This is a genomic window from Rhizobium sp. GW821-FHT14E12 (assembly GCF_058803745.1).
The window spans coordinates 89237-200101 of sequence record NZ_JBXAPH010000001.1; the positions used below are offsets into that span (position 1 = coordinate 89237).

A 110865-nucleotide genomic window follows, 5' to 3' on the forward strand; every position below is an offset into this window, starting at 1 on the left:
CGCCCTAGGGGAGTCGAACCCCTCTTTACAGAATGAAAATCTGTCGTCCTAACCGATAGACGAAGGGCGCGTGCTGTGGCGCCCTTATAGTCAGCACCTTTTGATCCCGCAAGCGGAAAATCGAGAAAAATCCACGACTAGAGGCAGATTTTTCGATGCGATTGTGGAAAAGTTTGAGGCAGTTCCGTTTGGTACGCCCTAGGGGAGTCGAACCCCTCTTTACAGAATGAGAATCTGTTGTCCTAACCGATAGACGAAGGGCGCATGATGCGCTCGCTCGCATATAGGAATAGCGCAAAGCCGCCGCAAGCGGAACAAGCATTCTTGTAATGAGAGAGAGAGACAACAGTGGCACGCCCTAGGGGAGTCGAACCCCTCTTTACAGAATGAAAATCTGTCGTCCTAACCGATAGACGAAGGGCGCGTGCTGTTGTGTGGCGCGCTTATAGCGGGGTGATTTCATTCCCGCAAGCGCCTATTTCGCTTTTTCTTCGAAAAAATGACAGGTGCATGAAGCTACAGCGAAATTTGAATAAGCCTGCCTTAACAGGACGTTGTGAAGATCTGCGGAGAGGAACGGCTCAAAGCCCCGATGCGCCCTGTGTTGGCGTGATCAGCGACTTGGCGCCCGGGCCTTGGCCCTTCGACGCGGCGATATGCGCCAGCATCAGCGCTTCCTTGCTGTCGATCGTGTGGGCAGAAGAGCCGGGGGCGGGCATGATTTTTGATGGCGTGGCATCCGCTGTCGGCTTCATCGGGCTCGTCGATGGGGGAGCGGCGTTGCGGATGACGGGCGGGGGAAGCACGGACTCGGAGGTCCGGCCTACCGGCATGCCACCATCGTTCTGCGGCGGTGCCATGGTCTGTGCGGCACCCGGCGGCAAGGTGTAGACGCTGCGCATGAACGGCGTAATTCCCTGCTGCCCACCGTCCGGCTGTGTCTTGGCGAGCGTTCCGTCCGGATTGACGGCGATCGGGGCAGGTGCCGCATAGATGCTGCTTCTGCTGGCGTTCACCGCCGTCGGCTGTGTTACCAGCCCGGCGATGCCGGCTGGTGTGTCGGTGGCGGGAGCCGGCGGGTAGCCGGATTGATTGTTCGCCTGTTCGGTGACGATCTGCCGCCGTACGTCATGCACGCTGCGAACCAGCGGATCACGATAGGCGGCATCGCCTTTCAGTCGCTTCGCCTCGGCGCTGCTGTTGAGAGAATCGGCAAGTTGCTCTGCGGCGCTTGGTGGTGGCGCGGTCTCCGCCGCCAGCTTTGGCTTGTCGGCTGTCGTCGCGCAGCCGGAGAGCATCAGAAACGAGAGGGCAATTGCAATAGCGCTTGCGCGCGTCTCATTGCCGGATAGAATCTGCCGATCGCACAAAGGACGTTCCCCGCTTTAAAGAGTGTGCACCGGAACGGCCTCTTGCGAGGGACGATGATGTCGCGCGACACTGACTGGGAACGATGGGACCCCGCGAAATCCGATGCATGATGCTTCGAGTCGTCCAAGCATGCAGGAGAGCGGGTATGGCCGGCAAGCGCGAAACCGATGGCTCCGCGCGTGCCGTAAGCCTCGCGAAAGCTTGCTTTTACCAGGCGCCTGTATTTTGCATCGAAGCCCAGGGTTCAGCGGGCGCAAGGTTGGCGCCCTTCTGGAGAATCTCGATGGAAATGCCGTCCGGCGAGCGCACGAAGGCCATGTGACCGTCGCGGGGCGGCCGGTTGATCGTGATGCCGTTGTCCTGGAGCTTCTGACAGGTCGCGTAGATGTCGTCGACCTCATAGGCGAGGTGACCGAAGTTGCGTCCTCCGGTATACTCCTCCGGATCCCAGTTGTAGGTCAGCTCGAGGCTGGGCGCGCCGCTGTTGCGTGATGATTCGGCATCGTCGCTGGCGGCGAGGAAAACGAGCGTGAATCGGCCTTTCTCGTTTTCATAGCGGCGGGTTTCGGTGAGGCCGAATAGAGTGCTATAAAAATGCAGTGACGCCTCGAGGTCCGTCACGCGGACCATGGTGTGGAGATAACGCATTCTATTTCCTCTCTAATGTTGTGCTGGACCGATCATGAAACGGGACACCAGCTTCGGGCAAGACTTTGGCTTGATAATCAAGAGTGGGAATAAACAAAACTAGGACTTGCGCATTTCCGTTACCAAGATGTTAAACTTGATTTCAAGGAATCAGTTAACCGTAACAGTGTGACGCGTAATCGAGGGCTGGCCAGGATGAGCGACAGAATTTCATCGAAGGGAATAGCCGACTTCGGAGAGTTATCGGGCGAAGCCGTCGATCTTATCGAGATCTCCGGCGTCGTAAAATGGTTTGATGTCGCCAAGGGTTTCGGCTTCATCGTTCCGGATAACGGCATGCAGGACGTTTTGTTGCATGTGACGTGTCTGCGTCGCGACGGTTATCAGACAATTCTTGAGGGAACGCGCATCGTCGCGCTGATCCAGCGCCGCGAGCGTGGCTATCAGGCCTTCAAGATTCTCTCCATGGACCAGTCGACCGCCGTGCACCCGTCGCAGATGCCGCCGGTACGCACGCATGTCCAGGTGACCGCGACAAGCGGCCTTGAGCGCGCTCTGGTCAAGTGGTTCAACCGCACCAAGGGCTTTGGCTTCCTGACGCGCGGTGAGGGTACCGAGGATATCTTCGTGCATATGGAAACGCTGCGCCGTTTCGGTCTGGCCGAGCTGCGGCCGGGGCAGGTGGTTCTCGTTCGCTTCGGACCGGGCGAAAAGGGCCTCATGGCGGCGGAAATCCATCCGGATGCGCCGAGCCCGGCAACGCGGCCGCATTGAGATGACCGCAAGACCGTCTTTTACTGTTTTGAAAAGCGCCGCTTTGGCGCTTTTTCTTGTTTGCTGTGCCGGCCCAACGAGCTTTGCCGCGCAGACTGCGATCGAGCAAACGGTCAAGTTTGCGTCAGAACCCTTGTCGATCAAGACTGCGAAGGGTGAGACGCACAAGTTCACCGTGGAATTGGCGCTGACCGAACCGCAGCTGGAATTCGGGCTGATGTATCGCGACGCGATGCCGGCCGATCACGGCATGCTGTTCGATTTCGGCACATCGCGGCCGGTGATGATGTGGATGAAAAACACCAAGCTGTCGCTGGATATGCTCTTCCTGGACAGGAATGGCGTCATCACCCATATCCAGGAAAATGCCGTGCCCTATTCGGAAGCGATCATCAGTTCTGGCGGTCCGGTGGATTACGTCATCGAATTGAACAGTGGCATTGTGAAGAAACTCGGCCTCGCCGTCGGCGACAAGGTAACGAGCGGCACCCTTTCCGCCAAGCACGGCAAATAGATCTTTCCCCGGGGATCATCGGTTCGACACGATTTTAGCTGTTGCAGCATGAAGGCGAACCGTGTATCTCCCCACTCGTTCTGCCAAGCAGAGCGACGCGATCTTTTGAAGATTGCGGAAGGGTACGGAGTGTAGCGCAGTCTGGTAGCGCATCTGGTTTGGGACCAGAGGGTCGGGAGTTCGAATCTCTCCACTCCGACCATCGTTTAGCCCTGAAAACGCTGAAGAAGCTGATTTTCATGGGGTTTCGGCCAACTTTCTGTTACAAAACGTGTAACAAAATGGAAGTTGGGAATGCCTTCAAAGACTAAATACCTGCTTAACCGCGATGGCCGTTATTTCGCTCGGCTCGTAATCCCGAAAGACCTTCGGCCCTTCCTCGAAAACAAAAATGAGCTTCGCTCGCCCCTTGGCGCGGATTTGCGGGTCGCAAAAGCGCGCTTGCATACCGCTGTCGCCGAACTTCAAGCGAAGATCGCAGTCGCCGAACGCAAGGCGCAGGTATCAAAGGGCGAAGCCATCACGCCGGGCCGCTACCCGCTGCCTGTCGATCAAATCGCGCTTCGAAACTACAATGAGCGGATCGCCTTCGATACAGAGCTTCGGAACATGGATAATCGCCATGCGACGGGTCTCCTGGACGATAGGCTTGTCGAGCTGCTACGGGCTGGGATCGCCGGTAGTCTCGATGACGACACCCTTGAGACGCTAGTAGGAAACCTTGTCGAGCGTTTTCGCCGACTCGGAAACACGACGGTCATCAAGGGCACAGCCGAATGGCGAACCTTGGCCCGCGCTATGTGCGTTTCGGAATTAGAAGTGCTGGCACGGGTAGCAGAGCGCGACGAAGGCGATTTCACCGGCAAGCCTGAAAACCCGATGCTTGCCGCTGCCGTCGAGCAGGACGAAATTGCCGAAGATGTATCGGCTTCCGAATTTAACAATCTCACCTTTGAAATGGTCATTCAGGAGAAGGAACGCCTGACTGGCATAGGCTTGGGTGGCAACAAGAAGTCAACCGCAACCTTGGAAAAGTATCGCCAGACGGTCTATGATTTTGAGCATCATCGCCGCAGTAAGCGTATTGCTACCGTCACGCTCGAAGAGGGTGAGACATGGCGCAATGCTATGCTTGAAGCCGGGAAGCTCTCAAGAAAGACGATCCGTGACAAGCTCGCTGCTATCAGGGCAATCCTGACATGGGGGCAGGAACAATGCCGGGGAAAGTTGTTCCCGGCTATCCCCAAAGGAACGCCCTTCGATTATCTCGAATTGCCCGTGCCCGAAGTGAAAGACAGCGCTGACCGCACCTATACTCTTGAGCAGGCTAAGAAGGTTCTCGAGACGGCGCGGGCCGAAACATCGCGCCCAAACTTCCGTTGGATACCTTGGCTTCTGGCTCATAGCGGAATGCGTGTCGGCGAAGCGTTGCAGCTAGAGAAAGCTGACGTGTTCGAACTCCAAGGGAATTGGTTCGTTCACATACGTGTCGGCGGTGATCGCACGACAAAGACCCGTAAAGCGCGAAAGGTGCCGGTTCATCAAGCATTGATCGCCGAAGGCTTCATCGAATTCGTCAAAGCGCGTCCGGCTGGCAAGCTGTTTCCTGGCGCCTTTCAAGATCAACGTATTCGCGAGTGGCTCAAGGAAGGTCCTCTGAAGGATTATGCAGACACCCCACCGCCTAACCACGGTTTCCGACACCTATTTGAGGATGCACTTTTCGGGGACGTAAACCACAAGGCAGCGCTTTATATCGTAGGCCGCTCTTCTGGTTCGTCGGCAGACGACTATGGCGGAAGCGATTTGAAACTATTGGAACTTGCCGTGCAGATGAAAAAGGTGAGAAGTATAATTTAGCATATGCGCTGTTCGGAGACGCTAGGGCAAGATGACGGAGCCTCACTATCGAGATTTTCTCTACGCTGGCGAGACTGACGTTCACTTGGCATATTATTCAGCTATCGGTCGAGTTTGCGCCAAATGGTCGAATGTCGAATTTCAAGTCGATGTTTGTTGCCAGTCGCTTTACGATGTGCTCGGAGGAAATCAGCTTTCCGACAAGCCGCCTACCTCGTTCGAGCAACGTATGGAGTTTTGGAAGAAGTGCTTTAAGAAGTTAGACGTCTTGTCAGAATACAAGGAATTGGCTCTCAAACTTGCGTCGGATCTGAAGAGCGCTGGAAAAGATCGAAACGCTTTGGTTCATACCCATTGGGGAAGTTTGTTAGGTCAAAATCCTAGTAAGTCCGCGTCTGGAAACTCTGTCATGATCAATGGGGGAGGGTATTTCATGCGGGGGAATAGTATAGAATTTAAAAGAATTGTTGATTTTACAGATCATATAGATCGCCTGAATACGCGAATGCTTCAGTTTACCATCGCTCTAGCTCAGATAAGAAATGCGCAAATAGCGGCTGGAGCGTGATTTTTATCCTATTTAAGGAATTAAATCCTATTTAAGGATTCACAAATATTCCTTAATGTGCCAGAATCCACCTCAAGTTAATTGAGGACGGAATGCATGAGTTTTGCCGGCATTGTTTCGAATGCGATGAAGGCTATTGGTCTTCCGGTAGAACAGAAGGCATATTCCCTCAATAGCCCCGACTTCCGCGACCTAATTGGCTTCCGCCCTACTTACTCAGGCATCAAAATCAGTGAGCAGTCGGCGCTTTATGTCCCCGCTGTTCTTCAGGCTGTTCGTCTGATCTCTGAAACCATTGGTTCTCTTCCTTGCAAAATCTATCGGGAGACCGCGGGCGGCAAGGAAGCGGCCAAGGATCATTCCGCTTATCGTATTGTCCATAAGCGGGCGAATGAATGGACTGGCGCGGGCGATCTTCGCACGCGCCTGACTGCCGACGCCCTCATGCACGGCAACGGCTACGCACAGGTGGTTCGCTTCGAAGACGGACGCCCGTTTGAGCTTCACCGGTTGAAGCCGGGCAAGGTGGCGATTCTTGAGCATTCATTGACCGGTGCTCCCGTCTATCGCGTCTCGGAGGCTTCCGGCACCCGCGATTATCCTCACACCGAAATTCTACATGTCCCTTCCTTCCTCGCAACGTCGCTGATCTCGTTCGGCAAGGAAGGTATCGGCCTTGCCGCGATCCTTGAGCGCCATGGTGCGCAGTTCTTCGGTTCCGGCGCTCGCCCGACCGGCATCATTTCCAACGACAAGCCGCAGGGCGGCGAAGCGGGTGCGCAGGCAGTCGGCAATATCCGCAAATCCTTCCGCGAATGGCAGAAGGGCACCTCCGGCGATCCGCTCATTCTTGATGCCAGTTGGAAGTATGACCAGCCCGCAATGACCTCGACCGATGCGCAGTTCCTTGAGCATCGTCTTGAGCAGGTTCGTGAAATCGCCCGCATTTTCGGCGTGCCCCCGACCATGCTTTTCGAGCTTACGCGTGGAACTTGGTCGAATACGGAGCAGATGGGCGCGCAGTTCCTTCAGCTTTGCCTTCGCCCGTGGCTGGACCGCTGGACCGACGCCATGACGACCGTGCTTCTCAGTGAGGACGAACAAGACACCCATTATTTTGAATTTGTGACCGACGACCTCATGCGCGCCGATGCGGCTAGCCGCACCGCGAATATGACCGCGCTCGTAACGAACCGCATCATGACCCCAAACGAAGTCAGGGCGATCCTCAATCTTCAGCCGCTTCCGGGCGGCGACGAACTCACCAATCCGCACACGACGAGCAACGCCGCACCTGTCCAAACGTTGGACACGGCCCCGGCGAAGGAACCCGCATGATCCAGCACACCGCCTTCTTCGGCGACGGCGAGAAGCTGTTCGCCTTCCCGACACGCGAACTTATCGAAGAATTAGAGCGCAAGACCGGCCACGGCGTCGGCGCGCTGTTCCGGCGCTTCCGCACGTCAGACTATGCCTTTTCTGAAGTCCTTCAGGTGCTTCGCCTCGGCCTTATCGGCGGTGGCACCCTGCCGCGTGAAGCGGACCAGCTTGTAGCTCTTTACGGCATCGGGCGTCCGCTAGCAGAAGTTTTCGCCGTCGCCGATGGCGTTATCACGGCACTGTTCTTCGGTAATGAGGAAGAAGCCCAGGACCAAATTCGACAAGCCGCAGCGACCGGCGATCTCGCTGCTTCCATTCGTGCTGCTTATCAGGACGTGGCCGAATGACGGAACGCCTTGAAATCAAGGCCGCGCTCACGGTTGACGATGCTGGCGCCATTACCGGTATCGCGTGGCCGTTCGGCTCCCCGGATCGCGTCGGCGACGTGATCGAAAAGGGCGCATTCGCCTCGCCGGAAGTCCTCCCAATGCTCTTCGCCCACGATCAGGCGCAGGTAATTGGCGTTTGGAACGAAATCAGCGAGACGCCGGACGGCCTGACCATCAAGGGCCGCTTGCTCGTGGACGATGTTGAACGTGCCCGCGAAGTCCGCGCCATGATCCGTAACAAGGCCGTGTCTGGCCTGTCCATCGGCTTCCGCACGAAGTCCGCAAAGCCCCGCCAACGTGGGCGCACGATTACGGCCCTCGACCTTCACGAAATCTCTGTTGTCGCCGTTCCCAGCCATCCCGGCGCGCAAATCACGTCAGTAAAGGCCGCAGATGGCACGGCAGAATACAAGGATACGAATTTGGAAAACGAAGAACTCGAAATGAAGAGCGATCCGGTGGTTTCGCCGGAAGAACTTGCTGAAATCAAGGCTCTCCGCAGCGATGTGGACAAGCTGAAGGCAAAGCTCAGCCGCCCGACCGCCGCGAACAACAATGTGCCGACCGCCGTGAACGACAACGGCATCGAGCGTAAGGCGTTTGCTGACTATCTCCGCAGTGGCGAAATCGACCGCAAGGCCCTGACGGTCGCCAACGATGCCCCTAGCTACGTCCTCGCTCCGCAGGAAACCAGTAACGAATTCGTCCGCAACCTTGTCGAATTCTCACCCGTTCGCGGCATCGCGGATGTTCGCTCGACCGGCTCGCATACCATCATCCTGCCGAAGCGTCTCACCGTCACTAACGCCAAGTGGAAGGGCGAGGCTGTGGTATCCGAAGCATCGGAACCGACGTTCGATCAGATGGAATTTTCCGTCAAGGAAATGACCACGCACATCGATGTCGGCAACTGGCTCATTGAAGACGCCACCCACGACATTATCTCGGAAATCCGCCTCGCGCTGGCAGAAGACTTCGGCGCGAAGGAAGGTCTCGCCTTCGTAAATGGCAGCGCCGCAGTGGAGCCGAAGGGCTTTATGACTGAAGCCAGCATCGCCAACAGCCTGAACGGGCATGCGACGAATCTTTCCGCCGACGCCCTTATCACGCTCATGTATTCGCTTCCGGGCGTTTACCGGAACCGTGGAACGTGGGCCATGAACGGCACCACGCTCGCCGCAGTCCGCAAGCTAAAGGATGGCAACGGCAACTATCTGTGGCAGCCGTCCTATCAGGCAGGTCAGCCCGAAACGATTCTTGGCCGTCCGGTTATTGAACTTCTCGACATGCCGGATATCGCGGCGAATGCCTTCCCGATCATCTTCGGCGACTTCAAGGCTGGTTATCGCATCTATGACCGTATCGAGCTTGCGGTGCGTGAGAACCCTTATCTGCTCGCAACCGAAGGCATGGTTCGCATCCATGCTCGTCGCCGTGTCGGTGCTGGCGTCGTTCGCGCCGATGTCTTCCGCAAGCTGAAGATGGCGACGGCCTAATCCATGAACATTCAGCGGCCCGCATACGAACAGGTGACGATTGCGCATGGTGGCAACACCGTGACGCTTCGCCCATCCTTGCGGGCCGCCGCTACCCTTGAGGCTCGTTTCGGCTTCCCGGCACTGTTCAAGGCGCTGGACGACCTCAACATGACTATCATTTGCGAAATCATCCTGACGGCCTCGTCCCCCGTTAAGGATGCAGCGGCTTTCCTGCTCGGCATACCGGGAAAGCCGCTTTTCCCTTTCTTCATGGCCGTGCGCGAGCCAATTGGCGACCTCTTATCCATGCTCATGCCCACACCTGACCCGCAGGCGAAGCCTTCAATCAGTAGCGGCAAGCCCTTGCCTTGGGCTGAAGCTTACGCACGCCTGTATGACAGCGCGACCGGATGGCTCGGCTGGACGCCCGATGTAGCGTGGAACGCCACGCCTACCGAAATCACCCGCGCCATGTCTGCACACTTTGACCGGCTTATTACGACCGGCATTCTTGTGCGCGATAAAGAAAAGTCGGCGAAGGCACCCAATCCCGAACAGGCAGCGCAGAATGAAGCCGCTGGCCTCGACCCCGAATTTGACCGCGCCGGGCTTCGCGCCCTCAAGGCCAAGATTGCAGGTGGCGCATGAGCTTGCCACCTCGCATCTGCTCTTGTGGTCGCGTCGTGCCGCATGGCGCCCTTTGTGAATGCCAGCGCAAGGCAAAGCAGGAGCGCAATGCCCGTCACGATGCACGTCGTCCTTCAGCCCGTGAGCGCGGCTATAACCATGAATGGCGCAAGGCCCGCCTTGAATACCTTGCCGCTCACCCGCATTGCCGGGAGTGCAGTAGCCACGGCATTACACGCCTTGCTTCCGTCGTGGATCACATCGTCCCGCACCGTGGCGACAAGAACCTGTTCTGGCACCGCGCCAACTGGCAGCCCCTTTGCACACCTTGCCACAGCTCTATCAAGCAACGGCAGGAGCGAGGCCAATGAACTACCTAGAAATCGTGTGGGGCGAAGTTCCCACGGGTGCGACCGGGCTGCCTCATCGGTGTGTCTCTGAACCTAAAGATGTGATCCCTATTCGTCTGGCAAACTTTGTAGTCGCCTTCACCAGATATGAAGCTGACGAGCTTACTGGCATTCATGCAAACCGGGCAGATGAAATGTGTCGGCTGTCCATTAGCCATGTCATTTTTGAGCTTGAAAACGATATCCATCTCAGGGGTTTGGAAAAGCTCGTATCTAGACTTCTCTCTTTCAAACTCGTCCTGCCGCAGCAGTTCACCGCTCAGAGTCTTGAGAGCTTGACTAAGCTGAACGTTCGTTATGTTCGCCACTGTCAGTTGAGTAGAAAGCTCGTTCAGGAGTTTGGAAGCTTCGGTCTGGTCCGGCGCTTTGCCACCCTCGAAAAGCCCCTTGATAGCTCCAATGGTAGATGCTGCCTTACCGGTAAGCCCTACAGCGCTCGAGGCAAGCCCAAGCGCTTCGTTGATAATCGTAAGGTCCATTCTGCCCTCCACACGTATGTGCCCGAGTCGGAACGCTACCTGTCGGGAGGCACGGCGCGCAAGGGCAACACCGGGGCAGTCCGCAACTTTGCCTCTTTCGAGGGAACCGGCGCGGGGAGCGCCGCACAAGCGATGCCGAATATAACTTTTTCAGGAAATCAGAATGTCAGCGGTTAGTCTTGATCTCGCCAAGGCTCATATGAAGGTGGATGGAACCGCCGAAGATGAGCTTATTTCCCTCTATATTGACGCCGCAGAGACGTGGTGCGGAAATTACATCGGTAAACCTATCGCCGACCTCGACCCCGTTCCGGCAGATGTGAAACGGGCGATTTTGTGCCTCGTTTCTTTCTATTTTGAGGTGCGAAACCTCGCGACTTTCGGCCTATCCATGCAGCTTGCACCGCATGGCGTGACCTCGATCCTCGATAGCTACCGCGAAAAGTGGTTCACCGATGGCGAGTAAGGACGGCCTTGACGACCTCATGAAGGCGTTCGACCGGGCGAAGAAGGCCCCACGTCAGCAGATCACGAAGGCGCTTTTGGCTTCGGCGAACGAACTTGCCGACGCTCAACGGCACCTTGCACCGAAAGACACCCACGCGCTTGCGAACAGCATCGCTGTGACCGACCCCGGCCACTCAACGCCTGCATATTCGCAGCCGGGCGGTTCTCGCATTGCCGGAGAGACGGAAGTGATCGTGACCGCTGGCAACAGTGACGTGCGTTACGCGCACCTTGTCGAATACGGCACGTCCGACACCGAAGCACAGCCGTTTTTCTGGCCCGCCCTTCGCCTTCTCCGCAAGCGCCTTCAGCAGCGTATCGACCGGGCCGGAAAAAAGGCCGTGCGAGACGCATGGGATGGAAAGAATGATTGAACCTATTTTGAGCCTTCAGACCGCAATTCGTGCCGCGCTCGTGGACGCGCCGGGCGTGGTCGTGCTTGTCCCGGCTGACCATATCCGTTCCGGTGCGACCCGGCCCGACAAGACGCCGTGCATCATCATGAGCGACGGCAACACCACCTTGCATGGACACGACTACAGCAGCCAGCGCACGGCATGGGTCTATCTCGACCTTCATATCTGGACGCTGGACGCTGGACAGGACGCGGCAAAGGAAATCGCCGGGGCTATCACGACGGCACTCGACAAGCCCCTTAATTTTGAGGGGTGTTATTGCGACCATTTCCGCATCACGACTTCCCGGTTCCCGCGTGATCCCGACCCGGCATATGGGCACGGTGTCCTGTCCGTCGAAGCGCTCATTCGGTGGATTGTCTAATGCTGAACATTGGAAAGCTTGATCGCCGTATCACCATTGAGCGCCAAACGGAAACGGTGAAGCCGTCCGGTAGCGTCGTGAAGGCGTGGACGCCCGTCGCGACCGTATGGGCGGAAGTCCTTCAGCAGTCGGCGAGCGAATTCTTCACCGGCTACGGCGAGGCAGAGACTGGCACCGTGATTTTTCGTGTCCGTTATCGGCCAGGCATCACGACCGCCGACCGCGTGAGCTATGACGGCACAGCCTACGGTATCGAGGAAATCAAGGAAATCGGCAGGCGGGACGCGCTGGAACTTCGCGGCGTGACGACACAATGACAACACTTGCAATTTCAACCCGTCCATATCATCTTAGTTGTAGTGCGCCGGTGGCGAAATTGGTAGACGCGCGCTCTTGCCTAAGCATCCGCTTGGGGTGTTTAGGAAGGGCGTGGGGAAACCCTTGCGGGTTCGAGTCCCGCGCGGCGCACCACTTTTGGTCTGCGCCATGACGCGCGGTGTTAAGCCCTCCTTTATCATTCCCGCGACTTCTCCGGTAACATCTGTTCCGAAAACTTCTTCTTATTTGTCGAAGGAGGCGAAAGCGGAATGGCGACGTGTTGCTCCCATCCTTATTGCCGACCGGAAGGTGCTAACCGAAGCCGACCTCGCGGCGCTGGAAAATTACGTGATCGCCGTCGCCACCATGCGACAGGCCCACCAAGAGCTTCAAGCAACCGGCCTGCTTGTTGACGGAAAGCGCAACCCGATCAGCACCATTCTGTTGCAAGCACAACAGCAGCAACTTCGCGCCGCTGGCGAGCTTGGCCTTACGCCTGCCGCTCGGTCCCGTGCGTCCATGATGGACGTCGCTGATGATAACGACGACAACCCCATGATAATCGGAAGGAGCCGCGCCCATGCCTAAGGGCGCGTTCCCACACTGGATTTATGACGGGAGCGCTATCGCCGACCCGTTCGGCTATGGACAGGAAGCCGTTGACTTCATCCGGGCGCTGAAGCACCCGGCCAGTATCGCAGCGAAGGGCCGTTTCCAGCTTTACGACTTTCAGGAACGCATGACGCGCCGGATTTACGGCCCGCGCAACGCTGATGGAAGCCGTATCGTCCGCACGGTCTTCCTTATGCTGCCCCGTGGCAACCGCAAGACCAGCATCGCGGCAGCGTGGGCACTTCTTCACACCATTGGCCCGGAAGCTCGCCCGGCTGGACAGGCAATCTTTGCCGCCTCTGATCGCGAACAGGCAGGCATTGGCTTCAAGGAAGCGGCAAACATCGTGCGCGAAGATCGCCGTATCGTGGCCGCAACCCGCATTTATGACGCCCACAACTCGGCGAAAAAGATCATGTGCCGCCCGAACAAGGCGGAATTGCTTGCCGTTTCGAGCGACGGCGCGGCCCAGCACGGCAAGACGCCCAGCTTTGTGCTTGTCGATGAAATCCACGCATGGAAGGGCCGTGATCTTTGGGAGGCCCTTAAGTCCGGCATGGCGAAGGTTCCCGACACCCTCATGATTATCGCCACGACGGCAGGCCGTGGACAGGAAAACATCGGCTTCGAGATTTACGACTACGCCCGGAAGGTCGCGACCGGCGAGATTGACGACCCGTCCTTCCTACCAATCATCTTCGAAGCCGAACCCGGCGATGACTGGCGTGACGAAGACGTGTGGCACAAGGTCAACCCCGGCCTTGCGCACGGCTTTCCCGATCTCGGCGGGTTGCGCACGATGGCACGCGAGGCTGAACACCGGCCCGCCGAACGATTTGCATTCCAGCAGTTCCACTTGAATATGTGGCAGGCCGCTTCCCGTGACCCGTTATTCGACATGGCCGTTTATGACTCCGGGAGTGATCCGAATTTCGACCTCGCCGAACTTGAGGCCCTACCTTGCTGGCTCGGTGTCGACTTGTCCCGCTCCGGTGACTTGACCGCCCTTGTCGCCGCGTTCCGTTATGAAGATGGCCGGATTTCGCTCCACCCGTGGTTCTATCTGCCGTCCGAAGGTTTGGACGACAAGGCCAAGGTAGAACAGGTTCCTTATCCCCGGTGGCGCGACGATGACCTGTTGAACGTCATTGACGGCCCAGTAATCGAACCTGACATTATCGCCGATAAGATTGTTGATATTTGCGGCACCTATGACGTGTGCGAAGTCATTTTTGACCCGTCACTTGCCGGGCCGCTTATGGCGAAGCTCATGGATCACGGCATCAACGTGCTTCAGCTTCCGCAGACGGCGAAGCACATGCACGGCCCGATTTGTGACCTTGAGCGCGTGGTGAACGGTCGTCGCATCCGGCACGGGGCGCACCCGATCTTGAGGAACCATTTCGAATCCGTCGTGGTGAAGCGTGCGACCAGTGCCAGCGAATTGACGACGATGCACAAGGGCACTCGCCACAGTAACCATATCGACGGCGCTATCGCATCGGCGCTGGCCGTCTTCCGGGCCGCTGCGAATGATAACCAGCGCTCGATTTTCGATCGTGATCCCGATGAGTTTGACCAGCTTCGTGACGACGAAGCCGCATAGGAGTTTCCAGAATGTCCGATGAGCAGCGCCTTCTTGTGTCTTTCGAGGCCCGCCTAACGAAGTATGAGCGCGACCTTGAACGCGCCAAGGGCAAGAGCCGCACCAATTTTAAGGCCATCCAGAAGGAGGCCGAAAGCGCCGGTTCCGGTATCGAGAAGGCGATGTCCAGTGCACTCGGCACGCTCGGTAGCTTCGGTAAAGGCTTGATCGGCGGTGCCGTGGGCGCCCTTGCCGTGGGCGGCATTGACCAGATTCTTAGCCGTGTCCGCGAACTTGCCAAGGGTGTCGCCGAAATCGGCGATCAAGCTAAGATGACCGGCTTGAAGGTGAAGGACTTTCAAGAACTCGCCTACGTCGCCGAACAGAACCGCATTCCGGTTGACGCACTTGCCGACGGCATGAAGGAACTGTCCCTTCGCGCCGATGAGTGGATCAAGACCGGACAGGGCAGTGGTGCGGAGTCATTCCAGCGCCTCGGATATTCGGCTGAAGAGCTTGCGAAGAGGCTTGAGGATCCAAAGGAACTCTTGCTCGATATCATAGACCGCATGCAGGAACTCGACCAAGCAGCCCGTATCCGCGTCTTTGATGAACTCTTCGGTGGGCAGGGTGGCGAAAAATTCGTCCAGCTCATTGAGCGTGGAGCCGATGGCATCCGCAAGACCATCAAGGAGGCGAACGACCTCGGCATCATCATGTCGGACCAGCTTATCCAGCGCGCCGACGAATTTAATCAGAAGTGGGATGCCATCGGCAGGACGATCAGCACGAACGTCAAGCAGGCCGTCCTTGGTCTTGCCTTCGCCGCAGATAGCTTCTTAGACGGCTTCAACAAGCTCGAAGAGCAGGCAACGGGTAACGTTCAGAAGGCCCTTATCGCCAAGTATAAGGAGCTGGATACCGCGAAGAAGCAGCTTGCTGACCTCATGCGGGAACAGGCATCAAACCCGGACGATCCTTTCGCCGCGCAGAACATCGAAAGGCAGCAGGGGCTTATTGCCGACCTGACGAAGGAGGCTATGAACCTTCGTGACATTTTGGACCGCCGCAGCGGCTACAGTGACAATTTCGTCTACAAGACCGGCGAAGATGCGAAGGGTGCAACCCCGCTTGTGAGCGCCTTGAATGCAGCGCTGGCGAATACCAGCGCGAGCACCCGGAACGCCGTCAATGCCCTGACCAGCTACACCGATGCGATTCGCATGCTGAAGGGTGAAGTGCCGGAACTGGCGAAGGCCCTTGCCGACATGGATGCAAAGGCCAAGATTGAGGCCATCTATCAGAAGGCCATTTCGATGTCGTCCGGCCAACGCGACATCTATATGGCGAACGAGATGCGCGGCAAGGCGCTGTCTGCCTTGAACCTCAAGAGCGCTACCGATGATCCCGAGAGCTACCTTTCCGCTATTCTGACGAAGGACAAGGGCGCAGGCAGCATCACCGGCATGCAGTCTGCATTCCAGCAAAAGCTTGCGAAGATGATTGCCAGTATGCCCGATAACCTGAAGGGCACCGTCAGCATCTATTCCGGCTTTCGCGATATACCGACTCAAGAAAGGCTTTGGCGGGAGGCCTTGCAGAAGTATGGTTCGCCAGAACTGGCACGCAAGAAGGTCGCGCCGCCCGGCAAATCACAGCACAATTTCGGCAATGCCGCCGATCTTACCTACGCCAACAATCACGCCCGGCAATGGGTTCTCGCCAATGCCGGTAGCTTTGGCCTTTCTTTCCCTGTTGCAGGGGAGAACTGGCATATCGAGGACACCGATGCGCGGAACAAGCAAACCGCCGCAGAAATCGAAAAGCTCACCCAGGCGGCGCAAAGGCAGTCTGAAGCCTATGGGCGTATCACCGGCAGCGCCCGTGAATACGTCAATGAGCAGAAGACCGAACAGCAGACCATCGGCATGACAGCCGAAAAGGCGAAGGCGCTCCGGTTCGAACAGGAAATGCTTGCACAGGTGCAGCGTAGCGGTATCCCGCTCACGGCGCAAAATAGGCAGGAAATCGCCCAGCTCGCGCACGGGATGGCCTTCGCTTCCGCATCGCTCGAACAGTATCAGCAGAGGCAGCAGCAGGCACAAGAGACGGCGCGCTTCTTCGGTGAAACCATGGTCGATAGCCTGTCCGGCCTCATCACCGGCACGACGACGCTTCAGCAGACCATGCAGAACCTCTTGCAAACGCTTATCAAGGTTGTGCTTCAGGCCGCGCTCATGGGCGAAGGACCGCTCGCCGGCCTGTTCGGCACCAAGACAACGAATTCTAATGCCGGCGTTGGTTTCGGTGGCATTCTCGGCGGATTGTTCGGCAAGATGCTTGGTTTCGCTGAAGGTGGTCATGTTCATGGCCCCGGCACGGGGACCAGCGACAGCATTCCGGCCCGCCTGTCCAATGGTGAGTTTGTTGTGAACGCGAAGGCAACGAAACAGAACCGCGCTGTTCTTGAAGCGATCAACAGCGGCAAGGTGGCAGCATTCGCGACGGGCGGCTACGTTGGTGACGCCCCGGCGCTTCGCAAGCCCGACCTTATGGCCGCGAATAGTAATGGCGCGCCTGTTCAGCAGATCAGTGTTTCGTCTACCATCACGGTCAACGGTAGTGCGGGGACGCCTTCGCAGAATGACGATTTGGCGCGCAAGATGGCGAAGGAATATGAGGTGTCAGCCCGCAGCATCGTTGCGGACGAAATTCGTCGCCAGACAAAAGCAGGAAATTATCTGAACCAGAGGGCGCGCTAATCATCCGCCTCTCATAGGCTCGGTATGGCGAAAATTTCAGGGATTCACTTGAGGAATAATTTCCTATATGTTGCGAGCAATGAATTTTTTGGCAAACTGACGCGCTCGCTCGCAGATTTCGCTATAATACGATAATGGCCCCGGCAGTGTGCTTTTCTGCCGAGGCCAAGAGAATACTGCCGCTTCAAGACAGTGATTTGGTTATAGGATATAATTCCTATTTTGTCAACCCCTTGAGGCGGCACCCTTCGCGGAGTGTCGTTAGCTCCCCGAAGGTCATACTGGCCTTGGATATGTGGGCGACACCGGGAACATGACCGGCGCTATCAGTCAGCCAGAGACGAACGGAAGATCACGCTGCCCCGCTCCCCGATGGAGAACATCGGACGCTTCAGCGAGGTTATCGCCGCACCGGGAAACCGCGTGGAATGGATGCAATAAAAGATGGACGCAATGTGAAACGCTGACAGGATCAGCAACCACAACGTCCGGTCACGTGTCGATTGAAGGAAAGTCGAACGTGGCGCTTACCGCTTTGCCCGCAAGGGCAGGATATCGGAGTGCTGCTAGGCAAATGGAAGCCGCCTAGTTGGTCTAACGGACCAGAACTCTTCACCACCTGTTTGACGCAGAAAATCCCCCTCGACTTGAACCACCTCGCCGACCTCGTGTCGGCTTTTATAGGTGGTTCAAGTCGAGGGGGAATAAGTCCTATTCCCGCAGGTCATTGTGATGTGATGACGCGATTAGGAAGATGCTGAAGGTCAGCCGGGAGCGTAAGCGACCGGGCAAGCGAAGCGCGCGGAGCCGCAAAGCGGCGAGTGTCTAATTCCGTGCTTCCGGTTTTTCGTATCATCTTCGACATGCCTCTCATGTCTCGTCAGAGGCTTTTTCTTTTTTCACACGCTCAAGCTCACGCTCTACCGCTTCCCGAATGAACTTCGGGCGGCGGTGCTTGCCGACCAATGCGTCTATTTGTTTCAGCGTTTCTTCCGGGAGCCGGATGGTCGCAATTTTCATGTTCAGGGGAGGTCTACCCATACCGTGCTCCATGTTCGTGATCGGGCCTTGGATCACATAGCATCTATCGCTGAAAATAAACACCAGCGTTTATTGACGGAATAAACACCAGCGTTTAATGAACCGTTACCGATTTGACGGAGATGGAAGAATGACAGATGCACAAGTTTACATCGCAACAGACAGCTACGACAGCGCGGTTGACCGCTTGGAAGACATCACCCGAACCTTCGATCCGGCAGCACCCGACATGCTTCGCACCCGCATTGTAGAAGTTCTCGGCGAACTCGGCGTGTGGCCCATGATGACCTTTGCCGGCAGCGATGACCCGTATGCGGCGCATGAGGGAAGCGGAAGCCGAGCTTCAGGCAATGTGCGCCTGAGTTTGACCGTATATTTTTGAGGTGCAAGAAGCGCGCTGCGTTACCCGGCGCGCTTCTTGCTTAAAGCTTCTGTCACTGGCACAATCGGGCGTAGGCAGGAGAAAAGAACAATGCAATTCAACTATCGCGCCACGGCGCGCTTCATGCTTCGACCGCTCGTCCGACTAGCATGGACAACCACACAGCAGAAATGGACTACCTCATTCGTGCTCGCCGGTATGGCGCTGGCGACCGTAGTCATGCCTGGGCTCGGCATCGCCGTGTTCGGAACGGCCTTCGCAGGGTGGTGGCTCGCGGTCTTCCTGATGACTATCTTCTTCGGTCTAGTCGGCAACCGCGTCGGCGTGGGCCGTGAGAAGGCGACATTGATGCGCCAGACACAGACCGAACCACGGCAGGATTAAAACTACTATGGCAGCGATGGTTGCACTCATGATGACCGGGTTCGTCGTTGTTGGCGTCTACAAACTCTTCACGCAGCACGATTTTAGGAAAAGCCTGTTTGGTGAATTTCTTGAAGCGCCGCTAGCGACCATATTTATCTTCGCCCTTTGTGGATGCATGTTGCTTTTCTTTTGGGGTGTATTCATCCCGCCGCTGGGAGCCGTCAGGGTTCCGATCATGGGCAAGCGCTATGAGCTGTGGGCTGTGGCGGGCATAGCTTCGCTTATAGGCTTCGCTATCATGATGTTCTTCAATTGGCTTAGGTCGTCCGGCCGGTAATGATAGGGTCGGCAATCGCGGCAACCCTTTTCGTTCAAGGAAAAACCATGTCGAATACATATGACGGCCTCACGCCGAACGAGGCCGATGATCTCATGATCGGCCTCGTTGGAACCATCGTTTGTGAGGAACTCGCTGCGGCGCGGACAATGACACCTGAAGAGTGGGACGACCGCGACATTTTCCAATGGTCGCATAGCATTGCCAGCGCGATCTATTACGCCTTTGAGAACCGCCGTCGAGGTGCGGCATAATGCGAAAACCCGGACGAGCTGGTCAGTGACCGTCCGGGTTAATATCGTAAGCTAAGCGGTAAACGTTGCTAGGGGAGTTCGCGCTTCCCTAGCAGCACTCCGGTAATCTACTGCGCCCGGTCGAATGTTTCAAGACGAAGCCATCATCATCGAGTCGCGTGCAGCAAAGGGAAGGCCAGTAATGAACACAGACACTACGTCTTCAGGAGAGGCGGCTAACGCATGTGCCAATTCACGCAGCGAGATGTGGTTCCACACCTTTGCGTGCGTCAGCTTAAGCGCTGTCGTATAAATTCGATCGGTGTCCGCACCGCCATCCGTGCGGACGCTGCTCAGAAAATCATTCAGCGCGTCTAGAAGCTCTGCTCGGCGACTGACCTGAACAAGTTCCTCATCAAGACGACGCCATTCTGATGGGCGCATGGCGAGAAGGTCCATATCATTCATCCTTAGACAACATGCTCTTGGCAGTGCGAGTTATCTCTGAGAACTCGTTACTGGTGCTTTTGCTTGTTGAACTCGTGGCCTTTTTCGATGCTAATTTCCAGCATCGCGGTGTCCACCGCAGGGTGATACTTTCCGGCAAAATGTTCAAGCGCAACCTTAAAGGCTTCGACGAACAGGCCGTAGTCAAAGTTCATTTTTTTGGCGATTTGAATCGGCCAATCATAGTGCGTCTTGCTATATGGCTCGTTCCCGGTCTCCGTAAGGCGAACTGCAGGAATTTCGTAGTATGAAATTCCCCCGCGTCCCTTAAGACTACTCCCGGTTATCTCCCATTGATCATTTATTACTCTCATGTTTTCCTCCTGATCTTTTCAAGCGCCGTCTATATTGATAATTGATCCGTGAAGAACAGTGCGGTGGTTAAACTATCAGGCTTTTCTCTACTCGCATACCGCGTAATATCTCTCGTGCGTTCAGCGAATCATAGGAAATGTCATGGCGTTCAATGAAAACGGGCAAGCGGGGGCCATTGCAGCGGAGTGGGGTGTTGACGTCGAGTTGTTAGAGAGCAGTGAATGGGAGCTTGAGACAATCGACGGCAATGATGGTGAGGTTTACGGCTACCTTGTCCGCTTCGGTGATCAGACTGAACCGGAAGTCTTGGCAGAGTTAGGGCTTAGCCCCGGTGAATTCACGCGCCAGCTTAGCATCAATGCCTTTGATGAGCCTGACCCGGAGCCGGACGATTTTGAGCTTCGAGAACCTCCGCAGCAACACATAAACAGCAAACGCTCTTACTATATTGGCGAGCAACGTTTCACGCCGTCTCAGTTCAAAAGGCTGTCCGCTGCGCGGAAAGTTGAAGCGATGACGCAGTGGTTTCTGTCGCGGTATGAAGACCCTAGCCATAACACTTCATACAATACGCGGGAGGGCGGTTTTCTTTGGAACCACGGCGGACCGTATGATGCAGACGACGAGATTCAAAGCGAATTTCAGGATCTCGCTTCTTTCGAAGATATTCAGGACGCGGTGGATGAGGTGCAGAGTGACGGCATCTACGAGTGGGCGCCCATCGAAAGCGACTATGGTTATGATGATCATGATCGTGATTCCGCCGATCAAGAAGGTCAGGACGACGACGGCATCCATTCCATCGAGGAACCCTTACCGGATATTTCGGACTTCGCTCACGAGGAAGAGGAGGAGGACAACAATCAACTTGGAGTGGGCGAGGACTACACTAAAACCGTCATTCGGCGTGTCGATAATCCGCCACTTGGGGAAGTTTATCTAACGGATTCAGACGGAAATATCCTCACGGATTCGACTGGTAATCTTCTCACGGTGAATGTGCCAGGAGGGCCGGCGACCGCCTCAACAGATTTTACGTTTGCGGAGGGGGTGCTGGTTCCGTCCGCAAATCAGGTCGCCGCGCCCGGAAATTTTCAAAAGGAGTTGCTATCTCGATTAGAAAGCCTTGAGGCAGCGCTACAGACGTATCAGGAAAACCTCCCGCCGCGTAGTCATAATCATCCGCCGGAACTGGTCGAACCCGATCCCATTACGCCCTCGGAAGTGCGGATTGTTGTCGAGGTTGCCATTGAAATGCGGGCAGAGGCTCAGCAAGCCCAACCGGACCCGATAAAGCTAGAAGCACAAGCATCTACACTTCGCAGAGTCGCAAGTTCGATTCTTGCATGGTTGGCTAGGAAGGCTGATCTCGCGGTCGATACCGCGATCAAGTCGGGCGTGCCGATGATAATGGGTGCTGCGTGTGTGGTCACTGCGCTTGCAGCTGTTGCGGAAAAAGCATCGGCATGGGCGCACTTTCTTTCGATGCTCCACTGACCCCACCTAAAAAGACCTTGCGTCCAGAGTTGGTCATCGCTTACATGGGATCTGCAAAGTGACAGAATTTGGGTCGTTACAGTGTTACAAAGAGTGGAAATTATCATTGAAAATCAATGGCATTTACGATTTCGAATCTCTCCACTCCGACCATTTTAAATCCCCTAGAAGTATCGATGGATTGAGATGAGGCTGCGCCGCCTTTTTGCTTGATAACAAAGGGATTCGCGGCTAAGCAGAATCCCATATGCGCTCTGCCCGAAAAGGCCGGGCGAAGACAAGAGAAGCAAGAAAGCGGGCTGTCCCGCTTATTCGGAGGCGCTGCAGCGATGCCTGCCAAGATTTACCGTCCCGCAAAGACCGCCATGCAGTCCGGCAAGGCCAAGACCCACCTCTGGGTTCTGGAATTCGACCAGGAAACCCCGCGCAAAATCGATCCGATCATGGGCTACACCTCCTCGGCCGACACGCGCCAGCAGCTCAAGCTGACCTTCGACACGCAGGAGCAGGCCGAAGCCTATGCCCAGCGCGAGGGCATCGAATACCGCGTCATCGCTCCCAAGGATGCCAACCGCCAGGTGGTCTCCTACACCGATAACTTCCGCTTCAGCCGCATCCAGCCCTGGACTCACTGAGCCGGGTGTTGATTGCAACGCCGCCCATTGAGTTTGGCGGCAGTTTCAGGCATGTAGTGCCCGCCGCGACCAGCTCGCGGCGCCTTGGCTTAAAGGCCCCTTAGCTCAGCTGGATAGAGCACCTGCCTTCTAAGCAGGTGGTCGCAGGTTCGAATCCTGCAGGGGTCGCCAAGCTTTTCTTTGTCCAACCCTCACGACATATAGGCAACACGCCTTAGCGCGTCGCCGACAACCAGCCGCCGCTATCGGCCGGCCTGGTCGCATTGACCGCCATCTCGATAAGATCGTATCCGGACATCGCCCCGATCATTTTGATGATGATGATTGCCGCGCCCAGAAGCGCGAGTGTCATGACTATCCTGTCGCTCTTCTTCACGCCCCGTTCCCCAACGCCTCGTGAAAACTGCGTCTTGCGCAGCCGGCGATAGTATATCGCGTTTGGGGCGGTGCGCCATATGCCTTTTCAGGCGGCCAGCCTACCGCCGGAGGCGGTCGCTGTAGCGCCAGCTGCTGCGATCGTAAAACTGAGGCTTGTCTCGAGCGGATGAGAGGTCTTGGCTAGTGAGCAATATCAAGCAGCGTTCAGATCCGCAATCTCGCCGTGCCGGGCAAGCAGGCGAGGGGCGGTCATGTCGCCGGTCTCTTCGTCGACCATGACGGAATAGGCTGCGACGCCGATGAAGCGGGCGGACATGGAAGAGGCGATCTTCTCTGCGCCGGCGGCGCTCGATGCCTGTCGCATTTCGCCTGGAACCAGGTTTCCACGGTTCTTCTTGTAGGGAAGGATAATAAATTTTTCGCCGGATGCCATTGTGCTTCGCCCTTGTTTGTTCGCAAAATGTTCTTGTTTGTTCCTGATGTCAAGATGGTTAATGGTGGCAACGGCCCGATAATCCGAATGAAATAAAAAACCCGCCGGCTGCGTCACAGCCGACGGGTTTCGTTTGTCCGGTAATCGCTGGATCAGTGCAGGATCTGGCTCAGGAACAGCTTGGTGCGCTCGTGCTGTGGATTGTCGAAGAACTCCTTCGGCGAGTTCTGTTCGACGATCTGGCCCTGGTCCATGAAGATCACGCGGTTGGCGACCTGGCGGGCGAAGCCCATTTCGTGGGTGACGCAGAGCATGGTCATGCCTTCTTCGGCGAGACCCACCATGGTGTCGAGCACTTCCTTGATCATTTCCGGGTCGAGTGCCGAGGTCGGCTCATCGAACAGCATGATCTTCGGGTTCATGCACAGCGAGCGGGCAATCGCCACGCGCTGCTGCTGACCGCCGGAAAGCTGGCCCGGATATTTCTTCGCCTGTTCCGGGATCTTGACGCGCGTGAGAAAGTGCATGGCGATTTCTTCCGCCTGCTTCTTCGGCATCTTGCGCACCCAGATCGGCGCCAGCGTGCAGTTTTCCAGGATCGTCAGATGCGGGAAGAGGTTGAAGTGCTGGAACACCATGCCGACTTCGCGGCGCACTTCGTCGATCTTCTTCAGGTCATTGGTGAGCTCGGTACCATCGACGAAGATATTGCCCTTCTGGTGTTCTTCCAGCCGGTTGATGCAGCGGATCATCGTCGATTTGCCGGAACCCGACGGGCCGGCGATGACGATGCGCTCGCCGCGCATGACCTTGAGGTTGATGTCGCGCAATACGTGGAAATCACCGTACCACTTGTTCATGTTGATCATTTCAACCGCGACTTCCGTATCGGAAATGGTCAGTTTTTTCGGTTGGGCATCAGCCATATTATTTTCCCTCAGTTTTTATCGTTTGTGGCCAGTGTCGAGATGGCGTTCCATGAAACCTGAATAACGCGACATGGCGAAGCAGAAAAGCCAGAATACGAAGCCGGCAAAAATGAGACCGGTGACCGGTGTCACCGGACTTGCCCAATTCGGATCGGAGAAATTCTGGCGGACGATGCCGAGCAGATCGAACATGTTGATGATCGAGATCAGCGAGGTGTCCTTGAACATGCCGATGAAGGTGTTGACGATGCCGGGGATGACCAGCTTGATCGCCTGCGGCAGAACGATCAGCCGCATTTTCTGCCAATAGCCGAGGCCGAGCGAATCGGCTCCTTCGAACTGGCCCTTCGGAACCGCCTGCAAGCCGCCGCGGATGACTTCAGCCATATAGGCCGAGGTGAAGATCGAGACACCGATCACGGCGCGCAGTAGCTTGTCGATCGTCCAGCCCTGCGGCAGGAAGAGCGGCAGCATGACGCTGGCCATAAACAGCACCGTGATCAGCGGAATGCCACGAATGACCTCGATGAAGAGCACGCATAGCATGCGGATCACAGGCATTTGCGAGCGTCGTCCGAGCGCGAGTACGATGCCGAACGGAACTGATACTGCGATCGCGACGAAGGAGACTATCAGCGTCACCATCAGGCCACCCCATCTCTGGGTTTCCACGATATCGAGGCCGAACCCGCCGTAAAGCAGGAAGAACGACAGGATCGGGAGCACGATGAACGCCAGGAGGACATTCAGCCCTTTTCTCGGAACCGACGGTATCAGCAATGGCGCGATAGTCAGAACGGCAAGAATGATGACGAGTATTGGCCGCCAGCGTTCCTCGGGCGGATAGAGACCGAACAGGAAGACGTTGATTTTCGCACCAACGAAAGCCCAGCATGCGCCGCTCCAGCCGTCCGGCTGAGTGCCGCCCTGTACCGTCGTTGCGCAGAAAGTGCGATCGGCGCCGGTCCAGGCCGCCTGGATGAATAGCCAGTTGACGATATGCGGAATGGCCCATGCGAGAAAGGCGATGGCGAGGACGGTCAACACCATGTCCTTCGGCGTCGCCAGCAGGTTCTTTTTGATCCAGTGCCCAACACCCTTCTCGTTGGCCGGAGCCTGCTGCGGCGGAAGAAGGGTTTTGCTCACAAAACTATGGTTCGTATTGGACATATTATCTCTCCACCAGAGCCATCTTGGCGTTGAACCAGTTCATGAACAGCGAGGTGACGATGCTCAATGTGAGGTAGACGATCATCCAGATGATGACGACCTCGATGGCGCGGCCGGACTGATTGAGAATGACGCCGCCGACGGCAACGAGATCGGCATAGCCGATGGCGATCGCGAGCGACGAGTTTTTCGTCAGGTTCAGATATTGGCTGGTCAGTGGCGGAATGATGATGCGAAGCGCCTGCGGAATGACGATAAGCCGGGTGATGGCGGAAGAACGCAGACCGAGTGCGCCGGCTGCTTCCGATTGTCCCTTTGCTACGCCGAGTATGCCGCCACGCACGATTTCAGCGATGAAGGAGGCGGTATAGAAGGAAAGCGCAAGGAACAGGGAAATGAATTCCGGTCCGACGACGAAGCCGCCCGTCAGATTGAACTTTCCAGCAACGGGGTAGTCGAAAGAGAGCGGTCTGCCGGAGACGAGGAAGGTCAGAAGTGGCAAGCCGACGATGAGGGCGATCGACACCCAGATGGTGTGGAACTGCTGGCCGGTGGCTGCCTGGCGTCTGTGTGCCCAGCGTGCCAGGAAGAAGACGGCAACGATGGCGATGACGATGGCCGCGCCGACAGCCCACATCCCAGCGCCGAAGATCGGGCTCGGAAAAGCGAGGCCACGATTGCTGAGGTAGCTGGAGAACGGCAGGTGCAGGGCGTCGCGTGCCTGCGGCAACAATACCAGAACGCCACTATACCAGAAGAAGATGACCAGCAGCGGTGGGATGTTGCGGAAAAGCTCGACATAGGCCTGGCAAAGCTTGGCAATCAACCAGTTCTTCGAAAGACGCCCGATGCCGATGAGGAAGCCGATGATCGTCGCGGCGATGATGCCGCATATCGAAATGACGATCGTATTGAGCAGGCCGACAATCAGCGCTTGGGTATTGGTGGAATCGCTCGAAAAGGGAAGCAGCGCTTGCCCGAGATTGAAGCCGGCGCGCCCCGTGAGGAAGCTGAAGCCGAAAGACTGGTTCGATGCACGCAGATTGTCGATGATGTTTTGGACGATGAACCAGGCCGCCGCCACCAGAATGATAACAGTAAGGACCTGATAGAACAGGCCGCGGACCTTGGGATTATATATCGCCGATGCGAAAGAGCGTTCGCCCTCGGGCGAATTCGTTGTGATTGCCATGCGGAGCTTTTCCCCGGTGTGCCCGTTCGGGCTTGTTATATTAGATGAGGAAGGCGGCTCCCGCCTTCCTCGAATAATCAGGTCACTGGCTTAGCGAACCGGCGGTGCGTACTGGATGCCGCCCTTGTTCCAGAGCGCGTTCAGGCCGCGGGCGATCTTCAGTGGGCTGCCTGCACCGATGTTGCGGTCGAAGACTTCACCGTAGTTGCCGACGCCCTTGATGACGTTGTAGGCCCAGTCGTTGGTCAGGCCCATATCCGTGCCGAGGGTCGAGCCCTGTTCTGCACCGAGGAAGCGCTTGATGTCCGGGTTCGCCGAGCTCTTCATCTCATCGACGTTCTTCTGCGTGATGCCGAATTCTTCGGCGTTGATCAGAGCATAGGCGGTCCAGCTGACGATATCGAACCACTGGTCGTCACCCTGGCGTACGGCCGGGCCAAGCGGCTCCTTGGAGATGATCTCAGGCAGAACGACGTTGTCGTCAGGGTTCTTCAACGTCAGGCGCAACGAATAGAGGCCGGACTGGTCGGTGGTGTAGACGTCGCAACGACCGGAGTCATAGGCAGCGTTGACTTCTTCGAGCTTGTCGAAGACCACCGGATTGTACTGGAGGTTATTGGACTTGAAGTAGTCGGCGAGGTTGAGTTCCGTCGTGGTTCCCGACTGCACGCAGACGGCGGCGCCGGAGAGTTCCAGAGCCGACTTCACGTTCAGTTCCTTGCGGACCATGAAGCCCTGGCCGTCATAATAGGTGACCGGGCGGAAGTTGAGGCCGAGCGCCGTATCACGGTTGAGGGTCCAGGTCGTGTTGCGCGACAAGAGGTCGATTTCGCCGGACTGCAGCGCAGTGAAGCGATCCTTTGAGCTGAGGGCAGTGTACTTGACCTTGGTCACGTCTCCGAAGACAGCCGCAGCGACAGCCTTGCACATGTCGACGTCAAAACCGGAATAGTTGCCAGAGGCATCGGGCTGTGAGAACCCAAGAAGGGCGGTATTCACGCCGCATTGTACGAATCCCTTGGCCTTCACATCGCTCAGCGTCGATGCCGACGCACCAGAAACGCCGTAAGCCAATGCCGCCGCTCCGAGGAATGCGGACAGAGCAATCTTTTTCATCTTTCCCAACCTTTGTCTCTTGTTTTATAGTTAAAATGTATCGCTCCCGAAGCAGGTTCTCGGAGAACCGTGTTCCTCACTCTCCCGGTGCGAGTGGTCCTATCTCATTCGTAAATGCATTTCGGGTCAAGACATTGGCCGAATTATTGAGGAATATTCCGGCATTTTTGCTCTGTGCGGCTTTAAAATGGGCAATTGGCTTCGGTTTAGGCAGCGTTTTGTCAAAAAATGCGCGAAAACGGCGTAAAATTCTGTCGTTTTGGTATTTCTGTAGGTGGTAATAGTAGGAACTACTGAACCATTCGGGGTTGACCCCGCCTGACTTGGCCGCCACAAATCGAAATCCCACAGCGCCAAAGGCATATCCAAGCATGAAAGACAAAGACACACCGCTGCAAAACGCCGGCATCAATACCCGTTTGGCACACATCGGCTATTCGCCCTCCGACTATCATGGCTTCGTCAATCCACCGGTCGTTCATGCGTCCACGGTGCTTTTCCGCGATGCGCGGACGATGGAGACGCACGACCAGAAATATACCTACGGCACGCGCGGCACGCCGACGACAGATGCGCTCTGCGAGGCGATCGATGCGCTGGAGGGATCGGCAGGTACGGTTCTCGTGCCGTCGGGGCTCGCGGCGGTCACCGTGCCGTTCCTGGCCTTTTTGTCCGCCGGCGATCATGCACTGGTCGTTGATTCGGTTTACGGGCCGACGCGCTTCTTCTGCGACACCATGCTGAAGCGTCTCGGCGTCGAGGTCGAGTACTACGATCCACAGATTGGTGCTGGCATCGAGCAGATGATCAGGCCGAATACCAAATTGGTGCACACTGAAGCGCCGGGCTCGAACACCTTCGAAATGCAGGATATTTCCGCGATTTCGACTGCCGTTCACAGGCATGGCTGCGTTGTCACCATGGACAATACCTGGGCGACGCCGCTCTATTTCAAGCCGCTCGATCATGGCGTCGACATCTCGATCCACGCCGCAACGAAATATCCGGCCGGCCACTCCGACGTGTTGATGGGAACCGTCTCCGCCAATGCGGCGCATTGGCAGAAATTGCTGGACGCCCACGGTCAACTCGGTATGTGCGGCGCGCCCGACGATGCCTACCAGGTGCTGCGCGGCCTGCGCACCATGGGCGTGCGGCTGGAGCGGCATCAGGAAAGCGCGCTTGCCATAGCGCAATGGCTCGAGGGCCGGGAGGAGGTCGCGCGCGTCCTGCATCCGGCCTTGCCGAGCTTCCCGAGCCATGCGCTTTGGAAACGTGACTTCAAGGGATCGAGCGGCATCTTCTCCTTTGTACTGGCCGTCGACAGTCCGGAGAAATTCAAGGCCAAGGCGCACGCCTTCCTCGACGCACTCCGGATTTTTGGTCTCGGCTATTCCTGGGGTGGGTTCGAAAGCCTCGCATTGCACGTCAAACTCAACGACCGGCGCGTCACCAAGGTGCCGACGGAAGGCCCGGTGCTACGCCTGCAGATCGGGCTTGAAGACGTCGCCGATATCAAGGCCGATATCGAAAAGGGCTTTGCCGCAGCAAAAGAGGCCTGATCAGCCGATGGCGCGGTAGCCGTAGATCCAGTCCATGTCCGCCGCGAGGCTTTGCGGCGGACGCAGGGATAGAACCAGATCGCGCGCCAGCCGCACGGGACCGCGGGCGTGATAGGCAAATTGATTGAAGGCGGCGCGTTGGCGCAGGCGTGCGATTCGTGGCGCACGATGTCTTTCAAAAAGGTCGAGCGCCTCGCCAAGCGAGCGTGAAGCGACCGTCCCGGCGAGCTCGAAGGCATCCTCGATCGCCATTGCCGCGCCCTGGGCCGCAAAGGGCATCATCGCATGCGCGGCATCGCCGATCAGAATCGCATCCTTGCCATTGTGCCAGCGCCCGACGTTTGCTTCGTAGAGCGGCCAGAAGCTTAGTTGCTCCTGCTGTTCCAGCATCCGTGTGATTGCGCCGTTCCAGCCAGAGAAGCGCTGTAGCAGATGATCGCGTTGTGCTTTGGTGCCGGTGGCATCCCAGCCGTGGCTCGCGCTGCTTCCGGGCGTGTTTGCGACGATATTGAAGGCGGATTTTTCCCGGATCGGATAGCAGACGAGATGCGCCGAAGCGCCGAGAAACGCGGTAACGTTTGCTCGGTCGAGGATCGAGGGAGCCAGCGCCTCGGGGATGGTGAAGCGCCAGGCGATATTGCCGGAGAAAAGCGGCGAGGGGCTGCCGGGCACCAGCGCCCGCACCTTCGACCAGACTCCATCGGCGCCGATGATCAGATCCGCCTTATCGCCGATGGCCGCATCGAGCGCCTGCCGGTTCGTTGCGTCGATTTGCCGACCGAGATGCAGCGCGCAGAGCGGATTGGCAGTCACGGCATCGAGCAGCGCCTTTTGCAGCGTGGCGCGATGCACAGCACCATAGGGCGAGCCCCAACGCTGCTTAGCAAAATTCCCGCAGGGAACGGATGCGATCGGCCGCAAGGATGAGCCGGAGACCAGCCGTACTTCCTTCGGCTCCAGCCAGACCGGCAGGAGCGCATCGAGCACACCGAGCGTGTCGAGAATGCGGGAAGCGTTGGGAGAGATTTGCAGGCCAGCGCCGACCTCAGTCAGCGCTTCGGCCTGTTCGAAAATCTCAGAGCGAATGCCGTACCTTGCCAGCGCCAGCGCCGCCGTGAGGCCGGCTATCCCGGCACCGATGATCGCGGCGCTCTTGATCGGCATTCAGCTATGTCCGATCCGGTCTCGTAGAATCAGGCGGCCTTGAACTGGAAAACGCAGCCGGCCGGATTGGTCTGGTCTGCCTTCAGCGACGGATTGTAGCGATAGAGCGTCGAGCAATAGGAGCAGACCTTCTCGCTCTCGTCACCCAGATCGATGAAGATATGCGGATGGTCATAGGGGACCGAGGCGCCGGTGCACATGAATTCCTTCACGCCGATCTCGATAACGCGGTGACCGCCGTCATTCTGGAAATGGGGAATATTGTGGCCGGCCATGATGATCTCCGAATACGTCTTGCCTTGGATGGCATGAATGTTGCGCCAGACTTGGTAGCCCTTCTTTATAATCCTTCTTGGCGATTGTGTAGTGCGAAAGTCCGGCTCGGCGCACAGATTTTCGTGGGGCCGGGGTTCACCTGATATCGCCGATAAAATAAGGTTTGGCGCCAAAGAGACGATGTTTGCAAAGACCTTGCCATGAATCTGAATGTCCCCGCCTTTTCTCACTTCACCCATGATGGCCTGAAGCTCGCCTATTTCGACGAGGGCGATCCGAACGGCCCGCCGGTGCTGTTGATTCATGGATTTGCCTCGACCGCAATTGCCAACTGGGTCAATCCGGGATGGCTGAAGACGCTGGGCGATGCGGGCTACCGCGTCATCGCCATCGACAATCGCGGCCATGGAGCAAGCGATAAATCCTACGATGCCGATGCCTACCATCCCTGGATCATGGCCGAGGATGCCGTTGCCCTGCTCGATCATCTCGGCATTCCCGAAGCCCATGTCATGGGCTATTCGATGGGCGCGCGCGTTTCGACCTTCCTGGCGATGGCGCATCCAGACCGCGTTCGGTCTCTCGTCCTCGGCGGTCTCGGCATCGGCATGGTCGACGGCGTTGGTGATTGGGATCCGATAGCCGATGCGCTGCTTGCGCCGTCGCTGGACGATGTCACGCACGAGCGCGGCCGCATGTTCCGCGCCTTCGCCGATCAGACCAAGAGCGATCGCCAGGCGCTGGCCGCCTGCATCAAGGGCTCGCGCGATCTCGCGGCAAGAGAAGACGTCGGGAAGGTCGAGCAGCCGACCCTGATCGCCGTCGGCACCAAGGACGACATTGCCGGCTCGGCGCAGGAACTTGCGGCGCTGATGCCGCATGCCGAAGTCCTGGATATCCCCAACCGCGACCACATGCTCGCCGTCGGCGACAAGCTGTTCAAGAAGGCCGTCCTGGAGTTCTACGAGCGGCTGGCCGATTGATAGGTCAAGTCACTTGCCGGTGAAATGCGGTTTGCGCCTTGCGGCGAAGGCGGCGCGGCCTTCGGCATAGTCGGCACTATCGAAAGTCTCGGCGCCGATAACCTCCGCTTCCCGCAGAAGGTCGCTATCCTGTTCGACGACCGCACGCACCGCTAGCTTCGAAGCATGCAGCGCGATCGGCGCATTGGCGGCGATCGCATGGGCAAGCGCCGAGACCTCACCGTCGAAGGCTTGGGCTGCGACCTCTTCCAGCAGGAAACCGGCCGTCACCATCTTGCCGGCCGGCATCGGTGCGCCGGTGAACAGCGCGACCTTGGCCATCTGCGGTCCGAGCGCATTGACGATGTCCTGCACCGCATCGGCGGGGTAGGCGATGCCGAGGCGGACGGCGGGCACCGAGAAGCGCGCGCCTTCCTCGGCGACGCGCAGATCGCAGGCGGCGGCGATACCGAAGCCGCCGCCATAGCAGATGCCGCGGATCGCCGCGATCGTCGGCACGCGGCAGTGGCGGATGGCGGTAAAGGCGTCGCTGTTCAGCCCCTCGTAGGCGATGGCGGTTTCCGTATTCTTGCGCAGGCTATCGAATTCGCTAATGTCGGCGCCGGCGGAAAAATCGCCGGCTGCACCGCGAATGACGATGACATGTGCATGGGCTTCGTCGGTCAGAATGCGGACGGCTTGCGGTATCGCGCGCCACATTGCCGCGGTGACGGCATTCTTGCGGTCGGGATTGTCGATGGCAAGCGTCCCAACACCATCGCTGCAACTCGCACGCAGGAGACCGCCGGCAAAATCATGCGCAAAACTCATACGTGCCTAACCCATTTATGTTGTCGGACTTTTACTCTATATAATGTCCTACCAATAGGAAATCAGGAGACCGCCAATGGTCGCAGCAACGGACATTCGCCCGGTCGAAGGCTTAGGCTCACTCAAGGTCGTCGACCCCATCTGGGACAGCATGCGCGAGGAAGCCCGCGCTGCCGCCGATCGGGATCCGCTTCTTGCCGCCTTCCTCTATTCCACGATCATCAATCACCGGTCGCTGGAAGAATGCGTCATCTATCGGATCTGCGAACGTCTGGACCATCCGGACATGCAGGGCATTCTGCTGCGTCAGACCTTCGAGGAAATGCTGTCCGACTGGCCGGAGTGGGGCTCGATCCTGCGCGTCGATATCCAGGCCATTTATGATCGCGACCCCGCCTGCCTGCGTTTCCTGGAGCCTGTTCTCTATTTCAAGGGTTTCCATGCGCTCCAGACCCATCGCCTGGCGCATTGGCTGCTCAATCGCGGCCGCCGTGATTTCGCGCTTTATTTGCAGAGCCGCTCCTCCAGCGTTTTCCAGACCGACATCAATCCGGCTGCGCGCATCGGCAAGGGCATCTTTCTCGATCATGCGACCGGCCTGGTCGTCGGCGAAACCGCCGTCATTGGCGACAACGTCTCGATCCTGCATGGCGTTACCCTTGGCGGCACCGGCAAGGAAGGCAGCGACCGCCATCCGAAGATCGCCCATGGCGTGCTGATCGGCGCTGGCGCGAAAATTCTCGGCAATATCCAGATCGGCCATTGCTCGCGCATTGCCGCCGGCTCGGTGGTGCTGAAGGAAGTGCCGCCGAAGACGACGGTGGCCGGCGTGCCGGCCAAGGTAGTTGGGGAAGCCGGCTGTTCGGAGCCCTCCCGCTCCATGGATCAGCTTCTCGCTGAGAAGATCATCGTCGACCAGATCATGGGCGCCGGAATCTAAGGAAAATCCTGTTAAGCGTTCAGGATTTTGCGGCGCCGGCCCGGGTGGAAGGCGCGCTTCCGGTCTTTACACTGCCGCTTTTCCTATGCAAGAAGCGGCCAACCTGAGATTCCTCGCGGAGATAAATTGTGAAGCCTGACGAAATCAAGAAGCTCGACGCCTATTTCAAGCGCACGTTCAACCCGCAGATGGTGGTCAAGGCCCGTCCGCGCAAGAACGATTCCGCGGAAGTCTATCTCGGTGAAGAGTTCCTGGGCGTTGTCTACATCGACGACGAAGACGGCGACCGTTCCTACAACTTCTCGATGGCTATCCTGGATATGGATCTCTAATCGAGACGCCAATTTCCGAACTGCACCGATCTCGAAGAGAGTCGCATTTTCGTCGAAATGCAGCTCTTTTTTTGAGTAATCGCTCGAAAGCAATCCAAATGCTCGTCATTTCGAATCAAGTTTGGCATGGTTTTGGCTGAAATCCGGATTTTTCGGGCAGGGAAGAATTTTTCTCCCAAAGCCTGTAGTTGCAACTAGCCTAATATATTTTAGCAAAATCAGAAGGATGCCTTGCGGCCTCTCCAGCCACCGCTGCGTCTCCATCGGAAATGCAATCTTAAATAGATATTGCGACGCACAAGACTACTTGACTATTTGTGCGCTGCATTTAAGTTTTCTCTTGCTAGACCGACTATCGGCCAATCAGCAAAGGGACGGAGAAAACATGTTCAATTTCGATGAAGCCAATAAAAAGGGCAAGGAAGCGATCGACACGGCGCTGAAGAACTATACCGATGTCAACAAGGGCTTTCAGGCGATTGCCGCCGAAACCGCCGAATATTCCAAGAAGTCGTTCCAGGATGGCGTTTCGCATTTCGAGACGCTCGCAGGCGTGAAGAGCTTCGAAGCGGCTTTTGAGTTGCAGACCAGCTTCGTGAAGTCCTCTTATGAAAGCTTCGTCGCCGAGGCGACCAAGCTGGGCGAAATGTACGCCGATCTCGCCAAGTCTGCTTACAAGCCTTTCGAAGCGCCGATTGCCGCTGCCACGAAGGCCGCAGGCAAGGCTGCTTCTTCGGTTGCGCCCTCCGCATAAGCGTTTCGCTTACCGCTGGTAATTTCAGGAAAGACCGGTTGCGCGACGCGCGGCCGGTCTTTTACGTTTTCGATTATCGGTTTCTATTGGACTGTGGCAGCGACTTTTTTGATCATTGCCCGTTTTGGCAACGAATAGTGATTGCAGTGTCCGGCAGGGGGCTTAAAATCGCGCCAATATGAACTACGTTAGAGGTTCGGATATCCGGCCCGACAGAGTCAGTTAGCCAATCCAGTTTGCCAAGTCGGAATGCGATAGCTTCTGCCGGATGATTTGAGGAATGAATGAAATGATCGCTGAGCCGATCCGGATGCAAAAAGACAGCGAAAGGAACGGGGATAACGGCAATCGCGGAACCTCGGTGATCACGCGCACCAAGGCCAAGACCAAGAAACCCAATCTCTACCGCGTGCTGCTTTTGAACGACGACTACACGCCCATGGAATTTGTGATCCACATCCTGGAGCGTTTCTTCCAAAAGGATCTCGAGAGTGCCACCCGCATTATGCTTCATGTCCACAACCACGGCGTCGGCGAATGCGGGATATTCACATATGAAGTAGCTGAAACGAAGGTAAGCCAGGTGATGGATTTTGCCCGGCAACACCAGCATCCGCTGCAATGTGTTATGGAAAAGAAGTGAGGATCTGAACGTGCCAACATTTTCGCCTAGTCTTGAGAAGGCGCTGCATCAGGCACTGACCTACGCGAATGAGCGGCATCACGAATATGCCACGCTGGAACATCTGCTATTGGCATTGGTTGACGATGCCGATGCCGCAGCTGTCATGGGCGCGTGCAATGTTGATCTCGACGCGCTCCGTAAGACGCTGACTGAATACGTCGATAATGAACTTTCAAACCTGATCACTGGTTATGACGAGGACTCGAAGCCTACTTCCGGCTTCCAGCGCGTCATCCAGCGCGCCGTCATCCATGTCCAATCCTCGGGCCGCGAGGAAGTGACGGGCGCCAACGTTCTCGTCGCGATTTTCGCGGAACGGGAAAGCCATGCGGCCTTCTTCCTGCAGGAGCAGGAAATGACCCGCTATGACGCGGTCAACTACATTTCCCACGGCATCGGCAAGCGTCCGGGAGCCTCCCAGACCCGCACGCCGCGCGGCGCCGAAGATAGCGAATCCGAGAGCAAGCCGACCTCCCGCGGCGAGCAGGAGGAGGGCAACAACAAGAAGCAGCAGGACGCGCTGAAGGCCTATTGCGTCAATCTCAACGAGAAGGCCAAGAACGGCAAGATCGACCCGTTGATTGGTCGTCATTCGGAGGTTAACCGCACCATCCAGGTGCTGTGCCGCCGTTCGAAGAACAATCCGCTCTATGTCGGCGACCCGGGCGTCGGCAAGACGGCGATTGCCGAAGGTCTTGCCAAGCGCATCGTCGAGGGCAAGGTTCCGGAAGCTCTGGCCGATGCCACGATCTTTTCGCTCGATATGGGCACGCTGCTTGCCGGCACCCGTTATCGTGGCGATTTCGAAGAGCGGCTGAAGCAGGTCGTCAAGGAGCTGGAAGAATATCCCGGCGCCGTGCTGTTCATCGATGAGATCCATACCGTCATCGGTGCCGGCGCGACCTCCGGCGGCGCGATGGATGCGTCGAACCTGTTGAAGCCGGCCCTGTCTTCGGGCGCGATTCGCTGCATCGGTTCGACCACCTACAAGGAATACCGTCAGTTCTTCGAGAAGGACCGGGCACTCGTCCGCCGCTTCCAGAAGATCGACGTCAACGAGCCGAGCATCGAGGATGCCATCGAAATCATGAAGGGCCTGAAGCCCTATTTCGAAGAGTATCATCACCTGCGCTACACGAACGATGCCATCAAGTCGGCGGTCGAACTGTCGGCCCGCTATATCTCGGACCGTAAGCTGCCGGACAAGGCGATCGACGTCATCGACGAAACCGGTGCGGCGCAAATGCTGCTGCCGCCGTCGAAGCGTCGCAAGCTGATCACCGAGAAGGAGATCGAGGTCACCATCGCGACGATGGCGCGCATTCCGGCGAAGACGGTTTCCAAGGACGACGAGATGGTTCTTGCCAATCTCGAACAGGAACTGCGTTCCGTCGTCTACGGTCAGGACACCGCGATCGAGGCTCTGTCGACGGCGATCAAGCTCGCTCGTGCGGGCCTGCGCGAACCGAACAAGCCGATCGGCTGCTACATCTTCTCCGGCCCCACCGGCGTCGGCAAGACGGAAGTCGCCAAGCAGCTTGCTTCGTCGCTCGGCGTCGAACTGCTGCGCTTCGACATGTCGGAATATATGGAGCGTCACACGGTTTCCCGTCTGCTCGGCGCACCTCCCGGCTATGTCGGCTTCGATCAGGGCGGGCTGCTGACCGACGGTGTCGACCAGCATCCGCACAGCGTCGTCCTTCTCGACGAAATCGAGAAGGCGCATCCGGATATCTTCAATATCCTGCTGCAGGTCATGGATCACGGCGCGCTGACCGACCACAACGGCAAGAAGATCGACTTCCGCAACGTCATCCTGATCATGACGACCAATGCGGGTGCATCGGAAATGGCTAAGGCCGCCATCGGCTTCGGCTCTGCCAAGCGTACGGGCGAGGATGAAGAGGCTCTCAACCGGCTCTTCACACCGGAATTCCGCAACCGTCTGGATGCGACCATTCCGTTCGCGCCGCTGCCGACCGTCGTCATCCACAAGGTCGTGCAGAAGTTCATCATGCAGCTGGAGGCGCAGCTTTCCGAAAGGAACGTTACCTTCGATCTGCACGAGGACGCGATCGCCTGGCTGTCCGAAAAGGGCTACGACGAAAAGATGGGCGCTCGTCCGCTGGCGCGCGTCATCCAGGAAAACATCAAGAAGCCGCTGGCGAACGAAATCCTCTTCGGCAAGCTGAAGAAGGGTGGCGTTGTCACGGTCACCATCGGAAAGAAGGAAGATGGCACTACGGGCATCGTGCTCGAATCCGTCTCCGAAACTGCGCCGATCCGGCCGAAGCCGGAGGCAGAGGTGGTCGATGCGGTGGTCGAAGTGGAAGAAGATGACGGCGATACCGTCAAGACCCGTAGCCGCGTCGGCAAGACAGGCACCGCTTCGGACGCCCGCCGGTCGCCAAAGACGGCCGCACCCGCCAGCGATGTGCAGGAAGGCAAGTCACCGCGCAAGGGCAGCACGGTACCGAAAGTGCCGCGCAAGTAGGCCGCAATCGACTGCTTGAGAAAACAAAACGGCTGCATTGGTAACAATGCAGCCGTTTTCATATGTTTATATCAATACTCTAATAAAGCGCTAGAGATTGGTGTAATCGATTTCGAGGAAGGACTCGACTTCGGGTATCCAGCGATCGCGCACGAAAGCGACATGGTCGGGGTGGGCATCATAGGCGTCGTAGCCGGCTTGATCTTCGAATTCCATCGAGAAGCCGAAGGTAAAATCATTCTTCGGGCTGGTCTGCCGAAGCTGCTCGAAGTTGCGGACGCTCGGTATTGCTTCAAGAACAAGGGCGTCTTTGAGAAAGCTAATCTCGTTAGCTGAGCCGGCCTCATGTTTCAGGCGAAAGGCGACGGTATGGCGAATCATCTGCTTTTCCCGTTCAGCCCAGAGCCTCGATGATCTTCTTGGCATTCTCCGCCAGGACCACACCATCTTCCATCTTGCCGGAATGCGGCTTCAGCGCGGTGCCCTCATGGCGCGGAATGACGTGGAAGTGCAGATGAAACACCGTCTGGCCGGCGGCCGGCTCGTTGAACTGGGCGATATAGACGCCATCGGCATCGAAGGCCTCCTGTACCGCGACGGCGACTTTCTGGACGGTCGTGATTAGGTGTGCAAGGGCGGCCGGATCGGCGTCGAGCAGGTTGCGCGAAGGGGATTTCGGCAGCACCAGCGTATGACCGGGTGACTGCGGCATGACATCCATGAAAGCGACCGTGTGCTCGTCCTCGTAGACGCGGACAGAGGGGATTTCGCCCTTCAGGATCTTTGCGAAGATGTTGCTGGTGTCATAGGCCGGGCTGGTCATGAAGGGTCTCCTCGTCTTCCGATTATGTTTGTCTAGCTCTTTGTTTTTACGCAATTCCGGACGGAAAACCGCCGCACACTGTTCCTAGAATTGCCCTAGTTATCCTGCCGCTCGCCTTTGCGGAAGGGGCTGTGCTCCGTCAGGATCTCGCTCATCTCTTCCACCTGCTCGCGCTCATGCTTGAGATAGTCGGCAACGGCGCGGCGCAGGCCCTGATGACCGATATAATGCGCCGAATGCGTGATGACCGGCAGATAGCCGCGCGCGAGCTTGTGTTCGCCTTGCGCGCCGGCTTCGACCCGCTTCAGCCCTTTGCTAAGCGCAAAATCAATCGCCTGATGATAGCAGACCTCGAAATGCAGGAAGGGATGATCCTCGATGCAGCCCCAATGCCGGCCATAGAGCGCATCGCCGCCGATGAAGTTGATGGCGCCGGCGACATAGCGGCCCTTGCGCTTCGCCATGACGAGCAGGATATCATCGGCCATGCGCTCGCCGATCAGCGAGTAGAATTTGCGGGTGAGGTAGGGCCGGCCCCATTTGCGGCTGCCAGTATCCATATAGAAGGCGAAGAACTCGTCCCAGATGCCTTCGGTCAGATCGCGGCCGGTCAGCCAGTCGATACTGATGTCGCCCTCGAGAGCAGCGCGGCGTTCCTTCTTCAGCGCCTTGCGCTTGCGCGACGCCAGCGTTTCCAGAAAGGCGTCGTGGTCGGCGTAGCCGTCGTTGATGAAATGGAACTGCTGGTCGGTGCGGTGCAGATAGCCATCCGTCTCGAAGACGGAGATCTCGTCTTCCGGCAGGAAGGTGATGTGGGCGGAGGAGACGCCGATCTGCCGAGTCACTTCCTTCAGGCTTTCGGCCAGCGCCGGCTGGATCGCGGTGCGATCCTGACCTTCGGCCACCAGCAGCCGCGGGCCTGTCGCCGGCGTGAAGGGGATGGAGCATTGCAGCTTCGGATAATAATGCCCTCCAGCTCGCTCGAAGGCGTCGGCCCAGCCATGATCGAAGACATATTCGCCCTGGCTGTGGTTCTTGAGATAGCTGGGGACGGCGCCGATCAGCTCGCCGCTATCGGTTTCCAGCAGCAGATGGTTGCCAAGCCAGCCCGTCCTGTCGGTGGCGGAGCCGGACTCTTCCAGCGATGACAGGAAGGCATGCGAGACGAACGGGTTGTACGGCAGCAGCGTACCCGTTCTCGACGCCCCGGCGAGCCTGGACCAGCTCTCCGGAGCGATATTCTTGAAGGAACGTTCTACGCGAATGGATAATTCGTCTGTCATGAAATGAGGGCAGGGCTCTCCCTGGGATCAAAACCTTCGAAGGTCATCTGGTCTGCGTTGGCAAATGTGTGTTGACGGGCCGCTTCGTCGCGCACGGTCCAGGTGATGACCGGAATGCCGCGCTGGCGCTGCGCCGTGATGAATGGGTTCGGCAGATGGCCATAGAAATACGAGATGAAGTCTAGCCCAAGCTGCATGGCTTCGTCATGCTTAAAAAACGTCTCTGGCTTATTTCCCTCCGCCGTCAGGCCGACCGGGTAGGGGGCCTCGAGCGCCTTCAGGTCCTTGAGCAGCCAATGGTCGAAGCTCATCAGCGCCACATGGCCCTTATAGCCTTCCAGCACCTCGAGCACGGTTTCCGCAAAGCCTTCATCGTCGCCTTCACGGCCCTTGAGCTCAAGCACCAGCGGCACCTTGCCGTCGCAGAGCCGCAAGAGCTGCTTCAGTGTCGGGATCTTGTCCTTGGTGCCGCCGATCGACAGCAGGCCGAGTTCGCCTGACGTGCGGTCGCGCACTTCGACGGGAAGATTGCAGACGCGTTGCAGATCGTCATCGTGAAAGACGACCGGGACGCCGTCCGAGGCATAGTGCAGATCGCATTCGATGGCAAAACCTGCCTCGATCGCCCTGGAAAAGGCCGACAGCGTGTTTTCCCAGACCTGCTTGTTCATGTCGTGATAGCCGCGATGGGCGACGGGGCGTTCAGTCAGCCAGGCAAGCTTGCTCATTATGCGATTTCCAGAATGGCATCGATCTCGACGGCGGCGTTGAACGGCAGCGCGGCCATGCCGACGGCGGCGCGTGCGTGCTTGCCGGCTTCGCCGAGTACATTTGCCAGAAGATTGGAGGCGCCGTTGATCACAAGATGTTGCTCGACGAATTCCGGCACAGAGGCGACGAAGCCGTTCAGCTTGATCAGGCGCTTGATGCGGCTGAGGTCACCGTCCAGGGCCGCTTTTGCCTGAGCGAGGATATTGATGGCGCAAAGCTCGGCTGCACGCTGGCCACCGGCAACGTCAACATCCTTGCCGAGATGGCCGGTAACGCCGACCTTGCCGTTTTCCATCGGCAGCTGTCCCGAAAGATAAAGAAGATTGCCGCTGATGACATAGGGAACATAATTCGCAGCCGGCGCAGCGGCTTGCGGCAGGACGATGCCAAGCTCCTTCAGACGACCATCGATAGCGTTGGACATTTTCATCTCCCGTTTTGTTGTAAAACCTTCAAAAATCCGGCATCAAGATTAAATTCCCATATAAGGGACCGGCGGCCTCGTTTTAGCCGAAAGCGTTCTTATAACATCGCGTGCGAGTCCAACAGGAGATAATGAATGTTCCGCTCGAGTCTTGCTGCCGTTATTGTTTCGAGTTTGGGCATCGCATCTCTGGGCGCACCGGTAGCCTATGCGGCTGGTCCGAGCGGGCTGATCGCGCATCGCGCCGTCTACGATCTCGAACTCAAGGACGCCACCGACCGCTCCGGCATTGCCGGCATGTTCGGCCGCATGGTCTATGAGTTCGACGGTTCCGATTGCACCGGCTTCACCACCAATTTCCGTTTCGTCACGCAGATCGATACGGGCGACACCACCCGCCTCAGCGACCAGCAGACAACGACGTTTGAGGATCTTGCCAAGCGCACATTCCGCTTCGAGACCAAGTCCTATACCGACGACCAGCTCGACAAGGACGTGCGCGGTGCTGCGGCGGACGACCAGAAGGGCATCAAGGTCGACCTGACCCAGCCCAAGCCAAGACAGCTCGAGCTCATCCAGAGCCGCTTCCCGACGGAGCACATGCTCGACATCATCCACAATGCCAAGCTCGGGAAGAACTTCTTCGAGGCCCAGGTTTTCGACGGTTCCGACGATGGCGACAAGCCGTTGCTCGCAACCACCGTCGTCGGCAAGTCGGAGACGCCGGCCACCGACGATCCCGATGCCGACAAGGCAGGCGCCTTTGCCAAGACGCCGTTCTGGCCCGTGACCGTTGCCTATTTCAACGAGAAGTCCAAGGGTGACGCGATCCCCGTCTACCGCATGTCGTTCAAACTCTATGAAAACGGCATCACCCGCGACCTCACCATGGACTATGGCGACTTCGTGCTGACCGGCAAACTCTCCAAGCTGGAAGTGCTCGACGCCAAGGCCTGCCAGTAAAGCGTCGAGCCAAAGCTGTCCAAATCGCTCTTTTTTCCGCCGCGCCCTTGCATTCCCGGTGAATCGAATGTATGGCCAGCCGCATTCCACACGTAAGGCATGGGATTGTCCGGGAGAAATCCGGATGGTTCCGCCCGGTGGCATCTTCTAAGAGGATGCTGTTCGCCTTGCGGAGGTTCAACCGGAAAAGGATACAAAGGCATGGCATTGCCCGATTTTTCTATGCGTCAGCTTCTGGAAGCTGGCGTTCACTTCGGCCACCAGACGCATCGCTGGAACCCGAAGATGAAGCCGTACATCTTCGGCGATCGTAACAACATCCACATCATCGACCTCGCCCAGACGGTTCCGTTGCTGAGCCGCGCTCTGCAGGTTGTCAGCGACACCGTTGCCCGTGGCGGCCGCGTTCTGTTCGTCGGCACCAAGCGTCAGGCGTCTGAACTGATTGCCGACAGCGCAAAGCGTTCGGCTCAGTACTACGTCAACGCTCGCTGGCTCGGCGGCATGATGACCAACTGGAAGACGATTTCGAACTCCATCCAGCGTCTGCGCAAGCTCGACGAAATCCTCAATGGCGACGCCCAGGGCTTCACCAAGAAGGAACGTCTGAACCTTGAGCGCGAGCGCGAAAAGCTGGACAAGGCTCTCGGCGGTATCCGCGATATGGGCGGCACCCCGGACCTGATGTTCATCATCGACACCAACAAGGAAAAGATCGCGATCGACGAAGCCAAGCGCCTCGGCATCCCGGTCGTCGCCATCATCGACTCGAACTGCGATCCGGACCTGATCGACTATCCGATCCCGGGCAACGACGACGCTTCGCGCGCCATCGCTCTCTACTGCGACCTGATCGCACGCGCTGCCATCGACGGCATCGCTCGCCAGCAGAGCGCATCCGGCCGTGACCTCGGCGCTTCCATCGAAGCTCCGGTCGAGCCGACCCTGGTCGAAGGCGGCACCGAAGCCTGATCACGCCCCGCGGCGGACAGACACTTGTCCGCCCGAGCGTATTGACATCCGGGACAAGGCCGTTTGCGACTTCACGGAGTTCGAGCGGCCTTGTTCTGTTTCAGGGAATGCATGGCCTGGGCGGTAGATCCAGGCATGTTCCAATCAAGAATTCCAGAGTATGACGCAGCTTCATAACGCTGTCATACTTACGGGTACATTTCGTCCCTCAAATCGGTGCCGCGTCGGTTCAAAACCGCATGCCGCACCGTATGAACCGACAAGAGGAAGCTTATGACCGAGATTACGGCTGCACTGGTGAAGGAACTGCGCGAAAAGTCTGGCGCAGGCATGATGGATTGCAAGAAGGCGCTTATCGAAACCAACGGCGATATCGAAGCCGCGATCGACTGGCTGCGCGCCAAGGGCATCTCCAAGGCCGACAAGAAGTCCGGCCGTACCGCCGCTGAAGGCTTGGTCGCCATTGCCGGCGCCGGTCACAAGGCCGTTGTCGTCGAGCTCAATTCCGAAACCGACTTCGTTGCCCGTAACGATGCCTTCCAGGAGCTCGTTCGCGGCATCGCCGAAGTCGCGCTGTCCACCGATGGCTCGGTCGAAGCCATTTCGGCTGCGACCTATCCCGCATCCGGCAAGCCGGTCGCCGACACCATCAAGGACGCGATCGCAACCATCGGCGAGAACATGACGCTTCGTCGTGCGGCCAAGCTTGAAGTCGAGCACGGCGTCGTGGCGACCTACATTCACAACGCTGCCGGCGACGGTATCGGCAAGCTCGGCGTTCTGGTTGCCCTGAAGTCGGTTGGTGACAAGGCCGTACTGACGTCGATCGGCCGCCAGGTTGCCATGCACATTGCGGCTACCAACCCGCTGGCTATCCGCGCCGAAGAAGTCGATGCGGCAGTCGCCGAGCGCGAACGCAACGTCTTCATCGAGCAGTCCCGCGAATCCGGCAAGCCGGAAGCCATCATCGAAAAGATGGTGGAAGGCCGCATGCGCAAGTTCTTCGAGGAAGTCGCTCTTCTCTCGCAGGCCTTCGTCATCAACCCGGACCTGACGGTCGGTGCTGCGATCAAGGAAGCTGAAAAGACTGCTGGCGCTGCGATCGAAGTCGTCGGCATGGCCCGTCTGCTCCTCGGCGAAGGCGTCGAGAAGGAAGAGGCCGACTTCGCCGCTGAAGTCGCTGCCGTGGCCAAGGGCTGATCATCGAATTCGTTTCGTCTGTTGACGAAACGAAACCATACCCCAGATAGGTGAAACCATATCCGGGAAAACCCGTGGGCATCGCGTGACAACGCGATGCCCTTCGTGTATCCGGCTTTCACAATCTTCCCCGCGATCACTTCAAGGAGCCATGATGACTCAGCCGATCTACAAGCGTGTATTGCTCAAGGCCTCCGGCGAAGCTCTGATGGGCAGCCAAGGGTTCGGTATCGACGTGACCGTCGCCGACCGGATTGCCTCCGATATTGCCGAGGCGCGCGCAATGGGCGTCGAAGTCGGCGTCGTTGTCGGCGGCGGCAACATTTTCCGTGGCGTCGCCGTGGCCTCCAAGGGCGGCGACCGCGTGACCGGCGATCACATGGGCATGCTCGGAACCATCATCAACGCGCTGGCGTTGGCAACGTCGCTGCGCAAGCTCGATATCGACACGGTGGTCCTCTCCGCCATTTCCATGCCGGAGATCTGCGAGAGCTTCTCGCAACGCGCCACGCTCTATCACCTCTCGCTCGGCCGTGTGGTGATCTTTGCCGGCGGCACCGGCAACCCCTTCTTCACCACTGATTCAGCCGCTGCTCTGCGCGCCGCCGAAATGGGCGCCCAGGCGATCTTCAAGGGCACGCAGGTCGACGGCATCTATTCCGCCGATCCGAAGAAGTTCCCGGATGCGACCCGCTTCGAGCAATTAACCCATAGCCAGGTGCTCGAAAAGGGCCTCGCCGTCATGGATGTTGCCGCCGTGGCGCTGGCACGGGAAAACTCCATTCCGATCATCGTCTTTTCCATCCATGAAAAGGGCGGCTTCGCGGAAATCTTGACCGGCGGCGGCCGCAAGACCATCGTATCAGACAACTGACGTTCCTGTGGCGCCGGACCTTCCCGGCGTCGCCTATTACACGGGAGTATAAACATGAGTGAAGGCACTGACCTCAAGGAATTGAAGCGCCGCATGGACGGCGCCATTGCGGCATTCAAGAGCGATATCGCTTCGCTGCGCACCGGGCGTGCGTCCGCCAACATTCTCGATCCGGTGACGATTGAAGCCTACGGTTCGCGCATGCCGCTGAACCAGGTGGCCAATATCACCGTTCCAGAGCCGCGCATGCTGTCGGTCTCGGTCTGGGACAAGTCGATGGTCGGCGCCGTCGAGCGTGGGATCCGTGAATCCAACCTCGGTCTCAATCCGATTATCGACGGGCAGAACCTGCGAATTCCGTTGCCGGAACTCAACGAGGAGCGCCGCCGCTCGCTAGTCAAGGTCGCCCACGAATATGCCGAAAAGGCAAAGGTGGCGATTCGCCATGTTCGCCGCGACGGCATGGACGGTCTCAAAAAGGCCGAAAAGGACGGTGACATCGGTCAGGATGAGGGCCGCTCCTTGTCCGAGCGTGTGCAGAAGATGACGGATGAGACGATTTCGGACATCGACCGCTTGCTAGTCGACAAGGAAAAGGAAATCATGCAGGTCTGATTTCAGTCTAGAGCATCGCGCTTTCGATCACGAGATATTGAAAGCGGCGCGGGTGCTCTAGATTAAGAGGCCAGAACCTTTCCCGCCGAACAAAACTGGACCCATATGTCACTTCCGACCTTCTCTGCCATACCCGAACACGTTGCCATCATCATGGATGGCAACGGGCGCTGGGCCAATGCACGCGGACTGCCGCGAACCATGGGCCATCGTAAGGGCGTGGAGGCGGTGCGTGAGACCGTGCGGGCAGCCGGCGATATCGGCGTAAAATATCTGACGCTCTTTGCCTTTTCGTCGGAGAACTGGCGGCGGCCGGAGACGGAGGTGAGCGATCTCCTCGGTCTGCTCAAGGCCTTTATCCGGCGAGACCTTGCCGAGTTGCATCGCCAGAATGTCCGCATCCGGGTGATCGGCGACCGCAACAATCTGCGCGGCGATATCCTGCCATTGTTGATCGAGGCGGAGGAGACCACCAGGGACAACACTGCCCTGACGCTGGTCATTGCCTTCAACTACGGCTCGCGTGATGAAATTTCCCGCGCTCTCGTCAGCCTCGCGAGGGACGTCGAGGCCGGGCGGCTGCGCCCGCAAGATATCAGCCCCGAACTGGTCGGCGCGCGGTTGGACACGGCCGGAATTCCCGATCCCGACTTGATCATTCGCACCAGCGGTGAAGAGCGGTTGTCGAATTTTCTGCTTTGGCAGGCCGCCTATTCGGAATTCATGTTCATGCCGGAATACTGGCCGGACTTCAGCCGGGACCTTTTCTTCTCCGCGCTGGAAAAATATGCCGCGCGCGATCGGCGTTTTGGCGGTCTTTCCGCCAAGCAGGCGGCCGTGGGGTCCTGATGAGTCGCGAACTCAGGCTGCGTATTATCTCCGGCATCATTCTTGCCGCAATCGTTCTTGTCGCCACCTGGTATGGCGGGCTGAGCTTCCGTCTGCTGGCGGTGGCGATCGGTCTGCTTGTCTATTATGAGTGGTCGACAATATCGGATCTTCATGGCCGCGATCCGCAGGGCAATGCGCTTGCCTGGCTGGGCCTGTTGCTGATTTCCGGCTCAACGCTGATGGAAGAATCGGTCTACTCCATCGAGGTGCTGTTCGCTTTCGTCGCGGTGACAGCGATCATGGTCGCCATGCGCGGCAAAAGCTGGTGGCTACCCGGCGGAATATTTTATGCCGGGCTGACCGCCATTGCCCTGGCAGAGATTCGCGACGATGACCTGCGCGGCTTCGTGCTGATGTTGTTCATTTTCGCCACCGTATGGGCGACCGATATTTTCGCCTATTTCGTTGGTCGGGCCATCGGCGGACCAAAGCTTGCGCCGCGCATATCGCCGGGCAAGACATGGTCGGGCGCCATCGGCGGCGCAATCGCCGCCGTGATTGCCGGAACGGCGGTCGTCTGGAGCTATTTCTCCGCGGATAGTTTATGGATTCCGGTGCTCGCGCTGATCCTGTCGATTTGCAGCCAAATCGGCGACTTATTCGAGTCTTTCATGAAACGCCGGTTCGGCGTCAAGGACTCCAGCCATCTAATTCCCGGCCATGGCGGCGTCATGGATCGAGTCGACGGACTAATTTTTGCTTGTTTTGCGGCGTTTATGTTGGCTATCGTGATATCGCTGACAATGAGCGGCGAGACCATGTCATTGGGCAGTGTCCTGCTCGGTGTATGAAATCAACGCGAACAGGATCAACATGGGTAGCGTGGCAGGCATCATCGGCTTCTTGACGAACAACGTCATTACGTTTGTTTTCGTCCTGTCACTGCTCGTTTTCGTGCACGAGATGGGGCATTATCTGGTCGGGCGCTGGTCTGGCATCCGCATCATGGCCTTCTCGGTCGGCTTTGGTCCGGAGATCGCCGGTTTCACCGACCGCCACGGCACGCGCTGGAAACTGTCGCTCATTCCGCTCGGCGGCTATGTCCGTTTCTTCGGCGACGAGGATGCCTCGAGCAAGACCGACACAGATCAGCTCGCGGCCATGACCGAGGAAGAGCGCGCCCAATCCTTCGCCGGCGCCAAGCTCTGGAAGCGCGCCGCAACCGTTGCCGCCGGTCCGATTGCTAATTTCATTCTCGCCATCGCAATTTTTGCTGTGCTGTTCAGCGCCTACGGCCGCACGGTCGCGGATCCGGTCGTTGCCATGGTCACGCGCGGCGGTGCCGCCGCAGAAGCAGGGATCGAGCCTGGCGACCGTCTCGTCGCCATTGACGGCAACAAGATCGCGACCTTCGATGAAGTGCAGCGCTATGTCGGTATGCGGCCCGGCCGCAATATTGTGCTGAGCGTCGAGCGCGATGGCCAGAAGCGTGATTTCAACATCATGCCGAAGCTTGCGGAAGACACGGATCAGTTCGGCAACAAGATGGAGATGGGCCGCATCGGCATCGCGCTCGTCGATCCGGTGGTGACGGCTGTAGAGCCGGGCGGACCGGCGGCACGGGCGGGCTTGCAGGCCGGCGACCGGCTCGTCGCTATCGATGGCAACAATGTCGCCACCTATTACGATATCGCCCGTTACGTCGGTGATCGCCCCGGCAAGAGCCTAGTCCTGACCGTCGAACGCAATGGCCAGACCCGTGATTTTGCGATGGTGCCGGCCGCGTTGCCGGAGACCGATTCCTCCGGCAACAAGAAGGATGTCGGTAACATCGGTATTTCGCCGGTCGATCCGCTCGTTGCCACCATTGCACAGGATAGTCCTGCCGCAGGGGCGGGTATTTCGCTTGGCGATCGCATTCTTTCTGTGGATGGACGCGCCATCGGCTCCATCGGCGAGGTGCAGCGTTATGTTGCCTCCCGAGCGGACAAGACGGTGGTATTGTCCGTCCAGCATGACGGCGTGACGCGGGACCTCAGAGTCACGCCGAAAATGGCCGCCGAACCCGATGCCTTCGGCAACGAGACAGAGATCGGCAGCATTGGAATCAGCGATGGCCAGAAGCCTATCAAGCTGCGGTATCAGGCATACGGGCCACTGCAGGCGCTCAGCGAAGGCGTGAAGCAGACCGGTAACATTATCTCCGGCACCTTTGAATATCTCGGCAATGTTATCGGTGGCTACATGAAGGCGGATCAGCTCGGCGGCCCGATTCGCGTGGCGCAACTCTCCGGTCAAATGGCAACTCTGGGTTTCTCTGCGGTGCTCCAATTCGCCGCCATACTTTCTGTTTCAATTGGTTTATTAAATTTGATGCCGGTCCCGGTACTTGATGGCGGCCATCTGATGTTCTATGCGATTGAAGCAGTAAGGGGAAAACCGCTAGGTGCCCGAGCGCAGGACATCGCTTTCCGGATTGGGTTCGCAATGGTTTTGTCACTCATGGTATTTGCGACATGGAACGACATCAGCTCCAGGATAGGCTGATGGGGGAGCAAGGGAAGAATTACGATTTATTTACGATGTTTCAAAGCTGTAGTGGCCAATGAGCCACGCTTTGAAATGAAGTAAACAGAAATTAACTTGCTCCCTTGCTTGTATGTCAAAAGCGGGTAAAACGACACACGTGGCCGGAATCGGGTTCTTCCCGGGGCTGGGGACGACTGAAAAAAGGTAAGAAGTGAAATGAAGGCTGGTTCAAGATTTTTGAACGCAGTGTCGGCGGTAGCGCTGTCTGCTGGTGTTGTTGCGTCGGGCGCTGGTGTTATCACCCTTGCTTCTGCCTCGGTCGCAGAAGCCGCTGTCATACAACGGATCGATGTCAGGGGGGCCGAGCGCGTTGGCGTTGATGCTGTTCGCGACAATCTCACGATCAAGCCTGGCAAGAGCTTCTCGCCCGGTGATATCGATAGTTCGGTGAAGCAGCTCTATGCCACCGGATATTTCTCCGATGTGCATGTGACTGTTTCCGGCAGCACGCTGGTCGTTTCCGTCAAGGAAAACCAGCTGATCAACGCCGTGGTTTTCAACGGCAACCGCAAGATCAAGGACGATAAGCTGCAGGGGATCGTACAGACCCATGCCGCTGGTCCCTACAGCGAAACCCAGGTGCAGGCCGACATCAAGACGATCAAGGACGCCTACGCGGCGATCGGTCGTAATGAAGTTCAGGTGACGACGCAGACCGTTCCGGTCGCGCAGGGCCGCATCAACGTTGCCTTCGTCATCAACGAAGGCGATCGCACCAAGATCGACAAGATCAACTTCTCTGGCAACCAGGCTTACAACAGCGGTCGTCTTGCTTCGGTGATCAGCACCAAGAAGACGAACTTCATGTCGTTCCTGACTCGTAAGGACGTCTACAGCGCCGACCGCCAGCAGGCGGACCAGGACACGCTGCGTCAGTTCTACTACAATCACGGTTATGCCGACTTCCGCATTGTCAGCGCCGATGCGACGCTGAACGAGCAGAGCAATGAATACACGCTGAACTTCAACGTCGATGAAGGTCCGCGCTATACCTACGGCGACATCAATGTGGTTTCGACGGTTGACGGCGTCAATGCCGAGGACCTGAAGAGCCTGGTCATTACTCAGAAGGGTAATGTCTATAGCGCCAAGGACATCCAGACCTCGATCGAGAACATTTCCAAGCGCGTCGCTTCGGCCGGCTATCCGTTTGCCCGCATCACGCCGCGCGGCAACCGCGACCTGAGTGGCCACACGATCGGCATCGAATATCTGGTCGACCAGGGCGAGCGCGCCTATGTCGAGCGTATCGAAATCCGCGGCAACACCCGCACGCGCGACTACGTTATCCGTCGCGAATTCGATATCAACGAAGGCGATGCATTCAACCAGGAAATGATCACCCGCGCCAAGCGTCGCCTCGACGCGCTCGGCTACTTCACGAAGGTTGATATCAGCACGGCAGCGGGCAGCGCTCCGGACCGCGTCGTCGTTGTCGTCAACGTGGAAGATCAGCCGACCGGCTCGTTCGGTATCGGTGCTGGTTACGCAGTCGGCAACAATGGTGGTCTGCTGCTCGAAGCTTCGGTTGAAGAAAAGAACTTCCTCGGCCGCGGTCAGTACATCCGTATTGCTGCGGGCGCCGGTACGGAAGGCAATCGTACCTATAACATCTCGTTCACCGAGCCCTATTTCCTCGGTTATCGTCTGGCCGCCGGTTTCGACATCTTCAAGAACCAGACGTCGAGCGACGACTACTATGATTACTCGGAAGAGGGCTTCTCGCTGCGCGTGACGGCTCCGATTACCGAGAACCTCGCGACGACCCTGCGCTACAACTACAAGCGCCTGACCTACGATGGTACGAATGACTGGGAAGACAATCTTTCCGCTCCGTACCAGAATCTGGTCGAGAACGGCCCTTGGATTCAGTCGACGGTTTCGCAGACCTTCACTTACAACACGCTGGATGACCAAAATCTGCCGCGTGAAGGTATCATTGCCAAGTTCACGCATGAATATGCGGGCCTGGGCGGCGACTCCGACTTCTACAAGCTGAGCGGCAAGGCGCGCTATTACAAGATGATCAGCGATGAGGCCGATATCATCGGCTCGCTGACGGTTGGTGCCGGCTACGTCATGCCGACGGATGGCAAGCTGAACGTCTTCGATCAGTTCACGCTCGGTGGCCGTGAAATCCGCGGCTTCGAGAATGCCGGTATCGGTCCGCGCACGTCGAATGGCGATCCGCTGGGCGGTACGACCTACCTCACGGCTTCGGCTGAGGCCAGCATGCCGATGCCGGGTGTTCCGCAGGATATCGGTCTGCGTCTTGCAGCCTTTGCTGACGCGGGTACTCTCTACGGCAACAAGGCTAATCTGTTCGGCGATGTCTTGCATAATGACAGCTCGATCCGTGCCTCGCTCGGCGCAGGCCTGATCTGGTCGTCGCCCTTCGGTGTTATCCGTGTTGACTATGCCGTACCGGTTCTCAAGGAAGACTACGACAAGGTTGAGAATTTCCGGTTTGGCATCGCCAACCAGTTCTGATATCGGCAGCCCAGAACTGCGGGCTTAACACCGTTCTGGAGCTGGTGCTTATGGAACATATCGGTTTTTTCCCGCCCCATGATGGCGTCAGCCTCCGTGCGCTGGCCGAGCATCTTGGGGCGGAACTTGCTGATGAGGCCTTCGCGGGCGTCATCATCAAGTCCATTGCGCCGGTCTATCGGGCTGGCGATGGCGATGTTTGCTACATTCTTTCCCGGAAGAATCGTGCGGAACTGGAGACCTGCAAGGCTTCGGCAATCATTTGTTTGCCGACTTTGAGTTCCTTAGTCCCGGAACACATTCCGGTTATTCTTTCCAAGAAGCCACATACGGATTTCGCGCTGGCCGGTGCATTGCTGCATCCGCAAGCCATGCGTCCGGTTGCGCTGACATCGACACCGACACTGATTTCGCCAACCGCTTTCGTCGATCCGACAGCTAAGCTCGAAGCTAATGTGGGCGTAGAGCCGGGCGCGGTCGTTGGACCGGGTGCCGAAATCGGCGAGGGAACCCGCATCGGAGCCGGTGCCATTATCGGCCCAGGTGTCAAGATCGGGCGCCAATGCACGATCGGCGGCGGCGCCAGCGTTCTGTGCTCCTATCTCGGCAACGGCGTCATCATCCACAATGGCGCACGTATCGGTCAGGATGGATTCGGCTATGCGCCAAGCCCGCGCGGCATGATCAAGATTGTACAGATCGGCCGCGTCATCATCCAGGATAACGTCGAGATTGGCGCCAACACGACGATCGACCGCGGCACCATGGATGATACGGTGATTGGTGAAGGTACCAAGATCGACAATCAGGTGCAGATCGGACATAACGTCCGGATCGGCCGTTATTGCGCTATCGTCAGCCAGGTCGGCATAGCCGGTAGTGCGGTGATCGGCGATGGCGTGCAGATCGGCGGCCATACGGGCATCAACGGTCATATCCAGATCGGTGATGGCGTTCAGATCGGCGCCATGAGCGGCGTCATGAACAGTATCCCGGCGGGCGAGCGCTTCGCGGGTATTCCGGCGCGGCCCTTGTGGGATTTTCTGAGAGAAGCTGCGGAGGTCGCGAAGCGATCCGGGGCCAGAGAGAAGAAGGATGGGAGTGCGGAGCATGACTGAAGACGCCAAGACGTCGCTGTCGTCGGCTGATATCATCGAGATTATGAAGCTTTTGCCGCATCGCTATCCTTTCCTGATGGTCGACAGGATCATCGAGATCGATAGCGATAACTCCGCCATCGGCATCAAGAACGTCACAGCCAACGAGCCGCAATTCACCGGGCACTTTCCGGGCTCACCGATCATGCCGGGTGTTTTGCTGATCGAAGGCATGGCACAGACGGCAGGTGCGATCTGTGCCCGCAAGGATGGCATTGGCGGCAACCTCGTCTACTTCATGACCATCGACAATGCCCGCTTCCGCAAGCCGGTCGTTCCAGGCGACCGCGTGGAATTCCATGTCGTCAAGCAAAAGCAGCGCGGCACGATCTGGAAGTTCCATTGTGACGCCAAGGTCGATGGTTCGGTGGTTGCCGAGGCCGATATCGGTGCGATGATTGTACGGAAGGACCCGGATCAGGCATGAGCAGCATTGCAAAAAGCGCGCGCATTCATAAGCTCGCGGTCGTTGAAGACGGGGCGGTCATCGGCGAGAATGTTGTCGTCGGTCCGTTCTGCCATGTCGGTCCGAAGGTCGTGCTGCATGATTCTGTCCAGTTGTTGACGCATGTGGTCGTGACCGGCCGGACGACGATCGGCAAGGGTACGAAGATATTCCCCATGGCCGTCGTCGGCGGGGATCCGCAAAGCGTGCATCACGGTGGCGAAGAGACGACGCTGGATATCGGCGAGAACTGCACGATCCGCGAAGGCGTGACGATTAATACCGGCACGGCCGATTACGGCGGCAAGACGGTCGTTGGCAACAACAACCTGTTCCTCGCCAATTCGCATGTCGCCCATGATTGCCGTGTCGGCAATCATGTCATCATGTCGAACAACGTCATGCTGGCCGGGCACGTCACAGTTGAAGACCGCGCCATTCTCGGCGGCGGCTGCGCGGTGCATCAGTTCACCCGCATCGGCCGTCAAGCCTTCGTCGGCGGCCTTTCGGCTGCGAGTTACGATGTCATTCCCTACGGCATGCTGAACGGCAATCCGGGCGTCCTGTCGGGCCTGAATATTGTCGGCATGACCCGCGCCGGCATCGAGCGCTCGGTGATCCACCGGGTTCGCCGCGCCTACAAGAGCATTTTTGAGGGCGAGGGCTCGATCCGTGACAATGCGGCGGCGATCCGCGAGGAGTATGCCGATTGCAAGGAAGCGATGGAGATCCTTGATTTCATCGCAGCCGATAGCGATCGCGCACTGTCGTCGCCCAATCGCGGCAAGGGCTGAAGTGGCCGCGAGCGGTCAGGACAACAAGGGCAGGCTGGCGATCATCGCAGGCAGTGGCTTTTTGCCCGCCTATGTCGCCGAAGCCGCCCGCCAGGCTGGCGAAAATCCCGTCATTCTTGCATTGACCAACGAGGCGGACCGCGACTGGTCCGCTTTCGATCACGCTACTCTTGGAGTCGGCAATTTTGCCGGTCTTGAAGCCGTGTTCCGCCGCTATGGCATCGACCGGGTCGTCATGTCCGGCGGTGTCGCACGCCGTCCAGCCTGGCGGGAGATACATCCGACGTGGCGGGTCATCAAAGAGTTGCCCTCGACCATTCGCACCCTTCTTTCCGGCGGCGACAATGCCGTACTTCAGATGGTCATCCGCCTGATCGAAGCGGGCGGTGTCCGCGTCGTCGGCGCACACGAGATTGCGCCCGATCTGCTGGCGACTACCGGCCCCCTCGGCCAGTATGCGCCATCCAAGGAAGATCTGAGAGATATCGCCCAAGGCGCGAAAGCGGCCGATGCGTTGGGGCTGCTGGACATCGGCCAGGGTGCGGTTAGCGTCGGAGGCCGCGTCGTCGCGCTGGAGGGCGCCGAAGGCACCGATAAGATGATCGAGCGCGTCGCCGGCCTGCGTGCCGAAGGGCGTATATCGACGCGCCGTCGTGGCGTGCTGGTCAAGCTCTGCAAACCGCAGCAGGATGTGCGCGCCGACTTGCCTTCGATTGGCGTCTCGACCGTGCTGAACGCCAAGGAGGCCGGCCTTGCCGGCGTGGCGGTGGAGGCGGGCAGGGCGCTGGTGCTGGAGCGCGAGGCGGTGATTGCGGCGGCCGACGAAGCCGGGATTTTTGTCTGCGGCATTGATCGTGGTCTGAGCGCGGAGGGGTTCATGTGAGCAACAGACCGCTGAAACTCGCTGTGATCGCCGGGGAAGTCTCGGGTGATCTGCTCGGCGGCGATCTGGTCGCCGCATTGAAGCGTCGTTATGACGGCCCGGTGGAATTGATCGGCGTCGGCGGTGAGGCGCTGGAGGCGCAAGGCCTGCGATCGCTGTTCGATTATTCCGAACTGTCGATCATGGGGTTTGCGCAGGTGATCAAGCAGCTGCCGAAGCTGCTCGCCCGCATCAGGCAGACGGCGAATGCCATCATCGCGGCCAAGCCGGATGTACTGCTGATCATCGATAGCCCGGATTTCACCCATCGCGTCGCGAAAAAGGTGCGGGCGGCGTTGCCTGACCTGCCGGTCGTCAATTACGTCTGCCCCAGCGTCTGGGCGTGGAAGGAATATCGCGCGCAGAAAATGCTCGCCTATGTCGATCATGTCCTGGCCATCCTGCCGTTCGAGCCGGCGGCAATGCAGCGGCTGGCGGGACCGGCGACGACCTATGTAGGTCATCGCCTGACGGTGGACTCAAACCTCGTCGAGACCCGCCATCAGCGTGCGCTCCGCACCGTGAGTGCCGCCGATAGCAAAAAGACGATCCTGCTGCTTCCAGGCTCCCGCTCCTCGGAAATCCGCCATCTCATGCCAGTTTTCGAGCAGGCAGTGGTGGAGCTTAGCCGGCGAAACGATCGCATTCGCTATCTGCTGCCGACCGTCCCACGGCAGGAAGCATTGGTGCGCTCTCTTGTTGAAAACTGGAGCGTCAAGCCGGATGTCTTCGTCGGCCAGGAGGTCAAATGGAAGGCTTTCGCGGAAGCGGATGCGGCTGTTGCCGCCTCCGGCACCGTGATCCTGGAGCTGGGTCTTGCCGGCGTGCCAGTCCTTTCGACGTATAAAACGGAGTGGCTTGCCCGGTTTGTGATGTCGCGCATCAAGGTCTGGACAGCCGCTTTGCCGAACCTGATTGCGGATTATGTCGTCGTGCCCGAACTCCTCAACGACGTGTTGAGGGCCGGTAAAGTGGCGCGTTACATGGAACGCCTGTCGAACGATACGCTGGAGCGGGCGGCCATGCTGGAGGGCTACGATCTGGTCTGGGAGCGAATGCAGACGGAAGAGCCGCCCGGAGAGAAGGCGGCGGCGGTCCTCCTCGATGTTTTAGCCAATAAAAAACCCGGCCATTTCTGACCGGGTTTTTTGTTGTTCTGTCGCTTGGCTTAACGCTTGGAAACCGGAACGTATTCGCGCGGCGGTTCGCCGGTGTAGAGCTGGCGCGGACGGCCGATGCGCTGCTGCGGATCCTCGATCATCTCGTTCCACTGGGCGATCCAGCCGACGGTACGCGCAAGCGCGAAAAGCACGGTGAACATGGTCGTGGGGAAGCCCAGGGCCTTCAGCGTGATGCCGGAATAGAAGTCGACATTCGGATAGAGCTTCTTCTCGATGAAATACTCATCGGTCAGCGCGATGCGCTCCAGTTCGATCGCGATGTCGAGCAACGGATCGTCCTTGATGCCGAGTTCGCCGAGAACCTCGTGCGCCGTCTTCTGCATGATCTTGGCGCGCGGATCGTAGTTCTTGTAAACGCGGTGGCCGAAACCCATCAGACGGAACGGATCGTTCTTGTCCTTGGCGCGAGCGATGAATTCCGGAATGCGGTCGACCGTGCCGATTTCCGTCAACATGTTCAATGCTGCCTCATTGGCGCCGCCATGGGCGGGACCCCAGAGGCAGGCAATGCCAGCGGCGATACAGGCGAACGGATTAGCGCCGGAGGAGCCGGCGAGGCGGACGGTCGAGGTCGAGGCATTCTGCTCGTGATCGGCATGCAGGATGAAGATGCGGTCCATGGCGCGTGCGAGCACCGGATTGACCACATATTCCTCGCAAGGAACGGCAAAACACATGCGCAGGAAATTCGACGCGTAATCGAGATCGTTCTTCGGGTAAACGAAGGGCTGGCCGATATGGTACTTGTAGGCCATGGCGGCAAGCGTCGGCATCTTGGCGATCATGCGCAGGCTAGCGACCATGCGCTGATGCGGATCGGTGATGTCGGTCGAGTCGTGATAGAAGGCCGACAGAGCGCCGACGCAGCCGCACATGACGGCCATCGGGTGCGCGTCTCGGCGGAAGCCGGTGAAGAAGCGGCTCATCTGCTCGTGCACCATCGTGTGCATGGTCACGCGATGATCGAAATCCTTCTTCTGGGCAGCGGTCGGAAGTTCACCGTAGAGAAGCAGGTAGCAGACTTCGAGGAAATCGCCGTGTTCGGCCAGCTGGTCGATCGGATAACCGCGATGCAGCAGAACGCCTTCGTCACCATCAATATAGGTGATGCTGGACTCGCACGACGCGGTCGAGGTGAAGCCAGGATCGTAAGTGAAAGTGGAGGTGTTCTTATAAAGGGCACCAATATCAATGACACTTGGGCCGATGGTTCCGGTTTTCACCGGCAGATCCACCGTCTTTTCGCCCCAAGTTAGTTTCGCGCTTTGTTCCGTCATGCTGATCCTCCAAGATTTGGCGGGGGGTTGACGCCATAAAAAGCGCCAAAAGGTTAAGCGACTAGGGATTAGCTATATGATCCAGAGCCTAATGCCAAGTTATCGTTACGGCTATTTGTGCATTGCGGTATCAACTTTTGGGCACTGCGGTAGATGAAATTGCCTCGCTCGCGTGGCGGGTGAGGTGATTTATCCACCACACGCATAATTTCGGTTGAAATCACCGGCCGGTGACGGCAAAAATCTCGCTATAGCTGTAGTTTTGCGTAGGGCGCGGGGGCGCATGCCTAATTTAGAGGCACCGGATCGGCAGATGGACGGCCTGAATCCTGCTGTTGCGGCTGATCGCAACAGCGGCTTTGCGACGATTCCTGTTCCTGTCGGGGTAATGCCGCCGGCACGGACACAGGATCAAGCCACCCCCGCGATACGCCTTCTTCTTGCGGCAGGCCGCATCAGGACCGGCCTTTCCCGTTTGATCGAAGAAGAGGCGGATTATGGCCGCGGGATCCTGCTTGTGCCGGTCTATATCGGTATCGGCGCAATTTTCTGGTTTACTGCTGGCGCCGATCCGCCGCCGCAAGCCGTCTTTGCCGCTCTCTTGATTTTCGCCGTCGGTTTCTTTTTCAAGCGCGAGGCCGGACCGAGGCTCCGGCACCTTCTTCTGGCCGGCATGCTGGTGTGTTCCGGGATGGCTTTGGCGCAATGGGAGGCTTGGCGCGCATCGACCGTGATGCTCGATACTGCGGTGACGACCACGATAACCGGGCGTGTCGAGCGGCGTGAGTCCAGCGACAAGGAGCGATGGCGTTATGTGGTCGCACTCGACGCAACGGAAAATCCGACCATTCGCAGAGCGCCGGAGCGAGTGACCGTCTTCGTGCGCAAGCAGCCGCAACCCTTTGAGCTTGGAGATCTCATCCAGACCAGGGCGCGGCTGACGCCGCCGGCCGGGCCTGCCTTGCCGGGCCTGAATGATTTTGCCTTCAGCGCCTATTTCAACCGCATCGGCGCGAATGGCTTCGCCTATGGGACGCCGACATTGTTGCTACCGGCTGCTGATATCGTTGAGGGGTCGGTTCTCGATAGGGCTGATATCTGGCTCGCGGGTTTGCGCAACAGTATCGGCGACAGGATCAGGAGGACGTTGCCCGGCGATACCGGTGCCTTTGCCGCGGCCCTTGTCACCGATGAGAGACGAGCGATCTCGCAGGAGACGACCGAAGCGCTGCGCACCGCCGGCCTTACGCACATCATCGCCATTTCCGGTCTGAATATGGCGCTATCGGCCGGCATTTTCTATGTCGGCCTGCGTTATGTTCTCAGCCTGTTCTTTGGCGTGGCGCAAGCCTGGCCGACAAAGAAGATCGCAGCCTTCGGCGCGCTGGTGACGGTGACGGCCTACTACCTCATTTCCGGTTTCGGCGTTTCGGCCGAACGCGCTTTCATCATGATGGCGATCATGCTGATTGCCGTGCTGTTCGACCGGCCATCCATCAGCCTTCGAAACGTCGCGCTGTCAGCGATCATCATTCTCGTTCTGTCACCATCACAGGTACTCGGGCCAAGTTTCCAGATGTCTTATGCGGCGACCCTCGCACTGGTGTCCGGTTATACGCTCTGGACGCGGCGTCGACATCGAGAGACCGTCTTCTCCCGCTTCCGGATATTGCGCCCGCTGCTCTTCGTCTCGCGCTTTTTCGGCGGTATAGCGTCGACGTCGTTTCTCGGCGGGGCATCGACAGCGATTTTCTCGATCGAGCATTTTCACCGACTGGCGACATACGGGCTCGCCGCCAATCTCGCGGCCATGCCGATTGTCTCTTTCATCGTCATGCCGTTCGGCATGGCGGCAATGCTGTTGATGCCATTCGGCCTCGATGGCCCATTCTGGCAAGTCACCGGCAAGGGACTCGAGCTTGTCATAGGTGTCGCCACGACGGTCGCCGCCTGGGGCGGCGATATTCCTTTCGGGCGACAGCCGCCTTGGATGTTCCCGGCTGTTATTGCCGGCTTCTTGTTGATGACATTGTTGCGAACGCGGCTGCGACATGCCGGTGCGCTCGTGATCATCGGCACAGTCGCAGCCGTCGCGCTCGGCCCGGATGTCAGAAAGCCCGACCTGATGATTTCCGAAGATGGGACGTTGGTGGCACTCCTGCGAGACGGTGCCTTGGCGACCAATCGCGAAAAGCCGCCCAGTTTCATCTTCGACCAGTGGCGAGGAGCATTGTCGATAACCGATCACAAACCGCCGACGATACTGGTGTCCGACAGCCAGCTACCCAAAATCAATAAGTCGGATACCCGTCGCCGCCTGAGCTCAGAGGAAAAGAATGCCGTCCGAAAGGCAATGGACGCGGCATTGGACAATGCGGGGCAGGGCGGGTTTGTCTGTCAGAAGCGGGAATGGTGTGTCGCGATGCTGGACAATGGCGACATACTCGTCACCATTGAGAATGCCGCCTATCTTGGTCCGGCCTGCGACACAGGCAATATTGTCGTGATTCCTATCCGGTTGCGTCTCGACCGTTGCAAATCCGGAGCCATGCTTTTCACAGGAGCCAATCTCCGCCGGACCGGATCTATCGAGATGGATCTCAGTGCCGACAAGCCAATCGCCATGACCGCGTTTGATACCCTGGCACGGCCATGGAATTTGCATCGTGCCTATGACTGGCGAACGGGCGCTTTCGGTGCACCGATCGCGCCCGTGTCACCTGTCAGTGATAGCGGCGGATGAGGCCGACGAGCTTGCCTTGCACCTTGACGCGATCCGGTCCGAAAATACGGGTCTCGTAGGCGGGGTTAGCCGCTTCGAGCGCAATCGAGGCACCCTTGCGGCGGAAGCGCTTCAATGTCGCCTCTTCATCATCGACCAGGGCAACGACGATATCGCCGGGATTGGCGGTGGTGCTATTGCGGATGATGACGGTGTCGCCATCGAAGATACCGGCATCGATCATCGAGTCGCCCTTGACCTCAAGCGCATAATGCTCGCCGGAGCCAAGCATGTCGGCGGGGACGGTGATATCGTGGGTGTTGTTCTGAATGGCCGAGATCGGAACACCGGCAGCGATGCGACCCATGACCGGCACGGAAACGGCGCTGTTGTTCTCGTCGTTCGCCGGCTTGGCGGGGGCGGGCGGCTGTACGGGCTGGGGTTTGCCCAGGCTGCCTTCGATGACGCTCGGCGAGAAGCCGCGACGCGGCTGCAGGCTCGGGCTATAGGCTTCCGGCAGCTTGATAACCTCAAGCGCCCGAGCCCGATTCGGCAGGCGGCGGATGAAGCCGCGCTCTTCCAGAGCCGTAATCAAACGATGAATGCCCGACTTGGACGCAAGGTCCAACGCATCCTTCATTTCATCGAAAGAAGGTGGAACGCCGGACTCCTTCATCCGTTCGTGAATGAAGAGAAGCAGTTCCTGCTGCTTGCGTGTCAACATCGTATTTGAACCCCAGAATCGTGAAGGTGTCGTGAAACAAATCCAGAACGGACACTATATGTTCCATATGTGTTCCGCAAGTCCCTAATTTTCGATGAATGTTTTGCCGGCGCATTAAATAAAGGGGAACATAACAAGTCCCTAGTAGGCGGAACCACGGAGTATTTCAGCGCGGATCAATGAAACAGATGCGGAAATCGACCATGATCGATTCTGCGGGAATGGGAGCCGGCTATCTTTGCATGATCACTGAAACCCGGAGCAATCCCGACTTCCGCGCAATTGCAAGGCATTCGATAACGAGCCCTCCCATTTGCGATCTGCCTGGTTTTAAACGCTGCGTTTTCATCTTGAATTGAGCGTCGGAAGAGCGCAAACCTGCGGCGAGCACTAAGGGGGAAACCATGGTTTCATCGCCGCATCCGCTGGATCATCTCGTTCTGCCGACGGTCAATATTGCCATGGCGCGGGAACGGCTGGGCAAGCTCGGTTTTACAGTCGCCGCCGACGCGCGCCATCCCTTCGGCACCGAGAATGCTTGCGTGTTCTTTTCCGACAAGACTTATCTGGAGCCCCTGGGCGTCGCGTCGCACGAGCAATACGAAACGAGCATCGAAGAAGGCAATGTTTTCGTTGCCCGTGACCAGGCCTATCGTTTTCGTCTCGGCGAAGAAGGTTTTTCGGCCGTGGTTTTCGGCACGGAAGATGCGGCCGTTGACGACAAGCGTTTCCAGGCAAACGCCCTGTCGGCCGGGCGGATGCTGAATTTCGAACGGCCGATGCGTATGCCGGATGGCTCTGAAACGATCGCCGGCTTCCGTCTCGCTTTCGCGGCCGATCTGCGGTCGCCGGATTTTTATGCTTTCTGCGCCCAGCGCATCAATCCTTTGCCGGCGGATCGCAGCGCCCTGGAGCGGCATGCCAATGGTGTGACTGGCATTGCGCGCATAGCCTTGTCGACGCCGAAGCCGGCGGCATTCCGGGGTTTCTTCGAGCAGGTTGTCGATAGGCCGAAGATATCGGAACATTCCTTCGGGCTGACGATTGAGACGGCGAATGCTCGGATAGAGCTCCTGACCCCGCAAGGCATGGAAGCCTTTTACGATTTTCCCTTGCCGGCGGGCGATCCCGGCCTTCGGGCGCGCGCAATCCTTTTCAAGACGCGCGATCTTTCCGTGACATCGTCGCATTTGGCTGCTAACGGCGTCACATACACGCGTAAGAACAATCGTATTCTGGCAAAGCCCGCCCCCGGACAGGGCGCGTTGTTCGCCTTCGAGGAGATAGTATGAGCACCAATTCCGAAGTGATCGTCGGCGAGGGCGCATCCAAGGTTCTGTTTTCCAACACCGCCAAGCTGTCGCTGATTGCCGGCCCCTGCCAGATGGAAAGCCGCGATCATGCCTTCATGGTAGCCGGCGTTCTGAAGGAACTTTGCGGCAAGCTCGGTATCGGCCTTGTCTACAAGTCTTCCTATGACAAGGCGAACCGCACTTCGCTGTCCGGCAAGCGCGGCATCGGCCTGGAAAAGGCCATGGAAGTCTTTGCTGATCTGAAGAAGGAATATGGCTTTCCGGTCCTGTCCGACATTCACACCGAGGAGCAGTGCGCTGTCGTTGCCAAGACGGTAGACATCCTGCAGATCCCGGCCTTCCTGTCGCGCCAGACCGATCTTCTCGTCGCCGCCGCCAAGACCGGCCGCGTCGTCAATGTCAAAAAGGGTCAGTTCCTGGCGCCCTGGGACATGAAGAATGTGCTGGCCAAGCTGAACGACAGCGGTAACCCGAACATCATGCTCTGCGAGCGCGGTGCCTCCTTCGGTTACAACACGCTGGTCTCCGACATGCGCTCGCTGCCGATCATGGCGGCCATGGGCGCTCCAGTGATTTTCGATGCGACTCATTCCGTGCAGCAGCCGGGCGGGCAGGGTGGTTCGACGGGCGGTGACCGCCGGTTCGTCGAGACGCTGGCACGCGCCGCCGTTGCCGTCGGCGTTGCCGGTGTTTTCGTCGAGACGCATGAGGATCCGGACAACGCACCGTCCGATGGTCCGAACATGGTTTATCTGAAAGACATGCCGCAGCTTCTGGAGAAGCTGCTGGCCTTCGACGCCATCGCCAAGGCTTGAGACTTTAAGCGGCATTCAACAGGCTGACATGAACTTGCTATACGCGGCCTGTTGGAGCGCCAGATCGAGGTGCGGAGCGGCATTGTAATTTCCGCGACTTCGATTAAGACGATTTCAATCGATTTATAACCCAGCGAGCAGGAAGCTATCATGACCGCAATCACCGACATTATCGCCCGCGAGATTCTCGACAGCCGTGGCAATCCGACTGTTGAAGTCGATGTCTACCTCGAAGATGGCAGCTTGGGCCGCGCAGCGGTCCCGTCGGGTGCATCGACCGGCGCGCATGAAGCCGTCGAACTTCGTGACGGTGGCAAGCGCTACCACGGCAAGGGTGTCGAAAAGGCCGTCGAAGCCGTCAATACCGAGATCTTCGACGCGATCGGCGGCATGGACGCTGAAAACCAGATCCAGATCGACGACATCATGATCGAGCTTGACGGCACGCCGAACAAGTCGCGCATCGGCGCCAACGCCATCCTCGGCGTATCGCTCGCCGTCGCCAAGGCTGCCGCCCAGAGCGCAAACCTGCCTCTTTACCGCTATGTCGGCGGTGCTCATGCCCGCCTGCTGCCGGTTCCGATGATGAACATCATCAACGGCGGCGCCCATGCCGACAATCCGATCGATTTCCAGGAATTCATGATCCTGCCGGTCGGCGCGGACACTTTCCGCGACGCCGTGCGTATTGGCTCGGAAATCTTCCACGTCCTCAAGAAGGAACTGGCGTCCCAGGGCCACAATACCAATGTCGGCGACGAAGGCGGTTTCGCGCCTGGTCTCTCCAGCGCTCCTGCTGCCCTCGACTTCATCATGAAGTCGATCGAAAAGGCCGGCTACAAGCCAGGCGAAGAGGTTGCTCTCGGCCTCGATTGCGCTTCGACCGAGTTCTTCAAGGACGGAAAATACGTGCTGGAAGGCGAGGGCCGCACGCTGGAGCCCGGCGCCATGGCTGAATATCTTGCCGAACTCGCCGCCAAGTACCCGATCGTTTCGATCGAAGACGGCATGGCTGAAGACGATTGGGAAGGCTGGAAGGCTCTCACCGATCTGATCGGCAAGAAGACGCAGCTCGTCGGCGACGATCTGTTCGTCACCAACTCGGCTCGTCTGCGCGACGGCATCCGCATGGGTGTCGCCAACTCGATCCTCGTCAAGGTCAACCAGATCGGCACGCTGACGGAAACGCTCGACGCCGTCGAAACCGCGCACAAGGCCAACTACACGGCCGTCATGTCGCACCGTTCCGGCGAAACCGAAGACTCGACCATCGCCGATCTCGCAGTTGCCACCAACTGCGGTCAGATCAAGACCGGCTCGCTGTCGCGCTCTGATCGTCTTGCCAAGTACAACCAGCTGATCCGCATCGAAGAAGGTCTCGGCCCGCAGGCAAAATATGCCGGCAGCTCCATTCTTCGTGGCTGATTAAGGCTTGAGCTCGGACAATGTCCGGGCGCCTCGAAAGCCTATGATCTCTTGAACCGCGCCTTCGGGCGCGGTTTTTCGTGGCGAAACGTTAGAGTCAACGGATGGTTAATCTCTACCGGCTAGAGTCACGATAGATGTTTGATTTGGCATGATCTTATCCGGAAACCCGCTTCGCATTTTCGCTGCGCGGACCTAAGGTTCGGGATCATACTCCGTAGGGCGTTTCGAGCGGGCGAGTATGTGGACAAAATATCATAAGAAGAGAAGATTTGGTCGTTTCGTCCTTCCCGCCATCACGATCGCCTTTGTCAGCTATTTCGGCTATCACTGTATTCATGGCGATTACGGTCTGAAGGCCACCGAGGTTTTCGAACAGCGTCGCATCGATCGCGGCAAGGAACTTGCCGATCTCGTTGCCAAGCGCGAACACCTCGAAAAGGCCGTGGCGCTGCTCAGCGACGGCTCGCTGGACAAGGATATGCTCGATCAGTATGCGCGCTATCAACTGACCTATTCTAGGGCCGACGAAATCGTCATTTTCAACAAATAGCCGCAATTAACTGAATTCAAGTTAATTGAATTTTTCGTAGCTATAACAATAGCTTGCGATGAATATGAGCCATGCAATTATAGCATTGCTGTGGCGGGCAATCTTCCCTATGTTACGCCACACTATAAAACGAGGCTACTTACACAGGGAGGGTTGAATGGCGCCACGCAAATCCGCGTCCGTTTCCAGCCGCAAGACAGCATCGAGGCCTGCCAAAGAAACCAATGGCGGCGCAATCGCGGAATTTGACCGCGATGCGGAACTGAGTGCCTATCGTGAGATGCTGCTGATCCGCCGCTTCGAAGAGAAGGCTGGCCAGCTTTACGGTATGGGCTTCATCGGCGGTTTCTGTCACCTTTACATCGGCCAGGAAGCTGTCGTTGTCGGCATGCAGATGGCCCTGAAGGATGGCGACCAGGTTATCACCGGCTATCGTGACCACGGTCACATGCTGGCAGCCGGCATGAGCGCCCGCGGCGTCATGGCCGAGCTCACCGGACGCAAGGGCGGCTATTCCCGAGGGAAGGGCGGCTCCATGCACATGTTCTCCAAGGAAAAGAATTTTTATGGCGGCCACGGCATCGTCGGCGCGCAGGTCTCGCTCGGCACCGGTCTCGGCTTTGCCAACTGGTATCGCGGCAATGACAGCGTCAGCGTCGCCTATTTCGGCGACGGCGCTGCCAACCAGGGCCAGGTCTACGAAAGCTTCAACATGGCGCAGCTCTGGAAGCTGCCGGTGATCTACGTGATTGAGAACAACCGTTACGCCATGGGTACGTCGACGGCGCGCGCGACTGCGCAGCCCGACTTCTCCAAGCGCGGTGCCTCCTTCGGTATCCCCGGCATCCAGGTTGATGCCATGGACGTTCGTGCCGTCAAGGCAGCCGCCGACGAAGCGGTCGAATATTGCCGTTCCGGCAAGGGTCCGATCATTCTGGAAATGCTGACCTACCGTTACCGCGGCCATTCCATGTCGGATCCAGCTAAGTATCGTTCCAAGGACGAAGTGCAGAAGATGCGCTCCGAGCATGATCCGATCGAGCAGGTTCGTGTCCGTCTTCTGGACAAGGGTTGGGCGTCGGAAGACGACCTGAAGGTGATCGACAAGGACGTCCGCGACATCGTCGCCGACAGCGCCGATTTCGCCCAGGCCGATCCGGAGCCGGATGCATCCGAGCTCTACACCGACATTCTGCTCTGAATCAGGGAGGGACGAACCATGCCCATCGATATTCTCATGCCCGCCCTTTCTCCGACGATGGAAGAGGGCACCCTTTCCAAATGGCTGAAGCAGGAAGGTGACAAGGTCACCTCCGGCGACGTCATTGCGGAAATCGAAACCGACAAGGCCACCATGGAAGTGGAAGCCGTCGACGAAGGCATCATCGGCAAGCTGCTGATCGAAGCCGGCACCGAAGGCGTCAAGGTCAATGCCAAGATCGCCATTCTGCTGCAGGACGGCGAATCCGCATCCGACATTTCCAGCGCCAAGGCTGCTCCGGCTGCCGAACCGGTCAAGACCGAAGCGCCGGCCGCTGCCGCTGCTCCGGCTCCCGTTCCGGCACAGCCGAAGGCTGCTGCTTCTGCCGATCCGGAAATCCCGGCGGGCACGGAAATGGTGTCTATGACGGTGCGTGAAGCACTGCGCGACGCCATGGCCGAAGAAATGCGCGACAACCCAGACGTCTTCGTCATGGGTGAAGAAGTCGCCGAATACCAGGGTGCCTACAAGATCACCCAGGGCCTGCTGCAGGAGTTCGGTCCTCGCCGCGTCATCGACACCCCGATCACCGAACACGGCTTTGCCGGTGTCGGCGTCGGCGCTGCCATGGCCGGTCTTCGTCCGATCATCGAGTTCATGACCTTCAACTTCGCCATGCAGGCGATCGACCAGATCATCAACTCTGCTGCCAAGACGCTTTACATGTCCGGCGGCCAGATGGGCGCTCCGATCGTGTTCCGCGGCCCGAATGGTGCTGCAGCCCGCGTCGGCGCTCAGCACAGCCAGGATTATTCTGCATGGTATAGCCAGATTCCCGGTCTCAAGGTCGTCATGCCCTACTCGGCAGCCGACGCCAAGGGCCTGCTGAAGGCGGCGATTCGCGATCCGAACCCGGTTGTCTTCCTTGAAAACGAAATTCTCTACGGCCAGCACTTCGACGTGCCGAAGCTCGATAATTTCGTTCTGCCGATCGGCAAGGCTCGTATTCATCGGACCGGCAAGGACGTGACGATCGTTTCCTTCGGTATCGGCATGTCCTATTCCATCAAGGCGGTTGCCGAGCTGGAAGCCATGGGCATCGATGTCGAGTTGATCGATCTGCGCACCATCCGTCCGATGGACCTGCCGACAGTTATCGAATCCGTGAAGAAGACCGGCCGCCTGGTGGTCGTCGAGGAAGGCTATCCGCAGTCCTCCGTCGGCACGGAAGTCGCGACCCGCGTCATGCAGCAGGCCTTCGATTATCTCGATGCGCCAATCCTGACGATTGCCGGCAAGGATGTGCCCATGCCCTACGCCGCCAACCTCGAGAAGCTGGCGCTTCCGAATGTCGGTGAAGTGGTCGATGCGGTGAAAGCCGTTTGCTACAAATAAGGGGAGGGCTTTTCGATGCCTATCAACATCACCATGCCTGCCCTCTCGCCAACCATGGAAGAGGGTAACCTTGCCAAGTGGCTGGTCAAGGAAGGCGACAAGATCAAGTCCGGTGACGTGATCGCCGAGATTGAGACCGACAAGGCGACGATGGAAGTCGAAGCCGTCGATGAAGGTACGGTTGCCAAGATCCTCGTTCCTGCCGGGACAGAAGGCGTCAAGGTCAATGCGCTGATCGCGGTTCTGGCCGGCGAAGGCGAGGATGTTGCAGCGGCTGCTTCTGGCGCTGGTGCGGCTCCGGCCGCTGCGCCGAAGACTGAAGCTGCTCCGGTTGCTGCCGCTCCCGCGGCAACGCCTGCTCCGTTGGCCTCAGTCGCTCCTGCCGTGGCGTCGGCTCCGGCAGCGACGGATGGTCATCGCACCTTCGCATCGCCGCTCGCCCGTCGTCTCGCCAAGGACGCCGGCATTGATCTGACCGCGCTCGTCGGCTCCGGCCCGCATGGACGGGTGATCAAGAAGGACATCGAAGCCGCTGCTGCTGGCGGCGGCGTTGCCAAGGCCGCTCCGGCTGCCCAGCCTGCGGCTGCCCCGGCACCCGCTTTGGCAAAGGGCCAGTCGGAAGACGCCGTTCTCAAGCTGTTCGAGCCCGGTTCCTACGAACTCGTGCCGCATGACGGCATGCGCAAGACCATTGCCAAGCGCCTGCAGGAATCCAAGCAGACCATCCCGCATTTCTACGTCACCGTCGATTGCGAGCTGGATGCATTGCTGGCGCTGCGCACGCAGCTCAACGATGCCGCTCCGAAGTCGAAGGACGGTGTGCCGGCCTACAAGCTCTCCGTCAACGACATGGTCATCAAGGCCCTGGCCCTGGCTCTGCGCGACGTGCCGGACGCGAACGTCTCCTGGACCGACAGCAACATGGTCAAGCATAAGCATGCCGATGTCGGCGTTGCCGTTTCCATCCCGGGCGGCCTGATCACGCCGATCATTCGCAGCGCCGAGCTGAAGACCCTGTCTGCCATCTCCAACGAGATGAAGGACTATGGCAAGCGCGCCAAGGAGCGCAAGCTGAAGCCCGAGGAATATCAGGGCGGTACGACCGCCGTGTCCAACATGGGCATGATGGGCGTCAAGAATTTCGCCGCCGTCGTCAATCCGCCGCATGCGACCATCCTCGCCGTCGGTGCGGGTGAGCAGCGGGTGATTGTCAGGAAGGGCGAAATGGTCGTTGCCACCGTGATGAGCGTCACGCTGTCGACCGACCATCGCGCCGTTGACGGTGCGCTTGGCGCCGAACTCCTGGGCGCCTTCAAGGGCTACATCGAAAACCCGATGGGGATGCTCGTCTGAGCCTTGTCGTCATACGGAGGCATGAATGACCAAGACCGTTCTGTGTTATGGCGACTCGCTCACATGGGGCTATAACGCCGAAACGATCGGTCGTCATGCCTTCGAAGATCGGTGGCCGAGCGTGCTGCAAAAGGCGCTCGGCGATCAGGCCCGCGTCATCCCGGAAGGGCTGAACGGCCGCACGACGGCTTTCGATGATCACCTTGCCGATTGCGACCGCAATGGCGCAAGGGTGCTGCCGACGATCCTGCAGACGCATGCGCCGCTCGATCTCGTCATCATCATGCTCGGCACCAACGACATGAAGCCGGTCGTTGCTGGTCCCGCTTTCGCGGCGATGCAGGGTGTGCGGCGGTTGATCCAGCTCGTGCGCAATCATACATGGGGTTTCGATCATGAAGTCCCCGATATTCTGATCGTCGCGCCGCCTGTCATATCCGAAACGGCCAATGCGGCTTTCGCCTCGAGTTTCCTTGGCGGGGTCGAGGAGTCGGGCAAGTTGGCGACGCTCTATCGCGATCTTGCGGACGAGGAAGGTTGCGGCTTTTTCGATGGCGCTTCGGTTGCCGTCACCACGCCGCTCGACGGCGTGCATCTCGATGCCGAAAACACCCGGGCGCTCGGTCGTGGCCTGGAGTCGATCGCTCGCATGATGCTGGGTATCTAACAATTCAAGGCAGGCTGACGCTTTACCGGCCGCCATCAAAAAGGCAGGAAACACATGGCTGAGAATTACGACGTCATCATCATCGGCTCTGGTCCGGGCGGCTACGTCGCCGCCGTGCGCGCCGGCCAGCTTGGCCTGAAGACGGCGATCGTCGAGCGCGAGCACCTGGGCGGCATCTGCCTCAACTGGGGTTGCATCCCGACCAAGGCGCTGCTGCGCTCGGCCGAAATTCTTGACCATTCCAACCACCTGAAGGACTACGGCCTCGTCCTCGAGGGCAAGGTGAGCGCAGATGTGAAGGCGGTTGTTGCCCGCTCGCGCGGCGTTTCAGCCCGCCTCAACTCCGGCATCGGCTATTTGATGAAGAAGAACAAGGTCGACGTGATCTGGGGCGAAGCCAAGATCACCAAGCCCGGCGAGATCATCGTCGGCAAGTCGACCAAGCCCGTTGTCGAGCCGCAGCATCCGCTGCCGAAGAACGTCAAGGGCGAAGGCACCTACACCGCCAAGCACATTATCGTCGCCACCGGCGCCCGTCCGCGCGCTCTGCCGGGCATTGAGCCGGACGGCAAGCTGATCTGGACCTATTTCGAAGCGCTGAAGCCTGATTTCCTGCCGAAGTCGCTGTTGGTCATGGGCTCGGGCGCCATCGGCATCGAGTTTGCGAGCTTCTATCGCTCCATGGGTGTCGACGTCACCGTTGTCGAGGTCATGCCGACCATCATGCCGGTCGAAGACGCCGAAATCTCTGGCATCGCCCGCAAGCAGCTCGAAAAGCGTGGCCTGAAGATCATCACCAAGGCCAAGGTCACCAAGGTCGAGAAGGCTGCTAACAGCATCACGGCTCACGTCGAGACCGAAGACGGCAAGGTGCAGCAGATTGTTGCCGACCGCATGATCTCCGCCGTTGGTGTACAGGGCAATATCGAGAATCTCGGCCTTGAAACGCTCGGCGTGAAGACCGATCGCGGCTGCGTCGTCATCGACGGCTACGGCAAAACCAATGTAGCGGGTATCTACGCAATCGGCGACGTTGCAGGCCCACCGATGCTGGCGCACAAGGCCGAGCATGAAGGTGTTGTCTGCATCGAGAAGATCGCCGGCCTGCCGAACGTGCATCCGACCGACAAGAGCAAGGTTCCAGGCTGCACCTATTGCAATCCGCAGGTCGCCTCTGTCGGCCTGACGGAAGCCAAGGCCAAAGAGCAGGGCCGCGAAATTCGCGTCGGCCGCTTCTCCTTCGCCGCCAACGGTAAGGCGATCGCGCTCGGCGAAGATCAGGGCATGGTCAAGGTCATCTTTGACAAGAAGACCGGTGAGCTGCTCGGCGCCCACATGGTCGGCGCCGAAGTCACCGAACTGATCCAGGGCTTTGTCGTCGCCATGAACCTGGAGACGACGGAAGAAGAGCTGATGCACACGATCTTCCCGCATCCGACTGTTTCTGAATCGATGAAGGAAGCCGTGCTGGACGCCTACGGCCGCGTGCTGAACGCTTGATAATTTTCTGACATGCCCTCTATGTTGAGGGTGGAAAATAGCGAAGGAAATCATCATGTCTATCGGCACGGAAGCTTGGGTCGTCTTTCTTTTGATCGGTCTGGTGGCGGGGTTTCTCGCCAGCCTGATCGTCGGCGGCGGCGGTGGTTTGATCGGTTGCCTGGTCAGCGGCGTGATCGGTGCTTTCGTTGGCGGGTTCCTGTTCAATTGGTTCGGGATCTCGCTGGGAATTGAGAGCGCGCTGGTGGTTGAGATCATTCACGCGACCGTGGGTGCGATTGTCGTGGTGGTGCTGGCGAGATTGATCGCCTAGAGCCTGATTCAGAAAGTGCGAAGCGGCTTTCTGAATCATGCTTGAAGAAGCGATTGGCGTGAGGATTCGATGGTAAGTGTAGGCTGGTTGGGTTTGATCATCATCGGCGGTCTCGCGGGTTGGCTCGCGGGCAAGCTGATGGAGGTGCGCTATGGCATCATCCTCAATATCGTCCTTGGTATCGCCGGCTCGGTGGTCGCGGCAGCCATTCTCGCGGGGCTGCATGTCGAAGTGCCGGGCGGAAGGTTTGGTTTTTTCGTCACCGGTTTCATTGGTGCATGCATTCTGATATTTCTCGCCAAATTCGCCCGGCGATGAATGGGCCGCGGACAAGCGGCGGAAAGTAGACGTTTCATGGTCACGATTCTCGACAGGATCAATTCAGACGCAAAGCGCGTGAGGCATCCGGAAAAGGCAAATCGGCCGGACACGGAAGTTCTGCGCAAGCCCGACTGGATCCGCGTCAAGGCACCGACATCGAAGGGCTATGCCGAAACGCGCTCTATCGTGAAGGAGCACAAGCTCGTCACGGTCTGCGAGGAGGCCGGCTGCCCGAATATCGGCGAGTGCTGGGAAAAGAAGCACGCCACCTTCATGATCATGGGCGAGATCTGTACGCGCGCCTGCGCCTTCTGCAATGTCTCGACCGGCAAGCCGAATGCGCTCGATATGGCCGAGCCCGAAAATGTTGCCAAGGCCGTCAAGGAAATGGGCCTCAGTCACGTCGTCATCACCTCCGTCGACCGTGACGATCTGGCCGACGGCGGTGCCGAGCACTTCGAAAAGGTGATCTGGGCGATCCGCGCTGCTTCACCGATGACGACGATTGAAATCCTGACGCCCGACTTCCTGAAGAAGCCGGGCGCGCTGGAGCGCGTCGTGGCCGCCAAGCCCGACGTTTTCAATCACAATATGGAAACCGTGCCTGGCAACTACCTGACGGTACGTCCCGGTGCACGTTATTTCCATTCGGTCCGGCTTCTGCAGCGGGTCAAGGAGCTCGATCCGACCATGTTCACCAAGTCCGGCATCATGGTCGGCCTCGGCGAAGAGCGCAATGAAGTCCTGCAACTGATGGATGATCTACGCACCGCCGACGTCGACTTCCTGACCATCGGCCAGTATCTGCAGCCGACCCGGAAGCATCATCAGGTTATGAGCTTCGTCACCCCGGAAGAATTCAAGTCCTACGAGACGGTTGCCTATACCAAGGGCTTCCTGATGGTCGCCTCCAGCCCGCTGACGCGCTCGTCCCACCACGCCGGTGACGATTTTGCGCGTCTACGGGCAGCTCGTGAGAAGAAGGTTCTGCTCGCCGCCGAATAAGCTTTTACACGCTCTTGCCTTTTCAACGAACCGCGGCGATCTTGCCGCGGTTTTCGTTTGTGCCGTCATCAGATCATCATCTATGCGGTCTACAGGACGCGTCCCGCCGCTTGTTGCCGGTATTGGGCCAGTCAAGATTCAATGTGGAGTTGGACCGTGGAGCAGATCGTCGCGCCGCAAGCGCCACCTTATGTTGTTGATATCGAGACTGCGGCGTCCATCCTCAAGAACGCTGAGCGCGTCCTCGTCATCGGCTGCTCCGGCACCGGCAAAAGCACGCTGGCTCAAGCGATCGCAAAGCTGCGTGGGCTGACTTACGTGTCGATGGACCGTGATATTTTCTGGCTGCCCGCATGGAAGCATCGGCCGCGCGAGGAAGCCATCGCGCTGATCGAGCAAGCGGTTGCCGGACCGCGCTGGATCATGGATGGCAACAGCCCCGGTACGCTACCTTTACGCCTGCCACGCACCGATATCGTGCTATGGCGGCGCCCGCCGCGACGTGTCGCTCTATCCGGTGTTGTCCAGCGCTGGCTGCGCTTCAGAGGCAAGACACGGCCAGAGATGGCGGTAGGCTGTCCAGAGCGGCTGACCATGACTTTCCTTCGCTACATCTGGAATTTCGAAAGGGAAGAGGTTCCGCAATTCACGCAAATGCTCGCGCTTCATGGACGGCATGTGCCAGTCGTGACGCTGAGAACCTATCGCGACGGCGATGAATTGCTAACGCGCCTTCGGTCGAGAATCTGAGTGGGGAGATTGCGATGGATCAGATGGCGATGCCTATCTTGCGCAGTGAAGTCAACAGCTTGGAGCTTGCAGCCGATCTTATTCGGGGAGCCGATCGTATTCTCGTCATCGGCTGCTCCGGTGGTGGCAAGTCGACCTTGTCGCAGAGGATCGGCGAGCGGTTCGGCCTTTCCTATGTCTCGCTGGATCGAGATGTCCGCTGGCTTCCCGGCTGGGCTGAGCGCGACGAAATCGAGCGGAAACGTATCATCGTGGAGAAGGTCCAGGAAGAGCGTTGGATCATGGATGGTACGAATACCACGACGTTTGACCTGCGCCTGCCACGGACGCATTTCGTCATCTGGGTGCGTATGCCTCGGCTGCTCTGCCTATGGGGAGCTGTGTCCAGATGGTTCAAATGGATAGGGCGGACTCGCCCGGAAATGGCGCCAGGTTGCCCCGAAAAGATCGAGTGGCAATTTCTGCGTTTCATATGGACGTTTGAGCAAGTCTATTCGCCCAGGATCATTGCCTGTCTCGCCGAGCACGGCCGGGACATCCCTGTCCTTCAATTGACGAGCCGCCGGCAGATGCGCGAGCTTCTTGGCCTTCTCGACTGACTGAAGCCGGACTTCACAGCGATACAATCAGCTGGTTTTGAGAGGTGAAATGTGAAGGAATTGAACAGTATAGCCGAAGCCGCCATCCGCCTTAAGGCTACCGATCGCATCCTCGTCATGGGCTGCTCAGGCGGTGGAAAGACGACCCTTTCGCAAAAGATCTGCGCGCAGTTGGATCTGCCCTACGCCTCGATGGATCGCGAGTTTTTCTGGCTGCCGGGCTGGGTAAAGAGAGACAAGGCGGAGGAACGTGCTCTGATCGCGGCAAAGGTTGCCGAGGAGCGCTGGCTGATTGATGGAACCGCGCCGTCAAGCTTTGATCTGAGATTGCCGCGCACAGAGCTTGTTCTTTGGGTACAGATGCCGCGCTGGTTGTGCATGTGGGGCGCTCTGTCGCGAGCGGTGCGATGGTTGGGACGGTCTCGCCCGGACATGGCACCGGGTTGCCGCGAGCGCATCGATGGGGAATTCCTGCGCTATATCTGGGATTGGGAGCGCAAAATTGCGCCCAAGGTGCTGGCCGGCCTCGCACAGCACGGCCCCGATGTCCCAGTTTTACAGCTAAAATCCCGCGGCGAAATGCGTCAGCTTCTTGATCTTCTTGCCCGTCCTGCTTAATTGCGGCCCATGCCAAAGTTTGAAACGCACCGCCCCGTTCCGCACACACCTGATCAGATGTTCGACCTCGTCGCCGATGTCGAGCGCTATCCCGAATTCCTGCCGCTTTGCGACGGGCTGGTGATCCGCAATCGCAAGGAGCGCGACGGCAAGGTCCTGCTGGTGGCTGACATGACCGTCGGCTACAAGGCGATCCGCGAGACCTTCACGACGCAGGTGCTGCTCAACAAGGCGGAGCGGGCGATCGATGTGAAATATATCGACGGGCCGTTCAAATATCTCGACAATCGCTGGCGCTTTCAGCCGGCTGAAAATGGCAGTGTCATTGATTTCTTCATCGATTATGAGTTCAAGAGCCGCATTCTCGGTGCGCTGATGGGCTCGATGTTCGATCGCGCCTTTCGCATGTTCACGGATGCCTTCGAGACGCGGGCTGGCAAGATCTACGCCTGATCGAGCGCAATTAGCATTTCCAGCGCAGTCCGCACCGTAGCAAGACGAACCTTGTCGCGGCCAATATCACCGTAACGCATCTCGCGACGGATGAGGCCGCCCGTGCGCGTCTTGGCGGCGAGGTGGACCAGGCCAACCGGTTTGTCCGCCGATCCGCCGCCCGGCCCGGCGATGCCGGTCACGGCAACCGCCAGATCGGCATGCGAGCGGAAGAGGGCGCCATGCACCATCTGCAGGGCAATTTCCTTCGATACAGCGCCGAATTGCACGAGCGCCTGTTCCTGAACGCCAAGCATCTCCATCTTCGCCGTGTTCGTATAGGTGACGAAGCCGCGATCGACCACCGCCGACGAGCCTGGAATGTCCGTCAGCGCGCCGGCAATCAGCCCGCCGGTGCAGGATTCCGCCGTGGTGATCATAAGGCCCTTGGCAGCGAAATCGCTGATGATGTCGCGCGCAAGTGCCAGAATATCATCCGGGAAATGGCTCATGGCTTACCGCCGCGATAGACGACCGTTGCCGTGGCGATGGCTGCAATGCCCTCGCGGCGGCCGACGAAACCGATCTGTTCGTTGGTGGTCGCCTTCACCGAGCAGCGCTCGAGGCTGATTCCCAAAAATTCCGAGAGCTTGGCGCGCATTGCGTCGCGGTGCGGACCGACCTTCGGCGCTTCCGCGATCAGGGAGACATCGGCATTCATGATCGTGCCGCCGTGGTCGCGGACGATCTTTGCAGCATGCTCGATGAAGATGCGCGATGGTGCGCCCCTCCACTGCGGATCGGAAGGCGGGAAGTGATCGCCGATATCGCCGGCGCCGCAGGTGGCGAGCAGGGCGTCGGTCAGCGCGTGTAAGGCAACATCGGCATCGGAATGGCCCTTGAGCGTCTGGTCGTGCGGAATGAAGACGCCGCAGAGCGTCACGCCATCACCCGGTTCGAGCTGGTGGACATCATAGCCGTTGCCGGTACGCACGTCCGGCAGCAGGCTGGCGGAAAGCTTTTCATCGGCCATGGCGATATCCCTCTTGATCGTCAGTTTGACATTGTCCGCGCTGCCGGCAACGACCGTGACCGGCAGGCCGGCCCATTCGGCAATCGCCGCATCGTCGGTGAAATCCGTCTTGTTACTGGCAGCCGCCTTTTCGTGTGCCGCCAGAATATCGATGAGCCGGAAGGATTGCGGCGTCTGCGCGGCGTAGAGCCCGGCGCGTGGCACGGTTTCCGTTACCAGCGCGTCGGTGTCCGTCCGCTTCAGCGTATCCGTCACCGGCATGGCCGGCAGCACGGCGGGCGCGTCGGCGGACAGTGCTGCAGCGACGCGGTCGAGCAGGTCGTGATCGAAGAAGGGGCGCACGGCATCGTGGATCATGACGTGGGTGACGCCGGTCTTTTCCAGCTGCCGCAGCCCCGCAAGCACGGATTGCTGACGTGTGGCGCCGCCGAATGCGATCTCGACGCCGGACGAATCGGCAATCGTCTCCAGCGCCGAGCGCAGCAATTTCTCGTCGTCGCGGTGAATGACGATCACGATCTTCGCCGTTTGCGGCCATGTCACGAATTTTTCAAGCGTATGCGCAATAACCGGCCTGCCGCCGATCGCGCGATACTGCTTCGGGCCTTCCTCGGGCGATCCCGCCCGCTCACCGCGCCCGGCAGCAACGATCACGATTCCGATCGACATCGGTTGCGTTGAGTGCATTTGCGTCATAAACCCCCGGGGATGAAAGGCTTCGCTCCAGCATGATCCCCAAAAAAGTGCGAAGCGGTTTTCTGGACAAGATCATGCTAAGAAGATCGCCAAAGCAGCATCTTACTACAGCAGGGTCTATCGCCTCGAATGGGTATTTTCCAGCATTTGCCCAAAAAATATCGGCATTCTCCGAAACCTCTTGGCAAGCCTCTCAAGACTGTCTAAAAATAGTGCAGATGCATGGTGTGCCTGAAAGATAATCATTTGCTTCCGTCCGAGCTTGCAGCCCCGTTTTCCATTGGCCCGGTGCCCATCCGCAATCGCGTGATCCTCGCGCCGATGTCGGGCGTAACCGATTTGCCGTTCCGGCAATTGGCCCTGCGCTATGGGGCCGGCCTGGTCGTGACCGAGATGGTCGCGAGCCGTGAACTGGTGCAGGACACCCCCGAATCCTGGGCGCGTCTGAAGAGTGCGGGGCTGAAACCGCATATGGTGCAACTGGCCGGACGCGAGGCGCACTGGATGGCGGAGGCGGCAAAGATCGCTGCCGACAACGGCGCCGATATCATCGACATCAACATGGGATGTCCCGCCAAGAAGGTGATCGGCGGCTATTCCGGCTCGGCCCTGATGCGCGATCCGGATCACGCGCTGGGCTTGATCGAGGCGACCGTCAAGGCGGTCAATGTCCCCGTGACGCTGAAGATGCGGCTCGGCTGGGACGAAAATTCCATTAATGCGCCGCATATCGCGCGCCGCGCCGAGGAGGCCGGTATCCAGCTGGTGACCATCCACGGTCGCACGCGCATGCAGTTTTACGAGGGCAGGGCGGATTGGGATGCGATCCGCGCCGTGCGTGATGTCATTTCCATCCCGCTCGTTGCCAATGGCGATGTCGACACGCCGGAAGACGCGAGCGAAATACTTCGCCGTTCCGGTGCCGACGCGGTCATGGTCGGACGCGGCTGTCAGGGGCGGCCGTGGCATGCGGGCGTGCTTGCCGGTCATCGCGAGCCGGATCGTAGCGAGATCGCCGACATCGCTCTCGAACATTACCGGATGATGCTGGATTTCTATGGCGAGGCCGTTGGCATTCGCCATGCCCGCAAACATCTCGGCTGGTATCTGGATCGTTACGCTCCCACCATCAATGGTGCTGAAAAGGCAAGAATCATGACTTCGAAAGACAGCCAAGAGGCGGCCGCCTTGTTGCATGCGGCGCTACAGGCCGGGTCCGATCTCGCTCGAAGCCTCCCGGAGGCCGCATGAGCTCGAAATCCAATTCCGGCGGTGCCGAGCATACGGGTGGCGCCGTGGCCATGGCGGTTCTCAACGCGATCCAGAATCCGGTCGTCATGGTCAACGAGGCCGGCCTGATCGCCTTTGCCAATTGGGAGGCCGAGGCATTCTTCGGCGCCAGCGCCTCGCATCTGGCACGCTACGAGATTTCCGCCTTCATTCCCTTCGGGAGCCCGCTGCTGGCGCTGATCGATCAGGTGCGCGAACGCCGTGCGCCGGTCAATGAATATCGTGTCGATCTGAGCTCGCCGCGTCTCGGCCAGGACAAGCTCGTGGATATCTACGTCGCGCCCGTTTCGAGCGAGCCAGGTTCCGTGGTGGTCGTCTTTCAGGAACGCTCCATGGCCGACAAGATCGACCGGCAGCTGACGCATCGCGCCGCCGCCCGCTCGGTGACCGGTCTTGCCTCGATGCTGGCGCATGAGATCAAGAACCCGCTCTCCGGCATTCGCGGCGCTGCCCAGTTGCTGGAGCAGTCGGTGGAGGATGACGATCGCGCGCTGACGCGGCTGATCTGCGACGAAACCGACCGTATAGTCTCGCTGGTCGACCGCATGGAGGTCTTTTCCGACGAGCGTCCGATTGATCGTGTCCCGGTCAACATCCATTCCGTGCTCGATCATGTGAAGGCTGTTGCCAAGGCTGGCTTTGCACGCAACATCAAGTTCAGCGAAAACTACGACCCATCCTTGCCGGCGGTTTATGCCAACAGGGATCAGCTCGTACAGATCTTCCTCAATCTGGTGAAGAATGCCGCCGAGGCCATCGGTGATAAGCCGGATGGCGAGATCATGCTGACGACCGCCTATCGCCCGGGTATCCGCCTTTCCGTCGCCGGCACGCGCGAGAAAATCTCGCTGCCGCTCGAATTCTGCGTGATCGACAACGGCCCGGGCGTACCGACCGATCTCCTGCCGCACCTCTTCGACCCGTTCATCACCACGAAGACGAACGGAACCGGTCTTGGCCTGGCGCTTGTGGCCAAGATCATCGGTGACCATGGCGGCATCGTCGAATGCGACAGTCAGAACCATCGCACCACTTTCCGGGTTCTGATGCCGGCCTCCAAAGGCATCACACTTGAAGACGCCCCCTTTCCGAACTCTACAGGGACTACTCGATGACAGCCACGATCCTTGTCGCCGACGACGATGCAGCCATCCGTACCGTGCTTAATCAGGCCTTGAGCCGCGCCGGTTACGATGTGCGTATCACATCCAACGCAGCCACGCTCTGGCGTTGGGTCTCCGCCGGCGAAGGCGACCTCGTTGTAACCGACGTTGTCATGCCGGATGAAAACGCCTTCGACCTTCTGCCGCGCATCAAGAAGGCGCGGCCGGAACTGCCTGTCCTGGTCATGAGTGCGCAAAACACCTTCATGACGGCGATCAAGGCCTCGGAGAAGGGCGCCTACGACTATCTGCCGAAGCCGTTCGACCTGACGGAGCTGATCGCCATCATCGGTCGAGCGCTGTCGGAGCCGAAGCGCAAGCCCGCCAAGCTCGATGACGATATGCAGGACGGCATGCCGCTGGTCGGCCGCTCGGCCGCCATGCAGGAAATCTACCGTGTGCTGGCTCGTCTGATGCAGACCGACCTGACGTTGATGATCACCGGCGAATCCGGCACCGGCAAGGAGCTTGTCGCCCGCGCGCTGCACGATTACGGCAAGCGCCGCAACGGCCCCTTCGTTGCCATCAACATGGCCGCGATCCCGCGCGACCTGATCGAATCGGAATTGTTCGGCCACGAGAAGGGCGCCTTTACCGGTGCGCAGACGCGCTCGACCGGCCGCTTCGAGCAGGCCGAGGGCGGCACGCTGTTCCTCGACGAAATCGGCGACATGCCGATGGATGCCCAGACACGTCTCCTGCGCGTGCTGCAGCAAGGCGAATATACGACGGTCGGCGGTCGCACGCCGATCCGCACCGACGTTCGCATCGTTGCCGCCACCAACAAGGATCTGAAGCAGGCGATCAATCAGGGCCTCTTCCGCGAGGATCTCTATTACCGCCTCAACGTCGTGCCGCTGCGCCTGCCGCCGCTGCGCGACCGCGCCGAGGATATCCCCGATCTCGTTCGCCATTTTATCACCCAGGCGGAAAAGGAAGGGCTCGGCTCCAAGCGGTTCGACCAGGAAGCGCTGGAATTGATGAAGGCCTATCCATGGCCGGGCAACGTGCGCGAGCTCGAAAACCTCATCCGTCGCCTGATGGCGCTTTATCCGCAGGATGTCATCACCCGCGAAATCATCGATTCGGAACTGCGCGCCGACGTACCGGATAGCCCTATCGAGAAGGGACCGGTGCGGACCGGCACCATGACGATCGCGCAGGCTGTCGAGGAGAATATGCGCAGTTATTTCTCCAGCTTCGGCGACAATTTGCCTCCGCCCGGTCTTTATGATCGCGTGCTGACCGAAATGGAGTACCCGCTGATCCTTGCGGCGCTGACCGCCACGCGCGGCAATCAGATCAAGGCTGCGGACCTGCTTGGCCTTAATCGCAATACGCTGCGCAAAAAGATCAGAGAACTGGGTGTTTCCGTCTATCGGAGCTCCCGCACGGCTTGACAATGTGATCAGATGCGTTGCATTTTCGCCACAATGCGTTGCTTAAAGGTCACGCAGCCGGTTCGCGGTTTTTGCGGTAGCGATTCATCGGCAAGACTCCTGCGCAAGTAGAATTTGTTCAGAAGTTTCAGGCTGTTGTATCGATAATTTTAAGCAGGGGTTTCGCGTTGATGCGAAACCGGGCGGCAATGCCGCCCTTGCCTGCTGCGCTCTGCCGCTGAAACAGTGCTGATTGCAATTAGGCCAAGGCGCCGACCGTCGCCTGTGCCTGGAGATATTGGGAATGAAGCAGGACGCGGTGTCGGCGGCGGCGAGCGACGAGGCGGTTGTCAAGGTGACGGACCGTCGTGCGTCCTTCGCTCTTCCTGGCCTGATCCTGGCCGGTGGCGCATTGTCGTGCGCGATTGCCACGCTTCTGGTACTTCTGGGCCTGACGCCCATTGCCCCCACATCCTCGGTCGTCTTTACCTCCGTCGTGATCAACGGCCTGTTCGTTCTGGGCCTGATTGCCCTGATCGGGCGCGAGGTCGCGCGTCTCGTCAAGGCGCGCAGCCGAGGCCGTGCCGCAGCACGCCTGCATATCCGCATTGTCGTTCTCTTTTCCATCGTCGCGATCACGCCCGCGATCCTCGTGGCCATCGTCGCCAGCCTGACGCTGAATGTCGGCCTCGACCGCTGGTTCGCTTTGCGCACGCAGCAGATCATCAGCTCCTCGCAAAACGTCGCGCAGGCCTATCTGATGGAGAATGCCAGCTATCTTCAGGGCCAGACCGTGTCCATGGCGAACGATCTGGAACGCAACCGCTCGCTCTACAGCCTCGATCGCACCGGTTTCGCCGATCTGATGACCAGGCAGGCCAAGGGCCGCGGCCTGCTCGGCGCCTTCCTGGTACGCCGCGACGGTACGGCGATCGTCCAGGCCGATGTCAAGACAGAGCGTCCGCTGCCGGCAATCCCCAAGGATGCGCTCGACGCCTCGGCCGATGGCCAGCCGACGCTTATCCCTCCCGGCGTTACCAACCTCGTCGGCGCGATCATCAAGCTCGACGATCTTCCCGGTGCCTTCCTCTATACGGTCCGCGCCGTCGATCCGCGCGTCATGAACGCTATGCGGATGGTCGAGGATAACACGGCCGAATACAAGGCGATGGAACAGGGGCGCATGTCCCTGCAGATCGCCTTTGCCGTACTTTACATCGGTTTCGCCCTGATCGTGCTTCTGGCGGCAATCTGGACCGCAATCGCGGTGGCTGACCGTATCGTTCGACCGATCCGGCTGCTGATCAGCGCTGCCGACAATGTCGCCTCCGGCAACATGAACGTACTGGTGCCGGTGCGCGCCGCTGATGGCGACGTCGGCAGCCTGTCGCGCACCTTCAACAAGATGATCTCCGAGATCCGTACCCAGCGCGACGAGATCCTCGAAGCCAAGGACGAGGTGGATGACCGCCGCCGCTTCATCGAAGCGGTGCTTTCCGGCGTGACCGCTGCCGTCATCGGCGTTGAGCATGATCGGCGGATCACCATCGCCAATACGTCGGCCGAAGAGCTTCTGTCCCTGAAGAGCGACGAACTTGTCGGCAAGAACCTCGCCGAGATTGCCCCGGAGGTCGAGCAGGTCGTGACCGAGGCCACCTCGCGGCATCGCAATGATTTCCGCAAGCAGATCAGTCTGGTGCGCGGCGGCACGGTACGGACGCTCAGCGTGCAGGTGACGCGCGAGGAAACGCGCGATACGAACGAATCCTACGTCATCACCCTCGACGACATCACCGATCTCGTCATCGCCCAGCGTTCGACCGCCTGGGCCGACGTCGCCCGCCGTATCGCCCATGAGATCAAGAACCCGCTGACGCCGATCCAGTTATCTGCCGAGCGCATCCGTCGTCGTTTTGGCAAGAATATCGCCGAGGCTGATCGCCCCGTTTTCGATCAATGCACCGACACGATCATCCGGCAGGTCGGCGATATCGGCCGGATGGTCGATGAATTCTCGTCCTTTGCCCGCATGCCGAAGCCGACCATGGAGCCGAGCGATCTGCGCGATATCCTGCGCGACGCCGTGTTCCTGCGCGAAATGGGCAACAGCCATGTCAAGTTCGAGCGCGAACTCGGAGAAGAGCGGCTGGAGGGCATGTTCGACACGCGCATGCTCGGCCAGGCCTTCGGCAATCTCATTAAGAATGCTGTCGAAGCGATCGATGGTGTGCCGAGCGACGAGGCCCGCGAGGAGCCGAAAATCCTCGTGCGCGCGTCGCTGGATACCGAACGCGACCGCTTCACGGTCGATGTCGTCGACAACGGTCGTGGCCTGCCGGTCGAGAACCGGCACAGCATTCTCGAACCCTATATGACGATGCGCGAGAAGGGCACTGGCCTTGGGCTCGCGATCGTCAAGAAGATCATTGAAGACCATGGCGGGCAGCTCGAACTGCACGATGCTCCCGCCGATTTCGACCAGGGCAGGGGGGCCATGATCCGCGTGCATCTGCCGCGCCGTGAGCAAGCCATCGTCGCCCAGACAGCAAGTGACAAGGAAAGCGTTTATGGCATCTGATATTCTCGTGGTGGACGACGAGGAAGACATTCGCGAAATCGTTTCGGGAATTCTTTCGGATGAGGGGCATGAGACCCGCACCGCCCATGACAGCGACAGCGCGCTCGCGGCGATCTCCGATCGGGCGCCGAGGCTGATCTTTCTCGACATCTGGATGCAGGGCAGCAAGCTCGATGGGCTCGCGCTGCTGGACGAAATCAAGGCGCGCCATCCAGACCTGCCGGTCGTGATGATCTCCGGTCACGGCAACGTCGAAACCGCCGTCTCCGCCATCAAGCGTGGTGCCTTCGATTTCATCGAGAAGCCGTTCAAGGCCGACCGACTGATCCTGATTGCGGAGCGCGCTTTGGAGAATTCCAAGCTGAAGCGCGAGGTTTCGGAGCTGAAGCGCCGCACCGGCGATGCCATCGAGCTGATCGGCACTTCGGTCGCCGTCTCGCAGCTTCGCCAGACCATCGACAAGGTCTCCCCGACCAACAGCCGCGTGATGATTTTCGGCCCCTCCGGCTCCGGCAAGGAGCTTGTGGCGCGCATGATCCACAAGAAGTCGGCGCGCGCCAATGGGCCTTTCGTTGCCTTGAATGCCGCGACGATCACGCCCGAGCGGATGGAAGTCGCCCTGTTCGGCACCGAGGGGTCGCCCGGTCAGCCGCGCAAGATCGGTGCACTGGAAGAGTCGCATCGCGGCATCCTCTATCTCGATGAAGTCGGTGAAATGCCGCGCGAGACGCAGAACAAGATCCTGCGCGTGCTGGTGGATCAGCAGTTCGAGCGCGTCGGCGGATCGAAGCGGGTCAAGGTCGATGTCCGCATCATCTCGTCCACCGCCTACAATCTCGAGAGCCGGATTGCCGAAAGCCTGTTCCGCGAGGATCTCTATCATCGGCTCGCCGTGGTGCCCGTACGGGTGCCGGCGCTTGCCGAGCGGCGCGAGGACATTCCTTTCCTCGTCGACCAGTTGATGCGGCAGATTTCAGAGCAGGCCGGCATTCGTTCTCGCCGGATCGGCGACGATGCCATGGCGGTGCTGCAGGCGCATGATTGGCCCGGCAATATCCGCCAGCTGCGCAACAACATCGAGCGGCTGATGATTCTCGCGCGCACCGATGGCCCGGACACACCGATCACGGCGGAAATGCTGCCGACCGATCTCGGCGACATGCTCCCGAAGGTCTCCGCCAAGAACGACTATCACATCATGACGTTGCCGCTGCGCGAAGCCCGCGAAATGTTCGAGCGCGACTATCTGATCGCGCAGATCAACCGTTTCGGCGGCAATATCTCGCGCACAGCGGAGTTCGTGGGCATGGAGCGCTCGGCGCTGCATCGCAAGCTGAAGTCGCTCGGTGTCTGATGCGGTTCGTGCGGCTGCAACAATCTGTCGCACAACTGCCCGTAGTCTCGTGAAGTTCTGAGCAAGGTCCGCCATGCCGAGAATAGCCTATGTGAATGGTCGTTACGTCAAGCACAGCGACGCCATGGTTCACGTTGAGGATCGCGGCTATCAATTTGCCGATGGCGTCTATGAGGTGTGTGAAGTCCGTCATGGGTTGATCGTCGATTTGACCCGGCACCTCGATCGTCTCAACCGTTCGCTCGGTGAGCTGCGGATTGCCTGGCCGATGGGCCGTGCGGCGCTGATCCATGTGATCCGCGAGACGCTTCGCCGCAATCACGTCCGCAACGGCCTGTTCTATCTGCAGGTAACGCGCGGCGTCGACCGGCGCGACCATGTCTTCCCACCGGAAGGCACGCCGTCCTCGATCGTCGTCACCGCCAAGAGCACAGATCCCTCCATCATCGCGAAGAAAAATGCCAATGGCATCAAGGCGATCACCGTGCGTGACAATCGCTGGGACCGGGTCGACATCAAATCGGTCGGGCTTTTGCCGAACGCGCTGGCACGCCAGCAGGCCAAGGAGGCCGGCGCACAGGAGGCAATCTATATCGATCACAACAGCATGGTGAAGGAAGGGGCCGCGACCAATGTCTGGATCGTCGATCCCGATGGCAATCTGGTCACGCGCCCGGCCGAGCATGGTATTCTGCGGGGCATCACGCGCACGACTTTGATGGAGGTCGCGGCCAGGCTCGGGCTCACCATCATCGAGCGTTTCTTCTCCGTTGAAGAGATGATGGCGGCCCGCGAAGTGTTCATCACGGCGGCCACAAGTATCTGTTTTCCTGTGATTGCCATCGATGGCGAGGCGATTGCCAATGGCCATCCGGGCAGCGTTTCCGAGAAAATTCGTGAAGCCTTTTTCGACGTTGCGGAAAAGACTGCGATTTGATACCAACAATCGATGGCGGGAGAGATTGAGGGTATCTCCTGTCCGAGACCTCAATATATCTTGATATTGCACCGGCTTAGGTCGGCAAAAAAGAAAGAATCGGCGCGATGGCGGAACGTTCTCAGAACTTGCAGGACCTGTTTCTCAATACTGTTCGCAAGCAAAAGATTTCACTTACAATCTTCTTGATCAATGGCGTGAAGCTCACGGGCGTTGTTACGTCCTTCGACAATTTCTGCGTCCTGTTGCGCCGCGACGGTCATTCGCAGCTTGTTTACAAGCACGCGATTTCGACCATCATGCCGGGTCAGCCGATGCAGATGTTCGAGAGCGAAGAAGTCGCATCCTAACTAGGATTTGCCGTTATCACGACACGCGATACCAAAAATGATTCCATCATCCCGGAAGCCGTAAAGCATCGGGATGATATGCGGGCTGTCGTCATCGTGCCTGTGCTGAAGCAAGCGCGTTCGCGCTCGGCACAGGCGGATGGTACGGTGACGACGTCGCGCACACCCGAGAGCCGCCTCGAAGAAGGCAGGGGCCTGGCGCAAGCGATCGACCTTGATATTGTCAACGGCTCCATCGTACCGATCAACGATCCGCGTCCGGCGACCTTGCTTGGCACCGGCAAGATCGAGGAAATCCTCGCGCTGCTCGATGAACTCAATGCCGGTCTGGTGATTGTCGATCATCCGCTGACGCCAGTGCAGCAGCGCAATCTCGAAAAGGCCTGGAACGCCAAGGTCATCGACCGCACGGGCCTCATCCTCGAAATCTTCGGCCGCCGCGCCTCCACCAAGGAAGGCACGCTGCAGGTAGAACTTGCGCATCTCAACTATCAGAAGGGCCGGCTGGTTCGAAGCTGGACCCACCTTGAGCGCCAGCGCGGTGGCGCGGGCTTCATGGGCGGCCCCGGCGAAACCCAGATCGAAGCCGACCGGCGACAGTTGCAGGAGCGGATCATCCGGCTGGAACGCGAGCTGGAACAGGTGGTGCGTACCCGCCAGCTTCACCGCGCCAAGCGCCGGAAGGTGCCGCATCCGATCGTAGCATTGGTGGGCTATACCAACGCCGGCAAGTCGACGCTATTCAATCGCATTACCGGCGCCGGCGTCTTGGCCGAGGACATGCTGTTCGCAACGCTCGATCCGACGCTGCGGCGCATGAAGCTGCCGCATGGCCGTACCGTCATTCTCTCCGATACCGTCGGCTTCATTTCCGACCTGCCGACCCATCTCGTCGCCGCCTTCCGCGCCACGCTGGAAGAGGTGCTCGAAGCTGACCTGATCCTGCATGTCCGCGATCTCTCGGACGAAGACAACCAGCAACAAAGCGCGGATGTCATGCGGATCCTTGGGGATCTCGGCATCGGCGAGGCGGAAGGGGCTGAGCGCATCCTCGAAGTCTGGAACAAGATCGACCGTCTGGAGCCGGAGGCGCATGATGCTATCGTCCAGAAGGCATCGACCGCCGAAAACGTTATCGCCGTATCGGCGATGAGCGGCGAGGGTGTCGATCGTCTGATGGACGAAATCAGCCATCGACTTTCCGGTGTCCTGACCGAGACGACGATCACGCTGCCCGTCGACAAGCTGGCGCTGCTGTCATGGGTTTACAATCATGCCATCGTCGATAGCCGTGAGGACAACGAGGACGGTACGGTGAAGCTGGAAGTACGCTTGACCGAGACGGAAGCGACGGAACTGGAGCGGCGTTTGGGCCGCGGCCCGAAGCCGCAGCGCGAGGATTGGGAATAGGGAAGGACTTGCGCCCTTATTCGGCGAGCTGCCTTTCGATCGCCTTTGCCGCCTGCCAGATGTCTTCCATCCGCTCCAGCGAAGCTCCCTCCAGCGTTTCGCCTGCCGCCTCAAGCGTCGTCTCGATGTGATTGAAGCGGCGACGGAATTTCGTGTTGGTGCCGCGTAGCGCCTGCTCCGGGTCCGTCTCCACATGCCGGCCGATATTGACGACCGCGAAGATCAGGTCGCCAAGTTCGTCACTGACCTTGGCCTTATCGCCGCTGGCAAGCGCGACCCGCAATTCGCCGATCTCTTCCTCGATCTTGTCGAGGATCGGTTCAGGCGCGGACCAGTCGAAGCCGACCTTGGCGGCGCGTTCCTGCAGTTTCAGTGCCTCGGTCAAAGCCGGAAATGAGCGCTGCACGGAGCCGAGGAGACCGGCCTTGAAATCCTCCGAGATACCGCGTTTTGCCCGGCGCTCTGTGCGCTCGCGCTTCTCCTCGGCCTTGATCTGATCCCATTGCAGCTTCACCGCGCCCGCCGTATCTGCGTCCGAAACGGCAAAGACATGCGGATGCCGGCGTATCATCTTGCGGGTGATGGCCTCGACGACGTCGCCGAAGGAGAAGTCACCTGCTTCCTCCGCCATGCGGGCGTGGAAGACTACCTGCAACAGAAGATCGCCCAGTTCGTCGCAGAGATCATCCATATCCTTGCGCTCGATCGCATCGGAAACCTCATAGGCTTCCTCGATCGTATAGGGCTTGATCGTCTCGAAGGTCTGGACGATATCCCAGGGGCAACCAGTCTGAGGATTGCGCAGCGCCGCCATGATCTCGATCAGGCGGGATATGTCTTGTGATGCTTCCATGGAGATCTCTGTGGTCCGGCCTTGTTCAGTTCAGCGGAATGTCGTTGTCGCCCTTGGACGACTGATAGCTGTCGGAGAGAGCGGTGTAGGCGGCCTTGATGCGTGCCGTCTGTTCCTTGAGCGCCGTCTTCAGCGGATCCTTTTCCGTTTCCACCAGATCGGCAACGGCAAAACTGTTCCAGAAGGCGTTCTGCCGGCGATAACCGCCGGGCTCCAGTCCGAAGACCTCTTTCAGGATCAGCAAGTCATGCGGGATCGCGAAGGCGTCGCGGGAATCTTCATGGCTGAAGAAATAATAGAAGTTGTCGAAGCCGGCCCAGGTGATCGCCGACATGCACATGGTACAGGGCTCATGGGTCGACAGGAAGATCAGATCCTTGGTCGCGGGCTTGTCGCCAAGCTCGTAAAACCGCTTCAGCGCATGCACTTCGCCGTGCCAGAGCGGATTTTCCAGCTCATTGTTGGTTTCGGCGACTACCAGCGACAGGTCGGACTTGCGAAGGATCGCCGCGCCGAATACCTTGTTTCCAGAGGCAACGCCTTTTTGCGTCAGCGGCAGGATATCCTGTTCCATGACATCGAGAAGGCGGGTGGCAATGGTGTTTGCGGACAAGCGTCTTACTCCGAGGATTTTCTATTAGCTTAGCGGCATTGCCGGCGCTGCGGAATGCGCAAACGACGTATAGACACGGTTGGCCACAGGCAATAAATCTATCTTTGAAGTTGAAAAGACCTAAAATTCTATAGATTTCCTATATTTATATGAATCCCGTCTTCTGGTGAGTTTTGCTCAAATCAGCGAGATGTCGAGCAAAAGAATACGGACTTGCCGGAGCATTAGAATTTCTGTTTCTTCAATCTTATGGCTGCAAAGGCGATATTCTGGCAATCTCGAAGTGGAATGATAATGCCTCCCAGGACTGACCAGCTCTCGGTGTTTCCAGCTTTCTTTCGCGTGGAAGGAAGGGTTACGGCTGTCTTCGGGAATGGTGATGAGGCTTTCGCCAAGACGCGGCTTCTGATGAACACCCAGGCGAAGATCGTCGCCTATGCCACGGCGCCGGAAGCGGACTATCACTCCTTCCTGATTGCCAACCGTATCGAAACCGTGCGCACCGCGTTCTCTTCGGATCAGGTCAAGGGCGCTGCCCTGGTTTTCGCCGCTACCGGCGATGCGGAGGCCGACCGCGCCATCGTTGACGCGGCGCGCGTCGAGAGAATTCCGGCAAACGCCGTCGATCAGCCCGACTATTGTGATTTCTACACGCCGGCACTCGTCAACCGTGCCCCGGTCGCCGTTGCAATCGGCACCGAAGGTGCTGGTCCCGTGCTGGCGCAGATGATCCGTGCGCAAATCGACCAGATGCTGTCGCCCTCGCTCGGCAAGCTCGCAGAACTGGCAACGCGCTATCGCAAGCCTGTGGATCGCCTGGTGCCACGCGGCGTCGCCCGCCGCGTCTTCTGGCGCCGCTTCTTTTCCGGCCCCGTTGCCGATGCCGTCAGTGCCGGCCACTTGCCGCAGGCCGAACATGCGGCCGATAGCCTGTTGCACTCGGCGCACAAGGTCGAGGGCCACGTCTGGCTGGTCGGTGCCGGTCCTGGTGCGGAAGACCTGCTGACGCTGCGCGCCCAGCGCGTGATGATGGAAGCCGACGTTATCGTCTATGATGCGCTCGTGCCGCAGGCGATCGTCGACATGGGGCGTCGCGATGCCGAGCGCCTCTCGGTCGGCAAACGCAAAGGCTGCCATTCGAAGTCTCAGGAAGAGATCAACGACCTGTTGGTGCAGCTTGGCCGCGACGGCAAGCGTGTCGTGCGGCTGAAATCCGGCGATCCCTTGGTCTATGGCCGGGCGGGCGAAGAAATGGCCGCGATGCGCGCCGCCGGCGTGACCTATGAGATCGTTCCGGGCATTACCTCGGCCTTTGCCGCCGCCGCCGATTTCGAGCTGCCGTTGACGCTGCGCGGCGTTGCCTCGTCGCTGGTCTTCACCACAGGTCACGACCTGACCGGCGATGTTCTGCCGGATTGGGCGAGCCTTGCTATTTCCGGCGCAACCATCGCCGTCTACATGGGCCGCACGGTTGCCGCCTCCGTCGCCGGCCGTCTGATGGAGGCCGGGCTTCCGCCCGAGACCACCGTTGCGGTCATCGAGAACGCCAGCCGGCGCGATCGCCGCCTGATGCACGGCACATTGAAGGATCTGCCTGATCTGGAGCATCGCGACGAGTTGAGCGGTCCGGTCATGGTCATCATCGGCGAAGCCGTCGCCGGCGCCAATTTTGAACAGTCCGAGCCGCTGGTCCGTCAGGAGACCGCCGCTCAAGAATTTGCAAGGAGCTGATCCCATGGTCGACAAGGTTCTGACCGCTAACCGGCTGACCGATGGTGTCGCCGTCTGGTTGAATGCCAACGGCGAGTGGGTGACGTCCCTGCAGGAGGCGCTGGTTGCCCGTCACGCCGAGGCCGAGGCCGCGCTAGAAGCTATCGGTAAGCAGGCTTATGCCGACAACAAGGTTGTCGACGTCAATCTGATCGAAGTTCAGGAAACCGGCGGCAAGCTTTGGCCGCTGCGCCTGCGGGAGCGTATCCGCGCCGAAGGTCCCACCATGGAATACGCGCCGGGCTATGCCGCGGCCGATCCGGAATTTATTGCAGTCTGAGGAAGCCATGTATCGCTACGACGAATTTGACCACGCCTTTGTCGCGGAACGCGTTGCCCAGTTTCGCGATCAGGTGGAGCGGCGCCTTTCGGGGGAACTCGCGGAAGATGCGTTCAAGCCGCTGCGCCTGATGAACGGCGTCTATTTGCAGCTGCATGCCTATATGCTGCGCATCGCCATTCCCTATGGCACGCTGAGCTCGCGCCAGATGCGCATGCTCGCCCATATCGCACGCACCTATGACCGTGGTTATGGTCACTTCACCACCCGTCAGAACCTGCAGTTCAACTGGCCGAAGCTGTCGGATATGCCAGATGTGCTGGCTGAACTCGCATCCGTCGAGATGCATGCCATCCAGACCTCGGGCAATTGCATTCGCAACGTCACGGCCGATCATTTCGCCGGCGCTGCCGCCGATGAAGTCGCCGACCCGCGTCCTTACGCTGAAATCCTGCGTCAGTGGTCTTCCGTCCATCCGGAGTTCTCCTTTCTGCCGCGCAAGTTCAAGATTGCCGTTACCGGCGCCGAGCGCGACCGCGCCGCAATCCAGGTGCACGACATCGGCCTGCATCTGAAGAAGAACGACAAGGGTGAGATCGGCTTTGCCGTCTATGTCGGCGGCGGGCAGGGCCGCACTCCGATGGTTGCCAAGCTGATCCGCGACTTCCTGCCGGAAGAGGACCTGCTGTCCTACACGACCGCTATCATGCGCGTGTACAATCTGCATGGCCGCCGCGACAACAAGTACAAGGCGCGCATCAAGATCCTCGTGCACGAAACCGGCGCCGAAGAGCTGGCCCGTCAGGTCGAGGTCGAATTTGCCAAGCTGAAGGACACGGAGCTGAAGCTCCCCGAGGCTGACGTTCAGGCAATATCTGCCTATTTCGCTCCGCCGGCTCTGCCGCAGCGCGCCGAAGGCTGGGAAAGCCTTGCGCGCTGGAAGAAGTCCGATCCGGACTTTGCTCGTTGGGTGCAGCAGAATGTGCAGCCGCACAAGAACCCCGATTACGGCATGGTGACGATCTCGCTGAAGCCGATCGGCGGCATTCCGGGCGACGCCTCGGATGCGCAGATGGATCTGGTCGCCGATATCGCCGAGGAATATGCCTTCGATGAAATCCGCGTCAGCCATGAGCAGAACCTGATCCTGCCGCATGTGGCGCTCGCCGATCTCGAAGCCGTCTATCGGGGCCTGGTTTCCGCCGGCCTCGAAACTGCCAATGCCGGCCTGATCACGGATATCATTGCCTGTCCCGGGCTCGACTATTGTGCGCTTGCCAATGCCCGCTCGATCCCGCTCGCGCAGGAAATTTCGACGCGTTTCGGCTCGGCCGAGCGTCAGGCGGAGATCGGCGAGCTGAAGATCAAGATCTCCGGATGCATCAATGCCTGCGGTCATCACCATGTCGGCCATATCGGCCTGCTCGGTGTCGAGAAGAAGGGTGCGGAACTCTATCAGATCACGCTTGGCGGCTCCGGCGACGAACATACCTCGATCGGTGAAATTATCGGCCGTGGTTTTGAACCGAACAAGGTGACCGACGCCATCGAGACGATCGTCGACACCTATCTCGGCCTGCGCCTCGATCCCTCGGAAATTTTCCTCGATGCCTATCGGCGTGTCGGACCGCAACCCTTCAAGGAAGCGCTCTACGGCTCGTCCTCGGCTGCGGCCGAAGCGGCGTAAGGAGATGATCATGACGAAGATTTGGCGCGAAACCGGTTTTGTCGAAAACGATCCCTGGGTTATCGAGACCGAAGAGGTCAAGGCGACCGAAGAGCAGAAGCCGCTGCTCAACCTTGACGCCCTGATTGCCAAGGCTGAAGAGAGCAACGATGTCGGCCTCGGCGTGGTGATCAAGCCGGCCGACGATGTGACGAAGCTGGAACCCTATCTTGATCGTCTGGCTATCGTTGCCGTGGCTTTTCCGGCCTTCAGCGACGGTCGCGCCTTCAGTCACGCCTCGCTGCTGCGCCAGCGGCTCGGCTTTGCCAACGAGTTGCGTGCGGTCGGCGATGTGCTGATCGACCAGGTTCCGTTGATGCTGCGTGTCGGTATCGACAGTTTTGCAGTGACCAACGAAACAGCGCTGAAGCGGCTTTCGGAAAATCGCTTGCCCGGTATTCCACATTACTATCAGCCGACAGCCCGGCCTGCCGAAGGTGGCGAGACCTATAGCTGGCGCCGGCAGTCTGCCAAGACGGCCTGATTCGGCTCTTCATCTCAGACGTGTGGCACTGGTATATACACCGGATTGCCACATTCCTGGCGATAGCTATATCTAGCCTGCAAGGCTGCATAAAACTTGACTGTGATACACATATTTTATGCCGGCGCTGTCGGATGGAATGGAATGCCTTTAAATCCGCACTATAGTGTAATATCAGCCTCGCCAGACACAGACTGCCAAGAGCGACGCCCACACGACGAATACGGGATCTGAGACCGAATGAACGCCCCCGCCAAGACCGAAGAATTTGTTTCCGCAGTACCAGCAGGCGTTTTCGCCGAAAAGGTGCTGAGCGTGACGCATTATACCGACCGGCTCTTTCGTTTTACGATGACCCGGCCGCAAGGCTTCCGTTTCCGCTCGGGCGAGTTTGCAATGATCGGCCTGATGGTCGACGGCAAGCCGCTTTACCGCGCCTATTCGATCGCAAGCCCGGCCTGGGCCGAAGAACTCGAGTTCTTCTCGATCAAGGTGCCGGACGGTCCGCTGACCTCGCATCTGCAAAACATCAAGCCGGGCGACGAAGTGCTGATGCGCAAAAAGCCGACGGGCACGCTGGTGCTCGACGCATTGACGCCGGGCAAGCGGCTCTACATGTTCTCGACCGGCACCGGTATCGCGCCCTTCGCGAGCCTGATCCGCGATCCCGAGACCTATGAGAAATTCGAGGAAGTGATCCTCACCCACACCACCCGCGATGTCGCCGAGCTGAAATATGGCTTCGATCTCGTCGAAGAAATCCGCAATGACGAGCTTCTGAGCGAGGTTGTCGGTGACAAGCTGCGCCACTATGCGACCGTCACCCGCGAAGAGTTTGCCTTCAAGGGCCGCATCACCGATCTCATGGAAAACGGCAAGCTCTTTACCGATCTCGGTATTCCCGCGCTTGATCCCGAGATCGATCGCGGCATGATCTGCGGTTCCTCGGCCATGCTCAAGGATACCAAGGAGCTGCTGGAAAAGGCGGGCCTGAACGAGGGCGCCAACAGCAAGCCGGCCGAATTCGTCATCGAGCGGGCTTTCGTAGGCTAAAAGCTTTCGGATATTGTAATAGGCAAGGGCGGTCTCGGTAGCGAGGCCGCCTTTTTCATTTGCCGCTAAGATAGTCAATCAGCGTCGCCATCGCCTTGCCGGCGTCTTCGGCATTGCCCAGATGAATGGCGCGGATGACGCCGACGTGCAGCGCAATCGCCCGGTCCATGCCGTCAGGCGGCGCGGTGGAGTACCAGAGCCGGCGCGAGTGGGTCTGCACCGGGCCAAGCGCTGCGGTGATGAAGCCGTTCGGGCAGGCTTCTTCCAGGATTTCATCGAATGTCTTATCGGCGGCGAAGAAGCCTGTGAGGTCACCGGTGACGGCGCAATCCGTCATCAGGCGGGCGCATTCGAGCAATTGGTCGCGCTGCTCCTGGTTGGCATTGATGGCGACGAGTGACGCCGCGAGCGGCTCCAGCTCGCGCCTGACCTGCATGACATGCCTATGGTCTTCCGCTCGGATCTCGGCAATCTGCAGCCCGACGCGCGGCCGCACATGGATGAGCCCCTGCCATGCCAGCTTCTGAATTGCCTCGCGCACCGGCGTGCGCCCGTGGCCCGCAAGCTCGATCAGTTGTTTTTCCGTAACGAGCGCGCCGGGCTTCAGCACCAGCGTAACGATCAGGTGCTCCAGGGCGAGATAGGCGAGGTGGCTTTGCGAATTTTGCATCCCAGCCGATTCCCATGTCCATGCTGATGTATCAGTTTTTGGCACGCCGCATTTTCGATGGCAAGCCACACTGATATATCAGACTGTAGAGGGAGATCGCTGTCGCGTGTCTCGTGCTGGCTGCTATGGAGACGACGGAGGCCGGGTAAATACCCGGATTCCCGCCGCATCATGTCGCTCAGTGGCCGATGACGGAAGTAAGGCTCGGTGGCTGCCGCTTGGCGGCCATCAGCAGATCCAGTTCGGTGGCTGATGGGCCGAACTTGTCGAAGAGGCGTTTGGCCTCTTCGTCGTCGAGGCGATATTTCCGCGCGAATTCGGCGATGCTGTAGGGGCGACCGCGCAGTACCTTGCGGCTCGGCGTCTGATTGGCGCTTTCCATCATACTTCCAACCTCCTCTTTGCTTCTGGTGTCGTACCTAGCGCTCGCAGTGGGGTTGAAAAGGGTCTCGGTCGCCGGAGCGCATATACGAGCAATAAAAAAGGGAAGGCGGCTGTCCCGTCTTCCCTTCAGTTCCCACTCGGGACGAGCTTTCGCCCGCGCGGTGTCTATCGCCTGATCAGTCGTCCGACGAAGATCAGGATGCAGGCGCCGATAAAGCCGGTGATCAGGTAGTTGATCAAGGCGTTGAAGGGCAGCGTAAGGCCCAAAATCCCGAAAAGCCAACTGGCAACGAGCGCACCTACGATGCCGAGGACGATGTTCATGATTATGCCGGTATCGCTCTTCATGATCATTTCAGCGAACCAGCCGGCAAGGCCACCAATAACAATAGCTGCAATCCAACCGACTTCCATAAGGTCCTCCTGAGACTCGGTGGGTTGTTCACAAATGCTGATATACACCAAAAGCGATTCGTGCGGCAAACAATTGCGCGCGTAAGGTGGGGAGCGGCCGTCGCAACCCCGATTATTGACGGTTATTGCTACAATTGGCCCTCCGTGCCGGGACCAATTCATATATCGACAAGATATTTTCCGGTTCCGTGAAGGCTCAGTTTTCAGCCGATCTGGGCGATTCCGTCGGCAGTGCTGACAGATTTTGCGACTTCAATCTGCGGAAAAGCATTTGGCGACGCCGCAACGGCTATTTTATGGGTTGACCACAATAGGGCGCCTGCATATGTTCCGCGCACTTCCAGCCGGGGTGCCAATCACCCGCGGACGGGGAGAGCGTAGCTCAGCTGGTAGAGCAACTGACTTTTAATCAGTAGGTCTCGGGTTCGAACCCCGACGCTCTCACCACGGTTCCTTTAAGTGGCCGGTTTGGTGAAGTTAATCCAAGAGACAATGATCTTTCTGAGCTTGGGGTAACGACGACGGAAAGACCTGCGTTATGTCGTCAAACGCAAGGGCCGTGTTTGCGACGTTGACGCATTGCCTGATCAACTCTTCAGGCTTCCGAACCACCCTGAGAATGTTGGCCGTATTTCCTGGAACGGCTTTTGCAAGGTTATTCGCGTCTTTACGCATTTGAGGTCATCAGTTTTGGAACGAAACACTTTGCAACCATTTCCCGCCGCCGTAACGCTTGTGATGAGCGACACCGGCGGATATCGACGTGTCAATACGGCACAGGATGCGACGGAGACGCTGCTGGACCATTGGCCAATTAGGGATGGTGAAGCCTACCTGACCGCGATCCAGGCCTGTCTCGACGCGATCATGGAGCGCGTTCATCCTCAAGCCGCCCGAATTGCCTTTATCAAGGCGGCAGAGGAAGCTGGGGTATCTCTGTTGCAGTGATCATTGCTCATATTTGAGCTCTTGCGCGGCTTAAGGAGATGCGTTGATTGGCCTCGTATTATGCGGCGCCTACGCCGCGGTGGCAGCACCCGCAGCCTTGAGGATCAGTGCGATAGTGTTGCGAGCGATGCGCTCGAGTTCGGGCCGGGCCGTACCGGCGCGGGCGCGCTGCGCGAGGCTGTGCTGCAGGGCGGCGAGCATGTCGGCGATAGCATCGATGTCGGTCGCGGGCGGCAACTGGGCGTCGTCGCGTGCCGCAGCGATGCGCTCACGGAACCGTGCATCAGCGCGTCCGAGGGCAGCAAACAGTTCGGCACCGATCACCGGGTCGGCTGTGGCCTCGCCGGTGATGACGCTGAGCACGGGGCAGCCGAGCGGGCGATCGTCACCTTCCGAATAGATGGCGACAAGTATCAGGAAATAGCCATTGAGTGCCTTTGCGAGCGAGGGTTCGTCGAAAAGGGCCCGGCTCCAGCGTTCGGCGCTGTCCTCGACATATTGTGTGACCGCCCGGAGGTAGATGCCGCGCTTGTTGCCGAAGGCGGCATAAAGACTCGGCCGAGCCATTTTCGTTGCCTCGGATAGGTGATCGAGCGATGTGGCGGTGTAGCCGCGACGCCGGAATTCGAGGAGTGCGGCGCCGAGCGCAGCCTTGGCATCGTATTGGCGTGGGCGCCCGCGGGCGGACTTTTCGTTCATTTTTGTACCGTATCGCAATAAATTCATTGCGCCATATTTTTGTGCGAAGTAGTCTAAAAATCAGCGGCACGGAAAGCAACCCCTCTGGAAGCAAAGGCTGGCGGATAGGCGCGTGCATTGCGCCCTGCAGCGCTCTCGGCCGCATGCGCAAGCGGGGAGCGCGCGGCATTTCTCCGCCTCGATGAAAAGGACAATCGATGACTGACAAAATCCGCATCGGCATTAACGGCTTCGGCCGCATCGGCCGGACCGTTCTACGGGCTGCGATGAAGCGCGACGACGTCGAGATCGTGGTGATCAACGATCTGCTGCCAACCGATCATCTCGCTTATCTCCTCAAATATGACAGCGTGCATGGCGGCTTCGGGGGCGGCGTATGGGCCGCGGACGGCACGCTCGATATCAATGGCAACAGGGTTAGGGCCTTCAGCGAACGGGAGCCGAGCGCGATCCGTTGGGGGGAGGTGGGCGTCGATCTCGTCATCGAGTCGACCGGCTTCTTCCTGACAAGAAAGGCAGTGGAAGGACACCTTGCTGCCGGTGTCGGCAAGGTCCTGCTCTCGGCACCGCCGGAGGACGACACACCGGTCTTCGTGATGGGTGTCAACGCGAACGACTATGCCGGTGAAAGCATTGTCTCGAATGCCTCGTGCACAACGAATTGTGTCGCGCCGCTCGCCAAGGCGCTGAACGACGCTTTCGGCCTCGAGGAGGCGCTGATGCTGACGGTTCACGCGACGACGTCGAGCCAGAACACGGTCGACGGCGTGGCGCGCAAGGACTGGCGTTTCGGGCGTGGCATCCTCGAAAATATCATCCCGGCGACGACCGGTGCGGCGCGCATGGTCGGCAAGGTAATCCCAGAACTGAGTGGGCGGATCAACGGCATGGCGGTGCGCGTGCCGGTGTCGGACGTATCAATGATCGATCTTACATGCCGGCTCAGAGAAAGCGTGTCTTATAAGGACATCTGCGCGATGCTCCGCGAGCAGGCAGCGAGCGCGATGCACGGCATCCTCGCCTATTGCGACGAGCCCGTCGTGTCGACCGACATGCGCGGCAATCCGCATTCTTCCATCGTCGACGCACTTGCGGGCATGCAGATTGGGGGCGGACTGACCAAGCTCGTTGCCTGGTATGACAACGAATGGGGTTATGCCTGCCGTTGCCTTGACCTGGCAGCGCATATTTCGCGCGCAAGGTGAGGGAGCATCAATTTCTGTCTGGAACGTCTGTAGGTGATTTCGGCAAAGCGCCGGTTCTCGACCCAGATGAACAAATCCAGTTGGTCTCTGCGACGGTCTTGATACTGCCAACAAATCTGCCGATTGCCGTAATGGTCATGACATAGCCGGATGCTTTCATCATCTCCGCATCACCCGCGAAAAGGTGATTGGCGTTCCGGCTCCCGCGACGCTAGTAAGACGGCTGAATGACATAGCCGGAGTCTATCGTGTCGCTTGCCGATATCTCGCTTCTGAGTGCCTTGCTCGCCGGAGCGCTTTCCTTTCTGTCGCCCTGCGTCCTGCCGCTGGTGCCGCCCTATCTCTGCTATATGGCCGGTATTTCCGTCGAGCAGTTTCGTGGCGGTGGAGCGGCGGTGGCGAGTGGGCCGAGCGTTCGTGGCAATGTGCTGTTTTCAGCCCTGTTCTTCACGCTCGGCTTTGCGACCGTCTTCATTGCGCTCGGCGCGGGTGCGTCATCGATCGGCCTTCTGCTGCGCCAGCATCTTGATATCCTCGCCAAGATCGGTGGCCTGATCATCGTTATCATGGGCCTGAATTTCCTCGGTGTTTTCCGGCTCGGCATCCTTGCGCGCGAGGCGCGGTTCCAAGGTAGTGGCAAGCCAGCGACGCTGACGGGCGCTTATATCATGGGCCTTGCCTTCGCCTTCGGCTGGACGCCCTGCATTGGTCCGGTACTCGGAGCGATCCTTGGGGTGGCGGCATCGCGGGAGACGATCGGTGCCGGCGCCGGGCTGCTTGCCGTCTATTCGCTGGGCCTTGCCATACCCTTCTGGATCGCGGCCGGCTTTTCCGGTGCCTTCATGAGCTTCCTTGTCCGCTTTCGCCGCCATCTCGGCACCGTCGAAAAGGTCATGGGCGGGTTTCTGGTGCTCACCGGTCTGGCATTCATCTTCGGCTATGTCAGCGATATGGCGATCTGGTTCCAGCAGACCTTTCCAATCCTGATGAAAATCGGCTAAGCCGGACGTCATCGTCCGTTCCTGTTTTCATTATCAGAGTGGAAAATGCCCGATGGCTGACATTGTCGGTCTGTTGCTGCCGTTCTTCGGCCTGATCCTGATCGGTTACATCGCCGCACGCATCACGAAACAGCCGGCCGAGGCGCTCGGCTGGCTCAATACTTTCATCATCTATGCCGCACTGCCGGCTCTGTTCTTCAAGCTTGTTTCGCAAACGCCGATCGAGCAGCTGACGCGCGTCGACTTCATCGTTGCCGACATCGCCGCTACCTATTCGATCTTCCTGCTGGTGTTTCTGGTCGGACGTGTTCTGCGCCGCAACTCATTGGCTGATAGCACCATCCAGGCCTTTGCTGGCGCTTACGGGAATATCGGCTATATGGGGCCGGGTCTGGCACTGTTGGCGCTGGGAGAAAAGGCGGCGGTTCCCGTCGCGCTGATCGTCTGCTTCGAAAACGCGCTGCATTTCATCGTCGCTCCGGCGCTGATGGCAGTCGAGGGCGGCGACAAGCGTTCGCCCGGTCGGGTTGCCGCCGATATCGCCAGGAAGGTGCTGCTGCACCCCTTCATCCTGTCGACCGCCTTTGGCTTCGCCGCCTCCTCCTTTTCGGTCCACCAGCCGGTCGCCTTTCAGCGCTTTGTCGATTATCTCGCCCAGGCAGCCGCCCCTTGCGCGCTGTTTGCCATGGGCGTGACGCTTGCCCTTCGGCCGCTGAAGCGCATTCCGGCCGAGATCGGCTATATCGTGCCGGCCAAACTCATTCTGCATCCGCTGGTGGTCTATCTCGTGTTGCAGATGGTCGGAGGCTTCGATCCGATCTGGATCGAATCGGCCGTACTGCTCGCCGCCTTGCCGACGGCGACGAATGTTTTCGTCATCGGCCAGCAATATGGCGTCTGGCAGGAGCGGGCCTCTGCCACCATCCTGATCACCACGGCCTGCTCCGTGGTGACGGTGTCGCTGCTGCTCTATCTGATCAAGTCCGGCACCTTACCGGCGCAGCTTTTCCCGTAACATCGAGGTAAAGCCGCGCAGGCTGCCACCGGGCTCGATGCCCTCGCGCATGACGACGTTGCGCAGCGGCGGGATGGCCGAGAGGACGTGCAGGCCCGCGGCCCGCAGCATCTGCACCGGCAGGAAGTCCGATAGGAGCGAACGGTTCAGCAGATCGACGCTCGCCGTGCGGCTGAGGATATCTGTGCGCCGCTTGCGATCAAAACTATCTCCGGCGGAGGCAGCAATCGGTTGATCTGCGCGGTCGCAGAGAACATCGGTCAGCGCCAGGATGTCGCGCAGGCTGAGGTTCAGGCCCTGCGCACCGATCGGCGGGAAGACATGCGCGGCCTCGCCGATCAGCGCGGCGCGGCCCTTGCCGAAGCGATGGGCCGTCATGCCGGAAAGCGGCCAGACCTGCACATTGTCCTCGACCGTGACCTTGCCCAGCATCGATTGCATGCGCTCCTCGATCAACAGGCTGAGCTCTTCCAGCGATCTCTCCGCATTGGCGGCGGCTTCTGCCGGCTTCTGCACCCAGACGAGACTGGAGCGGTTTCCGGGAAGGGGAACTTGGGTGAATGGCCCGCTCTCGGTGTGGAACTCCGTCGAGATGTTCTGATGCGGCAGGGAATGCGCAAAGTTCAGGACCATGGCTGATTGCGGATAGGACCAGCTCTTGACCTTGATCCCGAGTGTTTCCCGCACCATCGAATTGCGCCCGTCCGCGCCGACGACGAAAGTCGCTTCGACCGTGTCGCCGTCTTCAAGCGTGAGGGTGACACCATCGTCGCGGATGGCGACCTCGGAAGCGGTCGTCTCGACGAGAGTAATACTGCCTTCCGCCTTGACGGCTTCGCTGAGGCTGTCGAGCAGCACGGCGTTCGGAATATTGTAGCCGAAGGCGTCGAGGCCGATTTCCGAGGCACGGAAGGAAACGGTCGGCGCGCGCAGCAGCCGGGTCGTTCCGTCGATGATCTGCATCGTCGTCAGCGCGGCGGTGGATGGTGCGATTTTTTCCCAAAGCGCCAAGCGCTCGAGGAAGCGAATCGATTGGTCCATCAGTGCCGTGGTGCGGCGGTCCGTCTTGCTGTAGGGCGCGGCCACCAGGGCGACGGATCGTCCGCCGCGCGCAAGCGCGATCGCCGCCACCATGCCTGTCAGCCCGCCGCCGATGACGGCCACTTCAACCTGCTTCATATCGATGCCTCACTTGTCTTCGCTCTGAAAATAAGCGCTTAGCCTGTTGAAATCCATGGGATGAAACATCGCAATGGGTGAAAATGACGGGTACACGCTATAGCGTGCACTAGAAATAGAGCTTTTGCGCTGGCAGTACCGGGCAAACGATGCATATTAGCGAGAAAAATCATCTGCCGGGGCAGGTGAATAAACAGGCGAGCAGTGGGGCGGATGAAAGTCTTCAATTATAAGCGGGTGCCTTATGCGGAGATTCGTGCTTTCTCCGTGCATATATTGACGGCATCCGGCTCTTTTCTCGCCTTTCTCGGCGTTGTCGCGGCAGCGGAACATCGCTTTGTCGACATGTTCTGGTGGCTCGGTCTGGCGCTGCTCGTCGACGGTATCGATGGGCCGATCGCCCGCAAGGTCCGCGTCAAGGAAGTGCTGCCCAATTGGTCCGGCGATACACTCGACAATATCATCGACTATGTGACCTACGTGTTGCTGCCGGCCTTTGCGCTCTATGAAAGCGGCATGATCGGCGAGCCCTGGTCCTTCGTGGCCGCCGGCATGATCGTCGTTTCCAGCGCCATCTACTACGCCGATACCGGTATGAAGACGGATGAATATTTCTTCTCCGGTTTCCCGGTCGTCTGGAACATGGTGGTCTTCACGCTGTTCGTCATCGGCGCCAATGCGACAACCGCCATGATTGTCGTCGGCGTCTCCGTCGTCCTGACCTTCCTGCCGATCAATTTCCTGCATCCGGTGCGCGTCAAGCGGCTGCGGCCGCTCAATCTCGGCATCTTTCTGTTCTGGTCCGCGCTCGGTGTCTATTCGCTGCTGATGCACTTCGTCATGCCGCACTGGGCCGTGGTCCTGTTTGTCCTCAGCGGCATCTATCTCTATTGCATCGGCGGCGTGCTGCAGTTTTTCCCATCCCTCGGGCGTCAATAGGATTTGCACGTCATGAAGAAGACCCAGGCCATTCGCATCCATCAAAACGGCGGTCCTGAAGTCATGAAGCTGGAGGAGGTTGATCTGCCGCCGCCGGGTGCTGGCGAGGTGCAGATCCGCCATGCCGCGATCGGGTTGAATTTCATCGACGTCTATTTCCGTTCGGGCCTCTACAAGGCGCCGTATTTCCCGCTGCCGCTGGGCAAGGAAGCGGCCGGCACGATTACAGCCGTCGGCCCTGATGTGACCGATTTTGCCGTTGGCGATCGCGTCACCTATGTCGGCAGTGACGGCGCCTACAGTGTCGAGCGCAATATCGAGGCCCGCCATCTCGTCAAGGTTCCCGACGTTATCCCGCTCGAGACCGCCGGCGTGATGATGCTGAAGGGGATGACGGTGGAGTATCTCCTCAACCGCACCTTCAAGGTCGGACCCGGAACCGTGCTGCTGTTCCATGCCGCCGCCGGCGGCGTCGGATTGATCGCCGGACAATGGGCAAAGGCGCTTGGCGCCACCGTGATCGGAACGGCCGGCTCGCCGGAGAAGGTCAAGCTGGCGCTTGAGCATGGCTATGATCATGTGATCGACTACAGCCGCGAGAATTTCGCCGATCGCGTCAAGGAGATCACCGGCGGCAAGGGCGTCGATGTCGTCTATGACTCGGTCGGCCGGGACACGTTTCCACAGTCTCTCGATTGCCTGAAGCCGCGCGGTCTGTGGGTAACCTTCGGTCAGTCCTCTGGTCCGATAGAGAATTTTAACCTTGCCATCCTCAATCAGAAGGGCTCACTTTTCGCCACAAGGCCAAGTCTTTTCGCCTATATCGGCACGCCTGAGGAGTTAAGAGCCAGTGCGGACGCATTATTTGCTGTTGTGCAAAGCAGCAAAGTGCGTATCAATATCAGCCAGACCTATCCGCTGAGCGATGCAGGGCGCGCGCACTCGGATCTGGAATCAAGAAAAACGAGTGGAACTACGCTGCTGATCCCATAGATCCAAAAGGGCGGATTGTTGGGAAAGAAATGAGGGGAACGTGTCGTCATCCGATATGCCGGCAGCCGGTGCGTTATTGTCGGTTCGAAAACTGACGAAGCTGTTCGGTAGCTTTGCTGCCTGTAATGAAATTGATCTGGAAATCCAGCCGGGTGAGATTCATGCTCTGCTCGGTGAAAACGGCGCAGGCAAATCCACTCTCGTGAAGATGCTGTTCGGCGTTCTGGAGCCGACCGCGGGCGAGATCGCCTGGCAAGGCAAACCCGTATCCATCGCTTCGCCTGGCGATGCGCGCAAGCTCGGCATCGGCATGGTGTTCCAGCATTTCTCGCTGTTCGAGGCGCTGACGGTTGCCGAGAATATCGCTCTTTCCCTTGATGACAGCGTTCCGATCGGGAAGATTGTCGAGGAGGCCGCCAGCCTGTCGCGCGCCTATGGCCTACCGCTCGATCCGCACGCGCATGTCGCCGATCTCTCCGTTGGCGAGCGCCAGCGCATCGAGATCGTGCGCGCGCTATTGCAGAACCCGAAGCTGATCATTCTTGACGAGCCGACCTCGGTGCTGACGCCGCAGGAAGCCGATCGCATGTTCGAGACGCTGTTCCAGCTCAGGGATGAAGGCCGCTCGGTCCTCTATATCAGCCACCGTCTGGAGGAGGTGCAGCGCATCTGTTCGCGCGCCACCGTGCTGCGCCATGGCAAGGTGACAGGCGCCTGTGACCCCAGGCAGGAAACGACAGGCTCGCTCGCTCGCATGATGGTCGGCAGCGATGTTGCCAGCGTTCAGCATGAGGGCCTTGGTAAGAAGGGCGATATCCAGCTGGAGGTCGCCGGCCTTACCGTGCCGGCGCGCACGCCGTTTGCCATCTCGCTGAAGGATATTTCGCTCCGCGTCCGCGCCGGAGAAATTCTGGCGATTGCCGGTGTGGCCGGCAACGGGCAGGGGGAGCTGTTCGACGTCGTCTCCGGCGAGCATACCGTGATTTCCGACGATTTGATCCATGTGCGCGGCGAGGCGGTCGGCACCAAGGGCATCAATGCGCGCCGCCTGCTCGGTGCCGGTTTCGTGCCGGAGGAGCGTCAGGGCCATGCCGCGGTAACGGGCCTGAAACTGTCGGACAATCTGGTGCTTGCCCGCGCGCAATCGGATCGCAAGGCCTTTCTCGGCGGCGGGTTCCTGAAGGTGATCCGTCACGGTGCGGTCAAGCAGGCGGCCAAGCGGATTTGCGAGGCCATGGATGTTCGCAAGAGCGGCGAGGACCCGGCTGCCGGGGCGCTTTCGGGCGGCAATCTGCAGAAATTCATCGTCGGGCGCGAACTGGACCGCCAGCCGACCGTGCTGGTCGTCAATCAACCGACCTGGGGCGTCGACGCAGGTGCTGCAAGTCGCATCCGTCAGGCGCTGGTCGATCTCGCTCGCGGCGGATCAGCCGTGCTCGTCATCAGCCAGGATCTCGATGAGATTTTCGAAGTTGCGACCGATATCGCCGTGATTTCGGAAGGCCGGTTGTCGCCGGCCTATCCGGCCAATGAATTGACACGGGAGAAGATCGGATTGCTGATGGGTGGCCAGCATGAATCCAAGAGCCATTCGGAGCCTGCGCATGCGCATTGAACTCGAAAAGCGCCCGCAGGCATCGAAGCTTTACGGGTTCGTATCGCCGCTGCTCGCGCTAGTTTTGATGCTGATCGCCGGCGGTATCATGTTCTGGATGCTCGGCAAGGATCCCCTGGATTCGCTCGAGGCCCTCCTTATTGAGCCACTGTTCGATCCCTGGTCGCTGAACGAGCTGGCGAAGAAGGCTGGTCCGCTGATCCTGATCGCCGTTGGTCTATCGGTCTGCTATCGCTCCAACAACTGGAATATCGGCGCGGAAGGCCAATACAGCGTTGGCGCCATATTCGGCTCCATCATTCCCGTCTATTTCTACGATTGGCATTCGCCGCTGCTGCTGCCGCTGATCATGATCTGTGGCGCAATCGGTGGCGCACTTTATGCCGCCATTCCGGCTCTCCTAAAGACGCATTTCAACACCAACGAAATCCTGACGAGCCTGATGCTGACCTACGTCGCCCAGCTTTTTCTGGATTGGCTGACGCGCGGACCGTGGCGCAATCCGGATGGTCACGGTTTCTACGGAACGCGTGACTTCGTTCCGGAAGGCGTGCTGCCGCCGATCTGGGATGACACCATCACCGCGCATTGGGGCTTCGTCTTTGCGATCATCGCGGCGATCCTTCTCTGGTTCATGATGCGCTACACGCTGAAGGGCTTCGAGGTGGTCGTGCTTGGACAGTCGGAGCGGGCAGGGCGTTTCGCCGGCTTCTCGCCGAAAAAGATGGTCTGGTTCGCGTTTTTGCTGTCCGGCGCGCTTGCCGGCCTAGCCGGTATTTCCGAAGTTTCCGGGACCATCGGCCACCTGCAGCCATCGATCTCGCCGGGCTATGGCTTCACAGCGATCATCGTCGCCTATCTCGGCCGCCTCAATCCTCTCGGCCTCATCGCATCCGGCCTGGTGCTGGCGCTGACCTATATCGGCGGCGAGGGTGCGCAGTTGACCATCGGCGTTTCTGACAAGGTGACCAGCGTCTTCCAAGGCTTCCTGTTGTTCTTCGTCTTGTCCTGCGACGCGCTGATCTATTACAAGATCCGCTTTGTCCGGTCGCGGGCGCACGTCAAGACCGGAGGTGCGGCATGACCTTTTTCGAAGCCGTTCTCCTGACGATCGTCACCGCGGCAACGCCGTTGGTCATCGCCGCTATCGGCGAGCTGGTAACGGAGCGTGCGGGCGTGCTCAATCTCGGCGTCGAAGGCATGATGATAATGGGCTCGGTCGGAGCCTTCGCCGCCGCCCAGATCACCGGCAATCCCTATCTCGGCCTTCTTGCCGGCGTGGCTTCAGGCGCGCTGTTCTCGCTGCTTTTCGCCTTCCTGACCCTGACGCTGGTCAGCAATCAGGTGGCGACCGGCCTTGCGCTGACGATCCTCGGGCTCGGCGTGTCCGGCATGATCGGCGAAGGTTATGTCGGCGTGCCGGGCATCCGTCTGCTGCCGATCGAAATCCCGGTCCTGTCGCAGATACCCTATATCGGCACCGTGCTGTTCAAGCAGGATATCGTCTTCTACCTGTCGATCGTCCTGGTGATAGCGGTCAACTGGTTCCTGTTCCGCAGCCGCGCCGGCCTCAAGCTTCGCTCCATCGGCGACAATCACGCCTCGGCGCATGCGCTCGGCATCAATGTCATCCGCACCCGCTATCTCGCCGTGATGTTCGGTGGCGCCTGCGCGGGGCTTGCCGGCGCTCAGCTATCGCTGATCTACACGCCGCAATGGACGGAAAGCATGTCCGGCGGCCGCGGCTGGATCGCGCTTGCCTTGGTGGTCTTCGCGTCCTGGCGCCCGTGGCGCATCCTCATCGGTGGCTATCTCTTCGGCGCCGTGACTATCCTGCAACTGCACGCGCAGGCCTTCGGCATTGGCGTGCCGTCACAATTTCTCTCGATGCTGCCGTATCTTTCCACGGTTGTCGTCCTGGTTATTATCTCTCAAAATCGGCGTGCGACGTTGATCAACACGCCAGCATCGCTCGGCAAGTCTTTCGTGCCGGATCGATGAACAATCAAAAGACGGGCTATCGGAAACCTTCCAACCAACAGGGGTTACTATGAAAAAACTAGCACTCTCACTCGCCGCCACCGCGGCCCTGATCGTCGGTATCGGCGCCGCCACATCGGCGGAAGCTGCCGCCAAGACGAAGATCTGCTTCATCTATGTCGGCTCGAAGACCGACGGCGGCTGGACGCAGGCACATGACAAGGGCCGCCAGGAACTGCAAAAGGCATTCGGCGACAAGATCGAGACGCCGTTCCTCGAAAACGTTCCGGAAGGCCCAGACGCCGAACGCGCCATCGAGCGCTTGGCCCGCTCCGGCTGCGCCATGGTCTTCACCACGTCCTTCGGCTTCATGGATCCGACGATTGCGGTTGCCAAGAAGTATCCGAAGGTGAAGTTCGAGCATGCCACCGGCTTCAAGACGGCCGACAATGTCGCGACCTACAATTCGCGCTTCTATGAAGGCCGCTACATCAGCGGTGTCATTGCCGCCAAACAGTCGAAGACCGGCACGGCCGGTTACATCGCCACCTTTCCGATCCCGGAAGTGGTGATGGGCATCAACGGCTTCGAAGCAGGCGCCAAGTCGGTCAACCCGAACTTCAAGATGAAGGTCATCTGGGTCAACACCTGGTTCGATCCGGGCAAGGAAGCCGATGCTGCAAAGGCACTGATCGATCAGGGCGTTGATATCCTGACGCAGCACACCGATACGACCGCGCCGATGCAGGTTGCCGAACAGCGTGGCATCAAGGCTTTCGGCCAGGCTTCCGACATGATCGCCGCCGGTCCGCACACGCAGCTGACCGCGATCGAGGACACCTGGGGCGCTTACTATATCAAGCGCGTCCACGCCTTCTTCGACGGCACCTGGAAGTCCGAGCAGAGCTTCGACGGCCTGAAGGACGGCATCCTGACGATGGCGCCCTACACCAACATGCCCGACGACGTGAAGAAGTTGGCCGAGGAGACCGAAGCCAAGATCAAGTCCGGCGAACTCGCGCCCTTCACCGGCCCGATCAACAAGCAGGACGGTACGGTTTGGCTGAAGGCAGGCGAGCGCGCCGATGACGGCACGCTGCTCGGCATGAACTTCTACATCGAAGGCATCGACGACAAGTTGCCGGCCTCGAAGTAAAAGCGGTCGAAAATCGCAAAAGTTGAAGAAGGGCGCTGATGGCGCCCTTTTTTGTTGCGCTGCATCAACGAATGTCGATTTACAAAAGTATTACTATATGATTTTTTCTCCATGGCCTCAGGAGATGGCCCTTTGGGAGGATATCATGAAATTGAAGACTGCACTGGTGAGTGCCACCATTCTTGCCGCCTGCATGTTTACGTCCGCATCGGCAAAGGATCTGGTCGTCGGCTTCTCGCAAATCGGTTCGGAATCCGGCTGGCGCGCCGCGGAAACGACCCTGACCAAACAGGAAGCCAAGAAGCGCGGCATCGATCTCAAGTTTGCCGACGCGCAGCAGAAGCAGGAAAACCAGATCAAGGCGATTCGCTCCTTCATCGCCCAGGGTGTCGATGCAATTTTGCTGGCACCGGTCGTGGAAACGGGATGGGATTCCGTTTTGAAGGAAGCAAAGGAAGCCAAGATTCCGGTCATCTTGCTGGACCGTACGATCAACGCGCCGAAGGATCTCTACCTGACGGCTGTTACCTCTGACCAGATCCACGAAGGCAAGGTTGCCGGAGACTGGCTGGTGAAGAATGTCGGCGACAAGAAGTGCAACATCGTCGAGCTCCAGGGCACGACGGGCTCCTCGCCGGCGATCGCACGCAAGAAGGGCTTCGAGGAAGCCATCAAAGGCCATGACAACCTGAAGATCGTCCGCAGCCAGACGGGCGATTTCACCCGCGCCAAGGGCAAGGAAGTCATGGAAAGCTTCCTGAAGGCGGAGAACGGCGGCAAGGATATCTGCGCGCTCTACGCTCACAATGACGACATGGCCGTCGGCGCCATCCAGGCGATCAAGGAAGCCGGCCTGAAGCCGGGCAAGGACATCCTGACCGTGTCCATCGATTCGGTTCCGGATCTCTTCAAGGCCATGGCGGCAGGCGAAGCGAACGCGACGGTGGAATTGACGCCGAACATGGCCGGTCCCGCCTTCGATGCGCTCGACGCCTATCTGAAGACCAAGAAGGAGCCGCCGAAGTGGATCCAGACCGAGTCCAAGCTGTACACGCAGGCTGACGACCCGGAGAAGGTCTACGAGGCGAAGAAGGACCTGGGCTACTGAGTTAGAAAACGGGTCGCATCGGCCGGGAAACCGGTCGGTGCGATTTCTCGGCGCGGAATTGCCGATGCGCGAGGCGAACGGCAGTTCCGCGTTTTTTATACCGCTCAATCCAAGGAAATTCTTGCTCCATGGCTCACGATGTCGAGCGCCTTCTGACCGCGACTGGTTTCTGCAAATATTTTCCCGGTTCCACCGCCCTTGACCATGTCGATTTCACGCTGCGGCGGGGCGAGGTTCATGCGCTTCTCGGTGAAAACGGTGCCGGGAAGTCAACGCTCATCAAATGCATGACCGGCGCCTATCGCCGCGACGCGGGCAGCCTTGCTCTCGAGGGCGCCGAGATCGATCCGCACGACACGTTGGCGGCGCAGAAGCTTGGCATCGGCACGGTCTATCAGGAGGTGAACCTCCTTGCGAACTTGAGCGTTGCGGAGAACCTGTTTCTCGGCCGCCAGCCGAAGCACTTCGGCATGATCAGCACCCGCGTGATGAATGCCATGGCGAAGGATCTGTTGTCGCAATACGGCATCGACATCGATGTCAGCCGACAGCTGGATCGCTTCTCCGTCGCGATCCAGCAGGTGATTGCGATCGCGCGTGCTGTCGATCTCTCGGGCAAGGTCCTGATCCTTGATGAGCCAACAGCGAGCCTGGACACCCAGGAAGTCGCCATGCTTTTCGGCATCATCCGAAATTTGAAGCAGCGCGGATTGGGGATTGTTTTCATTACGCATTTTCTGGAGCAAGTCTATGAGATCTGCGACCGCATAACCGTTCTTCGCAACGGTCGTCTGGTCGGTACGCGTGATGCGGAGGGCCTGTCACGTCAGACCCTGATCGCAATGATGCTGGGCCGCGAACTCGCCGAAATCGAGGCGGGTGTGAAGGAGGCGGCCAGCGAAAGCGGGCCTGCGAAGTACCATTTCACCAATTTTGGCAAACGCGGCAAGATCAAGCCCTTCGACCTTGAGGTTCGCGTCGGCGAGGTGGTCGGGATTGCTGGCCTGCTTGGCTCCGGGCGCACGGAAACCGCGGAGGTTATGTTCGGCGTCGAGCGCGCCGACAGCGGCGAGGCAAGGATCGACGCGCAGCCGGTAAGCCTTTCGTCTCCGCGCGCCGCCATCAAGAACGGCTTTGGCTTCTGCCCGGAAGATCGCAAGACAGACGGTATCATCGGCGATCTTTCCATTCGCGAGAATATCGTCATGGCGCTCCAGGCCCGTCGCGGCTGGGCACGTCCGCTGTCACGCGGCGAGCAGAACGCGATCGCCGACCGTTACATCAAGGCGTTGGATATTCGCACCACCGACCGTGAAAAGCCGATCAGGCTCCTGTCCGGCGGTAACCAGCAGAAGGCCATCCTGGCGCGCTGGCTGGCGACAAATCCGAGCTTCCTCATTCTGGATGAGCCGACGCGCGGCATCGACGTCGGCGCGCATGCGGAAATCATTCGGTTGATCGAGGATCTCTGCAAGCAGGGTATGTCGCTGGTGGTGATCTCCTCCGAATTGGAGGAGCTTGTGGCCTATAGTTCCCGCGTTATTGTGCTGCGCGACCGCGAGCATATTGCAGAGTTGACTGGCAGCGACATAACCGCCAGCCATATCGTCGACGCCATCGCCACGGCGCAGAGCAAGCGGGAGGACGCATGAGTTCCCAGATCAAGGCATCCTTGTTTCG

At 58.9% G+C, this 110865-nt stretch carries 117 protein-coding genes and 7 tRNA genes (1 of these 124 running past the window's edge); 91 read left to right on the forward strand and 33 right to left on the reverse strand.

What is annotated here, in order from left to right; translation table 11 throughout:
• The 5 genes from AC1RO0_RS00435 to AC1RO0_RS00455 form a co-directional block, all read right to left on the reverse strand.
• Positions 1-70, reverse strand: a tRNA-Glu gene (locus AC1RO0_RS00435).
• Between the two features lie 119 nt (positions 71-189).
• Positions 190-264, reverse strand: a tRNA-Glu gene (locus AC1RO0_RS00440).
• 85 nt (positions 265-349) lie between these two features.
• A tRNA-Glu gene (locus tag AC1RO0_RS00445) sits at positions 350-424 on the reverse strand.
• Between the two features lie 157 nt (positions 425-581).
• Entirely contained in the window at positions 582-1370 is a 789-nt protein-coding gene (locus AC1RO0_RS00450; RefSeq protein WP_498591036.1) for a hypothetical protein, read from the reverse strand.
• Positions 1371-1578: 208 nt separating this feature from the next.
• Positions 1579-2019, reverse strand: a complete 441-nt coding sequence (locus AC1RO0_RS00455) for a VOC family protein (RefSeq protein ID WP_498591037.1) — start codon at positions 2017-2019, stop codon at positions 1579-1581.
• A 195-nt stretch (positions 2020-2214) separates the two neighbouring features.
• On the opposite strand from AC1RO0_RS00455, the gene AC1RO0_RS00460 reads away from it, so the two are divergent.
• From AC1RO0_RS00460 to AC1RO0_RS00550, 19 genes are all read left to right on the forward strand, one after another.
• The gene (locus AC1RO0_RS00460) at positions 2215-2793 is read left to right on the forward strand and encodes a cold-shock protein (protein ID WP_007691013.1); all 579 of its coding nucleotides are present in this window, start codon (positions 2215-2217) and stop codon (positions 2791-2793) included.
• 1 nt (position 2794) lies between these two features.
• Positions 2795-3307: a DUF192 domain-containing protein gene (locus tag AC1RO0_RS00465; RefSeq protein ID WP_498591038.1), complete on the forward strand. Its 513-nt coding sequence runs from the start codon at positions 2795-2797 to the stop codon at positions 3305-3307.
• A gap of 125 nt (positions 3308-3432) precedes the next feature.
• Positions 3433-3509: transfer RNA gene (locus AC1RO0_RS00470), tRNA-Pro, on the forward strand.
• A 92-nt stretch (positions 3510-3601) separates the two neighbouring features.
• Positions 3602-5167, forward strand: a complete 1566-nt coding sequence (locus tag AC1RO0_RS00475; protein WP_498591039.1) for a DUF6538 domain-containing protein — start codon at positions 3602-3604, stop codon at positions 5165-5167.
• 31 nt (positions 5168-5198) lie between these two features.
• Positions 5199-5735, forward strand: a complete 537-nt coding sequence (locus tag AC1RO0_RS00480) for a hypothetical protein (protein ID WP_498591040.1) — start codon at positions 5199-5201, stop codon at positions 5733-5735.
• Positions 5736-5831: 96 nt separating this feature from the next.
• Complete coding sequence (locus AC1RO0_RS00485) at positions 5832-7073, forward strand: phage portal protein (RefSeq protein WP_498591041.1); 1242 nt, start codon at positions 5832-5834, stop codon at positions 7071-7073.
• Complete coding sequence (locus tag AC1RO0_RS00490) at positions 7070-7462, forward strand: gene transfer agent family protein (protein WP_498591042.1); 393 nt, start codon at positions 7070-7072, stop codon at positions 7460-7462. Before AC1RO0_RS00485 ends, AC1RO0_RS00490 begins: the two co-directional genes overlap by 4 nt.
• On the forward strand, positions 7459-9000 hold the full coding sequence (locus tag AC1RO0_RS00495) for a phage major capsid protein (RefSeq protein WP_498591043.1): 1542 nt from the start codon (positions 7459-7461) through the stop codon (positions 8998-9000). The genes AC1RO0_RS00490 and AC1RO0_RS00495 overlap by 4 nt, the downstream gene beginning before the upstream one ends.
• A 3-nt stretch (positions 9001-9003) precedes the next feature.
• Positions 9004-9630, forward strand: coding sequence for a hypothetical protein (locus AC1RO0_RS00500; protein WP_498591044.1), 627 nt, complete (start codon positions 9004-9006; stop codon positions 9628-9630).
• Complete coding sequence (locus tag AC1RO0_RS00505) at positions 9627-9980, forward strand: HNH endonuclease (RefSeq protein WP_498591045.1); 354 nt, start codon at positions 9627-9629, stop codon at positions 9978-9980. Before AC1RO0_RS00500 ends, AC1RO0_RS00505 begins: the two co-directional genes overlap by 4 nt.
• Positions 9977-10675 carry a hypothetical protein gene (locus AC1RO0_RS00510; RefSeq protein ID WP_498591046.1) on the forward strand — a complete coding sequence of 233 codons (699 nt, stop codon included), beginning with the start codon at positions 9977-9979 and terminating at the stop codon, positions 10673-10675. Before AC1RO0_RS00505 ends, AC1RO0_RS00510 begins: the two co-directional genes overlap by 4 nt.
• Complete coding sequence (locus AC1RO0_RS00515) at positions 10662-10964, forward strand: head-tail connector protein (protein WP_498591047.1); 303 nt, start codon at positions 10662-10664, stop codon at positions 10962-10964. Before AC1RO0_RS00510 ends, AC1RO0_RS00515 begins: the two co-directional genes overlap by 14 nt.
• Positions 10954-11379, forward strand: a complete 426-nt coding sequence (locus tag AC1RO0_RS00520; RefSeq protein ID WP_498591048.1) for an HK97-gp10 family putative phage morphogenesis protein — start codon at positions 10954-10956, stop codon at positions 11377-11379. The genes AC1RO0_RS00515 and AC1RO0_RS00520 overlap by 11 nt, the downstream gene beginning before the upstream one ends.
• Entirely contained in the window at positions 11372-11785 is a 414-nt protein-coding gene (locus AC1RO0_RS00525; RefSeq protein ID WP_498591049.1) for a DUF3168 domain-containing protein, read from the forward strand. The genes AC1RO0_RS00520 and AC1RO0_RS00525 overlap by 8 nt, the downstream gene beginning before the upstream one ends.
• Positions 11785-12102, forward strand: coding sequence for a phage head closure protein (locus AC1RO0_RS00530; RefSeq protein ID WP_498591050.1), 318 nt, complete (start codon positions 11785-11787; stop codon positions 12100-12102). The genes AC1RO0_RS00525 and AC1RO0_RS00530 overlap by 1 nt, the downstream gene beginning before the upstream one ends.
• A gap of 44 nt (positions 12103-12146) precedes the next feature.
• A tRNA-OTHER gene (locus AC1RO0_RS00535) sits at positions 12147-12256 on the forward strand.
• Positions 12257-12271: 15 nt separating this feature from the next.
• On the forward strand, positions 12272-12691 hold the full coding sequence (locus AC1RO0_RS00540) for a phage terminase small subunit P27 family (RefSeq protein ID WP_498591051.1): 420 nt from the start codon (positions 12272-12274) through the stop codon (positions 12689-12691).
• Positions 12684-14321 (forward strand): terminase large subunit, encoded by a 1638-nt coding sequence (locus AC1RO0_RS00545; RefSeq protein ID WP_498591052.1) that lies wholly within the window; start codon positions 12684-12686, stop codon positions 14319-14321. The genes AC1RO0_RS00540 and AC1RO0_RS00545 overlap by 8 nt, the downstream gene beginning before the upstream one ends.
• An 11-nt stretch (positions 14322-14332) precedes the next feature.
• Positions 14333-17062 (forward strand): phage tail tape measure protein, encoded by a 2730-nt coding sequence (locus AC1RO0_RS00550; RefSeq protein WP_498591053.1) that lies wholly within the window; start codon positions 14333-14335, stop codon positions 17060-17062.
• 870 nt (positions 17063-17932) lie between these two features.
• Here AC1RO0_RS00550 and AC1RO0_RS00555 read toward each other — a convergent pair.
• Complete coding sequence (locus AC1RO0_RS00555) at positions 17933-18103, reverse strand: ribbon-helix-helix domain-containing protein (protein ID WP_498591054.1); 171 nt, start codon at positions 18101-18103, stop codon at positions 17933-17935.
• 130 nt (positions 18104-18233) lie between these two features.
• Between AC1RO0_RS00555 and AC1RO0_RS00560 the strand changes: the two genes are divergently transcribed.
• The 4 genes from AC1RO0_RS00560 (at position 18234) to AC1RO0_RS00575 (ending at position 19442) form a co-directional block, all read left to right on the forward strand.
• Positions 18234-18485: a hypothetical protein gene (locus tag AC1RO0_RS00560; RefSeq protein ID WP_498591055.1), complete on the forward strand. Its 252-nt coding sequence runs from the start codon at positions 18234-18236 to the stop codon at positions 18483-18485.
• A 90-nt stretch (positions 18486-18575) separates the two neighbouring features.
• Complete coding sequence (locus AC1RO0_RS00565) at positions 18576-18869, forward strand: hypothetical protein (RefSeq protein WP_498591056.1); 294 nt, start codon at positions 18576-18578, stop codon at positions 18867-18869.
• A 7-nt stretch (positions 18870-18876) separates the two neighbouring features.
• Entirely contained in the window at positions 18877-19188 is a 312-nt protein-coding gene (locus AC1RO0_RS00570) for a hypothetical protein (protein ID WP_498591057.1), read from the forward strand.
• Between the two features lie 47 nt (positions 19189-19235).
• Positions 19236-19442, forward strand: coding sequence for a hypothetical protein (locus tag AC1RO0_RS00575; RefSeq protein WP_498591058.1), 207 nt, complete (start codon positions 19236-19238; stop codon positions 19440-19442).
• Positions 19443-19571: 129 nt separating this feature from the next.
• Here the strand turns inward: AC1RO0_RS00575 and AC1RO0_RS00580 are convergent, their stop codons facing one another.
• Both AC1RO0_RS00580 and AC1RO0_RS00585 read right to left on the reverse strand, forming a co-directional pair.
• Positions 19572-19880 (reverse strand): hypothetical protein, encoded by a 309-nt coding sequence (locus AC1RO0_RS00580; protein WP_498591059.1) that lies wholly within the window; start codon positions 19878-19880, stop codon positions 19572-19574.
• A gap of 56 nt (positions 19881-19936) precedes the next feature.
• Positions 19937-20242: a hypothetical protein gene (locus AC1RO0_RS00585; RefSeq protein ID WP_498591060.1), complete on the reverse strand. Its 306-nt coding sequence runs from the start codon at positions 20240-20242 to the stop codon at positions 19937-19939.
• 142 nt (positions 20243-20384) lie between these two features.
• Here AC1RO0_RS00585 and AC1RO0_RS00590 point away from each other — a divergent pair, with 142 nt between their 5' ends.
• The 3 genes from AC1RO0_RS00590 to AC1RO0_RS00600 all read left to right on the forward strand — a co-directional run bounded on the left by AC1RO0_RS00590 (position 20385) and on the right by AC1RO0_RS00600 (position 22546).
• The gene (locus AC1RO0_RS00590; protein ID WP_498591061.1) at positions 20385-21740 is read left to right on the forward strand and encodes a hypothetical protein; all 1356 of its coding nucleotides are present in this window, start codon (positions 20385-20387) and stop codon (positions 21738-21740) included.
• A gap of 329 nt (positions 21741-22069) precedes the next feature.
• A complete protein-coding gene (locus AC1RO0_RS00595) occupies positions 22070-22375 on the forward strand; it encodes an ETC complex I subunit (RefSeq protein ID WP_153365732.1) in 306 nt (101 codons plus the stop codon).
• A 94-nt stretch (positions 22376-22469) separates the two neighbouring features.
• Positions 22470-22546, forward strand: a tRNA-Arg gene (locus AC1RO0_RS00600).
• A 43-nt stretch (positions 22547-22589) separates the two neighbouring features.
• Here the strand turns inward: AC1RO0_RS00600 and AC1RO0_RS00605 are convergent.
• The 6 genes from AC1RO0_RS00605 to AC1RO0_RS00630 all read right to left on the reverse strand — a co-directional run bounded on the left by AC1RO0_RS00605 (position 22590) and on the right by AC1RO0_RS00630 (position 27593).
• Positions 22590-22727, reverse strand: a complete 138-nt coding sequence (locus AC1RO0_RS00605; RefSeq protein ID WP_498591062.1) for a hypothetical protein — start codon at positions 22725-22727, stop codon at positions 22590-22592.
• A gap of 219 nt (positions 22728-22946) precedes the next feature.
• Entirely contained in the window at positions 22947-23186 is a 240-nt protein-coding gene (locus tag AC1RO0_RS00610) for a hypothetical protein (protein ID WP_007693372.1), read from the reverse strand.
• Positions 23187-23338: 152 nt separating this feature from the next.
• Positions 23339-24112: an amino acid ABC transporter ATP-binding protein gene (locus tag AC1RO0_RS00615; RefSeq protein ID WP_007693375.1), complete on the reverse strand. Its 774-nt coding sequence runs from the start codon at positions 24110-24112 to the stop codon at positions 23339-23341.
• Positions 24113-24130: 18 nt separating this feature from the next.
• Positions 24131-25285 (reverse strand): amino acid ABC transporter permease, encoded by a 1155-nt coding sequence (locus AC1RO0_RS00620; protein WP_498591063.1) that lies wholly within the window; start codon positions 25283-25285, stop codon positions 24131-24133.
• A 1-nt stretch (position 25286) separates the two neighbouring features.
• Positions 25287-26477, reverse strand: coding sequence for an amino acid ABC transporter permease (locus tag AC1RO0_RS00625; protein WP_498591064.1), 1191 nt, complete (start codon positions 26475-26477; stop codon positions 25287-25289).
• Positions 26478-26567: 90 nt separating this feature from the next.
• Positions 26568-27593 carry an amino acid ABC transporter substrate-binding protein gene (locus AC1RO0_RS00630; protein WP_498591065.1) on the reverse strand — a complete coding sequence of 342 codons (1026 nt, stop codon included), beginning with the start codon at positions 27591-27593 and terminating at the stop codon, positions 26568-26570.
• A gap of 371 nt (positions 27594-27964) precedes the next feature.
• Between AC1RO0_RS00630 and AC1RO0_RS00635 the strand changes: the two genes are divergently transcribed.
• A complete protein-coding gene (locus AC1RO0_RS00635) occupies positions 27965-29155 on the forward strand; it encodes a cystathionine beta-lyase (RefSeq protein ID WP_498591066.1) in 1191 nt (396 codons plus the stop codon).
• Here AC1RO0_RS00635 and AC1RO0_RS00640 read toward each other — a convergent pair whose 3' ends face one another.
• Both AC1RO0_RS00640 and AC1RO0_RS00645 read right to left on the reverse strand, forming a co-directional pair.
• Complete coding sequence (locus tag AC1RO0_RS00640; protein ID WP_498591067.1) at positions 29156-30319, reverse strand: FAD-dependent monooxygenase; 1164 nt, start codon at positions 30317-30319, stop codon at positions 29156-29158. It lies immediately after the preceding gene.
• Positions 30320-30348: 29 nt separating this feature from the next.
• The gene (locus AC1RO0_RS00645) at positions 30349-30594 is read right to left on the reverse strand and encodes a zinc-finger domain-containing protein (RefSeq protein ID WP_007693387.1); all 246 of its coding nucleotides are present in this window, start codon (positions 30592-30594) and stop codon (positions 30349-30351) included.
• 201 nt (positions 30595-30795) lie between these two features.
• On the opposite strand from AC1RO0_RS00645, the gene AC1RO0_RS00650 reads away from it, so the two are divergent.
• A complete protein-coding gene (locus AC1RO0_RS00650) occupies positions 30796-31578 on the forward strand; it encodes an alpha/beta fold hydrolase (protein WP_498591068.1) in 783 nt (260 codons plus the stop codon).
• A 9-nt stretch (positions 31579-31587) separates the two neighbouring features.
• Here AC1RO0_RS00650 and AC1RO0_RS00655 read toward each other — a convergent pair whose 3' ends face one another.
• Positions 31588-32388 carry an enoyl-CoA hydratase-related protein gene (locus tag AC1RO0_RS00655; protein ID WP_498591069.1) on the reverse strand — a complete coding sequence of 267 codons (801 nt, stop codon included), beginning with the start codon at positions 32386-32388 and terminating at the stop codon, positions 31588-31590.
• 76 nt (positions 32389-32464) lie between these two features.
• Between AC1RO0_RS00655 and cysE the strand changes: the two genes are divergently transcribed.
• The 5 genes from cysE to clpA all read left to right on the forward strand — a co-directional run bounded on the left by cysE (position 32465) and on the right by clpA (position 37593).
• Positions 32465-33328, forward strand: coding sequence for a serine O-acetyltransferase (cysE, locus tag AC1RO0_RS00660; protein WP_007693393.1), 864 nt, complete (start codon positions 32465-32467; stop codon positions 33326-33328).
• A 128-nt stretch (positions 33329-33456) separates the two neighbouring features.
• Positions 33457-33660 (forward strand): DUF3126 family protein, encoded by a 204-nt coding sequence (locus AC1RO0_RS00665; RefSeq protein ID WP_007693395.1) that lies wholly within the window; start codon positions 33457-33459, stop codon positions 33658-33660.
• Between the two features lie 385 nt (positions 33661-34045).
• Positions 34046-34414: a phasin family protein gene (locus AC1RO0_RS00670; RefSeq protein WP_007693396.1), complete on the forward strand. Its 369-nt coding sequence runs from the start codon at positions 34046-34048 to the stop codon at positions 34412-34414.
• A 289-nt stretch (positions 34415-34703) separates the two neighbouring features.
• Positions 34704-35057: an ATP-dependent Clp protease adapter ClpS gene (gene clpS, locus AC1RO0_RS00675; RefSeq protein ID WP_007693397.1), complete on the forward strand. Its 354-nt coding sequence runs from the start codon at positions 34704-34706 to the stop codon at positions 35055-35057.
• A gap of 10 nt (positions 35058-35067) precedes the next feature.
• Positions 35068-37593 carry an ATP-dependent Clp protease ATP-binding subunit ClpA gene (gene clpA / locus AC1RO0_RS00680; protein ID WP_498591070.1) on the forward strand — a complete coding sequence of 842 codons (2526 nt, stop codon included), beginning with the start codon at positions 35068-35070 and terminating at the stop codon, positions 37591-37593.
• Between the two features lie 90 nt (positions 37594-37683).
• Here the strand turns inward: clpA and AC1RO0_RS00685 are convergent, their stop codons facing one another.
• From AC1RO0_RS00685 to AC1RO0_RS00705, 5 genes are all read right to left on the reverse strand, one after another.
• On the reverse strand, positions 37684-37974 hold the full coding sequence (locus AC1RO0_RS00685; RefSeq protein WP_498591071.1) for a Dabb family protein: 291 nt from the start codon (positions 37972-37974) through the stop codon (positions 37684-37686).
• 13 nt (positions 37975-37987) lie between these two features.
• Positions 37988-38416 carry an HIT family protein gene (locus AC1RO0_RS00690; protein WP_498591072.1) on the reverse strand — a complete coding sequence of 143 codons (429 nt, stop codon included), beginning with the start codon at positions 38414-38416 and terminating at the stop codon, positions 37988-37990.
• Between the two features lie 95 nt (positions 38417-38511).
• On the reverse strand, positions 38512-39699 hold the full coding sequence (locus tag AC1RO0_RS00695; RefSeq protein WP_498591073.1) for a GNAT family N-acetyltransferase: 1188 nt from the start codon (positions 39697-39699) through the stop codon (positions 38512-38514).
• Positions 39696-40427 carry a glycerophosphodiester phosphodiesterase gene (locus tag AC1RO0_RS00700; protein WP_498591074.1) on the reverse strand — a complete coding sequence of 244 codons (732 nt, stop codon included), beginning with the start codon at positions 40425-40427 and terminating at the stop codon, positions 39696-39698. Before AC1RO0_RS00700 ends, AC1RO0_RS00695 begins: the two co-directional genes overlap by 4 nt.
• A complete protein-coding gene (locus tag AC1RO0_RS00705) occupies positions 40427-40894 on the reverse strand; it encodes a RidA family protein (RefSeq protein WP_498591075.1) in 468 nt (155 codons plus the stop codon). Before AC1RO0_RS00705 ends, AC1RO0_RS00700 begins: the two co-directional genes overlap by 1 nt.
• A gap of 135 nt (positions 40895-41029) precedes the next feature.
• On the opposite strand from AC1RO0_RS00705, the gene AC1RO0_RS00710 reads away from it, so the two are divergent.
• The 14 genes from AC1RO0_RS00710 to lpxB all read left to right on the forward strand — a co-directional run bounded on the left by AC1RO0_RS00710 (position 41030) and on the right by lpxB (position 55885).
• Positions 41030-41857 carry a cell envelope integrity EipB family protein gene (locus AC1RO0_RS00710; RefSeq protein WP_498591076.1) on the forward strand — a complete coding sequence of 276 codons (828 nt, stop codon included), beginning with the start codon at positions 41030-41032 and terminating at the stop codon, positions 41855-41857.
• 201 nt (positions 41858-42058) lie between these two features.
• Positions 42059-42829 carry a 30S ribosomal protein S2 gene (gene rpsB / locus AC1RO0_RS00715; protein ID WP_007693406.1) on the forward strand — a complete coding sequence of 257 codons (771 nt, stop codon included), beginning with the start codon at positions 42059-42061 and terminating at the stop codon, positions 42827-42829.
• A gap of 273 nt (positions 42830-43102) precedes the next feature.
• Entirely contained in the window at positions 43103-44029 is a 927-nt protein-coding gene (gene tsf / locus AC1RO0_RS00720; protein WP_498591077.1) for a translation elongation factor Ts, read from the forward strand.
• Between the two features lie 151 nt (positions 44030-44180).
• The gene (gene pyrH / locus AC1RO0_RS00725) at positions 44181-44903 is read left to right on the forward strand and encodes a UMP kinase (RefSeq protein ID WP_034518329.1); all 723 of its coding nucleotides are present in this window, start codon (positions 44181-44183) and stop codon (positions 44901-44903) included.
• A 54-nt stretch (positions 44904-44957) separates the two neighbouring features.
• Positions 44958-45518, forward strand: a complete 561-nt coding sequence (gene frr, locus AC1RO0_RS00730; RefSeq protein WP_007693413.1) for a ribosome recycling factor — start codon at positions 44958-44960, stop codon at positions 45516-45518.
• A gap of 105 nt (positions 45519-45623) precedes the next feature.
• Positions 45624-46367 (forward strand): isoprenyl transferase, encoded by a 744-nt coding sequence (locus AC1RO0_RS00735; RefSeq protein ID WP_007693415.1) that lies wholly within the window; start codon positions 45624-45626, stop codon positions 46365-46367.
• Positions 46367-47200, forward strand: coding sequence for a phosphatidate cytidylyltransferase (locus tag AC1RO0_RS00740; RefSeq protein ID WP_498591078.1), 834 nt, complete (start codon positions 46367-46369; stop codon positions 47198-47200). Before AC1RO0_RS00735 ends, AC1RO0_RS00740 begins: the two co-directional genes overlap by 1 nt.
• Positions 47201-47222: 22 nt before the next feature.
• Positions 47223-48896, forward strand: coding sequence for an RIP metalloprotease RseP (gene rseP / locus AC1RO0_RS00745; RefSeq protein WP_498591079.1), 1674 nt, complete (start codon positions 47223-47225; stop codon positions 48894-48896).
• Between the two features lie 198 nt (positions 48897-49094).
• Positions 49095-51428, forward strand: a complete 2334-nt coding sequence (gene bamA / locus AC1RO0_RS00750; protein ID WP_498591080.1) for an outer membrane protein assembly factor BamA — start codon at positions 49095-49097, stop codon at positions 51426-51428.
• 50 nt (positions 51429-51478) lie between these two features.
• Positions 51479-52546: a UDP-3-O-(3-hydroxymyristoyl)glucosamine N-acyltransferase gene (lpxD, locus tag AC1RO0_RS00755; RefSeq protein WP_498591081.1), complete on the forward strand. Its 1068-nt coding sequence runs from the start codon at positions 51479-51481 to the stop codon at positions 52544-52546.
• Complete coding sequence (gene fabZ / locus AC1RO0_RS00760; RefSeq protein WP_007693429.1) at positions 52539-53012, forward strand: 3-hydroxyacyl-ACP dehydratase FabZ; 474 nt, start codon at positions 52539-52541, stop codon at positions 53010-53012. Before lpxD ends, fabZ begins: the two co-directional genes overlap by 8 nt.
• Complete coding sequence (gene lpxA / locus AC1RO0_RS00765; protein ID WP_498591082.1) at positions 53009-53824, forward strand: acyl-ACP--UDP-N-acetylglucosamine O-acyltransferase; 816 nt, start codon at positions 53009-53011, stop codon at positions 53822-53824. Before fabZ ends, lpxA begins: the two co-directional genes overlap by 4 nt.
• Before the next feature lies 1 nt (position 53825).
• Positions 53826-54707, forward strand: coding sequence for an LpxI family protein (locus AC1RO0_RS00770; RefSeq protein ID WP_498591083.1), 882 nt, complete (start codon positions 53826-53828; stop codon positions 54705-54707).
• Positions 54704-55885, forward strand: coding sequence for a lipid-A-disaccharide synthase (lpxB, locus tag AC1RO0_RS00775; RefSeq protein WP_498591084.1), 1182 nt, complete (start codon positions 54704-54706; stop codon positions 55883-55885). Before AC1RO0_RS00770 ends, lpxB begins: the two co-directional genes overlap by 4 nt.
• Before the next feature lie 29 nt (positions 55886-55914).
• Here lpxB and gltA read toward each other — a convergent pair whose 3' ends face one another.
• A complete protein-coding gene (gltA, locus tag AC1RO0_RS00780; protein WP_498591085.1) occupies positions 55915-57204 on the reverse strand; it encodes a citrate synthase in 1290 nt (429 codons plus the stop codon).
• 313 nt (positions 57205-57517) lie between these two features.
• Between gltA and AC1RO0_RS00785 the strand changes: the two genes are divergently transcribed.
• A complete protein-coding gene (locus tag AC1RO0_RS00785; RefSeq protein WP_498591086.1) occupies positions 57518-59947 on the forward strand; it encodes a ComEC/Rec2 family competence protein in 2430 nt (809 codons plus the stop codon).
• Here the strand turns inward: AC1RO0_RS00785 and lexA are convergent.
• Positions 59928-60650: a transcriptional repressor LexA gene (gene lexA, locus AC1RO0_RS00790; RefSeq protein ID WP_007693442.1), complete on the reverse strand. Its 723-nt coding sequence runs from the start codon at positions 60648-60650 to the stop codon at positions 59928-59930. The genes AC1RO0_RS00785 and lexA overlap by 20 nt on opposite strands.
• Before the next feature lie 404 nt (positions 60651-61054).
• Here lexA and AC1RO0_RS00795 point away from each other — a divergent pair, with 404 nt between their 5' ends.
• The 16 genes from AC1RO0_RS00795 (at position 61055) to AC1RO0_RS00870 (ending at position 74931) form a co-directional block, all read left to right on the forward strand.
• Positions 61055-61942 (forward strand): VOC family protein, encoded by an 888-nt coding sequence (locus AC1RO0_RS00795; protein ID WP_498591087.1) that lies wholly within the window; start codon positions 61055-61057, stop codon positions 61940-61942.
• Positions 61939-62778 carry a 3-deoxy-8-phosphooctulonate synthase gene (gene kdsA, locus AC1RO0_RS00800; protein WP_007693448.1) on the forward strand — a complete coding sequence of 280 codons (840 nt, stop codon included), beginning with the start codon at positions 61939-61941 and terminating at the stop codon, positions 62776-62778. Before AC1RO0_RS00795 ends, kdsA begins: the two co-directional genes overlap by 4 nt.
• Before the next feature lie 150 nt (positions 62779-62928).
• Positions 62929-64203, forward strand: a complete 1275-nt coding sequence (gene eno / locus AC1RO0_RS00805) for a phosphopyruvate hydratase (protein WP_498591088.1) — start codon at positions 62929-62931, stop codon at positions 64201-64203.
• 241 nt (positions 64204-64444) lie between these two features.
• Positions 64445-64756 carry an FtsB family cell division protein gene (locus tag AC1RO0_RS00810; protein ID WP_012651368.1) on the forward strand — a complete coding sequence of 104 codons (312 nt, stop codon included), beginning with the start codon at positions 64445-64447 and terminating at the stop codon, positions 64754-64756.
• Positions 64757-64913: 157 nt separating this feature from the next.
• Positions 64914-65957, forward strand: a complete 1044-nt coding sequence (gene pdhA / locus AC1RO0_RS00815) for a pyruvate dehydrogenase (acetyl-transferring) E1 component subunit alpha (protein WP_007693451.1) — start codon at positions 64914-64916, stop codon at positions 65955-65957.
• A gap of 18 nt (positions 65958-65975) precedes the next feature.
• Positions 65976-67352 (forward strand): pyruvate dehydrogenase complex E1 component subunit beta, encoded by a 1377-nt coding sequence (locus AC1RO0_RS00820; protein WP_498591089.1) that lies wholly within the window; start codon positions 65976-65978, stop codon positions 67350-67352.
• A gap of 15 nt (positions 67353-67367) precedes the next feature.
• Positions 67368-68705, forward strand: coding sequence for a pyruvate dehydrogenase complex dihydrolipoamide acetyltransferase (locus AC1RO0_RS00825; RefSeq protein WP_498591090.1), 1338 nt, complete (start codon positions 67368-67370; stop codon positions 68703-68705).
• A gap of 25 nt (positions 68706-68730) precedes the next feature.
• Positions 68731-69372, forward strand: a complete 642-nt coding sequence (locus AC1RO0_RS00830; protein WP_153365699.1) for an SGNH/GDSL hydrolase family protein — start codon at positions 68731-68733, stop codon at positions 69370-69372.
• 54 nt (positions 69373-69426) lie between these two features.
• Positions 69427-70872, forward strand: coding sequence for a dihydrolipoyl dehydrogenase (lpdA, locus tag AC1RO0_RS00835; RefSeq protein WP_498591091.1), 1446 nt, complete (start codon positions 69427-69429; stop codon positions 70870-70872).
• 55 nt (positions 70873-70927) lie between these two features.
• On the forward strand, positions 70928-71185 hold the full coding sequence (locus AC1RO0_RS00840) for a GlsB/YeaQ/YmgE family stress response membrane protein (protein WP_498591092.1): 258 nt from the start codon (positions 70928-70930) through the stop codon (positions 71183-71185).
• A 69-nt stretch (positions 71186-71254) separates the two neighbouring features.
• Positions 71255-71503 (forward strand): GlsB/YeaQ/YmgE family stress response membrane protein, encoded by a 249-nt coding sequence (locus AC1RO0_RS00845; protein ID WP_498591093.1) that lies wholly within the window; start codon positions 71255-71257, stop codon positions 71501-71503.
• 36 nt (positions 71504-71539) lie between these two features.
• Positions 71540-72511, forward strand: coding sequence for a lipoyl synthase (lipA, locus tag AC1RO0_RS00850; RefSeq protein WP_498591094.1), 972 nt, complete (start codon positions 71540-71542; stop codon positions 72509-72511).
• Between the two features lie 156 nt (positions 72512-72667).
• The gene (locus tag AC1RO0_RS00855; RefSeq protein ID WP_498591095.1) at positions 72668-73261 is read left to right on the forward strand and encodes a P-loop NTPase family protein; all 594 of its coding nucleotides are present in this window, start codon (positions 72668-72670) and stop codon (positions 73259-73261) included.
• 14 nt (positions 73262-73275) lie between these two features.
• Positions 73276-73860, forward strand: coding sequence for a P-loop NTPase family protein (locus AC1RO0_RS00860; RefSeq protein ID WP_498591096.1), 585 nt, complete (start codon positions 73276-73278; stop codon positions 73858-73860).
• A 51-nt stretch (positions 73861-73911) separates the two neighbouring features.
• Entirely contained in the window at positions 73912-74478 is a 567-nt protein-coding gene (locus AC1RO0_RS00865; protein WP_498591097.1) for a P-loop NTPase family protein, read from the forward strand.
• Between the two features lie 9 nt (positions 74479-74487).
• Positions 74488-74931, forward strand: coding sequence for a type II toxin-antitoxin system RatA family toxin (locus tag AC1RO0_RS00870; RefSeq protein ID WP_498591098.1), 444 nt, complete (start codon positions 74488-74490; stop codon positions 74929-74931).
• Here AC1RO0_RS00870 and AC1RO0_RS00875 read toward each other — a convergent pair.
• Positions 74922-75422, reverse strand: coding sequence for a CinA family protein (locus AC1RO0_RS00875; RefSeq protein ID WP_498591099.1), 501 nt, complete (start codon positions 75420-75422; stop codon positions 74922-74924). The two genes, AC1RO0_RS00870 and AC1RO0_RS00875, sit on opposite strands and share 10 nt — an antisense overlap.
• Positions 75419-76639, reverse strand: a complete 1221-nt coding sequence (locus tag AC1RO0_RS00880) for a bifunctional 2-C-methyl-D-erythritol 4-phosphate cytidylyltransferase/2-C-methyl-D-erythritol 2,4-cyclodiphosphate synthase (RefSeq protein ID WP_498591100.1) — start codon at positions 76637-76639, stop codon at positions 75419-75421. Before AC1RO0_RS00880 ends, AC1RO0_RS00875 begins: the two co-directional genes overlap by 4 nt.
• Before the next feature lie 222 nt (positions 76640-76861).
• On the opposite strand from AC1RO0_RS00880, the gene dusB reads away from it, so the two are divergent.
• From dusB to hflX, 8 genes are all read left to right on the forward strand, one after another.
• Entirely contained in the window at positions 76862-77890 is a 1029-nt protein-coding gene (dusB, locus tag AC1RO0_RS00885; RefSeq protein ID WP_498591101.1) for a tRNA dihydrouridine synthase DusB, read from the forward strand.
• Positions 77887-79044, forward strand: coding sequence for a two-component system sensor histidine kinase NtrB (locus AC1RO0_RS00890; RefSeq protein WP_498591102.1), 1158 nt, complete (start codon positions 77887-77889; stop codon positions 79042-79044). Before dusB ends, AC1RO0_RS00890 begins: the two co-directional genes overlap by 4 nt.
• Entirely contained in the window at positions 79041-80492 is a 1452-nt protein-coding gene (ntrC, locus tag AC1RO0_RS00895; protein WP_007693477.1) for a nitrogen regulation protein NR(I), read from the forward strand. Before AC1RO0_RS00890 ends, ntrC begins: the two co-directional genes overlap by 4 nt.
• A gap of 283 nt (positions 80493-80775) precedes the next feature.
• Positions 80776-83049 carry a sensor histidine kinase NtrY-like gene (locus tag AC1RO0_RS00900; protein WP_498591103.1) on the forward strand — a complete coding sequence of 758 codons (2274 nt, stop codon included), beginning with the start codon at positions 80776-80778 and terminating at the stop codon, positions 83047-83049.
• Complete coding sequence (gene ntrX / locus AC1RO0_RS00905; protein WP_007693479.1) at positions 83039-84403, forward strand: nitrogen assimilation response regulator NtrX; 1365 nt, start codon at positions 83039-83041, stop codon at positions 84401-84403. The genes AC1RO0_RS00900 and ntrX overlap by 11 nt, the downstream gene beginning before the upstream one ends.
• Positions 84404-84476: 73 nt before the next feature.
• Positions 84477-85340 (forward strand): D-amino-acid transaminase, encoded by an 864-nt coding sequence (locus AC1RO0_RS00910; RefSeq protein ID WP_498591104.1) that lies wholly within the window; start codon positions 84477-84479, stop codon positions 85338-85340.
• 107 nt (positions 85341-85447) lie between these two features.
• Positions 85448-85690 carry an RNA chaperone Hfq gene (gene hfq, locus AC1RO0_RS00915; protein ID WP_007693481.1) on the forward strand — a complete coding sequence of 81 codons (243 nt, stop codon included), beginning with the start codon at positions 85448-85450 and terminating at the stop codon, positions 85688-85690.
• Positions 85691-85768: 78 nt separating this feature from the next.
• Entirely contained in the window at positions 85769-87100 is a 1332-nt protein-coding gene (hflX, locus tag AC1RO0_RS00920; RefSeq protein ID WP_498591105.1) for a GTPase HflX, read from the forward strand.
• Between the two features lie 16 nt (positions 87101-87116).
• Here the strand turns inward: hflX and mazG are convergent, their stop codons facing one another.
• Both mazG and AC1RO0_RS00930 read right to left on the reverse strand, forming a co-directional pair.
• Entirely contained in the window at positions 87117-87953 is an 837-nt protein-coding gene (gene mazG / locus AC1RO0_RS00925) for a nucleoside triphosphate pyrophosphohydrolase (RefSeq protein ID WP_498591106.1), read from the reverse strand.
• Positions 87954-87978: 25 nt separating this feature from the next.
• Positions 87979-88566 (reverse strand): deaminase, encoded by a 588-nt coding sequence (locus AC1RO0_RS00930; RefSeq protein WP_498591107.1) that lies wholly within the window; start codon positions 88564-88566, stop codon positions 87979-87981.
• A 288-nt stretch (positions 88567-88854) separates the two neighbouring features.
• Between AC1RO0_RS00930 and cysG the strand changes: the two genes are divergently transcribed.
• The 5 genes from cysG to AC1RO0_RS00955 all read left to right on the forward strand — a co-directional run bounded on the left by cysG (position 88855) and on the right by AC1RO0_RS00955 (position 93879).
• Positions 88855-90297 (forward strand): siroheme synthase CysG, encoded by a 1443-nt coding sequence (cysG, locus tag AC1RO0_RS00935; protein ID WP_498591108.1) that lies wholly within the window; start codon positions 88855-88857, stop codon positions 90295-90297.
• A gap of 4 nt (positions 90298-90301) precedes the next feature.
• Positions 90302-90616, forward strand: a complete 315-nt coding sequence (locus AC1RO0_RS00940) for a DUF2849 domain-containing protein (protein WP_133706206.1) — start codon at positions 90302-90304, stop codon at positions 90614-90616.
• Positions 90617-90623: 7 nt separating this feature from the next.
• Entirely contained in the window at positions 90624-92303 is a 1680-nt protein-coding gene (locus AC1RO0_RS00945; RefSeq protein WP_498591109.1) for a nitrite/sulfite reductase, read from the forward strand.
• Between the two features lie 10 nt (positions 92304-92313).
• Complete coding sequence (locus AC1RO0_RS00950; protein ID WP_498591110.1) at positions 92314-92826, forward strand: DUF934 domain-containing protein; 513 nt, start codon at positions 92314-92316, stop codon at positions 92824-92826.
• 240 nt (positions 92827-93066) lie between these two features.
• Positions 93067-93879: a ferredoxin--NADP reductase gene (locus tag AC1RO0_RS00955; protein ID WP_498591111.1), complete on the forward strand. Its 813-nt coding sequence runs from the start codon at positions 93067-93069 to the stop codon at positions 93877-93879.
• A 55-nt stretch (positions 93880-93934) separates the two neighbouring features.
• On the opposite strand, the gene AC1RO0_RS00960 is transcribed toward AC1RO0_RS00955, so the two are convergent.
• The 3 genes from AC1RO0_RS00960 to AC1RO0_RS00970 all read right to left on the reverse strand — a co-directional run bounded on the left by AC1RO0_RS00960 (position 93935) and on the right by AC1RO0_RS00970 (position 95347).
• A complete protein-coding gene (locus tag AC1RO0_RS00960) occupies positions 93935-94549 on the reverse strand; it encodes a GntR family transcriptional regulator (protein WP_498591112.1) in 615 nt (204 codons plus the stop codon).
• Positions 94550-94727: 178 nt separating this feature from the next.
• Positions 94728-94934 (reverse strand): hypothetical protein, encoded by a 207-nt coding sequence (locus AC1RO0_RS00965; protein WP_498591113.1) that lies wholly within the window; start codon positions 94932-94934, stop codon positions 94728-94730.
• Between the two features lie 164 nt (positions 94935-95098).
• Positions 95099-95347, reverse strand: a complete 249-nt coding sequence (locus AC1RO0_RS00970; protein WP_498591114.1) for a GlsB/YeaQ/YmgE family stress response membrane protein — start codon at positions 95345-95347, stop codon at positions 95099-95101.
• A 371-nt stretch (positions 95348-95718) separates the two neighbouring features.
• On the opposite strand from AC1RO0_RS00970, the gene AC1RO0_RS00975 reads away from it, so the two are divergent.
• Together AC1RO0_RS00975 and AC1RO0_RS00980 are read left to right on the forward strand one after the other, a co-directional pair.
• Positions 95719-95794, forward strand: a tRNA-Lys gene (locus AC1RO0_RS00975).
• A gap of 258 nt (positions 95795-96052) precedes the next feature.
• On the forward strand, positions 96053-96295 hold the full coding sequence (locus tag AC1RO0_RS00980; protein WP_498591115.1) for a DUF982 domain-containing protein: 243 nt from the start codon (positions 96053-96055) through the stop codon (positions 96293-96295).
• 69 nt (positions 96296-96364) lie between these two features.
• Here AC1RO0_RS00980 and AC1RO0_RS00985 read toward each other — a convergent pair whose 3' ends face one another.
• Positions 96365-96994 carry a TetR/AcrR family transcriptional regulator gene (locus AC1RO0_RS00985; RefSeq protein ID WP_498591116.1) on the reverse strand — a complete coding sequence of 210 codons (630 nt, stop codon included), beginning with the start codon at positions 96992-96994 and terminating at the stop codon, positions 96365-96367.
• A 197-nt stretch (positions 96995-97191) separates the two neighbouring features.
• On the opposite strand from AC1RO0_RS00985, the gene gap reads away from it, so the two are divergent.
• The 3 genes from gap to AC1RO0_RS01000 all read left to right on the forward strand — a co-directional run bounded on the left by gap (position 97192) and on the right by AC1RO0_RS01000 (position 100215).
• Positions 97192-98199, forward strand: a complete 1008-nt coding sequence (gap, locus tag AC1RO0_RS00990; protein ID WP_498591117.1) for a type I glyceraldehyde-3-phosphate dehydrogenase — start codon at positions 97192-97194, stop codon at positions 98197-98199.
• A 248-nt stretch (positions 98200-98447) separates the two neighbouring features.
• Positions 98448-99200: a cytochrome c biogenesis CcdA family protein gene (locus AC1RO0_RS00995; RefSeq protein ID WP_498591118.1), complete on the forward strand. Its 753-nt coding sequence runs from the start codon at positions 98448-98450 to the stop codon at positions 99198-99200.
• 52 nt (positions 99201-99252) lie between these two features.
• The gene (locus AC1RO0_RS01000; RefSeq protein ID WP_498591119.1) at positions 99253-100215 is read left to right on the forward strand and encodes an AEC family transporter; all 963 of its coding nucleotides are present in this window, start codon (positions 99253-99255) and stop codon (positions 100213-100215) included.
• Here AC1RO0_RS01000 and AC1RO0_RS01005 read toward each other — a convergent pair.
• Positions 100192-101394 carry a UbiH/UbiF family hydroxylase gene (locus tag AC1RO0_RS01005; RefSeq protein ID WP_498591120.1) on the reverse strand — a complete coding sequence of 401 codons (1203 nt, stop codon included), beginning with the start codon at positions 101392-101394 and terminating at the stop codon, positions 100192-100194. The two genes, AC1RO0_RS01000 and AC1RO0_RS01005, sit on opposite strands and share 24 nt — an antisense overlap.
• Before the next feature lie 213 nt (positions 101395-101607).
• On the opposite strand from AC1RO0_RS01005, the gene pcsA reads away from it, so the two are divergent.
• The 9 genes from pcsA to AC1RO0_RS01050 form a co-directional block, all read left to right on the forward strand.
• Positions 101608-102333: a phosphatidylcholine synthase gene (gene pcsA / locus AC1RO0_RS01010; RefSeq protein WP_047454785.1), complete on the forward strand. Its 726-nt coding sequence runs from the start codon at positions 101608-101610 to the stop codon at positions 102331-102333.
• Positions 102334-102345: 12 nt separating this feature from the next.
• On the forward strand, positions 102346-103326 hold the full coding sequence (locus AC1RO0_RS01015; RefSeq protein WP_498591121.1) for a quinone oxidoreductase family protein: 981 nt from the start codon (positions 102346-102348) through the stop codon (positions 103324-103326).
• Between the two features lie 40 nt (positions 103327-103366).
• Positions 103367-104941, forward strand: coding sequence for an ABC transporter ATP-binding protein (locus AC1RO0_RS01020; RefSeq protein WP_498591122.1), 1575 nt, complete (start codon positions 103367-103369; stop codon positions 104939-104941).
• A complete protein-coding gene (locus AC1RO0_RS01025) occupies positions 104931-106025 on the forward strand; it encodes an ABC transporter permease (protein WP_498591123.1) in 1095 nt (364 codons plus the stop codon). Before AC1RO0_RS01020 ends, AC1RO0_RS01025 begins: the two co-directional genes overlap by 11 nt.
• Positions 106022-106942, forward strand: coding sequence for an ABC transporter permease (locus AC1RO0_RS01030; RefSeq protein ID WP_498591124.1), 921 nt, complete (start codon positions 106022-106024; stop codon positions 106940-106942). The genes AC1RO0_RS01025 and AC1RO0_RS01030 overlap by 4 nt, the downstream gene beginning before the upstream one ends.
• 49 nt (positions 106943-106991) lie before the next feature.
• Positions 106992-108077, forward strand: a complete 1086-nt coding sequence (locus AC1RO0_RS01035; RefSeq protein WP_498591125.1) for a BMP family ABC transporter substrate-binding protein — start codon at positions 106992-106994, stop codon at positions 108075-108077.
• A gap of 145 nt (positions 108078-108222) precedes the next feature.
• Positions 108223-109185 (forward strand): galactofuranose ABC transporter, galactofuranose-binding protein YtfQ, encoded by a 963-nt coding sequence (gene ytfQ, locus AC1RO0_RS01040; RefSeq protein WP_007693510.1) that lies wholly within the window; start codon positions 108223-108225, stop codon positions 109183-109185.
• 128 nt (positions 109186-109313) lie between these two features.
• A complete protein-coding gene (gene ytfR, locus AC1RO0_RS01045; RefSeq protein ID WP_498591126.1) occupies positions 109314-110837 on the forward strand; it encodes a galactofuranose ABC transporter, ATP-binding protein YtfR in 1524 nt (507 codons plus the stop codon).
• Positions 110834-110865, forward strand: the beginning of a protein-coding gene (locus AC1RO0_RS01050; RefSeq protein ID WP_498591127.1) for an ABC transporter permease. It continues 997 nt past the right edge of the window; the window shows 32 of its 1029 coding nt (coding positions 1-32); the start codon lies at positions 110834-110836; its stop codon lies off the right edge, out of view. Before ytfR ends, AC1RO0_RS01050 begins: the two co-directional genes overlap by 4 nt.

What these genes read in the sequence shown, in the direction of transcription:
- AC1RO0_RS00455 (WP_498591037.1), bottom strand. Translation starts at nt 2,019, where the DNA reads ATGCGTTATCTCCACACCATGGTCCGCGTGACGGACCTCGAGGCGTCA.
- AC1RO0_RS00460 (WP_007691013.1), top strand. Translation starts at nt 2,215, where the DNA reads ATGAGCGACAGAATTTCATCGAAGGGAATAGCCGACTTCGGAGAGTTA.
- AC1RO0_RS00465 (WP_498591038.1), top strand. Translation starts at nt 2,795, where the DNA reads ATGACCGCAAGACCGTCTTTTACTGTTTTGAAAAGCGCCGCTTTGGCG.
- AC1RO0_RS00475 (WP_498591039.1), top strand. Translation starts at nt 3,602, where the DNA reads ATGCCTTCAAAGACTAAATACCTGCTTAACCGCGATGGCCGTTATTTC.
- AC1RO0_RS00480 (WP_498591040.1), top strand. Translation starts at nt 5,199, where the DNA reads ATGACGGAGCCTCACTATCGAGATTTTCTCTACGCTGGCGAGACTGAC.
- AC1RO0_RS00485 (WP_498591041.1), top strand. Translation starts at nt 5,832, where the DNA reads ATGAGTTTTGCCGGCATTGTTTCGAATGCGATGAAGGCTATTGGTCTT.
- AC1RO0_RS00490 (WP_498591042.1), top strand. Translation starts at nt 7,070, where the DNA reads ATGATCCAGCACACCGCCTTCTTCGGCGACGGCGAGAAGCTGTTCGCC.
- AC1RO0_RS00495 (WP_498591043.1), top strand. Translation starts at nt 7,459, where the DNA reads ATGACGGAACGCCTTGAAATCAAGGCCGCGCTCACGGTTGACGATGCT.
- AC1RO0_RS00500 (WP_498591044.1), top strand. Translation starts at nt 9,004, where the DNA reads ATGAACATTCAGCGGCCCGCATACGAACAGGTGACGATTGCGCATGGT.
- AC1RO0_RS00505 (WP_498591045.1), top strand. Translation starts at nt 9,627, where the DNA reads ATGAGCTTGCCACCTCGCATCTGCTCTTGTGGTCGCGTCGTGCCGCAT.
- AC1RO0_RS00510 (WP_498591046.1), top strand. Translation starts at nt 9,977, where the DNA reads ATGAACTACCTAGAAATCGTGTGGGGCGAAGTTCCCACGGGTGCGACC.
- AC1RO0_RS00515 (WP_498591047.1), top strand. Translation starts at nt 10,662, where the DNA reads ATGTCAGCGGTTAGTCTTGATCTCGCCAAGGCTCATATGAAGGTGGAT.
- AC1RO0_RS00520 (WP_498591048.1), top strand. Translation starts at nt 10,954, where the DNA reads ATGGCGAGTAAGGACGGCCTTGACGACCTCATGAAGGCGTTCGACCGG.
- AC1RO0_RS00525 (WP_498591049.1), top strand. Translation starts at nt 11,372, where the DNA reads ATGATTGAACCTATTTTGAGCCTTCAGACCGCAATTCGTGCCGCGCTC.
- AC1RO0_RS00530 (WP_498591050.1), top strand. Translation starts at nt 11,785, where the DNA reads ATGCTGAACATTGGAAAGCTTGATCGCCGTATCACCATTGAGCGCCAA.
- AC1RO0_RS00540 (WP_498591051.1), top strand. Translation starts at nt 12,272, where the DNA reads ATGACGCGCGGTGTTAAGCCCTCCTTTATCATTCCCGCGACTTCTCCG.
- AC1RO0_RS00545 (WP_498591052.1), top strand. Translation starts at nt 12,684, where the DNA reads ATGCCTAAGGGCGCGTTCCCACACTGGATTTATGACGGGAGCGCTATC.
- AC1RO0_RS00550 (WP_498591053.1), top strand. Translation starts at nt 14,333, where the DNA reads ATGTCCGATGAGCAGCGCCTTCTTGTGTCTTTCGAGGCCCGCCTAACG.
- AC1RO0_RS00555 (WP_498591054.1), bottom strand. Translation starts at nt 18,103, where the DNA reads ATGGGTAGACCTCCCCTGAACATGAAAATTGCGACCATCCGGCTCCCG.
- AC1RO0_RS00560 (WP_498591055.1), top strand. Translation starts at nt 18,234, where the DNA reads ATGACAGATGCACAAGTTTACATCGCAACAGACAGCTACGACAGCGCG.
- AC1RO0_RS00565 (WP_498591056.1), top strand. Translation starts at nt 18,576, where the DNA reads ATGCAATTCAACTATCGCGCCACGGCGCGCTTCATGCTTCGACCGCTC.
- AC1RO0_RS00570 (WP_498591057.1), top strand. Translation starts at nt 18,877, where the DNA reads ATGGCAGCGATGGTTGCACTCATGATGACCGGGTTCGTCGTTGTTGGC.
- AC1RO0_RS00575 (WP_498591058.1), top strand. Translation starts at nt 19,236, where the DNA reads ATGTCGAATACATATGACGGCCTCACGCCGAACGAGGCCGATGATCTC.
- AC1RO0_RS00580 (WP_498591059.1), bottom strand. Translation starts at nt 19,880, where the DNA reads ATGGACCTTCTCGCCATGCGCCCATCAGAATGGCGTCGTCTTGATGAG.
- AC1RO0_RS00585 (WP_498591060.1), bottom strand. Translation starts at nt 20,242, where the DNA reads ATGAGAGTAATAAATGATCAATGGGAGATAACCGGGAGTAGTCTTAAG.
- AC1RO0_RS00590 (WP_498591061.1), top strand. Translation starts at nt 20,385, where the DNA reads ATGGCGTTCAATGAAAACGGGCAAGCGGGGGCCATTGCAGCGGAGTGG.
- AC1RO0_RS00595 (WP_153365732.1), top strand. Translation starts at nt 22,070, where the DNA reads ATGCCTGCCAAGATTTACCGTCCCGCAAAGACCGCCATGCAGTCCGGC.
- AC1RO0_RS00605 (WP_498591062.1), bottom strand. Translation starts at nt 22,727, where the DNA reads ATGACACTCGCGCTTCTGGGCGCGGCAATCATCATCATCAAAATGATC.
- AC1RO0_RS00610 (WP_007693372.1), bottom strand. Translation starts at nt 23,186, where the DNA reads ATGGCATCCGGCGAAAAATTTATTATCCTTCCCTACAAGAAGAACCGT.
- AC1RO0_RS00615 (WP_007693375.1), bottom strand. Translation starts at nt 24,112, where the DNA reads ATGGCTGATGCCCAACCGAAAAAACTGACCATTTCCGATACGGAAGTC.
- AC1RO0_RS00620 (WP_498591063.1), bottom strand. Translation starts at nt 25,285, where the DNA reads ATGTCCAATACGAACCATAGTTTTGTGAGCAAAACCCTTCTTCCGCCG.
- AC1RO0_RS00625 (WP_498591064.1), bottom strand. Translation starts at nt 26,477, where the DNA reads ATGGCAATCACAACGAATTCGCCCGAGGGCGAACGCTCTTTCGCATCG.
- AC1RO0_RS00630 (WP_498591065.1), bottom strand. Translation starts at nt 27,593, where the DNA reads ATGAAAAAGATTGCTCTGTCCGCATTCCTCGGAGCGGCGGCATTGGCT.
- AC1RO0_RS00635 (WP_498591066.1), top strand. Translation starts at nt 27,965, where the DNA reads ATGAAAGACAAAGACACACCGCTGCAAAACGCCGGCATCAATACCCGT.
- AC1RO0_RS00640 (WP_498591067.1), bottom strand. Translation starts at nt 30,319, where the DNA reads ATGCCGATCAAGAGCGCCGCGATCATCGGTGCCGGGATAGCCGGCCTC.
- AC1RO0_RS00645 (WP_007693387.1), bottom strand. Translation starts at nt 30,594, where the DNA reads ATGGCCGGCCACAATATTCCCCATTTCCAGAATGACGGCGGTCACCGC.
- AC1RO0_RS00650 (WP_498591068.1), top strand. Translation starts at nt 30,796, where the DNA reads ATGAATCTGAATGTCCCCGCCTTTTCTCACTTCACCCATGATGGCCTG.
- AC1RO0_RS00655 (WP_498591069.1), bottom strand. Translation starts at nt 32,388, where the DNA reads ATGAGTTTTGCGCATGATTTTGCCGGCGGTCTCCTGCGTGCGAGTTGC.
- cysE (WP_007693393.1), top strand. Translation starts at nt 32,465, where the DNA reads ATGGTCGCAGCAACGGACATTCGCCCGGTCGAAGGCTTAGGCTCACTC.
- AC1RO0_RS00670 (WP_007693396.1), top strand. Translation starts at nt 34,046, where the DNA reads ATGTTCAATTTCGATGAAGCCAATAAAAAGGGCAAGGAAGCGATCGAC.
- clpS (WP_007693397.1), top strand. Translation starts at nt 34,704, where the DNA reads ATGATCGCTGAGCCGATCCGGATGCAAAAAGACAGCGAAAGGAACGGG.
- AC1RO0_RS00685 (WP_498591071.1), bottom strand. Translation starts at nt 37,974, where the DNA reads ATGATTCGCCATACCGTCGCCTTTCGCCTGAAACATGAGGCCGGCTCA.
- AC1RO0_RS00690 (WP_498591072.1), bottom strand. Translation starts at nt 38,416, where the DNA reads ATGACCAGCCCGGCCTATGACACCAGCAACATCTTCGCAAAGATCCTG.
- AC1RO0_RS00695 (WP_498591073.1), bottom strand. Translation starts at nt 39,699, where the DNA reads ATGACAGACGAATTATCCATTCGCGTAGAACGTTCCTTCAAGAATATC.
- AC1RO0_RS00700 (WP_498591074.1), bottom strand. Translation starts at nt 40,427, where the DNA reads ATGAGCAAGCTTGCCTGGCTGACTGAACGCCCCGTCGCCCATCGCGGC.
- AC1RO0_RS00705 (WP_498591075.1), bottom strand. Translation starts at nt 40,894, where the DNA reads ATGTCCAACGCTATCGATGGTCGTCTGAAGGAGCTTGGCATCGTCCTG.
- AC1RO0_RS00710 (WP_498591076.1), top strand. Translation starts at nt 41,030, where the DNA reads ATGTTCCGCTCGAGTCTTGCTGCCGTTATTGTTTCGAGTTTGGGCATC.
- rpsB (WP_007693406.1), top strand. Translation starts at nt 42,059, where the DNA reads ATGGCATTGCCCGATTTTTCTATGCGTCAGCTTCTGGAAGCTGGCGTT.
- tsf (WP_498591077.1), top strand. Translation starts at nt 43,103, where the DNA reads ATGACCGAGATTACGGCTGCACTGGTGAAGGAACTGCGCGAAAAGTCT.
- pyrH (WP_034518329.1), top strand. Translation starts at nt 44,181, where the DNA reads ATGATGACTCAGCCGATCTACAAGCGTGTATTGCTCAAGGCCTCCGGC.
- frr (WP_007693413.1), top strand. Translation starts at nt 44,958, where the DNA reads ATGAGTGAAGGCACTGACCTCAAGGAATTGAAGCGCCGCATGGACGGC.
- AC1RO0_RS00735 (WP_007693415.1), top strand. Translation starts at nt 45,624, where the DNA reads ATGTCACTTCCGACCTTCTCTGCCATACCCGAACACGTTGCCATCATC.
- AC1RO0_RS00740 (WP_498591078.1), top strand. Translation starts at nt 46,367, where the DNA reads ATGAGTCGCGAACTCAGGCTGCGTATTATCTCCGGCATCATTCTTGCC.
- rseP (WP_498591079.1), top strand. Translation starts at nt 47,223, where the DNA reads ATGGGTAGCGTGGCAGGCATCATCGGCTTCTTGACGAACAACGTCATT.
- bamA (WP_498591080.1), top strand. Translation starts at nt 49,095, where the DNA reads ATGAAGGCTGGTTCAAGATTTTTGAACGCAGTGTCGGCGGTAGCGCTG.
- lpxD (WP_498591081.1), top strand. Translation starts at nt 51,479, where the DNA reads ATGGAACATATCGGTTTTTTCCCGCCCCATGATGGCGTCAGCCTCCGT.
- fabZ (WP_007693429.1), top strand. Translation starts at nt 52,539, where the DNA reads ATGACTGAAGACGCCAAGACGTCGCTGTCGTCGGCTGATATCATCGAG.
- lpxA (WP_498591082.1), top strand. Translation starts at nt 53,009, where the DNA reads ATGAGCAGCATTGCAAAAAGCGCGCGCATTCATAAGCTCGCGGTCGTT.
- gltA (WP_498591085.1), bottom strand. Translation starts at nt 57,204, where the DNA reads ATGACGGAACAAAGCGCGAAACTAACTTGGGGCGAAAAGACGGTGGAT.
- AC1RO0_RS00785 (WP_498591086.1), top strand. Translation starts at nt 57,518, where the DNA reads ATGGACGGCCTGAATCCTGCTGTTGCGGCTGATCGCAACAGCGGCTTT.
- lexA (WP_007693442.1), bottom strand. Translation starts at nt 60,650, where the DNA reads ATGTTGACACGCAAGCAGCAGGAACTGCTTCTCTTCATTCACGAACGG.
- AC1RO0_RS00795 (WP_498591087.1), top strand. Translation starts at nt 61,055, where the DNA reads ATGGTTTCATCGCCGCATCCGCTGGATCATCTCGTTCTGCCGACGGTC.
- kdsA (WP_007693448.1), top strand. Translation starts at nt 61,939, where the DNA reads ATGAGCACCAATTCCGAAGTGATCGTCGGCGAGGGCGCATCCAAGGTT.
- eno (WP_498591088.1), top strand. Translation starts at nt 62,929, where the DNA reads ATGACCGCAATCACCGACATTATCGCCCGCGAGATTCTCGACAGCCGT.
- AC1RO0_RS00810 (WP_012651368.1), top strand. Translation starts at nt 64,445, where the DNA reads ATGTGGACAAAATATCATAAGAAGAGAAGATTTGGTCGTTTCGTCCTT.
- pdhA (WP_007693451.1), top strand. Translation starts at nt 64,914, where the DNA reads ATGGCGCCACGCAAATCCGCGTCCGTTTCCAGCCGCAAGACAGCATCG.
- AC1RO0_RS00820 (WP_498591089.1), top strand. Translation starts at nt 65,976, where the DNA reads ATGCCCATCGATATTCTCATGCCCGCCCTTTCTCCGACGATGGAAGAG.
- AC1RO0_RS00825 (WP_498591090.1), top strand. Translation starts at nt 67,368, where the DNA reads ATGCCTATCAACATCACCATGCCTGCCCTCTCGCCAACCATGGAAGAG.
- AC1RO0_RS00830 (WP_153365699.1), top strand. Translation starts at nt 68,731, where the DNA reads ATGACCAAGACCGTTCTGTGTTATGGCGACTCGCTCACATGGGGCTAT.
- lpdA (WP_498591091.1), top strand. Translation starts at nt 69,427, where the DNA reads ATGGCTGAGAATTACGACGTCATCATCATCGGCTCTGGTCCGGGCGGC.
- AC1RO0_RS00840 (WP_498591092.1), top strand. Translation starts at nt 70,928, where the DNA reads ATGTCTATCGGCACGGAAGCTTGGGTCGTCTTTCTTTTGATCGGTCTG.
- AC1RO0_RS00845 (WP_498591093.1), top strand. Translation starts at nt 71,255, where the DNA reads ATGGTAAGTGTAGGCTGGTTGGGTTTGATCATCATCGGCGGTCTCGCG.
- lipA (WP_498591094.1), top strand. Translation starts at nt 71,540, where the DNA reads ATGGTCACGATTCTCGACAGGATCAATTCAGACGCAAAGCGCGTGAGG.
- AC1RO0_RS00860 (WP_498591096.1), top strand. Translation starts at nt 73,276, where the DNA reads ATGGATCAGATGGCGATGCCTATCTTGCGCAGTGAAGTCAACAGCTTG.
- AC1RO0_RS00870 (WP_498591098.1), top strand. Translation starts at nt 74,488, where the DNA reads ATGCCAAAGTTTGAAACGCACCGCCCCGTTCCGCACACACCTGATCAG.
- AC1RO0_RS00875 (WP_498591099.1), bottom strand. Translation starts at nt 75,422, where the DNA reads ATGAGCCATTTCCCGGATGATATTCTGGCACTTGCGCGCGACATCATC.
- AC1RO0_RS00880 (WP_498591100.1), bottom strand. Translation starts at nt 76,639, where the DNA reads ATGACGCAAATGCACTCAACGCAACCGATGTCGATCGGAATCGTGATC.
- dusB (WP_498591101.1), top strand. Translation starts at nt 76,862, where the DNA reads ATGGTGTGCCTGAAAGATAATCATTTGCTTCCGTCCGAGCTTGCAGCC.
- AC1RO0_RS00890 (WP_498591102.1), top strand. Translation starts at nt 77,887, where the DNA reads ATGAGCTCGAAATCCAATTCCGGCGGTGCCGAGCATACGGGTGGCGCC.
- ntrC (WP_007693477.1), top strand. Translation starts at nt 79,041, where the DNA reads ATGACAGCCACGATCCTTGTCGCCGACGACGATGCAGCCATCCGTACC.
- AC1RO0_RS00900 (WP_498591103.1), top strand. Translation starts at nt 80,776, where the DNA reads ATGAAGCAGGACGCGGTGTCGGCGGCGGCGAGCGACGAGGCGGTTGTC.
- ntrX (WP_007693479.1), top strand. Translation starts at nt 83,039, where the DNA reads ATGGCATCTGATATTCTCGTGGTGGACGACGAGGAAGACATTCGCGAA.
- AC1RO0_RS00910 (WP_498591104.1), top strand. Translation starts at nt 84,477, where the DNA reads ATGCCGAGAATAGCCTATGTGAATGGTCGTTACGTCAAGCACAGCGAC.
- hfq (WP_007693481.1), top strand. Translation starts at nt 85,448, where the DNA reads ATGGCGGAACGTTCTCAGAACTTGCAGGACCTGTTTCTCAATACTGTT.
- hflX (WP_498591105.1), top strand. Translation starts at nt 85,769, where the DNA reads ATGCGGGCTGTCGTCATCGTGCCTGTGCTGAAGCAAGCGCGTTCGCGC.
- mazG (WP_498591106.1), bottom strand. Translation starts at nt 87,953, where the DNA reads ATGGAAGCATCACAAGACATATCCCGCCTGATCGAGATCATGGCGGCG.
- cysG (WP_498591108.1), top strand. Translation starts at nt 88,855, where the DNA reads ATGATAATGCCTCCCAGGACTGACCAGCTCTCGGTGTTTCCAGCTTTC.
- AC1RO0_RS00940 (WP_133706206.1), top strand. Translation starts at nt 90,302, where the DNA reads ATGGTCGACAAGGTTCTGACCGCTAACCGGCTGACCGATGGTGTCGCC.
- AC1RO0_RS00945 (WP_498591109.1), top strand. Translation starts at nt 90,624, where the DNA reads ATGTATCGCTACGACGAATTTGACCACGCCTTTGTCGCGGAACGCGTT.
- AC1RO0_RS00950 (WP_498591110.1), top strand. Translation starts at nt 92,314, where the DNA reads ATGACGAAGATTTGGCGCGAAACCGGTTTTGTCGAAAACGATCCCTGG.
- AC1RO0_RS00955 (WP_498591111.1), top strand. Translation starts at nt 93,067, where the DNA reads ATGAACGCCCCCGCCAAGACCGAAGAATTTGTTTCCGCAGTACCAGCA.
- AC1RO0_RS00960 (WP_498591112.1), bottom strand. Translation starts at nt 94,549, where the DNA reads ATGCAAAATTCGCAAAGCCACCTCGCCTATCTCGCCCTGGAGCACCTG.
- AC1RO0_RS00965 (WP_498591113.1), bottom strand. Translation starts at nt 94,934, where the DNA reads ATGATGGAAAGCGCCAATCAGACGCCGAGCCGCAAGGTACTGCGCGGT.
- AC1RO0_RS00970 (WP_498591114.1), bottom strand. Translation starts at nt 95,347, where the DNA reads ATGGAAGTCGGTTGGATTGCAGCTATTGTTATTGGTGGCCTTGCCGGC.
- AC1RO0_RS00985 (WP_498591116.1), bottom strand. Translation starts at nt 96,994, where the DNA reads ATGAACGAAAAGTCCGCCCGCGGGCGCCCACGCCAATACGATGCCAAG.
- gap (WP_498591117.1), top strand. Translation starts at nt 97,192, where the DNA reads ATGACTGACAAAATCCGCATCGGCATTAACGGCTTCGGCCGCATCGGC.
- AC1RO0_RS01000 (WP_498591119.1), top strand. Translation starts at nt 99,253, where the DNA reads ATGGCTGACATTGTCGGTCTGTTGCTGCCGTTCTTCGGCCTGATCCTG.
- AC1RO0_RS01005 (WP_498591120.1), bottom strand. Translation starts at nt 101,394, where the DNA reads ATGAAGCAGGTTGAAGTGGCCGTCATCGGCGGCGGGCTGACAGGCATG.
- pcsA (WP_047454785.1), top strand. Translation starts at nt 101,608, where the DNA reads ATGAAAGTCTTCAATTATAAGCGGGTGCCTTATGCGGAGATTCGTGCT.
- AC1RO0_RS01015 (WP_498591121.1), top strand. Translation starts at nt 102,346, where the DNA reads ATGAAGAAGACCCAGGCCATTCGCATCCATCAAAACGGCGGTCCTGAA.
- AC1RO0_RS01025 (WP_498591123.1), top strand. Translation starts at nt 104,931, where the DNA reads ATGCGCATTGAACTCGAAAAGCGCCCGCAGGCATCGAAGCTTTACGGG.
- AC1RO0_RS01030 (WP_498591124.1), top strand. Translation starts at nt 106,022, where the DNA reads ATGACCTTTTTCGAAGCCGTTCTCCTGACGATCGTCACCGCGGCAACG.
- AC1RO0_RS01035 (WP_498591125.1), top strand. Translation starts at nt 106,992, where the DNA reads ATGAAAAAACTAGCACTCTCACTCGCCGCCACCGCGGCCCTGATCGTC.
- ytfQ (WP_007693510.1), top strand. Translation starts at nt 108,223, where the DNA reads ATGAAATTGAAGACTGCACTGGTGAGTGCCACCATTCTTGCCGCCTGC.
- ytfR (WP_498591126.1), top strand. Translation starts at nt 109,314, where the DNA reads ATGGCTCACGATGTCGAGCGCCTTCTGACCGCGACTGGTTTCTGCAAA.